This is a genomic window from Bradyrhizobium sp. URHD0069, assembly GCF_000701345.1.
Lineage (GTDB): Bacteria > Pseudomonadota > Alphaproteobacteria > Rhizobiales > Xanthobacteraceae > Bradyrhizobium.
The window spans coordinates 1-99,345 of sequence record NZ_JNIJ01000025.1 but is presented as its reverse complement, the minus strand read 5'-3'; the positions used below and the strand labels follow the sequence as shown (position 1 = coordinate 99,345).

Sequence of the window (99,345 nt, the reverse complement as noted above, 5' to 3'; positions counted from 1 at the left end):
CGCGATCGACCGCAACGAGCAGCGCATGCTGAGCCATCGAGAGATTTCCTCTCGTTCAGAAAGGCCGAGCGCCTGTTTGGCACGGTGCCGATCCGGAGGACGTATGCCACCGGTTGGCGAGATCACAGAGAAGACCGACGAGGACTCCCGGTCAAATCGGCGTCCGATCGAACTCATCGGCTCGCCGGCCTGCCAGCGATCCCAGATCTCAGACCGCTGAGCGGTCGAGTAATAAATGCGACGTCGCTGTTTCATGCCCACACTCCATCTTTGCTAAAAGATTAGAGTGTTGCGCTGACCAATTGAGCCCGCCACCCAATGCAGACGTTGGGCTGCAGCGCGAAATTCAGCATGATCTGATGAAGCTGCTGAACTGGAAATTCTGTACCGATTGCCACGGCGTCGCGTGCTTATGGCGCCGATGATCCGTCAACGTGAAGCCGACGCCGAGCAGAGCGGTGATGCTGTCAGCGGTGTGACGTGTCACGGGCAAGCCGCTGCATTTCTCCGGACCATCGATTGCGAATGTGCCGATGATGACATGGCCGCCAATTTTTACGGCTCGTCGGACGCACGCGACATAGGCCGCTTGTTCTTCCGGCGCGTTGAGAAAATGGAACGCTGCACGGTCGTGCCAGATGTCATAATTCCGCGTTGGCTGCCACGTCGTCACATCGGCGACGATCCAATCCACGCCGTCGCCAGCGGCACCGAGCCGTGCACGCGACGCCGCGAGCGCCGCGTCGGACAGATCAAGGACGGTCAGATCTGCATATCCGGCGGTCAGCAACGCATCGACCAGCCGAGCCGCCCCACCGCCGATGTCAACAATTGGTGAGGTAGGCTCTGCATCGGCCAATGCGATCAATTCGAGCGAAGGCGACGGGCTCTCCTGGAACCAGCTTACCTCGCGTTCGCCCTTGCTCTCGTATACATTCTGCCAATGGGCCGCCCGGCCTGAAATCGTCATGAAGCCTGATCCCTTCCATGCTGATCCCGCCGATACTCGACCACAAGCGTTACTCTACCCCTTCAGTGTTCTCGCCCTCGGCGCTCCTGCGTGAAGCGCGGCGACAGCGCGGCCTGCCACAGCAGGATGTCCCGGAGGTCTGCATCCTAGACCCGGACGGCGATCTCGTCAGGCAGCTTCGTGAGCGCGGCCTCGGCCGACGTTTCGAGCCTTGGGCCTGCTACCACACGGAACTGGACACATTCGCGCTCGCCGGGCGCGACGTGGGCATCGTCGGCCGGGTCGTCGGGGCATCGTTTGCCGTCTTGGTTGCTGAAGAGCTGTTTGCCTCCGGTTGCAAGCTCCTCATAAGCCTTACCTCGGCAGGCCAGATCAAGCCCGCAGGACCGACCCCTTACTTTGTTGTGATCGACCGGGCATTGCGAGACGAAGGAACGAGCTACCATTACGCCGCCCCGACCCGATATGCGGATGCCGACCCGATGCTTGTCCAACGCGCCGCTTCGGCCTTGGCGGAGGGGCCACGCTCCATTGTGGGTGCGAGCTGGACGACCGATGCACCGTTTCGCGAAACCGAAGATGCCATCGCGGCCGCGCGCGCGGAGGACACCTTCTGCTTCGAGATGGAGGCATCCGCCCTCTACACTTTCGGCAAAATAGCCGGCGTACCAATCCTGTGTCTTGCGCACGTGACGAACACTATGGGACTGGGCGGAGACGATTTTGAGAAGGGAGAAGCTGACGGCACAACGGATGCGCTCGCCGTCCTCGAAAGGGTGACCGTCGGGCTAGGCCGATGACGTCCCTCCTATGCAGCTTGTTCCGCTTTTGGCAGATTTTGTTGCAAAAGTCTTTTTGCACCACCGATCAAAAATTTTCCGGGCTATAGGCGCGGCGATCGAATATTAATGTGGGGGACTACTGCATCCTGCGACGAACTCACAGGCGACTTCGGCGGCACGTTTGAGGCTACATCGATCGGCGATCGCAGCTTGTTTTGCCTTTTCGCGGAAAATTAGTCGCTCGGCATTTTGGTACTTTTGCAACAAAATCGGCACCTTAGAGACATGCCGACCCTTCTGATTAACGTCGGCTATCGGGAGAAAAGCAGAAGCAACGCAGGCATCGCCGAACCGTCGCTTTTGACCCTGAGCAGAAGTCGGTTGTCAACCATTACCGAAGACATCGATCACTCATCTTGGGCATACTGGGACGCTTCGACATCGCTAGGCTTCCACTTTGTCGCCTCTCGTCGTGACGTCACCTCGCACGATCAAGTTGCCTTACATGGCATCTAATTAGCCTGCAGCCCCGGATCATCGCTCTCATAGCTTTCAGGAGCAACCCCGCCAGCCACGATGCGTAGCACCTAGGGCGGATTAGCGTCTGCGCAATCCGCCGCTAAAGACGCCGAATTGGCGGGTTACGCCCTCGGCTGTATCCGCCCTACGCGCTGTGGTTCGCCGCGATGGTATCCGTATTTGTTTAAGCCCCGATGTCCTAAGTTGATCTTGGGGCTTCGGCTGAATCCGCCCTACGGCCCGACGGGACATCCACGAGACTTTATCATTCCGCTGCGTCCTTCAGTGATTCTTTTTTGGTGGTGCGGTCGCCTCGCTTGCCGGTCGTCGTCCAGAACGAAAGCGCGTTCGAAAACCGGTCGAGATAAAGATACACCACCGGCGTCGTAAACAATGTCAGCGCCTGGCTGACGAAGAGACCGCCGACCATGGCGTAGCCGAGCGGCTGGCGGATCTCCGATCCGGTGCCGGTGCCCAGCATCAGCGGTACGCCGCCGAGCAAAGCCGCCATGGTGGTCATCATGATCGGACGAAAGCGCAACAGCGCCGCTTTCCGGATCGACTCTTTCGGCGAGAGATGCTCGTCGCGCTCGGCGGCGAGCGCGAAATCGACCATCATGATGCCGTTCTTCTTCACGATGCCGATCAAGAGAATGATGCCGATCAGGCCGATCAGGCTGAAATCGAAGCCAAACGCCATCAGGATCGCAAGCGCGCCAACACCGGCCGAAGGCAAGGTGGAGAGAATGGTGAGCGGGTGGATATAGCTTTCATAGAGCACGCCCAGGATCAGATAGACCACGACCAGCGCCGCGAGGATCAGCAGCGGCACGCTGCTGAGCGACTGCTCGAACGCCTGCGCGGTACCCTGAAAGCTCGAGCTCAGCGTCGCAGGCGCGCGCATATCGGCCTCCGCGCGCTGGATGGCATCGGTCGCCTGGCCGAGCGCCACGCCTTCGGCGAGGTTGAAGCTGATCGTGATCGCCGGAAACTGGCCTTGATGAGCAATCGCCAGCGGGCGCACCGGCACGTTCGTCCATTTGCAGAACACCGACAGCGGGACCTGCTCCCCCGTCGTTGGGGACCTGATATAGATCTTGTCCAGCGTGTCGAGCCGGCCCTGCTGCTCGGGCAGGATCTCCAGGATCACGTGATAGCTGTTGACCTGGGTAAAATACTGCGTGACCTGGCGCTGGCCGAACGCATCGTACAGCGTATCGTCGATCAATTGCGGCTGGATGCCGTAGCGCGAGGCGGTCTCGCGATCGATCGTGAGCTGAAGCGTCGTGCCTTCCGTCTGCTGGTCGGTGGCGACGTCGCGCAACTGCGGCAGCTCCCGCATTCTCGCCAGGATCTTCGGCGCCCATTCATTGAGCTCGGCGAGATTGGCGTCCTGCAGCGTGTATTCAAATTGCGTGCGCGTGGCGCGGCCGCCCATCCGCAGGTCCTGCGACGCCTGCATATAGAGGCGGGCGCCCTCGACCATCTCGAGCTTCGGCCGCAGCCGGGCGATGATCGCTTGCGCATCCACGTCGCGTTCTTCGCGCGGCTTCAAGCTGATGTACATGCGCCCGGAGTTGAGCGCGGTGCCGCCGCCGCCGATGAACATGGCGATGGAATCAACGGCGGGATCGGCCTGCACGATATGGCTGAGTTCCTCCTGGCGGCGCTTCATCTCGGCAAAGGAGATGTCCTGCGCCATCTCCGAAACCGCGGTGATCATCCCGTTGTCCTGCTGCGGGAAAAAGCCCTTCGGAATAATCACGAACAAATACACCGACAGCGCCACCGTCGCAAAGAAGACACAGAGCGTGGTCAGGCCGAAGCGGAGCGCGAGATCGAGCCCGCGCTCATAGGCACGGAGGAGGCGCTCGAACATTCGCTCGCTCCACTGGTAAAAGCGGCCGTGCTTCACCTCGCTGTGGGCGCGCATGAAACGCGACGCCATCATCGGCGTGAGCGTCAGCGACACCGCCATTGAGACGAAGATCGCCATCGCCAGCGTCACCGCAAATTCGCGGAACAGGCGGCCGATGATGCCGCCCATCAAGAGCAGCGGGATCAACACCGCTACCAGCGAAACGCTGATCGAGATGATGGTGAAGCCGATTTCGCTGGCGCCCCTGAACGCCGCCGCCAGCGGCCTCTCCCCCTGCTCGACATAGCGGGTGATGTTTTCGAGCATCACGATGGCGTCGTCGACCACGAAGCCTACGGCAATCGTCAGCGCCATCAGCGACAGATTGTCGAGCGTGTAGCCGAAGGCCCACATCAGCGAGCAGGCCCCGAGCAAGGACAGTGGCACCGTCACGCTCGGTATGAAAGTTGCCCAAAAGCTGCGCAGGAAGACAAAGATCACTATGACCACCAGCGCGATGGTGATCAGAAGCGTGATCTGCACCTCCTCGATCGCCGCCCGAATGGTGACGGTGCGGTCGCTCATGATCTTGATCTTGATCGCGGGCGGAATGGCGGCAATCAGCCGCGGAAGCTGCGCCTTGATCCGGTCGACGGTCTTGATGACGTTGGCGCCGGGCTGTTTGAAGATGACGAGAAACACGCCGCGCTTGCCGTCAGCCCAGGCGGCCGTCTTCATGTCCTCTGGCCCAGCGACGGCCTTACCGATGTCGCCGATCCGCAAAGGAGCGCCGTTGCGATAGGCGATGATCACGTCGTTCCAGTCCTTGGCATCCGTCAGCTGATCGTTGGCATAGATTGTGTAAGCCCGCTTTGCGCCGTCGATATTGCCCTTTGGACTGTCGACGGTCGCAATTGCGATCTGGCCGCGGACGTCTTCCAGCGCGAGCCCCTTGGCCACCAGCTTCGAGGGATTGACCTGGATGCGGATCGCCGGCTTCTGCTGGCCGCCGATGAATACCTGCGCAACGCCCGAGATCTGGCTGATCTGCTGCGCAAGCTGCGCATCGGTGCGGTCGCTTACGGTGATCAGCGGCAGGGTATCCGAAGTCGCCGACAATATGAGGATCGGCGAGTCGGCCGGGTTGACCTTGCGATAGATCGGCGGCGACGGCAGGTTCTTGGGCAGTTGTCCGCTCGCGGCGTTGATCGCCCCCTGGACGTCATTTGCCGCACCATCAATGCTCCGGTTCAGCTCGAACTGCAGGGTGATCGCGGTCGAGCCGAACGAACTCGTCGAGGTCATTTGCGCGACGCCGGGAATTTGCGCGAGCTGGCGCTCCAGCGGCTGCGCCACCGAGGACGCCATGGTCTCGGGGCTGCCCCCCGGCAGGCTGGCGGAGACCTGGATGGTCGGGAAGTCAACCTGCGGCAGCGGCGCGACCGGCAGCAGCGGATAGGCGACGAGCCCGACGAACAGGACGCCGGCCATCAGGAGCGACGTTCCGATCGGGTAGCGGATAAAAGGCGATGATATGCTCTCGTACATGCCTGAACCCATCGAAAGGTCAGCGCATCTTTTCCCGAAGATCGGGAATCGTCCTCAGAGCTCGAGCACGAATGTGCGTTTCCTCGTCACCGTCAGAAGGTTCGCGGATTCGCAAGGCGATCCATGGCCTCCCGTTGGGCGGGAGCATAATAGCACCCGAAAATCATAGCATGAACGGAAACGGCGGCAGATTAATTCGACCTTCGTCGAGGCCGGGCGGCGGCACTGCGGTGCACATAACCTGCTAATGCTTCCTACGCTGCGCGGTTGCAGGACCGGTAATTGCTGCGATGCATGAGTCTCTTCGTGGCACAAATGCGAAGTGCCGACTGCATCGAGCAATGTCCGAGTTCGAGGGCGAAGCTGAAAACATATGCTCGTACTGAGTTCTTCTCAGATTGAACCGGAGCAGAAGTACGTCGCCCTGCCAATGGGGCTAGGCTGAAACTCGCTGAGTTTCCCTCTGCTGACAACACACAGCATGCTTTTAATGCTATGGTTCTGACATCGCTAATTGATCGACGACCCTTCAACGCATCTCGGACTCGGTGCTTTAGGAAGGTAGCCAGGCAGCAGCGCAAGGCCCTTTGTCGGATCGACCTGCTAGTCAGTCAGATGTCCGTGTCGACTACTGGCTCTTGGCGGCACACGAAGTATTCGCTGGTCAATGAGCAGCTCGAAATGCAGTCCTGTCGTATCGCTGGGAGGAAAGCATGGAGACGATGCTGATTCCGCGCCGTTTTCGTGGTCCGCCAAACTCGGGCAATGGCGGCTATGTCTGTGGGATGCTGGCGCGCCACATTGCTGGTGCCGCGGAAGTAACACTGCGCGCCCCGCCGCCCCTGGAGACGGAGTTAAGTGTTGTCGAGGTCGGAGCAGGTCTGTGGGAGCTGCGCCAGGGCACGGCGACAATAGCAACCGGGCGGGCCATCACGCTCGACATGAGCAGGCTGGAAAGGGCGACCTACGCCGAGGCCGTGGCGGCGGAGAAGCGTACGCCGATCAAGCCGCAAGAGCACCTGTTGCCGATGTGTTTTGTATGCGGGCCCGACCGCGCACCGGGCGACGGACTGCGGCTTTTCGCCGGGCCGCTTATCCGACAGGACGGCAGCGGAGCCTTCGCTGTACCCTGGACGCCTGACCCCTCTCTCGCCGAAGCAGATGGCTTGGTTGCTCCGGAGTTCGTGTGGTCCGCGCTCGATTGTCCGACCGGATACGTCTGGCTGTACGACCGGGAGACCGGCGGCTTCAACGGCTTGCCGATCCTGCTCGGGCGCCTCGCCGTTCGCATCGACGGGCGACCGCGTCCAGGCGAGCGATGCGTGGTGACGTCCGGGCAAAACGGCGGCGAAGGACGACGTTTCATCGCCGACGCGGCGCTCTTTGGTGAAAAAGAGAACCTGCTTGCGGTCGGCCGTGCCGTCTGGATTGTCGTCGATCGGCACGTTCAGCTTGGAAAGAGATAGGAGCTATAGCCATCGGGACTGCATGGATCATGGAGGACGGCTCCTAGCGATGTCGCCCTCAATCGCCGGGTGGTGATGTGTGGAATGACTGCTCCTGGCACTTTTCAGACCTAGGGCGAGGTCTGACTTGAGTCCGTAAGGTGCTCCAAACCGGACATTGACTATTCCGCGCCGAATAATCTCATTTATGAGGTTGGACCTTTACTAGAACGAGACGACTTTCGAGGTTGCGGCTGCGCAATCAACTCACAAGGATTGACGCGCAAAGCCTTTGCAAGTTGCCCTAGGACTGTGACGCTTGCTGAAACAGCACCTCGTTCAATTGAACCAAGATAACGTGAACTCAGTCCCGCCCGATCGGCCAATTCCTCTTGCGTCATTTCTCTGGCATGGCGTTCTCGACGCAGATTTGTCGCCATGGCCTCTTTCAGGTCCATGACGGAAGGGCACAACGATAGGAACGATCTTTCTAGGAACGATCGTTCCTATTCGTCTTCACTAGTTGGAATCTGTCTGTTATCTTTCCCCAATGGGGCCAAAACTGATTTTCATTACCTGCACTGCCGTTTGTGGCATCGTCTATTACGCTTACTCGGAAAAGCAGAAATCGCTTGCGGAGCAGGCGAAGCTGAATTTCGATACGGCGGTGAGTGTGTTACCGCCGGGCACCCAAGAGGCTTGGATCGCTTACGTAGAGCGAAGGGTTGCTGCTGCTATTCAGTCCAAAGCCGGTGCAATATCGGTGACCAGCTTGCTTGACGAGACTACATTCGTTTCGCGAAACACCCCGTTCAAAGTGAGTTGCAGCCCTGGCACGGGTGGTTTGGTAGAGTTTGGCTACGGAGAAAACTCCGTTACTGTGCCCATTTACGGATTGCTCGTCGACCGGGAAGCTGAACGCGCTCCACCTCTTGGGGTTATCCAAAGGAGCGTAGCTGCGGCAGAGCTGTCACGAACGCTATGCGAGCGCATTTCTGCGGCACTTAGCAGAATCGTACAGCCGTAACCCTACGACCATTGGGTGCTGTTTTTGTGCATCAGCAGGATGGGTAATTGCAGATGATCGATCCCTCAGAGGTCAATCCAGACCTGCTCCCAGAATACTACGTTTTGCTTTGCGCTCGCCGTTATGCAGCGACGGCTAAGAAGCTTGCGCTGGCCGCTTCAGATGACGAAAAACAGCACTACCGTAAAAGACTAAGATATTTGCTGGAATCCGGATTGATAGAAGCCAAATGCGAGCGTGACAGGAGGCTGCGTCGATGCCCCAATGACCTTCACAACGCTCTTGTAGAAAAAGACGGTGCAAAGATTACGCGGGCGATCAGCTTGGAAGAGGCTGAAATTCTGCAATACGCATCTTCCATACCTCCTATAGCTTCCCTCGATGATCTTTCGGCAAGGGACATGTATGGCTTAGCTGATATGTTTGAAGGTTGGGCGCAAAGCGACCTGATGGACAGTGTCAATGTGGCCAGACTATTGGGGTGGGCTGATGGTCTTCGCAGTTTAGCCGAGACCGTGGGGGCGGATTATACTCCGCCTGAGACGTTCCGGGGCGCACCAGTGTCACTTTTGAAATTTATGGCCGAGAGAATGCGGCGTTCGCGATAGGGGCATTGTTCGGTATTAGAAAAGATCACCACCGACGGGTGCGGAATCGCCTACGATAAGCCAGATCCTGACCTCAAATCCAAGTCACATGCAGTGCCGGGCAAAACGCCCCGAAAGACGGCCCCTTTGAAGACCGGTGAGAGGATTCGCAGCTCACGGCCGCCAGGCGGCGCCCAGGAAGCCGCCCATAAGGCGGGCGCTGCGGCCTGTGTCTGTCTGGTTCGGACCGAATTCAAAGGCGACCGAGGCACGAAGTCAAAACCGATCCCCGGTCCCCACAATGTCTACGGCTTCCTGACCACGGCGCCGAACGCGATCATCGAACCGATACACCCAAGGCCATGCCGGTGATCCTCATTACGCCAGAGGAATGCGACGCCTGGCTGCGCGCGCCAACCGAAGATGAAATTGCGGCTATGGAAAAGCGATGCAAATCTCATGTTGATCATTTGGGCAAGGACATTCGAAACGACTTTGGTTGGGCGTCCGAGGTCATCGGAAAGAAGTCCCCGAGCTTGCTCGACCTTGAGGAGGCGGTTGGACTTGATCACTGGAGGCCACGGTTCAAATGGGCTTCCCAACACACCCATGGCGGTCACCGCCCGTTTGGCAGCATGCTAGCCACGACCGAGGCACCTTCGCCTGTGTTCGCGATCGGGCAGAGCAATTCCGGTATGGTGGACCCGCTGCATATGACGGCCATCAGTTTGACCCATGTCACTTGCTCTCTGCTGATATCCCGACCAGGCATCGACAGTGCGGTTCACTCCAAGGTGCTTATCGGACTTTCTGATGATCTCGGAAAGGCTGCAATGAAGGTTGAGCACTTCAAGGCTCGGTAAGTATGCTCTGGGAAATTGACGGCAGGTTCCGCCGGTCTAGCACCACGGCCGCCGTTGCGGGCAGCTTGTCGCACCACAGACGTAAGGGTGAGCCAAGCCTTCACCGATCAAGATGCTCCCGACGTCCCGGCCGCCGATCGACAACGATCCACACAGGCGACCGTAATTGCAATTCCGCGTGCCCTCCTCTCCGGGCCGACAGGCGCACACCACGCGAACTAGCCGGGCGTCACCCTTGTTAACGAGGGTGCGCAAACGCGCTGTAGCCGCTTCGGCTCGGCGCCGTTCGTCATCGCAGCGCGCCTTGTCGCCTCGCTCCGGCGTATCGAAGCCTACCAGGCGATAGGCCGTGCCGTTCATGCGCACCGTGTCGCCGTCGATCACTTCGATCGGGTCGGACTGTCTAGGGGTGGGGCCCAAGACCTGGACCTTGGTTTGTCGAACTTCGGGCCTGCTCTGCCAATCCAGGAAGATCATAGTCGCCGCAAAGCCGATTACGGCGACCGCGATAGCCCCGAGGATGATTGGTAAATTCGACCGGCGGCGAATCTGAGTGAAGCGGGCCATAGCATTGCTGTTATAGCGCAAAGGTTCCTCACCCTCATCCGCTTTTGATTGCGAAACCGAAGGACCGAACAAGGCCCCCATCACTTTGAATCAATGTCGTGCAGAGTTGGTTGTGGTTCAAAGTTTTATATGAGACGGTGAGACAGGTGAGACAGCTTTTCCGCTTCCGGTGACGAAAACAGCCATTCTCACTAAATTCTACGGGTCAACCAGCCTCAAGTTCAGTTCTTCGATGGCCTTATGCCACCTCCGATCGTGAGACGATTGGCGTGAGACGTGAGACAAATCTGAGACAACCCGAACCAGGTCTGTTCCGTTTCGCTCGACGGTACTGAGGCCGTTGCGATACGGCTGGTTGCAGGTCAAATGCCGTCGCTGCGCGACCTTACGCCAGCATTCCGCTTGAGCACACCCGTAGGCCTGGGACACGCCGATATGGAACTAGAGGCCGCGCTCAAATGTCGTTCATGCCACGCGCCGCGGTACTCTCCCCCCGCCGGTTCACATGATTGGGCGGACAACCGCGAGATCGCTCCCTACCTGGGGCACCATCCTGACGACGAACGATGAAGCGATTACATGAGACGGGTGAGACGAGACATGAGACATGAGACGGGTCTCTCGTCGGCGATGGCCAAAAACCATTTTTCGTAGGGTTTTGGACCGGTTTCTTGCATATGCGCTCCGAATTGCCCGCTTCGAACGTCGGAAACATGAGGCGGTCTCGAATAGTGCGACGAGACGGGATGATGAGACAAGAGTAGATTTGAGCGTCTCTCGTCCGCCAGCTGAGGCGGCCTTAACCAAATCAAGTCCTTTCGCGGCGGCGCGATGTCATGTTGCCCAACCGGTAGACGACTGGCGCCCACAGCAGGACGGCCTGCCCGGCCGGCCCGAAGCCATCCGCCGGCTTGTAGAGCTGGGCTGAAGGAGAAGAAATGACGTTCTGCCACTTCGATGAGTTTGAAGATGCAGTGCTGTCTGTTGAGTTGGCGGCTGAGAAATTTTCCGACGTTCAGAATAGTCCCACATTGTGGAAATGGGTGATAATCGCGATGCAAAACGCGGTGCAGAGCGCGATGGTGCTCGCTCTTGCCGGGACGGATGGTTGCGGGGCGCTTTATCCCAAATCACAAAAGCAGAACCGTGAGTGGTTGCAAAATCCGACGCCGAACCGGCCGCGAAGGCAAATGGCCGACTATGATACGTTACTGGCTTGGATCCAGAGAGCCGAATTGCTGGAAGGTCCTGTCCCGCCACTCTCCGAAGGAGACTGTCAAAACCTCAAACGGCTTAATCAGCTGCGGCGACAATTTGCGCATTACAGTCCGACAGGCTGGGGAATCGAGCTGCAGTACATGCTAAACATCATGCCAGTGGCTACTGACGTCTTCGAGCATTTGACGACAACGCAGGGACGTCCAAACATTCACTTTACTACGGCTCAAAAGCGACGAATGCGTAGGTCACTAGCTGGATTGCGGGGCAGTTAGCGGTCCGGGTGATCAAACCCAGTGAGCAGCCTCAACTGATTTGCAACGATTGCCAAGCCCTCACGGGCGGCTTTCGCCCAGAGCCGAAATTGCATCGAAACAAGCCGTCTACACCTTGGGACTTCTACACGCTGAGTTGGCGGGGAAGCTCCTGGCGAACAAGCGTGAGGCCATCCCGGCTACGCACAGCCATGATGCAGGTCGAGGCCGTGGTGAAGATGCTGTATCCTCACGCCATGACGACTCTTGCGCGTAGCGGAGCAGATACGCGCCAGCGACATGGTGGTGGATGCCGATTTCAGCGCGACGTAGGCGGCTGAAATATTCCTCAGCTTGGTTCGTGCAAGCGCCGTCGAAGCTATAGGCCTCTTGATGGTTGATACGCTTCATTTCGAAGCGGTCGTGCAAGTTATCCCATGCGCCGCTTTCGTCCGCGTGAACCGTGGTGCCCTTGGCAATGCGAGCGCGGATGTCCGCCTCGCTTCCTGCCCTGCATTCGTTTCCGACCCTTTCTCAAAACCTGCGCGTTTTAGTGCACGAGGACAGCACCGGTCCGCGTCCAGCGTGCGCTGAAGATTGCTCCTGCCCCCCGTCATGCTGCTGCCCTCGCAGTGAACTTGACGCGTTCAATGGTAACCTGCTGGGCCCGGCAACACGCCAGCACGTCGGCTCCGAACTTGTCTTCGACGTGCCTCGCCCTGAATTTGCTAGGCAGTTCCAGGGTAACGCTGTCCTCAGTGGATTCCGCGATTGTTGCTCCGCCAAACCACGCTTCGTACTTGTCGCGGCCGATCCTGTTGCGCAGGGGCGCGCCGAGGGCGCCGAGCCCGTCAGGGCTGCTCGGCGCTTTCGCGCGCGAAGGTTCATTGAATGGTTTAGTGGAAGGTTTAAGCCGCATGGTGCGGCTGGGCCGTACCGCACCTTGCGGCTTGGCCATACCGCGTGGTGCGGCTTGGTGTTCCGCAGCAACCATGCCGCATGGTGCGGTTTGATCTTCCCACAACATCGATAAGTTTATCTGGTAGTCCCAAGAGGCCCAGTGGCCCTTTTTCCGCACCTTGATGCCGGAAATAAACTTGCCCTCGATCAACGCCTTGATTTGGCGTTGGATGGTGTCGACTGAGAGTTCGGTGATTTGCTGAATGGTCTCTTGACCGGGGAAGCAGCTTTTGCCGTTCTCGTCGCAATGATTGGCTAGCGCCAACAGCACAGCCTTGCCGCTGGGGGATCCAACCTTGGTCTTCAGCACCCTTGCAACGATTGCCCAGCTCATCGCGGCACCACCGCGTCTTGGACGGTTCCGTGCTCCATCAGGGCCAAAATATCTTCGACCTTCCACGCAGTGATACGCGGGCCAAGTTTGACTGCTGCCGGATAACGGCCGGCCTTCACGCCCGCCCACCAGCTCGATTTGCTGATCGGCAATGGGCCGACTGGCGCAAGAATATCGGCGAGCCGCACATATCCTGTGCGTTGAGACCACGCGCTTGTTGGTCGAAATTGATTCTTACTAGACATCGCTGAACCTCCTTGATCTGAGGTTTAGCGAGTGGTCCATTTTCGCAGAAAACAGACCATGTGCGGTTGCAATGTGGACAAGTAAACTATTTCGCTTTCAAAACAGAGGTTTACAGCTTGGAAAAACATCGTGAAAAAAGACTTTTGCACTAAGTACGCGAGCCCCCACGTTTTCCCTTTGCTCGATTTCTAGGAACGACGCGGTAGGCTAGATCACCCGTTCTTCCAAATAGCCGCTGCACGGCGCGTCGAACGAGATAACGGTTGGGCGCCCCATTCGAATTTAGCAACCTCACGAGCCTCGCGATTCCGTCGCGCGCAGACCATTTTCCTTCGCCGGTAAGCGCCTCAATCGATCTTAACAGCTCGTCCGTCTGTTTAGACGGTCTGCCAATGCGCGGCTCGCCACTGCCGGCCTGAGAAAGCCACCGCCGTTTGCGCCTCTCCCTTTCATACCATGCGACATATTCGGCGCGTTTTAAGTGCAGTGCCGACGTCGAAAGCGCAGCAAACAGTTCGGAAGCGACGGCACTATCACGCAGAAGATTGAACGGAAGGCGGATCGGATGGTCTGGTAGCCCGCCCCGAACCTTGTGCAATCGCTTAAGAACATCGATCGGCACATGCAGCGGCCGACAGGCCCCGCCCGCGATGGGTTGAGTGAAGACATGGACGGCCAGATCCCCTGCCACAATCGCGCCCTGGATGGCTGCAGCAGCCTTCTCGGTGCGGTGGCCAAATCCTACCGAAAGCCGCGGCTGGTCCTTCTTAATCGCTTCGAGAAGTTTCGGTCGCTTTATGGCGCCACCGAACATCCCGGCCTCGAAACACGCCACTGCCTCCGAAATCAACAAGAACTCCGTTTCGACCGCACTCACTAACGTAACCGCCGGAACGGAATGACCTCTGCGCGGGTGGCGGCCACGAACGCCGCCCAGGTCGCCATCAGCTCTCCCCGCTTCTCGAACAGATCACCGCGATGATAGGCGGCCTCGGTCTTGTCCTTGACGATGTGGGCAAGTGCGGCCTCGCAGATCTCGCGCGTGAAGGTGGTGCGCTCCGATGCCCAGTCCCGGAAGGCCGACCGGAACCCGTGCACGGTGTAAGCCGATAGCCGGCGCATGGTCATCAGCAGCGCCATATTAGACATCGGCTTCTTGCCCGAGCGCCCGGAAAAGACGAACTCGCTGCCGGCCGCAAGCAGCTTCGCCTGATTGAGAAGCTCGACACAGCGCGGCGCAGCGAGACGCGGTGCTCCCTGCCCGCCTTCATCCGGCCGGCCGGAAACGTCCAGGCCGCTTGCTCCAGGTCGATTTCGCTCCATTTGGTCTCCAAGACCTCGCAGGTGCGGGCCGCCGTCAGGATCAGGAATTCGAAGGCCAGATCCGGGATGGCGTCGCCATCGCTGCCGCGGAGCCGCCGCACGAAGGCCGGCACCTCGACGTACCGTATGGCGGCGTGGTGTCCCTTGCGCTCGGATTGCCGGGGCAGCGCCTTGCTTATTTCCTCGACCGGATTGCTCCCGGCGCGAAAGCCGGCGGCCTTGGCCCAGTCCAGGACGGTGCCGATGCGCTGCCGGACCCGGCGCGCCAGGATCAACGCGGTCATGCGTTGCTCCGCATCGGTACTACTTTCGAGCTGGTGACGGGGACAGACGCACAATACTGCGCCCAATCCGCCATCAGCCGACGGCGCTTCTCGAACAAGTCCGTTCGGCGGTACGCATTCTCAACTTTGTCGCCGACTGTGTGAGCGAGCGCCATTTCGGAGACCTCATTGGCGTAGGCCGTTTGCTCCGATGCCCAATCCTTGAAAGTTGATCGGAACCCGTGAACGGTCAGCCCAGGACGAAGAGCCTTCAGCAGCTTCAGCATTTTCTCGTGAGGCAGCTTCTTCTTTGGGTTCTGACCCGCGAACACAAATGTCGTGCCGCGGTCCAGCTTCTCGAGAATTTCGATCATCCGATCGGTGAGTGGGACGCGGTGATCTGAATCGGCCTTCATGCGCTCCGCAGGAATGGCCCAGACCTTCTTCTCGATATCAATCTCGGGCCATGTGGCGGCAAAGGTGTTGTCTGACCTAACAGCGGTCAGGATAGTCCATTCCAGCGCGGCCGCCGGCGTACCTGTCTCGGCGCGCAACTTACCCATGAAGCCCGGGAGCTCGTCATAGGGCATGGCGGAAAGGTGTTTGACCTTCGCGACCTTGGACGGGTCCGGAAGTGCATTCTTGATGTGCCCTTTCCAGCGGGCGGGGTTATCGCCGTCTCGATACCCGTGGGTCTTTGCCCAATTCAGGATCAACTCGATCCGGAGGCGGACGTCTACCGCGGTCTTGGTCTTCGTCTCCCAAATCGGTTTGAGTACCTTCAGCACCAGCGCCGTGTCGATAGCGGCGACGGGCAGGGTCCCAATAACGGGTTCGGCGTACCTCCCAAGCGAGCCCTTCCAGAGTTTGACGTGCTTGTCGCCTTTCCAACCGGCCTTGTGGCTCTCGATGTACTCGGCAGCGCATTGTGAAAACGTTACGGAACGGGCCTCATCGAGCTTCCTAGCGGTCCTCAGAGCCTGCCTAGACTCAATGGGGTCAATTCCCGCCTTCAGATCCTCTCGCGCCCTGTAGGCCCGATCTCTGGCCTCCTTGGTGGTGATGAAACCGTCCCGCTTGTTGGTGCTGAGCGGACCTAAGCCCATCTCCCGCGATGTCGGATTGCCGGTCCGGCTGAGATGTCCGCGCATATACCGGAATAGCCAGCTCTTGGTCACGCCGCCATTCCTGCTCGCGGCGACCTGCAAATACAGCCCGCCGCCGTCGGCGTACCTGCCCGGCTTCTCAATCGTTTCGACGAACTTTGGACTGAGTAAATTGAGTCGCCGCGCCATTTGAGCCCACAGCAGTACCCACAAATCAATGCTGGATTGTGCTGGAAGCCGTCGGACGTGTCCAGACATTCCTTTCAAGAAACACCTGTAAAACAAGGCTTATCTTGAACGTCGCTGGATGTCTCTGGACACTGTATCAGCGGCGGCTGCAGCCGCGCCTTCAATTCGACGAAGCTGCCGACCGCGGGCGCGGTGCCCTTGCGCACCGACAGCCGAACGCGCTCCAACTTGATCTGGCCGCGCGGGCTTTCCATCAGCGTAACGCGCAATACGAAGCGGTCGGTGCGCTCGCGAATGTCGCGGGTTTCGACAAAGCCCGACAGCGACACCGAATACATCGGCTTTGCCAGCACCCCATGCGCGACCCGCGCGGTTTTCCAGCTCGCGGCCGCAAAACCAGCCGCCATCGCCGCGATCATCACGGCGATGGGGAATAGCTTCTGCCGCCGCAGCAGGAACGCCGCCAGGCAAAGCCCGAACGCCAGGGCAACGGTAACGGCAGCGACCGGCTCACGCTCCGCGGTGAAATAGAGAGCGATGCCGGAGCCGAATGCGACGGGCACCCAGGGCAGCAATCGCCCGGCACCCGCCTCGGCGCGAAGCCACGCCCGGAGCTGCTCGACGAGAGACGGCCATGCACTGAACCCGGATGGCGCGAAGCCAGCCGCCCGCGCCGCATCCCGCGGCGGCCAGGTGCCGGCGTAGCCTTGCGTCCGGCTGGGAAACCTGCCCGGCTCTGCCATCCCCTACACCCTGCGATTCCTAAGGGGTCGTCAGGCTACCGGAAGCTGTAAGGCCGGGGATAGCGGAACGGATGCAGAATATTTGGGGAAAGTCGCCTCAGCCCTTGCCGCCGACTTCCTTTGCAAAGGTATCGCGCAGGCCGATAGTTCGGTTGAACACCGGATGGTCCGGCGTTGAATCCTTGTCGCGCACGAAATAGCCCTGCCGCTCGAACTGAACGGGCTCCGGCGAATTGCTCCCGGCCGTCGCCGGCTCGATCCGCGCATCCCTGAGAATCTCCAGCGACTGCGGATTGAGATCGGCGGCGAAATTGGCGGCATCCGGCGTCGGCTTTGTGAACAGCTGGTTGTAGATGCGAATTTCCGCAGGGATAGACTGCGCCGCCGGCAGCCAGTGCATGGTCGCTTTGACCTTGCGCCCGTCGGGCGCGTTGCCGCCGCGTGTGGCGGGATCGTAGGTGCAGCGCAGCTCGATGATCTCGCCGGCGGCATTCTTCACCGCTTCCCGGCACTTGATGAAATAGGCGTAGCGCAGCCGAACCTCGGTGCCCGGCGAGAGGCGGAAAAACTTCTTCGGCGGATTTTCCATGAAGTCGTCGCGTTCGATGTAAAGCTCGCGGCCGAACGCGATGCGGCGCGTGCCCGCCGCCGGATCGTCCGGATGGTTGACGGCTTCGATCTCTTCGCTCTCACCTTCCGGGTAATTCTCGATCACGACCTTGAGCGGCCGCAGCACCGCCATCCGCCGCAACGCGGTCTTGTTGAGGCATTCGCGGATCGAAAATTCCAGCATGTTGACGTCGACAACGCTGTTGGCTTTGGCCACCCCAATCCGCTTGACGAATTCGCGGATCGCCGCCGGCGGCACGCCGCGCCGCTTCAGGCCGGCGATGGTCGGCATGCGCGGATCATCCCAGCCCGCAACATGACCACCACGCACGAGTTCGGTCAAAACCCGTTTCGACAACAGCGTATAGGTCAGATTGAGCCGCGCGAATTCGTACTGCCGCGGTTTCGAGGGCACCGGCAATTTGTCGAGCAGCCATTCGTACAGCGGCCGGTGGTCCTCGAATTCCAGCGTGCAGATCGAATGGGTAATTCCCTCGATCGCATCGGACTGGCCGTGGGCGTAGTCGTAGCTCGGATAGATCGACCATTTGTCGCCGGTGCGCGGATGCGTGGCATGCAGGATGCGATAAAGCACGGGGTCGCGCAGATTGATGTTGCCGGACGACATATCGATCTTGGCGCGCAACACCCGCGCGCCGTTCGGAAACTCGCCCGCTCTCATGCGGCGAAACAGATCGAGGTTCTCATCCACCGGGCGTTCGCGAAACGGGCTGTTCTTGCCCGGCTCGGTCAGCGTGCCGCGCGCGAGGCGGATTTCCTCCTGCGACTGGTCGTCGACATAGGCATGACCGTTGCGGATTAGGACCTCCGCCCATTCGTAAAGCCGCTCGAAATAATCCGACGCGTAAAATAAATGGCGTCCCCAGTCGTATCCGAGCCAGCGCACGTCGGCCTGAATCGAATCGATGTATTCCTGCTCTTCCTTGGTCGGATTGGTATCGTCAAACCGCAGGTGGCAGCGCCCGGCAAATTCCTGCGCGATGCCGAAGTTAAGCGCGATCGACTTGGCATGCCCGATATGCAGGTAGCCATTCGGCTCCGGCGGGAACCGCGTCACGATTTCTTTGTATTTCCTGGCGTCAAGATCGGCCTGGACGATGTCACGAATGAAATCGCGCCCGACCTCTGCCACCACCGGTTCTGCTGTCATGTTATTTCCAAGTTCGGGAATTGGCGGACTTTCTGCCAAATCCGCCTGCCCCAAGGAAGGCTTTAGTTATGCACGGTTCCTGCTATACACCACCGCGCCCGGTGTGGCGGTTCAGAAGTTCTCTTCCCTTTCGCTGCAAATCCGTCAAGAGAACCTCTGAACTGAAACCACACCAGAAATAACGGTATTAGTGTCCTTTCAAATCCGAAGTTCGCTCAAGAATGCGCCGCGAGGTATGGCGAACTTCGGATTTGGGACGCTAGTGCATGCCCTCTTTGTCCATATCCCGTTCCTGCAATGACCGATACCGTCGTCACACGCTTTGCCCCCTCCCCCACAGGCTTTCTCCACATCGGAGGAGCCCGCACGGCGCTGTTCAACTGGCTCTACGCACGCAAGCGCGGCGGCCAGATGCTGTTGCGTATCGAGGACACCGATCGGGAGCGATCGACCAGGGAAGCCATCGATGCCATCCTGGATGGGCTGAAATGGCTCGGGCTCGATTGGGACGGCGAGGTCATTTATCAGTTCAGCCGGGCCGCGCGCCACCGTGAAGTCGCGGAAAAATTGCTCGCCAGCGGCAAAGCCTATCGCTGCTACGCCACGCAGGAAGAACTCACGGCGATGCGGGAAAAGGCCCGTGCCGAAGGCCGTACCCGCCTCTACGATGGCATGTGGCGCGACCGCGATGCTTCGGACCCCCCGGCCGGCATGAAGCCGACAATCAGGCTCCGGGCGCCGCAGACCGGCGAAACCGTGATTGAGGATCAGGTCCAGGGCCGCGTGGTCTGGCAGAACGAGAACCTCGATGACCTCGTCCTGTTACGCGGCGACGGCAATCCGACTTACATGCTCGCCGTCGTGGTCGACGATCACGACATGGGCGTCACGCACATCATTCGCGGCGACGACCACCTGATCAACGCCGCGCGCCAGAAGCAGATCTATGACGCGCTCGGGTGGGACATTCCGAGCATGTCGCACATTCCGCTGATCCATGGGCCCGACGGCTCAAAACTCTCAAAGCGCCATGGGGCGCTCGGCGTGGATGCCTACCGCGCGATGGGATATTTGCCGGCGGCGCTGCGCAACTACCTGGTCAGGCTCGGATGGAGCCACGGCGATCAGGAGATATTCTCAACAGAGGAAATGATCAAAGCCTTCGACCTGCCGGCGATCGGCCGCTCGGCCGCGCGGTTTGACTTTGCCAAGCTGGAAAGCCTCAACGGTCACTACATCCGCCACTCCGACGATCAATCCCTCGTGACTGAGTTCGAAAGCGTGCTTGACTATGTACCCGTAGGTACCGAGCTCAAGGCCAAGCTCAACGACACCGCGCGCGCGCAATTGTTGCGGGCAATGCCGAGCCTCAAAGAGCGCGCCAAAACGCTGATCGAGCTGATCGACAATTCGTACTTTCTTTTTGCCGACAGGCCGCTCGCGATCGAGCCAAAAGCGGCGGCGTTGCTGACGCCGGAAAACCGCGAGCTGATCGGCCGGCTTCGTCAGGCGCTTGTGGGTGTGACGCCATGGACCTCGGAAACCACCGAAGCGGCGATGCGCGCCTTCGCCGACGCGAACAACCTCAAGCTCGGCGCGGTGGCCCAGCCACTGCGCGTGGCGCTGACCGGCCGTACTACCTCGCCGGGAATCTTCGACGTCCTGACGGTGCTGGGGCGGGAGGAATGCCTGGCCCGACTTGGCGATCAGGCCTCCTCATAGCGCGGTATCGCAGTCCGGGTGCGGCCGTCTTGCAGTGCAAACAGCAATAAGCTAACCCATTTAAGAGGTGCTTTCAGAACGCCCGGTTTCCCACGCCACCTGCCTCGCTATGGCGCGCCCGGCCGCCGGGTTTCACAACGATCTCATCGGGGATTACACGATGGACGCAACATCCAACACCAAAACCGCAACGCTGACGGTCGGCAACAAGACCTACGATTTCCCGATTTTGAGCGGCACCGTCGGGCCCGACGTGATCGACATCGGCAAGCTTTACGCCCAGGCCGGAATGTTTACCTATGACCCGGGCTTTACCTCCACCGGCAGCTGCCAGTCCAGGATCACCTACATCGATGGCGATGCCGGCATTCTGGAATACCGCGGCTATCCGATCGAACAATTGGCGGAAAAGGGCGACTTTCTCGAAACCTGTTATCTCCTGCTCTTCGGCGAGCTGCCGACGAAGGCACAGAAAGCCGATTTCGACAACCGCGTGATCCACCACACCATGGTTCACGAGCAGATGGCGCGGTTCTTCCAGGGCTTCCGCCGCGACGCCCATCCGATGGCGATCATGGTTGCCGCGGTCGGCGCGCTGGCGGCGTTCTATCACGACTCCACCGACATCAACGATCCGCGGCAGCGCATGATCGCGTCGATGCGCATGATCGCGAAGATTCCGACTTTGGCGGCGATGGCGTTCAAATACACCATAGGTCAGCCCTTCATATATCCGAAGAACTCGCTGAACTTCGCCGAGAATTTCCTGCATATGTGCTTCGCGGTGCCCTGCGAGGAATACAAGATCAATCCGGTTCTGGCGGACGCGCTGGACAAGATCTTCATTCTGCACGCCGACCACGAGCAAAACGCCTCGACATCGACGGTGCGGATCGCAGGCTCCTCCGGCGCCAATCCGTTCGCCTGCATCGCCGCCGGCATCGCTTGCCTTTGGGGTCCCGCCCACGGCGGCGCCAACGAAGCGGCGCTGGCGATGCTGGCCGATATCGGCACGGTCGATAAAATTCCTGAATTCATCAAAAAAGTGAAAGACAAAAACAGCGAAGTCCGCCTGATGGGTTTTGGACATCGCGTGTACAAGAACTACGACCCGCGCGCCAAGATCATGCAGAAGATGTGCCACGCGGTGCTGGCGGAGACCGGCCACGGCGACGATCCGATGCTGAAAGTCGCCATGGAACTGGAAAAGATCGCGCTGCACGATCAGTATTTCATCGATCGCAAGCTCTATCCGAACGTGGACTTCTATTCGGGCATCACGCTAAAGGCGATGGGCTTCCCCACTTCGATGTTCACCGTGCTGTTTGCGGTCGCTCGCACTGTCGGCTGGATCAGCCAGTGGAGCGAAATGATCGAGGATCCCCAGCAGAAGATCGGCCGTCCGCGGCAGCTCTTTACTGGCGCGACCCGCCGCGATTACGTCGATATCGGAAAGCGGAAGTAAGCGCGCAACCGTTTCGACAAGTAGAAAGCCGGATGCGGTCGCAGCGTCCGGCTTTCTGATTCCAAAGCCAGACTTTCGCGGGAGGCACCATGCTCACAGGAAGCTGCATGTGCGGAAGCGTCGCTTACGAAGTGGACGCCGAACCCGGCCGCATCGTCCACTGCCACTGCGCCACATGCCGCAAGGCGCAAGGCTCTGCCTTCTCTACGGTGACCAACGTGCCCCACGACCGTTTTCGCTGGGCCAAGGGAGAGAACCTGATCAGGGGTTTTGAGTCCTCGCCCGGCAAGAAGCGATACTTCTGCACGCAATGCGGGTCGCATATCGTCGCTGAAAGAGCGGGCACCGGCACCATCCTGCTGCGGATGGGGTGTCTGGACACGCCGATCACCCAGCGGCCCAAGGTGCATATCTGGCGATCGGATTGCGCGTCTTGGTTCGATCCAAAAGACCAGTTGCCGGAGTGGCAGGAAGGTACGGCGCCAAAGACCTGATCAGGGATCATGACGGGGAGTTTGGCGAACGACCGCAGGACGTGAAGTAAGGTGATGGGTTTCGCAAGTGCTCAACCCATCCTACGGGCTACGGGTTTGATCTAAGCCACCCGCGAGAACAGAGCCCCGGGCTCGAGGCGCCCTTGCTTCTCCATGTCGTCGAGCCACTCCTGCTGCGTCTGCACGGTGTCGGCGAGCAGGCTTTCGAGGATCGGCTTCTTGGCGAGAGTGGCGGCGAGCAGATCCGAGGGACTGAGTTCGTCCTTCGTCACCGCGCCGTAGCGCTCCAGTACGGCGTTGATGCGCGCGGCTCGGTTCGCCGCGAGATCTGGACCGATCATGCCGTCTGCGCCGAAATCGAGCTCTTCGCCGAGAAAGCCGTATTCGCTCGCGATTTCGACCGCTCCACTGTTATAGGTGCGCGCGATCACCTTGCCGTTGATCTTGATCTCGGTGTGGATTTTCGAAGCGTGATTATCGGCGCGCGGGTCGTCGGTCGGCGGCCCGAGTTCCGCACCTGATGTAAGAGCCTGCTGCGGCGTGAGAAGCGGATGCTCCGCGCGATATGCGGCCTTCATCTCCTCCGCCGTCATCTTTTCGAGCGGAGGCCGCGGCTCGATCGCCAGAGTCCGTGGCTGCGCCAGGAAGGAAGAAAGACCGTCAATGCTCATACGACCACTCCACGCGAAAAATCTACGCAGTGAATGATACGGAAAAGTTAAGAATTACGGTGACGGCAGGCGCAAATTCGCTGCCCCAGACACAATCCAATTGCCTGGTACTCCACGCCGGCGCTAACCCGCTCCCCGCGCCTTCCGCATGGCCGCCAGAACGATATCGGCCGCGCGCGTGCTCGGGGTCTGGTTGCCGGTCGACATGATCGCGTCGATTTTTGCGAAGGCGTCGACCTGTCGCCGCCGCGACGGAGAATCGCCAAGCACCTCGCGCAGCGCCTGCGACAGTTTCTCCGGCGTACAATTCTCCTGCAGGAATTCCGGAACGACGTTCTCGCCAGCCACAAGATTGGCCAGGATGACCGACTTCACGTTGATCGCGCGCCGCAAGATCCACGCCTCGATAGCACCGGTCCTGTAGGCCGTGACCATCGGCACGCCGGCAAGTGCAAGCTCCAGCGTCACGGTGCCGGACTTGGCGAGCGCGGCGCGCCCAATCCGAAACGCCGCCCGCTTCTCCTGCTCGCCGATTGCGATCCGCGGCTGCACCGGCCAGTTCTTCACGCCCTCCCGAACCGCATCCTGCAAATGCGGCATCGTGGGAAGGATCAGTTCGAACAGTGCGCCTTCGGCCCGCAACCGGCCGAGCGTCTCGCCGAAGACCGTCATATGATGCCTGATCTCGCTGCCGCGGCTTCCCGGCAGAACCAGCAGGACCGGCGGTTGTTCGTCCCGGCGCTTTTGCTCGTCGACGCCGGGCCGGAGCACGCTGATCTGCTCGGTCAGGGGATGACCGACATAGCTGCACGGCGGCCCCCGCAGCCGGCGATACTCCTCCGGTTCGAAGGGGAGCAGGGCAAGCACATGATCGACATAGGTGCGCATCGCACGTGCCCGGCCGGGCCGCCACGCCCAGACCGAGGGGGAGACGTAATCGATAATCGGGATCGAGGGATCGCGAGAGCGAACGCGCCTTGCCACCCGATGGGTGAAATCGGGGCTGTCGATGATCACGAGGATATCGGGTGAGGCTTCCGTGACGGCAGCGGCGGTTTCCCGGATCAGCCGCAAGATCTTCGGGAGTTGTTTCACAACCGCCGCCAGTCCGATGATCGACAGCTGTTCGATCGGAAACAGCGACGCCAGCCCTTCGCGCGCCATCGACCGTCCGCCGACGCCTTCGAACCGCACGGCGCCGCCGAGGCGCTGGCGCAATACCTTCATCAGGCTGGCGCCAAGCCGATCGCCGGATTCCTCTGTCGCGATAAGGAATATCTTTCGCGCGACGTTGGTCGTTGCTCGCGCCTGCATCACGCGGGCAAACCGGTCACGAAAAGGCCCGCGGCATCCGCCGCCTCGATCACGGACTGCGGGTCGACCACGATCGTGTTGCCGGCAACGATCGCAATCCCTGCAAGCCCGGCCACCGCCGCGCCCTCGACGGTTTGCGGTCCCATGGTCGGGAGATCGAAGCGCAGATCCTGTCCGCTCTTGGGCGCCTTCACCAACACCCCGCGGGCAGCCCTGGCTCGGATTCGGCCTTCCGCGCGCAGCCGCGCGACACGCGCCAGCAGCCCGTCGGTGCCTTCGATGTCCTCGACCCCGACGACGTGACCGTCGATCACGACGGCGGCCTGACCGATGTCGAAGGGACTGAGCGCGCGCAGCACCTCCCTGCCTCTGGCGATATCGGCAGCGGCACTTTCGTCGGGCGACTTGTCGGTGAGACATCCCTCGGGCATCAGGAGATCCGGGGCGACGTCCTTGATGCCCACCATCCGAAAGCCGTCCTGTTCGAGGATGCGGCCGATTCCAGACAGCAGATGATCATCTCCGCCCCGGAAAGCAGCCCACACCCGGCCGATGACGCGAAGCGTGCCCCAATCCAGGCGGATCTCGGATAGCGCCGGCCGCACCAGCGTGCCGATGAAAACCAGATCGCGGCAATCTTCGGCGCGAAACAGTTTTACGGCCCTGCCGAGTTGACCGACGGAAATCCAGTGATGACGAAAACGCTCCACGGCCACGGGATCGCAGGCGCCTTTCAGCGCGAAAAGGACGGGATTGATGCCGCGCGCGGTCAGGGAATCGGCAACCGCGAACGGCATCACGCCGCCTGCCGCGATCAGGCCGACAGGGGATGAAATCTCCAAAGCCTTGTTGGTCATGGGCTCCGGCAATCCCCTCATCAATGTCTGTCGTCGCCGTCAGCCGGAAGGCACAGCGCCCGATGCTGGCCGTCGCCGATGAAGGCCAGAATTTCCGCAATCGCCGGATCCTGGGCCGCTAACGGCTGCACTTCGTTCAGCCTGTCGGCAAAGATACCCGGTCCATGAAACAGCTTTTGATAAAACGAGCGAACCGTAGCAAGCCGCTCGCGCGTGAACTTGCGGCGCTTCATGCCGATGATGTTGAGCCCCTCGAGGCTGGCATACTGGCCGTTGACGAGGCCAAACGGAATAACATCGTTGCGCACGCCGCAGACGCCGCCGACCATCACCTGCGGCCCGATCCGAGTAAACTGATGCACCGCGGACAGCCCGCCGATGAAAACAAAATCGCCAATTTCGCAGTGACCGCCCAGCGTCGCCGAGGTTGCGAAGATCACGTCGTTTCCGACCTGGCAGTCGTGACCGACGTGGCTGCAGTTCATGAAATATCCGCGATCGCCGACGCGGGTGATGCCGCCGCCGGCCACCGTGCCGGCGTTCATGGTCACCTGCTCCCGGATGGTGCAGCTCTGGCCGATCTGAAGCTTCGTGAGTTCGCCGCGATAGCTCAGGGATTGCGGCGGGGTGCCCAATGAGACGAATGGATAGATCGTGCAGCCGTCGCCGATAGTGGTCTGCGCCGTGATGTGCACATGGGCGATCAGCCTGCAGTTCGCGCCGATCACGACGTGCGGGCCGATGATACAGTAGGGACCGATCGAGGTGCCCTCGCCGATCACAGCGCCGTCTTCAATCCGCGCGGTGGGATCGATTGTGCTCATGGTCCGGTATTCGCCAATATCGCCGTTGATGTGCTTGAGTTTTTGGTGGTTACCGCGACATCCCCGGACTGTCTAGTGACGTATGGTTACCTGTGTTTCGCAGTGTCCGGCGCCAGGCGTACCAACGGTTGTGCGCATCAGTCGGTCAGCATCGCGCCGACGTCGGCTTCGGCGACGGTGGTGCCGTTGACTTTGGCGTCGCCGTGAAACCACCACATCGATTTACGGTGGCCGATGCTGCGCATGTGGTATTCGATGATATCGCCGGGCATCACCGGCTTGCGGAACTTGCACTTGTCGATGGTCAGAAAATAGACCGCGCGCGGCTTCTCGGTGCCTTCGACCGACAGGATGCCGATCACCCCCGCCGTCTGCGCCATCGCTTCGATCATCATCACGCCGGGATAAACAGGGCGCTCCGGAAAGTGCCCTGTGAACGCCGGCTCGTTAAAGGTGACATTCTTGATGCCGATGCCGCTGTAGTCGCTCCGGATGTTGATCACCCGATCGATCAGCAGCATCGGATAGCGATGTGGAAGTGTTTTGAGGATGGTATTGATGTCCACGAGCTCAAATCTGACCGGTGCCTCCATCAGTCGCGCCTCTCGCCCTTCGGATCGGCCGTGCTATCGCGCACCAGACGCTCCAGCGCAACGATCTCCCGGAACCACTGTTTGGTCGGTTTTGCAAAGAAGCCGCCCCAGCGCCCGTTGGCTGGAATGTCATCCTTGACGGCGCTCATCGCCGTGACCTGGGCACCGTCTCCAATGCGAAGATGGTTGTTGATCCCCACCTTGGCGCCCAGTGCCACATTGTCGCCAATCGTCAGGCTGCCTGCGAGTCCTATCTGGGCCGCAAGCAGACAATGCCTGCCGATCGTCACATTGTGACCGATCTGGACCTGATTGTCGATTTTCGTGCCTTCGCCGATCACGGTGTCGCGAAGGCTGCCGCGATCGATGGTCGTTCCGGCGCCGATCTCGACGTCCTTCTGGATCAGGACCCGGCCGGTTTGCGGCACTTTCAGATGGCCATCCGGTCCAAAGAACACGAAGCCGTATCCATCCTGTCCGATGCTGCAGCCAGGATGGATCAGAACGTTGTCGCCGATCAGCGCGAACTGGATTGAGCAACGCGCGCCGACGTCGCAATCCCTGCCAATTCTTACATTGGCGCCGATGACAGCCCCCGCGCCGATGACGGTCCCGCTACCGATTTCAACGTTCGGACCGATCACCGCGAGTGGATCGACAATGACCCCATCCTCCAGATGCGCGGTCGAATCGATCACGGCCGAGGCTGCGATGCCGGCGTTGCCGAACCAGGATTGCGGGCGAAGCGCGCCGCTGTACAGCTCGCGCGCGATCTTGACGAATTCGCGGAACGGCTGGGCCGTGCGCAACACCGCAACATGCGCGGGGACACTGGCCTCGAAACGCTCGCTGACCAGACACGCCCCCGCCTTCGTCGAAGCAAGCTGGTCGGCGTATTTCAGGTTGTCGAAGAACGTCAGATGCATCGGGCCGGCTTCGTCGAGCGAAGCCAGCCCCCTGACCTGCTGGCCGCCCCGCGAGGCGTCGACCAAACGCGCCTTCGTCAACGCGGCTATATCAGCCAGCGTCGACGAAGGTGGTTGCTCGAAGAAAGTCGGCTGCGCCATTCCACCCGTCGCGGTCCGGCCGGTGATCGAACTCAGAACGATGTCCCGCCGCCGAACTTGAATTCCTGCACCCGGTCAAACTGACCCTTGCTAAGCGGGATTGCATAGTCGAAGCGGAGCGGACCGAACGGCGACGCCCAGATCAGACCGACACCGACGGAAGTGCGGACGACATTGCCGTTGTCAAACTGCAATCCCGTGCAAGTTCCGGAGGTCGCAACAGGCGTGACCGTTGAAGGAATACAGCCGGGCACATTGACTTCGTTCGTGAACGCCCACGACGTCGGTCCCTGGTAATCGAACAGGCCGCCCGCATCGGCATAGACAGCGCCCTTCAATCCAACTTCCCTCGGCAGGAACCAGAACGGCATCTGCAGTTCCGCCGACAGGCCCCAATATTTGGTACCGCCGAGCGCGTCCATCGTACCGAACGGATTGAGGTCGCGCGGACCGATGCCGTTCGGGGCAAAGCCGCGGACGAGGTTCGGGCCCATCTGGAAGTGGTCGAGCATCCGAATCTCGTTGTTGCCGATCTTGCTCAGGATGCCGCCCTGGGCGTGGATCAGCCCGACGATATCGGCCACCAGCGGCGTATAGTACTTCGCGTCCACCGCGGTTTTCAGGTACGTCACGTCGCCGCCGACGCCGGCGAAGTCCTGCTTGAAATCAATGAGCAGGCCGTCGGTCGGGTTCCTGTTGTTGTCCAGCGTGTTGTAATTCAGCGAATAGCCGACCGACGACGTCAGCGCCTTGCCGCTCTGCAGTTCCTTGCGGACCGGCAGCGATGCCTCGCCGTCGATGTAGCAGCCGAGACCGCTGGTCGAGACCAAAGAAATGCCATTGGCGTTAGCGAATGCCGGACTCGGGTTGAAATTCGGACTGTTCGGGTCGTTGTTACAATTCCGCAGGTTATCCGGCAGCGAGATTTCCTGCTGATAGATCGAATACCGGACCTGCAAGGCGAGATCTTCCCGGAGGCTGAAGCCGAGCCGCGGACTGAAACCGATTGTCTTGGTGCCGTACGAAATAAAGCTGTTTGCCAGCTGCTCGCGATAGAACGCGTCAAGGCCTAGCGCGACACGGTAGTCCAGCAGATAAGGCTCGACGAACGACAGCGAGAGACCGCGCGCGTACTGGCCATAGGTCACCGCCGCCTTCGCAAACAGCCCGCGTCCGAGGAAGTTACGCTCGGAAATACTGACCTCGCCGAGCGCGCCGTCGGTGGTCGAATAGCCGCCCGATACCGAGAAGTCGCCGGTGGATTTCTCTTGGATGTCGACGACGAGAACCACGCGATCGCTGGAGGAGCCGGGCTCGGTCAAGATTTTCACGGTCTTGAAGAAATCGAGGTTCTTCAGGCGGCGCTCGGCGCGATCGACCAGTGCGCGGTTGTACGCGTCGCCCTCGGAAATATCGAATTCGCGGCGGATCACGTAGTCCCGGGTACGGGTGTTGCCGCGCACGTTGATGCGCTCGATGTAGGTCCGCGGACCTTCGTCGATACCGAAGACGATCGAAACCGTATGCGCCTCGAAGTTGCGATCGCCGCGCGGACGCACGATGGCAAAGGCGTAGCCCCGCCGCGAGGCCTCGATCTGCATCTCCTCGACGGATTTCTCCAGTGCTTCGGCGTTGTAGAGCGACCCTACGTTGACGCGCGAGAAGCTGCGGAGCGCATTGGGGTCAAGGGTAGCAATGCTGGACTGAAACTCGACCGATGAAACCCGGTACTGCTGGCCCTCCTCGATCTTGAAGGTCACCAGGAAGCCCTTCTTCTCCGGATCGTATTCCGTGAGCGCGGCCACCACCTGCACGTCGGCAAAACCGTTTTTCAGGTAGAAGCGGCGAATCAGGTCGCGGTCGGCTTCGACCCGGTCCGGATCGTAGACGTCGCCACCGCCGAGAAAGCTCAGCAGGTTCGATTCGCGCGTCTTGATGATATCTCTAAGGCGATACGCCGAATAAGCGTTGTTGCCGATGAATTCGACCGACTTGATGCCGGTTTTCGCGCCCTCGGCGATGGTGAAGATCAGATCGACGCGGTTGTTCGGCTGTTCGATGATTTCAGGGGTGACGCGCACGTCATAGCGGCCGGAGCGGCGATAGATTTCGGCGATGCGCTGCGCATCGGACTGCACCATGGGGCGCGACAGCGTACCGCGCGGCTTGGATTGTATTTCCGCCGACAGCTGCTCGTCCTTGACCTTCTTGTTGCCCTCGAAGGCAATGCGGCCGATCACCGGGTTCTCGACCACCGTCACCACCAGCCGACCGCCCGCCTGGTTGATTCTCACGTCCTGGAACAGGCCGGTCTCGATCAAAGCCTTTAGGCCGTCATCGATTGAGCCCTGATCCAGGCGCCCGCCGGGGCCAGGCCTGAAATAGGAGCGGATGGTCTCGACCTCGACGCGCCGGTTGCCCTCGACCTGGATCGAAGACACGGTTTGGGCGGCGACAGGCGAGGACGCAAGCATGGCCGCCAGCGTGGCAGCGACCGGCGCGGCAAAGATAATCAGGGCGGCGGCCAATAGGCCTCCCCTGACTCGCATTCCAACATTCATGCGCCACGCGCCCTTGTCATTCCAGTGCCGGACCGTACCCTACGAACCGGCAGATTCCCACCAATTGCGCTGCTTGTAGACAATTTTACCGGGCTGGCAAACGGCCTATTGCAGTGCAATTTCAATTTCATTCCAATACGTTGCCTATCGGCCACGCCCCCACATCACGATGCGGCCAGATGGAGGATGTCGTTATAGGTGGCAAACACCATCAGCATGAGCACCAGGCCCAGCCCTATCCGGAACCCCATCTCCTGCGCCCGGTCCGACAGAGGACGCCCGCGGACGGCCTCGACCGCATAGAACAAAAGATGACCGCCATCGAGCAGGGGTACCGGAAACAGGTTCAATAACCCGATCGATATCGAGAGAACCGCCGCGAGATGCACCAGCGCGGCAACGCCGATGGTGGCGACCTGACCTGAAATCTGGGCGATTCGTATGGGGCCGCCGACCTGGTCGGCCGCTTCGCGCCCGGTAAAGACCCCGCCGATATAGGCCAGCGTACGGTCAACCACGAACCAGGTTTCCTTGACGCCAAGCAAGAGCGCGGTCGCGGGGTCCACACGCTCGGTCGTGACATCGCCGGCCGCGGTCTTGCGGGTAATGCCCAGCACGCCAAGCCGGTGCGCATTTCCGAACGGGTCTTTCACTTCCCGCAGTTCCGGCGTCGCGCGCAATTGCATCGCCGAGCCGTTGCGTTCGACAGTGAACACCAGTTCCTCGCCGGCCCGAGTGCCGACGATTCGCTGCATGTCGGAGAAACTGCCGATGCGTTTGCCGTCGATCGCGGTCACCACGTCGCCGGCCTGAAAACCGGCTCTCGCGGCGGCACTGCCCGCCTCTATCTGATCAACGCGCGCCGTCGTGCTCGGCTTGCCGAAGAAGGTGAACAGGCAGGTGAAGATCACGATCGCCAGAAGGAAATTGGCAATCGGGCCCGCGGCGACGATTGCCGCACGCGGTCCGACTTTCTTGTGGTGGAAACTGCCCGCGCGCTCTTCTTCGGTCATTCGGGAGAGCGTTTCGGACGACGGCGTAGAGGCTTCGCTTTCGTCGCCGAAGAACTTGACATAGCCGCCGAGCGGGATGGCTGAAATCTTCCAACGGGTGCCATGCCGGTCATTGAAACCGGCGAGTTCCGGACCAAAGCCGAGCGAGAAAGTTAACACCTTCACACCCGCCCAGCGGGCAACCAGGAAATGGCCAAGCTCGTGGAAGAAAACAACGATCGTAAGCACGAACAGGAAGGGAATGATGTAGCCGATCAGCCCATGGCCTAACGTATTGAAACTATGTAGAAAAAACTCGGGCATCCGATTTCCCTTAACCAGAGCCGGAGGCTCTGTCCTTAACCATCTAAGTTGCCTTTAAGGCAATTTGAGGCAAGAGGGTGGCAGCTTTATTTCGCGCGCTATGGTCAACGGCGATGGCATCGTCCGCGGACGTCAATGGCGCCAGATTGCCGGAACGTATCCAGTCATCCATCGTGGCTTCGACCAGCCGTGCGATCACGCCGAATTTGATCTTGCCGCCAATGAACGCCGCCACGGCCACCTCGTTGGCGGCGTTGTAAACCGTGGTCGCGCCGCGGCCGGTCCGCAGCGCATCGTAAGCCAGCCGAAGCGCCGGGAAACGATCGAAGGCCGGCGCCTCGAAGGTCAATTGTCCGATCTTGGCAAGATCGAGCTTCGCTGCCGGGCCGACAATGCGATCGGGCCAGCCGAGGCAATGCGCGATCGGCGTGCGCATGTCGGGCGCCCCCAACTGCGCGACGACCGAACGATCCGAAAATTCAACCATGCCGTGGATGATCGACTGCGGATGTACGAGCACGTCGATCTCGTCCGGCGTCAGCGCAAACAAATAGGAGGCCTCGATCACCTCGAGCCCCTTGTTCATCATCGACGCAGAATCGATGGTGATCTTCTGCCCCATGCTCCAGTTCGGATGTTTCAGGGCCTGCGCCAGCGTCGCCTGCTCGATGTCGGCGATGGCCCACGTCCGGAACGGTCCGCCGGATGCGGTGATGATAACCCGAACCAGTTCTTCCCGGTTGCCGGAACCCAGCGCCTGAAACAGCGCATTATGTTCGGAGTCGGCCGGCAGGATGCAGGCGCCGGCCTTCGCCGCACGCTGCATGAAGAAATCGCCGGCGCAGACAAGGCATTCCTTGTTCGCAAGCGCGACCGTTGCGCCGCGATCCACCGCCGCGAGCGCAGGCTTCAATCCGGCGGCGCCGCTGACCGCGGCCATGACCCAATCCGCCGGGCGTGCCGCAGCCTCGATGATCGCGCTTTCGCCTGCACCGCATTCGGTGCGGGTGCCGGCCAAGGCCTCTTTCAGTTCACCCAGACGAGCGGGATCGGCGACCGCCGCGAATCGCGCGCCGAATTCCTTTGCCAGCTTGGCGAGCCCCTGCACGTTGGTATGCGCGGTCAAAGCTTCGACCTGATAGCGATCGCGCGCCGCCCTCAGCAGGTCCATCGTGCTGTCGCCGATCGAGCCGGTGGCCCCGAGGACGGAGACGGTGCGCACGGCAGACGCCGCAGCCTTGTTATTACGCAACGGAACTGCGCTCATGAATTCACCAAACCATAAGACCGCGGCCGACGCCATCCACGCCGCCGCGCAAAAACCCGAAAATCGCCGCCAGGACCACCGCGGCGACATACCCGTCCAGGCGATCCAATAACCCGCCATGCCCGGGAATGATGTGGCTGGAGTCCTTGACGCCGAAACGCCGCTTCACCGCGGACTCGAAGAGGTCGCCGAGCTGGGAAGCAATCGAGAGAATACCGCCCAGCAGCAACAGCGACCCGGCCTTGCCGAGACCGAGCGCCGCAAATCCCCCGGCGATGACGAGGCTCGCGACGAACCCGCCGATCGCTCCGGCCCATGTCTTCTTGGGACTGACCCGCGGCCAGAGTTTTGGTCCGCCAATTCCGCGGCCTGCGAAATAGCCGCCGATGTCGGTCACCCACACCAGCAGCAGGATCAGGATCAGCGCAACAAATCCCCAGGCCTGGTCGAGCCGCACCAGCACCGAAGCGATCTGTGCCGCGCCGGCATAGCCAAATCCTGTCGCAGTCCATAGGCGCAACTGCGGCGAAAGCGATGCAACGGCGGCCAAGCCAAGAACCAATACAACGAGCGACGCATCGATCCGTCCGAGCGCGAGACACACGCCAGCGATTGCAAGCGCGGCAGTCCCCGACGCGACCACGCGCGTCTGGCGCGCCGAACCCACGATCGTCAGCCATTCGACGTAGAGGCCGATCGCCGCCAGCGTCACCAGAAAGGTCCACAACCATCCGCCGGCATAGGCGATCACAATGGCGAGCGGTGCAAGCACCGCCGCGGCGGTGACGCGCAGCAGGAGATTGCGCGAATCCTGCTCAGCAGGCGCCGCCGGCGCGGCCTCGTCCTCGGTCACGATGCGGTTTTCGCGGCCAGACCGCCGAAACGGCGCTCCCGTCTGGCATATTCGGCGATCGCGCTCTCGAGCGCGGCCTTGTCGAAATCAGGCCAGTGGATCGGCACGAATACCAGTTCGCTATAAGCCGCCTGCCACATCAGGAAATTCGACAGCCGCTGCTCACCGCTGGTGCGAATGATCAGATCCGGATCGGGAATATCCGGTGCGTCGAGGTATCGAGCGAGTTCGTCGGCGTCGATCGACGCGGGGTCACGCTTGCCATCTGCGACCTCGCGCGCCAGCCGCTGCGCCGCGCTGGCGATTTCCTGCCGCGATCCGTAGTTGAACGCCACTACGAGATTGAGCCGCCTGTTGTCCCGCGTGAGGTCTTCGGCCTCTTTCAAAAGCGCGCAGATGTCCGGCTCCAGTCCGTCGCGCTCGCCGATCACGCGCACGCGGACACCGTCGCGATGCAGGGTCGCAAGGTCGTTGCGGATGAAGCGCCGCAGCAGGCCGAACAGGTCACCGATTTCGGTCGCGGGACGCGACCAGTTTTCCGAGCTGAAGGAGAAAATCGTCAGGTAGAGAATGCCGAGTTCGTTTGCCGCGCGAACGACGCGACGCAACGCCTCAACGCCACGGCGATGGCCTTCAGCGCGCGGCAAACCGCGGGCCGCTGCCCAGCGCCCGTTCCCGTCCATGATGATCGCCACATGCAACGGACCGTCGGTTCGATCCGGTCCTTCAGTTGCGGGGGCGGCGGCGTTCGACATTAAAAGAATCCCTGGCACTAGACGGTAAGGATTTCCTTTTCCTTGGCCGCAAGCAACTGATCGATTTCTGAAATCATCGCGTCGGTCGCCTTCTGCACTTCATTGCCCAGACGTTCCTGATCGTCCTCGGAAATCTCGTGATTCTTTTCAAGCTTCTTGACCGTATCGAGGCCATCGCGGCGGACATGCCGGACCGCTACACGGGCCGCTTCGGCATATTTGTGCGCGACTTTAACGAGCTCCTTGCGGCGCTCTTCATTGAGTTCGGGAATTCTCAGGCGAAGCACCTGCCCTTCAGTAGCGGGACTTAGACCGAGATTGGAATCGACGATCGCCTTCTCCACTGCCTTGACCATCGACTTGTCCCATACCTGCACGGAAAGCAGCCGCGGCTCGGGCACGCTGATGGTCGCGAGCTGGTTCAGCGGCATGTGTGTACCGTAGGCATCGACCTGCACCGGCTCCAGCATCGAAGCAGCGGCGCGGCCGGTCCGCAAGCCGCCCAGTTCATGCTTGAGCGCCTGGGTGGCACCTTGCATGCGGCGCTTCAACTCGTTGATGTCGAAATTACCCGTGGGCATAACACTCTCCCCTCCTGAAAACGCTTCGTCGAGGCCGATCCCAATTGTGCGCGGTCCGATGCTTCACAAGCCCGTCAGCCGGCGACAATCGTACCGTGGCCTGTGCCGCGCAGGATTGCACTGATCGAACCCGGCTCGGCGATTGAGAACACGATGATAGGCAGCGACGTCTCCCGGGCAAGCGCGAATGCGGTCGCGTCCATGACCCTGTAGTCGCCCTGAATCGCCTGCGAATGCGTCAAACGGTCAAACCGCTTGGCGGACGGGTCCTTTTTGGGATCGGCGCTGTAGACGCCATCGACATTGGTGGCCTTCAGCACGGCCTGCGCGCCGATTTCGGCCGCCCGCAATACCGCTGTGGTGTCGGTCGTGAAGAACGGATTGCCGGTTCCACCACCGAGCAGCACGATCCGGCCTTCGGCCAGATATTTGTGCACGGAACCGCGGGTGAACAGCTCGCAGATCTGCGGCATCACGAACGCCGACAGCGCGCGTGCAGGCATTCCACGCCGCTCGATCGCCGCCTCGAGCGCGAGGCAGTTCATCACGGTGGCGAGCATGCCCATGGTGTCGCCGGTCGGCCGGGAAACGCCGCGCGACGATACTTCCACGCCACGAACGATGTTTCCGCCGCCGACCACAACTGCGACCTCGGCGCCCAGCTGGCGGGCTGCGATGAGATCGCCGGCGATCCGGTCGACCGTCGGCTGGTCGATGCCGAAGGACTGCGCGCCGGCGAGGTATTCGCCCGAGATCTTGATCACCACGCGACGATAGACCGGCTCAGCCATTGCGAATCGCTTTCCTTAGCCAGCGCGGGCCACTCCCGGCGCTGGCGCCGGAAGCACTCTTCGGACCGCTACTTCCTACCGCTCGCCGCCGCGACTTCGGCTGCGAAATCGGATTCCTGCTTTTCGATTCCCTCGCCCAGAGCATAGCGCACAAAGCCGGTAATCTTCACAGCCGCGCCGATCTTGCCCTCAGCTTCCTTCACCGCCTGGGCAACCGACTTGGCGTTGTCGTGGATGAAAGCCTGCTCCAGCAGGCAGACTTCCTTGTAATAGGTCTTCAGCCCGGACTCGACGATCTTTTCGATCACGTTCTCCGGCTTGCCCTGCTGGCGGTATTTGTCGGCCAGCACTTCCTTCTCGCGCTTCACGATCGTGGGATCGAGCCCGGCCGGGTCCAGCGCCTGCGGATTGGCCGCGGCGACGTGCATGGCGAGCTGGCGGCCAAGATGAGCGAGCTCATCGGCCTCTCCCGTGGATTCCAGCGCCACGATCACGCCCATCTTGCCGGCGCCTTCGATCACGGCGTTGTGCACGTAGCTCGACACGACGCCCTTGGTAACTTCTAGGGAAGCCGCGCGACGCAACGTCATGTTTTCGCCGATGGTCGCGATCGCATCCGCAATCGCGGTCTCGACCGTGACGCTGCCGACTTTGGCGGCCTTGATCTTCTCGATGTCGGCGCCGACTTTCAGCGCGACTTGCGCGACCATTTTGACCAGTCCCTGGAACTGCTCGTTGCGCGCGACGAAGTCCGTTTCGGAATTGACCTCGACCAAGACGCCCTTGAGGCCCGCCGTGTGCGCGCCGATCAGGCCCTCCGCGGCAACGCGGCCGGCTTTCTTCGCAGCCTTCGAGAGGCCCTTTTTGCGCAGCCAATCGATTGCCGCCTGCATGTCGCCTTGGTTTTCGGCGAGCGCCTGCTTGCAGTCCATCATGCCAACGCCGGTCGTTTCGCGCAGGTCCTTGACCATCGCCGCTGTGATTGTTGCCATCGTTGCGTATCCTTGCCTGTCAGGGCGGCCGCGACGAGGCCTAAAGCCCTCGCCGCCGTCCACCACCAGGATTTACGTAAATTGGAAGCTGATGGCCGGTGTTCCGGCCAACGATTCGCGTTATTCCGCTTCCGCGGTCATCGCCTTGGCCTGGGCGACCCAGCCATCGGCGCGGCTCGGAAGTCCGACCTCTTCGCCGATCTTGTGCGCGGTGTCGTGATCGAGTTCGGCAAGCTGCCAGTAATGGAAGATGCCGAGGTCGTTGAACTTCTTCTCGATCGCGCCGGACACGCCAGTGAGCTTCTTGAGATCGTCAGCCGCACCACGTGGTCCGGCCAGGCCCTGGAAGCCCGCGGGCTGCGGGGCGACCGGGATTTCCTCACGGATCGGTTGCGCGGAAGCGCCGATATCGATGCCCGAATCGCCCTGTGCGCGCGAAATGCCGTCGATGACGGCGCGTGCGATCAGGTCGCAATACAGCGTGATGGCGCGGCCGGCGTCATCATTGCCCGGCACCACATAGGTGATGCCCTTGGGGTCGGAATTGGTATCGACGATCGCGGCAACCGGAATATTCAGGCGCTGCGCTTCCTGGATCGCGATGTCTTCCTTGTTGGTGTCGATCACGAAGATGAGGTCGGGCAGACCGCCCATGTCCTTGATGCCGCCCAGCGAACGATCGAGCTTGTCGCGCTCGCGCTGCAGCGTCAGCCGCTCTTTCTTGGTGTAGGCGTTGGCGTCGCCGGAATTGAGCACTTCATCGAGGTGCCGCAGCCGCTTGATCGAGCCGGAAATCGTCTTCCAGTTGGTCAGCGTGCCGCCGAGCCAGCGCGAATTGACGAAGTACTGCGCCGAGCGCTTGGCAGCCTCGGCCACGCCGTCCTGCGCCTGTCGCTTGGTGCCGACGAAGAGGATACGGCCGCCCTTGGCGACGGTATCGCTGACCGCCTGTAGCGCGCGGTGAAGCAGCGGCACGGTCTGGGCGAGGTCGATGATGTGAATGTTGTTGCGGGCACCGAAAATGTAATCCGCCATTTTCGGATTCCAACGGTGCGATTGGTGGCCAAAGTGAACGCCAGCTTCAAGCAGCTGACGCATAGAAAATTCGGGAAGCGCCATAGTCAAGATTCTCCGGTTGGTTCCTCCGGAAACGTGTGAGCAAGCGAGCCTTCTCGGCCCGGCTGCCACCGGACGGCCTTTTGAGCCATGTTTCCGTGTGAGATGGCGCGGTATATAGCGGGATTTCGGCGAGAAGCAAGGAAATACGGGCGATTTTGGCGCGTAGCTCGCGAATACGCCGCCCTCGCCGGCCGGTGGCCTCGGGAGCCCAATATGCCCCGAAGCACCGAAATGCCCCTGTTTCAGGACGTAACCGCCGGCCTCCGTCCAAACGTCTTGTTACCGGCGGCCATCGTCCGCCCTCGCCTGGCTGCGGTCGCCGTCTATCCGCCGGGCGATCCGCCCTCATGATCGCGCCTGGCGCCTAAAGCGTCTGCACGTCCACCACGCCCGTCACAGCCTTGATCGCGCCCGCGATCTGCGGCGAGACCTTAAAACGGCCCGGCAGCTTCATCTCCACCTCGGTTTCGAGGTCGAGCATCATCACCAGCGACACGTCGCCGTCGGCTCCCGCAACCGGAACGGGCTTTGTCTGAGGACTTCGGGCCGGACTACCCTGCTGTGTCAACTCAGGCATCGATAGCCGCTTGGCGATGGACTCGAGCGGTTTGGTGTCGCGGACAAAGATCCGCAGGCCTTTTTGGGTTTTGGCGGCGGCGTCATCGAGCGGCTCGGCGTGCAGCACCCGCGCGCGGACGTCCTCGCCCTGCAGTTCGGCGCCGAGCTGCAGCAACACGGCAGCGCCGGGCTCCAGCACCTCGCGATATTGCGCGAGGCCTTCGGAGAACAGCACGGCCTCGAAATGGCCGGTCGGATCGGACAGGCCCATGATACCCATCTTGTTGCCGGTCTTGGTACGGCGTTCCATCCGCGACACGACGGTCGCAGCCACCTTGCCCGCGGTCGCACCGGTTTTAACGGCGCGGGAAAACTCCGCCCAGGTCTGCACCCGCAAGCGTTTCAGCACGGTGGCGTAGTCGTCGAGCGGATGACCGGACAGGAAAAATCCGATCGCGTCATATTCGCGCCGCAGCCGCTCGGCCGGCAGCCATGGCTCGACCTGCGGCAGCATGATGGTCGGCGCGTCGGCCGCGCCGCCGAACATGTCGTTCTGCCCCATGGTCGCGGCCTCGTGGCCGCGCTGGCATGCTGCGAGGACCGCCTCGGCGCCGGCGAACACCCGTGCGCGATTGGAATCGAGTGCGTCAAAGGCGCCGGCAGCCGCAAGGCTCTCGATCACGCGCTTGTTGATCGCGCGCGGACTAACCCGGGCTGCAAAATCGGCCAGCGAGGTGAATAACCCGTCGCGCCGCGTTTCCACAATCAGTTCGACCGCCTGCGATCCGACGCCCTTCAGCGCGGCAAGGGCGTAGTAGATGGTGCCGTCACTGACTTCGAAGGTGGCGGCGGAACGGTTGATCGAGGGGGCCTCGAGCTTGATCCCGAGCCGCTGCGCCTCGGCGCGAAATTCCGACAGCTTGTCGGTGTTGTTGAGGTCGAGCGTCATCGACGCCGCCAGGAATTCAACCGGATAATGCACCTTCATGTAGGCGGTTTGGTACGACAGCAGCGCGTAGGCCGCGGCATGGCTCTTGTTGAAGCCGTAGTCGGCGAACTTTGCCAGCAGCTCGAAAATCGTGTCCGCCTGCCCGCGCGCAATGCCGCGCTCGACCGCGCCGGAGACAAAGCGCTCGCGCTGTTGCTCCATCTCTTTGCGGATCTTCTTGCCCATCGCCCGGCGCAGCAGATCGGCTTCGCCGAGCGAATAGCCGGCCATCACCTGCGCGATCTGCATCACCTGTTCCTGATAGATGATGACGCCAAACGTTTCCTTCAGGATCGGCTCGAGCATGGGGTGCAGATATTCTGGCTCTTCGTCGCCATGCTTGCGAGCGCAATAGGTCGGAATGTTCGCCATCGGACCGGGACGATAGAGCGCCACCAGCGCGATAATATCCTCGAAACGGTCGGGCCGCATGTCGACCAGCGCCCGCCGCATGCCCTGACTTTCGACCTGGAACACGCCGACCACATCGCCCTTCGCCAGCATCGCGTAGCTTGGCGCATCATCGAGCGGAAGGCGCGCCAGGTTGAGATCGATGCCGCGCCGCTTCAATAGCTTCACCGCGAGATCGAGCACCGTGAGCGTCTTCAGGCCGAGGAAGTCGAATTTGACCAGGCCCGCAGGCTCGACCCATTTCATGTTGAACTGGGTCACCGGCATATCGGATTTCGGGTCACGATAAAGCGGCACCAGTTCGCTCAAGGGCCGGTCGCCGATCACGATGCCCGCGGCGTGGGTGGACGCGTGGCGGGTCAGGCCCTCAAGGCGTTGCGCAATATCGAAAGCGCGGGCCACCACCGGGTCTTCTTCGCGAAACGCCTGCAGCTTCGGCTCGCTCGCGATCGCGGCTGCCAGCGTCACCGGTGCCGCGGGATTTTGCGGCACCAGTTTGGTCAGCTTGTCGACCTGCCCATAGGGCATCTGCAGCACGCGCCCGACGTCGCGCAGCACGCCGCGCGCCTGCAGCGTACCGAAGGTGATGATCTGCGCGACCTGATCGCGGCCGTAGCGCTGCTGCACATAGCGGATCACCTGGTCGCGTCCGTCCTGGCAGAAATCGATGTCGAAGTCCGGCATCGACACGCGCTCCGGATTGAGAAAGCGCTCGAACAGCAGGCCGAACTGGATCGGATCGAGATCGGTGATGGTCAGCGCATAGGCCACCAGCGATCCCGCGCCGGAGCCGCGGCCCGGCCCGACCGGAATGCCTTCCGCCTTGGCCCATTTGATGAAATCCGCAACGATCAGGAAATAGCCCGCATAGTTCATGCGGGTGATGACATCGAGCTCGAAGGCAAGTCTTGCGCGATAGTCTTCCTCGGAGGTTCCTTGCGAAAGGCCGTGGACCTTGAGCCGGTTGCTCAGGCCCTCCTCCGCCTGACGGTGCAATTCCGCCGCCTCATCGCTTTGCGCATCCGCCGCGTTGGCGCCGGCGCCGACCGTGAACCGCGGCAGGATCGGCTTGCGCGTGGTCGGCCGGAACGAGCAGCGCTCGGCAATCTCGATGGTGGAGGCCAGCGCCTCCGGCACGTCGGCGAACAGCACCGCCATTTCCGCGCGGGTCTTGAAGCGGTGATCCGGGGTCAGTTGATCGCGGTCAGTCTCGGCGATCAGGCGTCCGCCGGCGATGCAGAGCAGCGCATCGTGGGCTTCGTAGTCGTCTGTAGCCGCGAAATAGGGCTCGTTGGTCGCGACCAGTGGAAACCCCTTCACATAGGCCAGATCAATCAGCGCGGCTTCGACGCGGCGCTCCTTCTCGATGCCGTGGCGCTGCAACTCGATATAGAGCCGGTCGCCGAACAGGCTCGCCAGCCGGTCGCAGCGCGTCGCCGCGAGACCGGCATGATCGGCATTGAGCGCAAGCGAGATCGGTCCGTCGGGACCGCCGGTTAGCACGATCAGGTCCTCGGCGTCGTCCTGCAGCCATTCGAACTTGACGTGGGGAGACTGATGCACCGGCGTCTCCAGAAACGCCCGCGAGTTCAGCCGCATCAGGCTGCGATAGCCGCGCTCGCGCGCCGCCAGCAGCACGATCCGCGACGGCCCCGCGGCCAGCGCATTGCGCGCGTTTGGATCCTGGTCGCCGAAATCGACCGCAAGCTCGCAGCCGATGATCGGCTGGATGCCGTAGCCGGCCATCTTGTCGGAAAATTCCAGCGCCCCGAACATGTTGTCGGTGTCGGTCAGCGCCAGCGCCGGCTGGCGGTCCGCCTTGGCGAGTTCGCCGAGCTTCTGGATCTTGATCGACCCCTTCAGCAGCGAATAGGCCGAATGGACGTGGAGATGGACAAATCCGGCATTGGACACGTTTGCCGACGGCTTTTGGGTCATGGACTTGAGCGATCGCTGGGCTTGAGGGAGGGAAAGCCGCCCTCAAGGGCCGACTCGCCCCCAATGTTGCTGCCTTGGATTTGGGGAGTCCATGCGGAACGCGCCATTGTCGCCCGCCATCCTGCTTTTCCCCAAGGCGGCTCACCAAGGCGGCTCACCAAGGCGGCGCTCCGTCCGCCCCACCGCCCCAAAACTGCGTCAGAGCTGCGGGATCAACTGCGCCCAGACTGCAATCATCCCGACGAACAGCGTGATCGACGCCAGCGCCGCCGCTTCTTCCACGAATATCTTCAACATGATCGTCTCCTCATGCTAGAACATAAGAAGAACATTGTTCCGCTTTTGTTCCTTGGAGTCAAGGCCGGGTTAGTGGGTCAGTTTGGCGAACGACCCACTAAAATACCCCTTGGTTAACCCGGGGGCGGGTCGGGCCAGCAAAGTCTAAGCCGGGACTTGGCGCGTCTAGACTCGCCGTTGGCAAGAATCGGCGGACAAACTTGCGGGCTGGATGGTGGTGCGTCTTTCTACAACCAGCGCCTGGCGCACCAACGGATATGATCATTGGCGCGGTGTTATTGCCTATCCCGTCATTTTCCTAGCGCCAGCCGCATCTGGCCCGCGTCCGTGAGCGCCGGCCTGCCCAAAACGTCCTGGATGTAGCCGAGTTCGAGCAGCCGATTGCGAATGTGGTTTGGCATGGTGCGCTTCTTACCGTCCCTGATTTCCTCAAGGGCGCGGAATTCGTCGGCGGTCAGATATTCGTCAAGGCGCGCCATTCATCAATTATGCGCCTAGAACCGCCCGTTTGCCACTATGGAACTCTTCTTTGACCGGTTCCCGCCGACACATTTACTCACGTAGATAGAGCTTCGGGATCCGCGCCCCTGAATGTGAGTTGACGAGCGTTTGCTGGTCCGGCTTGGGTAGCGCTCAAGGAATCGACGAAGGAACGGCCGCGGCCGAAGAGAGGTTTCATGCGCAACATAATACTGGCTTTGCTGGCCGCTGGCGGGCTCGCTGTCATTGGCGCCGCACCGGCCGAAGCCGTCGGCAGCCGCTATCCCTTCTGCATTCAGGGCAATGACCATCCAGGTCTCAGCAACTGCACCTTCATGAGCTATGAGCAGTGTCAGGCCAGCGCTTCGGGGCGGTTTCTCTACTGCATCGAGAATCCCTTTTACGATCCCGGCATTCCCGACCCGCGCGCCTATCGCGGCCGCAATCGCGTACGTTCGGTCTATCCCTCCTACTGAAATTTGGCGCGACGCCCCCATCGCAGAATAATGCCAGGCGACCGCCTCCGGGCGATTGACCTGTTGCGCCGCCAACCCCTATTTCAACGCCACGGCAGAGTTGCAGCCTGATCGCAGCCGCCAATTCAAACGGAGATTCTGATGCGTATTCTGGCTTTGGCGATTTTGGCAATCGGAACAGTTTCGGCAGCCGGGCCGGCGGCGGCCCAAACATACGCCCCGGGTTATCCGGTTTGCCTGCACGTGTACGGACCGGCCACCTATTACGACTGCCGCTATACATCGTTGCCTCAGTGCAACGCCTCGGCATCGGGCCGCTCGGCGCAATGCGTGGTCAATCCCTATGTCGCGAACGCGGAAGTGACGCCGGGGCGAGCCTACCGTCGGCATCGCCAAGTTTATTGAGCATCACTTCAAACCGAAACTGCTCTAATCCAATTCAACAACCTTGCCGTCGACCAGCGATACCCGACGATCCATCCGGCCCGCCAGCTCCATGTTGTGGGTTGCGATCAGCATCGCCACCCGGGTCGCCTTGACCAGCTGCATCAGCGCATGGAACACGTGATCGGCGGTGTTCGGATCGAGATTGCCGGTCGGCTCGTCCGCGAACAGGACGCGCGGTGCGTTGGCGACGGCGCGCGCGATTGCCACGCGTTGCTGCTCGCCGCCGGACAGTTCGGCCGGCCTATGCGTGATGCGATCGCCTAACCCCAGATAGGCCAGGATTTCAGAAGCGCGTTTGACGGTTTCCGCGCGCTTCAGGCCCCGGATCATCTGCGGCAGCATGACATTCTCGAGCGCGGAGAATTCCGGCAGCAGCCGGTGGGATTGATAGACGAAGCCGATATCGGTGCGCCGGATCTGGGTACGCGCGACGTCGGACAGTCCCGAAGTCGGCGCGCCGCCGACATAGACTTCGCCGCTATCGGGGCTTTCGAGCAGGCCCGCGATATGCAGCAGCGTCGATTTACCCGCGCCCGACGGCGCCACCAGCGCGACCGACTGTCCCGCCCACAGCGCGAGCTTGGCGCCATCAAGGATCGTCAGTGTCGCCGTTCCCTGAGTGTACTGGCGTTTTATCTCGTGGAGATAAACGACCGGTACATCTTCCGTCCCCTGCTCCATCTTCGTCCTCACTCGTACCGCAGCGCTTCGACAGGGTCGAGGCGGGCAGCACGCCAGGATGGATACAGCGTGGCGAGGAATGACAGCGTCAGCGCCATGATCACGACGGCCGTGGTCTCGCCGAAATCGACCTCGGCCGGCAACTTGGAAAGAAAGTAAAGCTCCGGCGGAAACAGTTCGGTGTTGGTGAGCCAGGACAGGAATTGCCGGATCGATTCGATGTTCATGCAGATCGTGAGACCGACGAAAACTCCGGTCAGCGTGCCGACCACCCCGATCGCGGCCCCCGTGATCAGGAATATCCGCATGATCGAGCCTTGCGAGGCGCCCATGGTGCGCAGGATCGCGATGTCGCTGCCCTTGTCCTTCACCAGCATGATCAGGCCCGAGACGATATTCAGCGCCGCAACGAGGACGATCATCGTCAGGATCAGGAACATCACGTTGCGCTCGACCTGAAGCGCGTTGAAGAAGGTCGAATTGCGTTGCCGCCAGTCCACCAGGAATACCGGCCGCCCGGCCGCTTCCGTCACGGTCTTGCGGAAGGCGTCGATCCTGTCGGGATTGACGGTAAACACCTCGATCGCGGTGACGTCATTGGAGCGATTGAAATAGGCCTGCGCTTCCGGAAGCGGCATGAACACGAAGCTCGCGTCATATTCCGACATGCCTATCTCGAATACCGCCGCGATCTTGTACGGCTTGATGCGCGGCGTCGTCCCCATCGGGGTCACCGCACCCTTTGGCGCCACCAGCGTGATGCTGTCGCCGGCGTGCAGCGACAGTTGATCGGCGAGCCGGCGGCCGATGGCGACGCCCTGCCCTTCATCGAACCCCTCGAGCGAGCCTTGTTTGATGTTCTTGGCGATCGAGGTCAGGTTATTGAGATCGTCAGCGCGAATGCCGCGCACGAACACACCCGATGCATTGAACGGCGAAGACGCCAGCGCCTGGCCGTCCACGACCGGCGCGGCCAGGCGTACGCCCGCGACCTGATTGATGCGTTCGGCAACATCCTTCCAGTCCGTCAGCGGCGATTCCAGCGGCTGCACCAAAAGATGTCCATTGAGGCCGAGAATCTTGTCCAGCAACTCTTTCCGAAAGCCGTTCATCACGGCCATCACGATGATCAGCGTGGCGACGCCGAGCATGATCCCCAAGAAGGAGAATCCAGCGATGACAGAGATAAAGCCTTCCTTGCGACGTGCCCGCAAATAACGCCCGGACAGCAGCCATTCGAAAGGCGCGAAAGCTGGGGTTCGAACTGGCTCGCTCATGTCTTCATCTATAGTTCGATTTTCACACGATTCGGGCTAATTGTAGCCGCAACGGCTGATATCCCGGCACAGCCGGTGGATAATTCATTACGAGGTCAGCCGCGCCGCGACATCTGCCGGACTTAGATTCTCCCGCGTCCCGTCGCTGCGCCGCTTGAGCTCGAGCTTGCCTTCGGCAAGGCCCTTCGGGCCCACCAGTATCTGCCAAGGGATGCCGATCAGGTCGGCGGCGGCGAACTTGGCGCCGGCGCGCTGGTCGGTGTCGTCGTACAGCACCTCGACGCCCTTTGCCGTCAGTTCACGATAAAGCCGTTCGCATGCAGCATCCGTGTCGTCGGCACCCTGCTTCAGATTAAGGATCGCTGCCTTGAACGGGGCGACGGCTTCCGGCCATTTGATGCCGGCATCATCATGGCAGGCCTCGATGATTGCGCCTACCAGACGCGACACGCCGACGCCGTAGGAGCCGCCGTGGATCGGTACCTCTGCGCCATCGGGGCCCGCGACCATGGCTTTCATCGACTCCGAATATTTCGTGCCGAAGTAAAAGATCTGGCCGACTTCGATGCCTCTCGTATGCACCTTCTTCTCAGCGGGCACCTCGCGATCAAAGCGCGCGGCGTCGTGGACGTCTTCGGTCGCGGCATAGACCGAGGTCCATTGCTTGATGATCGACGTGAGATCGGCATCGTAGTCAATCTCCTCGCCGGGCACCGGCAGATTGAGCACGTCGCGATCGCAATAAACAGCGGACTCGCCGGTCTCGGCGAGCACAATGAATTCATGGCTGAGATCGCCGCCGATCGGCCCGGTTTCGGCGCGCATCGGGATCGCTTGCAATCCCATCCGCGCGAAGGTCCGCAGGTACGCGACGAACATCTTGTTATAGGAGCGGCGCGCAGCCGCCTCGTCGGTGTCGAACGAATAGGCATCCTTCATCAGGAATTCGCGGCCGCGCATCACGCCGAAGCGCGGACGCTGCTCGTCGCGGAATTTCCATTGGATGTGGTAGAGATTGAGCGGCAGGCTCTTGTACGATTTGACGTAAGAGCGGAAAATCTCGGTGATCATTTCCTCATTGGTTGGCCCGTACAGCAATTCGCGCTTGTGCCGGTCGGTAATGCGCAGCATTTCCGGACCGTAGGCATCGTAGCGGCCGCTTTCGCGCCACAGTTCCGCAAGCTGCAACGTCGGCATCAGCAGTTCGAGCGCGCCGGCGCGGTTCTGCTCCTCGCGGACGATCTGCTCGATCTTTTTCAACACCCGCAGACCCAGCGGCAGCCAGGCATAGATGCCCGCCGCCTCCTGCCGGATCATGCCCGCGCGCAGCATCAGCCGATGCGATACGATCTCGGCCTCTTTCGGATTTTCCTTGAGGATGGGCAGAAAAAACCGCGACAATCGCATGGGTACACTCAAAGAATCGGTCGGACACGGGAAGCCAGCAGTGAAACCGGATTGGATGTGAAAATACAAGGGCGGGTTCAACAAAAGCCGCTAAAGCAGCGGATTTCCTGCCCTTTTTTCCCGTGATCTAGACCCGACGATTAAGGCCTGAATGGGTCGCAAGCCGCGGCTGATGAACGAACTCCAGTGGCTTGTTGGTGCGCCGGTACGTCGAATTCGTCTTCCACCGTGATTTTCTGGAAGTCGGTCACCAAGGCCTCCACGCGCATGTGCCCGCGGCCGGCGAACGGTATGGAGACGTCCCCCGACCTCTGGATATTATCGGCCTTACATCTTCTTCATGCCGGAGTGATCGTGACCGCCAGCGCTCGCCGGGGCTTGCGCGCCGACGCCCTGCACATCCAATGAGAGCTTCACCTTGCCGGCCTTTTCGAACTCCAGCGTCACCGGCACCTTGTCGCCCTGCTTCAGCGGGGTCTTGAGATCGAGCAGCATCAGATGATAGCCGCCCGGCGCAAGCTTTACGGTCTTGCCGGCTTCGATGGGAAGACCTTTATCGAGCTGACGCATCGTCATCACGCCATCGTTCATGGACATCTCATGCACCTCGACCTTGCCGGCGACATCGCCGGAGCCGCCGATCAGCCGGTCCGGCGCTGAGCCCTTGTTCTCGATGGTCAGATACCCGCCGGCGATTTTGGCGCCGCCCGGCGTGGCACGGCTCCAGGCTTGCGTGATCACTAGATTGCCGGCCTTGACCTCCTCGGCGCATGCCGGGGCGGTGAAAGTAACGACAAGAAGGGCGTAAGCGAAGAATCGCAGAATGGGTGTCATGTTCATGTCTTTCGAGTTGTGCCAGCATTGCATCCGTGAGGCAAACTATCCCGCGCCGTCGCCTCAATCGAAGATCGCAGCGTCACAACGATCTCGGCGCCGACAGGTGAACTGCTTCGTCTTCATCGCGTTGCGGCGGGCTGCTGATCAGACCACTTCTCCAGGTCGGTGATTTCGGCCGAACCCTCAATTGTCGTGATCGTTCCTTCTCGCGAGATCAACATCGTGCGCGGGATATCGCCTTGCCAACTTGGGTCGACTTCGAATCTTAACCGCTCGACAAAACCATCGCTGAAAATCCAGTTTTCGGCGGACGAGAGGCCGGATTTTTCAAGCATTGATTGGGTGGCAGCCGACAGGTTCGGAACGAGGTCTGCGCTGATCGTCACCACGTCGATCGAAGGATGATCTTTCATGAATTCCCCGAGCAGAGGTAGCTCGACCTTGCACGGACCGCAGGTCACTCCCCAAAAATGCACGATCGTGGGACGGCCGGCGTGCGCACGCAGGACGTCTTGCCAACTGCCACGCCCGAACGGTTTAAGCTGCGGCGGCGCTTCCGAAGCCGGCGCCGAAAGGAGAAACGCGACCAGGAATACTCCTGCAAGCAACTGGCGCTTCATGGCTCATCCTCAATCGGCTGAATGTGATACCCGTCAGCCTTGGTCATCCAGGAAAGAAAGACTCTTTGCCCGTCGCTGACAAGCAACGGGTGATCGGAGGTGTCTGCTGTCTTGGCAACGGCCTTTGCCTTCGACCATGTTACGCCGTCATCATGGGACGTCATCAGATTGACGGTCGTTTGCTCGCCGTCGAACTCCTTCCAGACGATCGCCGTACCATGTGGGCCCGCAAGGACGTATGGTCGCGACGGACTGCGGTCCGATTGGCCAATTGGAAGCGGATCGGAAAACGTCCTGCCCCCGTCTTGCGAGCGGGCATAAAACAGGCCCTTGCGAACCGTGCCGTTGGTGTACCACGTCACATGATAGGTTCCCGCGGTCGAGATCGACAGACTTGGCCCGTGGTGCGGACATGCGGCAATCTGCCAGTCATCCTGGCTGACACGGTGGACCTCGCCGGGCGTCGCCGGATTGGCAAACGTCACTATCGCGTGATCCCGAACACCACCTTCAAAAATGTTCCGGAATACAATGACCGGGCGGCCGGGCCCGGCAAATGCCAGCCCGAGTCGGCAGCATTCGCAGGTATTGTCCTGAGCCAACCGCGATTCAGAATAGGTCGCGCCGCCGTCGTTCGACGACGCAAAGAACAACCCGGCGCCTTCGTATTTCTGACCGCGCTGCTGCGCTGGAACACGGTTGCGCTTGTCGAGCCAAGCTGCAAACACCGAGCCATCGGCATCAAGGGCTAGCGCCTCAAAACGCTGGCTCTCGCTGCTCGGTGTGATCGGCCGCAACTCGGAAAAACTCTGTCCTCCGTCGGCCGATCGCGTGTAGAGCACCTGACCGTTAAACGCCTTGTCCCTGAAGATCGAGAAGGCCAAAGCGATGCCGCCGGTGCGGTCGACCACAATCTTGGGGCGCGCATCCGGTCCCCAATCCAGGTTGAGGCGCTCTTTGGTGACGAGAACCGGCGCTGAAAAGCTGTGGCCACGATCCTTCGAACTCGCGACGGAAATCTGCCCGCCTGCAATCCAGACTAACCAGAGCGTTCCGTCTGGGCCGAACGCAGGGGTGACCTTCGACGCGCAACGCAAGATCGGTTCGTCGCACGCTGCTTCCGAGGCGTGCTGATGATTCATTTGTCCGTATGCAGCGGTTTGCCAAAGGAAAAACGCTAACGTCGCGAGTAGCTTTCCTCGACGCCTCGCCTTGCGGCCTTTATCTGACAGTTCGATCATTTGAACGCCACTTTCATTCCAGCGACAAAAGCTCGGGGCGACCCGGCATAGATCGAACCGGTCGTGTTCGCCAGGATGCTCGCGGGATTTTGAACGCCGAGAGCGGTGACCGAATTCCCGATGTTGTTCGCGGAAGCAACATATGTCCGGTCGAACACGTTTCTCACCTCCAGATAAAGGCTCAATGACCTGAGGTAGTCCGACGCCAAATTGGTCTTGTAGTGCACATTGAGATTGACCAGTTCGTAGCCGGGCGCCTTCAGCAGATTGGCGTTGTCCATGTAGAACGAGTCCTTCCACTGGACCTCGACGAACGCACCGAGCCCTGCCAGCGGTCCCGAGAACTCGTCATAACCAAGCCGTGCCGTCAGTTCGTTCGGCGAGATACCGGGAATCTTGTTTCCTGCCCGGTTGAAGCTGAAGACCGCGCCGTTGGTGATGTTCTCCGTGTATTCGGTGTAAACCTCATCGAGATAGGTATAAGCCGCCAAGACCCGCCAACCGGGATGGAACTTCCAGTCCGCGGCAAGCTCCACCCCGCGATGCTCCGATCTCGGCGCATTGAACGTGAAGCTCGCATTCGGTGTGTTGGCCGGGGTTGCCTGAGTGACCAGTTCGTCTTTGAAGAATTCATAGAAGCCGGTCACACTCAGCTTGAGCGCGTTGTTCGGCGTCCAGTCGAAGCCGAGGTCATAACCGAGGTTCTTTTGCGTCTTTAGCTGCGTATTGTTGCCGTTCTGACCGTCGGAGAGAACAAAGAGGTTTCCGACCTGCGGCGTCCCATACCCGGTGGCGACGCGGCCGCGAAATTGCCACTCGTTGTTCAGTCTGTAGAGCAACGCCAGTTCGGGGGCGGTATTCTGAAATTGCCGGTCGGCGGTCGTTGGCGGACGGATCGTCGCCGTCGGAACATTAGGTGTGTTGTAATTGTAGACGGTATTGATCCCCTTTAGATGCGTCGTTTCCCATCCAATGCCTGCAACCGCCGTCAGGTTCGGATTCAGCTTCAGCTCTTGCCGCGCATGAACCCCATAGTTCGAAGTGTCACTGAATGTGTTGCTCTGAAGCAGGCCCAGTCTGGCATTGCCGCCCGGCATTACGTTACGCGTATCGCTCGATGCAACCAGCGTGTTGTAGAAGCCGCCGAAATACGTCGTCGACTCCATGCCAAGGATTTCGCCACGCCTGGTCACGTCGCTCATGTAATTGTAGGAAGGGAAATCGCCGATCGCGCTGGTCGTTCCGGTTGGCTGACTGATATTGCGATCATCGAAGACGAACTGGTTGCGCCAAGTCGTCTGATTGTCGAAATCGTGTTCCCAGCGGCCGCCGACGATAGTCCGGCGGTCATCCCGTCCAAGGCCGGCCTGCACCGCGGTGACGGAACTCCTCGCACCATTGAAGCCGTTGTTAAACAGGAGGACTGATCCGCACCCGGCAACCCCCGCAGCATCGCATCCCGCCTGGAAGGGATTTCGGTTGTACTGGTTGAGCGACAGCCGGATTGGCAGCCGCGCGCTCAGATCGTTGTTGATGAACTTGACCGTGAAGCGATCGTCGGGAGTTGCCTGCAGGGTCCCGAGAAAATTGACCGTCTGCGTGTTGAACCAGCTATTGTCGATGAAGCCATCGCCTCGCGCGTCGCTCGCAAACAGCGAGGCCTCGAAGTTGCCGACCTTCTTGCCGGCAGCCAGATAGTTGTTGAGATAGCCGAAACTCCCGCCATCGACCCCATATTCCACCCCGTCGATAGTGCCGCCCGGCCGTGTCCGGAAATTGAGCGCGCCGCCGGTCGCGTAGTTGCCATAGAGCGCCGACGACGGCCCCCTGATGACATCGATGGCGGCGTAGGCGCGTGGGTCGATAAGGTCGCTGCGCGAAAGGCCATCCGGCTGCGTGACCGGGAAGCCGTCGTCAAAGATCACGATATTCCGGATGCCAAAAGCGTTGCGGGCGTTGGAACCTCGGATAGAGATGCCAAGATCGCGTGGCCCGTTGCCCTGTTTCACAGAGACCCCGGGGCTATCGCGCAAGACGTCGCCGACTGAAAACGCGGGCCTGTACTCGAATTGGCTTCGATCGATGGTCGTCTCCGTCTGTCCCGTTGGTGTCTGATACAGTTTGGCAACCGCGGCGCTCGCCGTAAGGTTCGTGTTCGAAACCGATACCGGGGTCGGAGCGGTCGCAACCGGCCTCGTCTGCTGCCGGGCGGAGGAGGAACGAACTCTTGGCTTCTGCGCGGCGGGTCGGGCCCGAAGCTCAGGAGGCGCGTCAATGGTGACCGGCGGCAGCGACCGATCCGCCGTCTGGGCCTTTGTCATAGAAGGGATTGCGCAAAGCGCGCTGCAAAGCACGAGCGTGCTGGTGCTACTTAAAGCACGATAACGAAACACCTGAAAATCCTGACACTGGCGCTGTGGCCAGTCTGCTCAACGGCACTATCCGGCGCGGCAGTAACCGCACCGATCGCGAGGTTCTTCGGTCAGGAAATGGAGGGCGGCGCGCGGGCTTGGGCGTGAAAGCCGGTTCGGGATCCGAGCAGGCCCGGGGCGGGATCGAGCCAGACCACGCGCTCGGAGGCGCGATAAGGTGTCGTGACCGCGGCCTGAGGCGCGTCAATCGGCGCGCCGTTATGGGCGACGCTGCAGACCGAACAGCAGCCGTCATGGGCACGGGGCTGACCGGTCTGATCGGTCTGGCCGGAACTCGAAGCCCCGTTGTCGTGACAGATCGCAGCCGCATACAGGGGATCTGAGGCGGCGATGCCGGCCGCCCAGCATGCCGCGATCGGTGCGAAGATCTGCACCACCAGGGCAATCAGGACGATTGGAAGGAACTTCCGCAACCGCCGGCGCATCAACGAGTCCACCTGTTCCAATACCGATAACTAACCACGCAGGACGTCGCAAGTCGAGGTCGGTTCCCAACCTTTTGCGGCCGCGTCGCCGCGGAGCTCGAAAGCAAGATTCTTCTGGGGGGAATAACAATGAAATAACGGGAGGGCGCCGGTGTTGTTGTGCGACAGTCTTTCTCAAGTTCTTTTCGGCCCTGTTGCCTTATCCCGAGATATCCGCGCAGCCGAATACAACTTTGGGACGGCGAAATACCAATCATTTCGCAAATTGATCGAATTTTGAACAATCGTTGCCAAAAAAGGTGACAAGGCGAAAAAGATGGTCTACGGATAAAGGCTCAGGCGAGCCGCAAGGCGAAGTCTGGTGGTCCAAGTCTCGGGAGGAGCCCTGGCGCGCACAAGCGGCGTCGCCCCGTCAACCAAGATCAAATCCACATTTTCGGGGAAATAGGGTCGACACAATTTTGAGCAGGGCTTGCGCCCTGCTCTTTTTTCTTTGAAGCGGGGCTCGTTTCTTTGAAGCGGGGCTTGTTTCTTTGGAGCGGGGCGCGGGCCCTGCTCTCTTTTTTTAGCAGGCTTGCCCTCTGCCCTCCTTTTGCAAGATGCTGAAACGATGCGCGAAGCAATCCGATCCCGCACAGCTTTGAACTGGCCGCCGAGCGTTGTGAGGGCTTAACGCCGCTGGTCTATCGGTGGCTGTTTCGCGAACACCCTGAAACCGAAGCGATGTTCGGCGCGAGGCAAACGATCTCGTGAAGGGATCGAGCTGGCGCTGTTTCCCCAAGCCCCGCTAGATCGGTTCGCTCAGAGCGGTATCGACATCAGTTTCGACAGTCGCTCGATATTCAGGTAGCCCGCATTGTAGGCCACCATCGCAACGGCGAAAATGATCGCAGAGATCACCGTGGTCCAGATCAGCTTGCGGCCCATCCCGCTCGCGATCGGCGCGCCGGGATCGGTGCCAGGAATTATCTGACCCGCGCCTTCATCGTCTTCGTGCTGGCTGCGTATGCCGAACGGCAGCGTCAGAAACAGCACGATCCACCACAGCACGAAGTAGATCGCGAACGCCGTTGAGATTGAGTAGACCATCTGGCGTCAAGCCTGCTCGATTTCGACGAGCGCGCCGGAAAAATCCTTCGGATGCAGAAACAGCACCGGCTTGCCATGCGCGCCAATCTTCGGGATACCGTCGCCGAGCACGCGCGCACCCTCCTTGATCAGGGTGTCGCGCGCCGCAATGATGTCGGGCACGTCATAACAGACGTGGTGGATGCCGCCGTCGGCGTTGCGCTCCAGAAATTTGGCGATCGGCGAAGCTTCGCCGAGCGGCTGGATGAATTCGATCTTGGTGTTGGGCAGGGTCACGAACACGGTAATGACCCCGTGCTCCGGCAATGGCACCGCCGCCGAGATGTCGGCACCGAACGCCGCGCCATAGATCTTGGCGGCCTTCTCGGCGTCCCTCACCGCGATCGCTACATGATTGAGCCGGCCCAGCATGGTGCTCCCTCTGCCTTAAACCTAAACCGTCAGAACGTGTATCAGGCACAGCGGCTTCTTGCCCCACTGCTCGCTGATTGACGCCCGCACCGCCCGGCGCACCGATTCCGCCAGCGCGTCAGGGTCGCGCCGCCGAGGACGCGCCAGGCCTTCGATCGTAGATACCACCACGTCGAACACGATCTCGTCGATGGTCTCTCCGGCCGTATTCTTCTCGGGTATGCCGACCAGATCAACCTCGGGGTCGTCGGCCAGCTCGCCCGTTTCGGTCATGGCGATGGCTACGAAGGCGCAGCCGGCAAATCCCATTCGCCTTCGCTCGACTACCGCGCGTGACTTGGAATCCTCCAGAATCGAGCCATCCTTGTAGAGCCGTCCCGACGGCAGTTCCGCGATGATACCGGGATCGCCCGGTCCGAGCTTCACCAGATCGCCGTTGCGGCAGATCAGCACCTTGGGCACGCCGGCGGATCGCGCCAGCTTGGCGTGCTCGAACAGATGCAGCGCCTCGCCATGGACGGGGATCAGCAGCTGCGGGCGCACCCACGAAATCATGTCGCGCAGCTCGTCGCGGCGCGGGTGGCCGGACACATGCACGAGGTGGGTGCGGTCGGTAATGACCTCGACGCCCTGGGTGATGAGGCCATTGATGATGGCGCCGACCGCCTTCTCGTTGCCGGGAATCGTACGCGAGGAAAAAATCACGCAGTCGCCCTTGTTGAGCGTCACCTCCGGATGATCGTCATTGGCGATGCGCGCCAGCGCCGCGCGCGGCTCGCCCTGGCTTCCGGTGCACAGCGCCAGCACCTTGTCGGGCGGGAAATGGCCGTAGAGATCGGCGCCGCGGAACTTCTGCACGCCGTCGAGATAGCCGGTCTCGCGCGCCACCTGCACCACGCGCTCCATGGCGCGGCCGACCACCACGACCTCGCGTCCGGCGGCGCGTGCCGCATCCGCGACCGCGCGCAGCCGCGCGACGTTGGAAGCAAACGTAGTCACGGCGACACGACCTTTGGCCGCCTTCACCAGCTCGGTGATGGTCTTGGAAACCTCGGCTTCCGACGGCGAGCGCCCTTCCCGCACCGCATTGGTGGAATCGCCGACCAGCGCCAGCACGCCGGCATCGCCGAGCTCGCGCAATCGCCGCTCGTCGGTCGGCACGCCGATGATCGGCGTCGGATCGATCTTCCAGTCTCCGGTGTGCAGCACAGTGCCCACTTCCGTACGGATCGCCAGCGCATGCGATTCCGGAATCGAATGCGCCACCGGAATGAATTCGACGTTGAACGGCCCGAGATCGATGCGGCCGCCCGAGGGTACCACCGTGACCGGAATTTTCGGCGGATTGCGCTCGGAAGCGCATTTCGCTTCGAACAGGGCGGCGCTGAATTGCGTCGCGTAGATCGGGCATTTCAGCTTCGGCCACAGCTCGATGATGGCGCCGAAGTGATCTTCGTGGGCGTGCGTCAGCACGAGGCCAACGAGATTGTTGCGCTCTTTTTCAAGAAACTGGATATCGGGCATGATCAGGTCGATGCCCGGCAGGTGTTCCTCGTCACCAAAGGACACGCCGAGATCGATCGCGAGCCAGGAACGCTGATGGCGGTTGCCGAGGCCGTAAATCGACAGGTTCATGCCGATCTCGCCGACGCCGCCAAGGGGCGCGAAGGTCAGTTCGTCCGGTCGCGCCATCAGGCTGCTCCTGCCGATGCCGCCGAGCCGAAATGAACGTCACCCGCGGATATCGGGACCCGCTTGCCGTCGGCCGTCCGCACGATCAGACAGCCTGCCTCGTCGATGGTGTCGAATATGCCCTCCACGGCGGAGCCGTTGGTCAGGATCGCAACTTTCTCTCCGAGTCCGGCCGCGCGCTCCAACCATAGTCGCCGAATCTCGGTAAAGCCGCGGCCATCGTCCCAGATGCCGCGAAATTCCGCCCAGGCGTCCGACAGGCAAGCGAATAATTCCTCCGCGCCGATATGGACGCCGAGCGCCGCAAGCGAGGTCGCAGGCGTCGGGGTGCACTCGGGCGCAGCGATTACGTTGGTGCCGATGCCCACCACGACGGCGAGCTGATCGGCGGTCACGGCCTCGGCTTCCAGCAGGATGCCGGCGAGTTTTTGGCGCCCCGCCAGCACGTCGTTGGGCCATTTCAGCGAGAATTTCATATGGTCCGATCCCGCCGATCTCAACGACGCTTCGATGCTTACTTTTTGCAGCGCCGCCTCCAGCGCCAGTCCCGCCGCAAAGCCCAGTGTCGCCGCGACGGCCGGCGAGACCTCGATCACCTCCAGGATGCTGCTGGCGAGGTTACCGCGCGGCGCGATCCAGCGCCGATGGCGCCGTCCGCGCCCGGCTGTCTGCTCCGATGTCACAAACCACATCGGCCCGCGCTCGCCATCGCGCGCGCGCGACATGGCTTCCGCATTGGTTGAGCCGATGCTCTCGAAGGCAGCGAGCCGATAGCCCGCCGATACGGCTCGATGACCGAGCGAGAATATCATCTCAGGGGTGATCCGGCTTTGCCAAATCCGTCCGGGCGCGGATGTGCTGTTTGGGCATGATCTTCTCCGAAAGCCGGGGGTCCACTTTTCGGGATCATATCTAGAACAATGACCTCGCCGCCACCGTGGCCGCACTCACCAGCGGTCCCGGATAGACGAAGAAAAAGATGTTGAAGAGTCCCGCGACTGCCAGCACCGTGCGCAATTCCATGCGCATCGGATCCAGCGCGCCAACCGGCTCATCGAAATACATCACCTTGATGATGAGGAGATAGTAGTAAGCGCCGACCACGCTGGTGAGCACGCCGACCACCGACAATGTGAATAATCCGGCCTTGATCGCCGCAATGAACACGTAGAATTTCGCGAAAAAGCCCGCGAGCGGCGGAATGCCCGCCAGCGAAAACAGCAGCATGGCGAAGAAGAATGCCAGCAAGGGATTGGTGCGCGACAATCCGGCAAAGTCGCTGATGTTTTCGACATGCTGGCCGTTGCGCTTCATGGTCAGGATCACCGCGAAGCTGCCGAGCGTCATCGCCACATAGATCGCGATATAGACCAGCACGCCCTGGGCGCCCTCAGCGGTGCCGGCGGCCAACCCCACCAGAGCGAAGCCCATATGGCCGATCGACGAATAGGCCATCAGTCGCTTGATGTTCTTCTGCCCGATCGCGGCAAACGATCCCAGCGCCATCGAGGCGATCGCCACGAACACCACGATCTGCTGCCACTGCAAAAGAATGCCCGGAAATGCGGTGAGCGCCACGCGGGTGAACACCGCAAGGGCAGCGACCTTCGGCGCGGAAGCGAAGAACGCGGTGACCGGCGTGGGGGCGCCCTCATAGACGTCGGGCGTCCACATGTGGAACGGCACCGCCGATATCTTGAAGCAAAGCCCGGCGAGCAAGAACACCAGGCCGAACACGACGCCGATGCTGCCGGTCTTCACCGCCGCCGCGATGCCTGCGAAACTCACGGTGCCTGTGAAGCCGTAGACCAGGGAGGCGCCGTAGAGCAGCATGCCCGACGACAGCGCGCCCAGCACGAAATATTTCAAACCCGCTTCGGTCGATTTCGCGTTGTCGCGATTGCTCGCCGCCACCACGTAAAGCGCGAGAGACATCAGCTCGAGCCCGAGATAGAGCATGATCAGGTCGCCGGCCGAGATCAGCACCATCATGCCCAAGGTCGAGAGCAGCACCAGGATGGGGTATTCGAAAATCCGCCGCGACGGATCGGACAGAAATTCCGCCGAAAGAATGAGCGTCGCCACCGAGCCGATCAGGGCGAGGATTTTCAGAAACCGGGCAAAATCGTCGACGATGAAGCTGCCGTCGAAGGTCGTGAGTTTACCGGCCGGCAACGCCAACTCCAGCACGCCGGTCAATACCAGCAGACCAATCGCAAGGTTGGTGACGAGGCTGGTGGTCTGCTGGCCCCGATAGGCCCCCAACATCAGGAGCACCATGGCGCCCACGGCGAGCACAAGCTCCGGCAGCACCGGCAGCAACTGATAACCTGCACTCTCAAAGCTCATGGCGCGTTGTCCTGACTTCGATTCCGATTGAATCAGAACCGAGGCTCATCCTCTTTGTTTTTACGCGTTTTCTTCACGCGAAACGGTTCTCGCTTCGCCGAAAACGCTTCCAGATCATGATCCGATTAGATCGAATCGGATCATGATCTCATCTCTTGGTTCGAGCATGATCTTTCGAAAAACCGGTTGCCGCTTTTCCGGATCATGCTCTAGTGCCTTCACTGCGGCAGCGCGGCTGCCTTCACGGCAGTTACTGCGGCGTTGTAATTGTTGACGAGTTGCTGCACCGACGCCGCCGACATGTCGAGCACCGGCTTCGGGTAGAAGCCGAACAGGATGGTGAGAGCCACCAGCGGCATCAGCGTCAGGCTCTCGCGGAAGGTAAGATCCTTGATGCTCGCCAGCGACGGTCTGGTCAGAGCGCCGAACACGACTCTGCGATAAAGCCATAACGCATAGGCCGCTGACAGGATGACGCCCGTGGTGGCGAGAGTGGCGGTGGCGATCGAGACCTTGAAGGTGCCGATCAGCGTCATGAACTCACCGACGAAGCCGGAAGTGCCGGGCAAGCCGACATTGGCCATGGTGAACACCATGAACACCAGCGCATAGAGCGGCATGCGATTGACGAGGCCGCCATAGGCCGCGATCTCGCGGGTGTGCATGCGGTCGTAGACGACGCCGACGCAGAGGAAGAGCGCCCCCGACACGATGCCGTGCGACACCATCTGGAACACGCCGCCGGCGACGCCCTGGGTGGTGCCGGCGAAAATGCCCATGGTGACGAAGCCCATATGAGCCACCGAGGAATAGGCGATTAGCTTCTTGATATCCTCCTGCATCAGCGCCACCAGCGAGGTGTAGATGATGGCGATGACTGACAGCGAGAAGATCAGCGGCGCGAAATCATGCGACGCGATCGGGAACATCGGCAGCGAGAAACGCAGGAAGCCGTAGCCGCCCATCTTGAGGAGGATCGCGGCCAGGATTACCGAGCCTGCGGTAGGCGCCTCGACATGCGCGTCGGGCAGCCAGGTATGCACCGGCCACATCGGCATCTTCACTGCGAACGAAGCGAAGAACGCCAGCCATGCCCAGGTCTGCAGCGAGCGCGGCACGGTGGTCTGCATCAGGGTCGGAATATCGGTCGTGCCGGCATTCCAGTACAGCGCCATGATTGCCAGCAGCATCAGCACCGAACCGAGCAGCGTGTAGAGGAAGAACTTGAAGGAAGCATAGACCCGGCGCGGGCCGCCCCACACCCCGATGATCAGGAACATCGGGATCAGGCCGCCCTCGAAAAACAGGTAGAACAGCACGAGGTCGAGCGCGGAGAAGGTGCCGACCATCAGCGTTTCCAACAACAGGAACGCCATCATGTATTCGCGCACGCGCATCGTCACGGATTTCCAGCTCGCGATGATGCAGAGCGGCATCAATGCGGTGGTCAGGATCACGAACGGCAGCGAGATGCCGTCGACGCCCATGTGATAGGTGATGGTGTTGGCGAGCCACGGCGCCTTTTCGACGAACTGAAAATCCGGCTGCGCCGGGTCGAAGCGCCAGACCAGGATCAGCGACACCGCGAAGGTGATCAGCGTGGTCCACAGCGCAATCCAGCGCGCATTGCGCCGCGCGGCTTCATCGTCGCCCCGGCTGATATAGATGATCAACGCGCCGACCACCGGCAGGAAGGTGACGACGGAAAGAATCGGCCAGGTTGTCATCACTGGCCTCCCAGGCCGAACATGAACCAGGTGATCAATCCGGCAACCCCGATCAGCATCGCGAAGGCGTAGTGATAGAGATAGCCGGTCTGCAGCCGCACCACGTTGCGGGTTACGTCAAGTACCCGCGCCGACACGCCATCGGGCCCAAAACCGTCGATGATGTAGCCGTCGCCGACCTTCCAAAGGAAAAGTCCGATCCGCTTCGTTGGGCGCACGAAGATCAGATCGTAGAGCTCATCGAAATACCATTTGTTGAGCAGGAACTGGTAGAGCCCATGGTGCTGCTTGGCGAGTTCGACAGGCAAATAGGGCCGGCGGATATAGAATAGCCACGACACCAAAAAGCCCACCGCCATCATGACCGTCGGCAGGAACGCGATGGTCTGGGGGATGTGGTGCATTTCCTCGATGATGTGCGGGTTCATCTTCAGCGATTCGCGGAAGAATTCTTCCACCCCGTGGCCCGCGAACAGCTCTTTGAACGGGAAGCCCGCGAGGATCGATCCGGCTGCGAGAATGCCGATCGGAATGAGCATCCACAGCGGGCTCTCATGCGCGGCTTCGTAGTGCTCCTGATCATGCGGCTCGCCGTGGAAGGTCTTGAAGATCAGGCGCCAGGAATAGAACGAGGTCAGCCCCGCGGCGATCACTGTCAGCAGGAAGCCATAGAACGCCAACGGATTGTGGGAAACGAACGCGGATTCGATGATCGCGTCCTTTGAGAAATAGCCGGCGGTGAGCGGAAAGCCGGTCAGCGACAGCGTGCCGATCACCATCACGATGTAGGTGAATGGGATTTTGTCCTTTAAGCCCCCCATGTTGCGGATGTCCTGCTCGTGATGCATCGCATAGATCACCGAGCCTGAGCCCAAAAACAACAGCGCCTTGAAGAACGCGTGCGTGAACAGATGGAACATGCCGACGGAATAAGCCCCCGCCCCCATCGCCACGAACATGTAGCCGAGCTGCGAACAGGTCGAATAGGCGACGATGCGCTTGATGTCGTTCTGCACGAGGCCGATGGTCGCGGCGAAGAATGCGGTGGTCGCACCGAAGAACATCACCACCGCTTGTGCGTTCGGCGCCAGTTCGAACAGTGGCGACAGCCGTGCCACCATGAAGACGCCGGCGGTGACCATGGTCGCGGCGTGGATCAATGCCGAGACCGGCGTTGGGCCTTCCATGGCGTCCGGCAACCAGGTGTGCAGCAGGAACTGGGCCGATTTGCCCATCGCCCCCATGAACAATAGCACGCATGTCAATGTCAGCGCGTCGGCGTGCCAGCCGAAGAAGTCTATGGTCTTGCCGGTCAGGCCCGGCGCGCCGGCGAAGATCGTGTCGAAGTCGGTCGAGCCGATCAGCATGAAGATCGCGAAAATGCCGAGCGCAAAACCGAAATCGCCGACCCGGTTGACCACGAAGGCCTTGATCGCCGCCGCATTCGCCGACGGCTTCTGATACCAGAAGCCGATCAAGAGATAGCTCGCGAGCCCGACGCCTTCCCAGCCGAAGAACAGCTGCACCAGATTGTCCGCCGTCACCAACATCAGCATCGCGAAGGTGAACAGCGACAGATAGCTGAAGAACCGTGGCCGGTACGGGTCTTCATCCATGTAGCCGATCGAATAGAGATGCACGAGCGACGACACCGTATTGACCACCACCAGCATCACGGCGGTCAGCGTATCGACCCGCAGCGACCACGCGACCTGCAGATCGCCGGAATTGATCCATGGGAACAGCGCGATCCGGGCGTCATGATGCATGAAGCCGACATCGACCAGCGCGAACCAGGACAGCGCCGCCGAAACCAGCAACAATCCGGTCGTGATCAATTCGGCCGCGCGCGATCCCATCGCCGGCGGCTCGACCGCGTGGTGGTCGTCGTGACCGTGGTCGTCACGGGCGCCGGGCTCGTGGCTAGACGCATGGACAATGCCGGCATCCTCATTGGCCGGCACCGCGCCGTGGCCATGCGCGTCACCATGATGCTCGACCGTATCGCCGCTCGGATTGCGCGCATGCGCACCAAAGATAGCGATCAGGCCGGCGATAATCGCCCCGATCAGCGGCAGAAAAACGATTGCCTGGATCATTTGGCGCGTTAGCCCTTCATCAGATTGACGTCTTCAACCGCGATCGAACCGCGGTTGCGGAAATAGACCACCAGCACCGCAAGACCGATCGCGGCTTCCGCCGCCGCCACTGTCAGAACCAGCAGCGCGAACACTTGACCGACGATGTCGCCGAGGAAGGTCGAGAACGCCACCAGGTTGATATTGACCGCGAGCAGGATCAGTTCGATCGACATCAGGATGACGATGATGTTCTTGCGGTTGAGAAAGATGCCGAGGATTCCGAGCGTGAAAAGGATCGCGCCGACCGAGAGATAGTGTCCGAGGCCGATCGTCATTGCACCCACTCCGCCGCGTCGGCGTCCTGCAGTCCCTGCCCCGAGGCCACCTTGCGCACGCTCATGGCGAGTTCGGGCGTCCGCGCGTTCTGCACGTTGATGTCCTGGCGCTTCACACCGACCTTGTGGCGCAGCGTCAGCACGATGGCGCCGATCATCGCGACCAAGAGCACCATCCCGGCGATCTGGAAATAATGAATGTACTTCGTATAAAGCACCAGACCGAGCGCTTCGGTATTGCTGACGTTGGTCGGAATAGCCGCGGTGATCGACTTGGTGGCGGCGACATTGATGACCCAGCCGCCCCCGACCAGCAGCAATTCGGCGAGAAATATTGCGCCGATCACCAGACCGATCGGCAGGTATTCCAGAAAGCCCTCGCGCAGCTCGGTGAAATCGACATCCAGCATCATGATCACGAACAGGAACAGCACCGCGACCGCGCCGACATAGACCACGACCAGGATCATCGCCAGAAATTCGGCGCCCATCAGCACGAACAGGCCGGACGCGTTGACGAACGCCAGGATCAAAAACAGCACGGAGTGCACGGGATTGCGCGACACAATCACCATGACCGCGGAAGCCACGCAAACGCCGGCGAACAGATAGAAGAACAGCGCGGGAAGGATCATGCCCTCACCTCACCGGTACGGCGCGTCGAGTTCGATTGATTTCGCAATCTCGCGCTCCCAGCGGTCGCCGTTGGCGAGAAGTTTCGCCTTGTCATAGTAGAGTTCCTCGCGGGTCTCGGTGGCGAATTCGAAATTCGGTCCCTCGACGATGGCATCGACCGGACAGGCCTCCTGGCACAGCCCGCAATAGATGCATTTCACCATGTCGATGTCGTAGCGCACGGTACGGCGGGTGCCGTCGTTGCGGCGCGGGCCGGCCTCGATGGTGATCGCCTGCGCCGGACAGATCGCCTCGCACAGCTTGCAGGCGATGCAGCGCTCCTCGCCATTGGGATAACGGCGCAGCGCGTGCTCGCCGCGGAAGCGCGGCGAGATCGGCCCCTTCTCGAATGGATAATTCAGCGTCGGCTTCGGCTTGAAGAAATAGCGCATGGCGAGAAAGAACGCCGATACGAATTCGGACAGCAGAAGCGCGCGGGCTGTGGCGTTGACATTGACACTCATAGCGACCTCATTTCGGCGCGAGCCCCGCGAAATGCAGCACGCCGGCGACAACAACCACCATCGCCAGCGACAAGGGCAGGAACACCTTCCAGCCGAGCCGCATCAATTGGTCGTAGCGGTAGCGCGGCACGATCGCCTTCGCCATCGCAAACAGGAAGAACATGAACAGTAGCTTGAGGGTGAACCAGATCACCCCGGGAACCCAGGTGAACGGCGGCAGCGCGACCGGCGGCAGCCAGCCGCCCAGGAACAGGATGGTAGCCAGCGCGCACATCGTGGTAATCGCGACGTATTCGCCGAGCATGAACAACAAATACGGCGTCGAGCCGTATTCGACCATAAAGCCCGCGACCAGCTCGGATTCGGCTTCCACCAAGTCGAACGGCGGCCGGTTGGTTTCCGCCAGCGCCGAGACATAGAACACCACGAACATCGGAAACAGCGGCAGCACGTACCAGTTCAGGAATGTCAGCTTGGGCAAGCCGATCAGGCTAGCAAGCCCGCGCGTGTTCTGCGCTTCGACGACGGCCGACAGGTTCAGCGACCCCGCGCAAAGCAACACGGTGATGATGACGAAGCCGATCGAAACTTCGTAACTGACCATCTGCGCCGCCGAACGAAGCGCTGCGAGGAATGGATATTTCGAGTTCGACGACCAGCCGGCCATGATGATGCCGTAGATCGAAAGCGAGGAGATCGCGAAGATATAGAGCACGCCGACGTTGATGTCGGAGATCACCCAGCCGAGATCCATCGGGATCACCGCCCAGGCCGCCAGCGCCAGCACGCATGATACCAGGGGCGCCAGCAGGAATACGCCCTTGTTGGCACCGGAGGGAATGATCGGTTCCTTCAGCACGAACTTCAAAAGATCGGCAAAGGACTGGAACAGGCCCCAGGGGCCGACCACGTTGGGTCCCCGGCGAATCTGCACCGCCGCCCAGATCTTGCGGTCGGCGAGCAGGATGTAGGCAATCGCGATCAGGAGCACCACGAGCAGCAAGAGGCTCTGCGCGACCATGACGATCAGCGGCCAAAGAAAGCCCGTCCAGAATGCGCTTGTGAAAAATTCGGCCATCAGGTCACGCTCACTCCGCCGCCGTCAGCATTTGCCCGGCAGCCAGCCGCGAACATTCCGCCATTATCGCAGACGCCCGCGCGATCGGGTTGGTCAGGTAGAAATCCTCAACCGAAGACCGCAACGGGGTCTTCTCGACGCTGCCGCCTCTGCGGGCAAGCGTCTTGATGTCGGCCGCCTTGCCGGCTTCGATCTGGTCGATGCGCATCAGATGCGGCGTCGCCTTGAACAGCGCCTGCCGCAGCGCGCTGAGCGAATCGTAAGGCAGCTTTTTGCCCATAACCTCCGACAGCGCGCGGATGATCGCCCAGTCCTCACGCGCCTCCCCCGGGGGAAATGCCGCGCGATTCGCCATCTGTACCCGACCTTCTGTGTTGACGTAGATGCCGGATTTCTCCGTGTAGGCCGCACCGGGCAGGATCACGTCGGCACGGTGGGCGCCGCGCTCGCCATGGGTACCGATGTAAACCACAAATGTACCGTCCGGTACCTTGATCTCATCGGCGCCGAGCAAGAACAGCAGATCGAGGGTCCCGAACGTCGTCATCTGCGCTGTGCTCAGACCGCCCGCGGCTGCGGCAAAGCCGATGTCGAGCGCGCCGACGCGCGAGGCGCTATCGTGCAGGACAGAGAAGCCATTCCAGCCCTCTTTCACCACGCCGAGATCCAGCGCGAGCGTTGCCGCAAGCGCGAGAACCGCGGCGCCATCATGCCGGGCGGCCGCACCGGTTCCGACCAGCACGATCGGATGTTTGGCAGCCTTCAGCACGTCGGCGAAAAAATGCTTGCCGGCGGCGAGTTCCCTGAGTGAATCCGTGCCGGCGCCAAGATAGTCGTAACCGTAAGTGAGCTCGGCCTTGGCGCCGATGACGCCGATCTTGAGTTGACCGGTGCGCCAACGCTTGCGGATGCGCGCGTTGAGAACGGAGGCCTCCTTGCGCGGATTCGAACCGACAATCAGCAGTGCGTCAGCCTGCTCGATGCCGGCGATGGTCGGATTGAAGATATAGGAGGCGCGGCCGGCCGCCGGGTCGAAAGCGTCGCCGCCCTGGACCGCGAGATTGACCGAGCCGTACTTTGCCAGCAGATCCCTAAGCGCAAACATCTCCTCGACCGCAGCGAGATCGCCGGCAATAGCCCCGATCCGCCTGCCGTCGCTGAGCCTTGCCTTGGCTGCGATAGCGCTGAACGCTTCCGACCACGATGCGGCGCGCAGTTGGCCATTCTCCCTAATGTAGGGACGGTCGAGCCGCTGCGTGCGCAGGCCGTCGACGATGTGCCGGGTCTTGTCAGAAATCCACTCCTCGTTGACCGCCTCGTTGACGCGCGGCAGGATCCGCATCACCTCGCGGCCGCGGGTATCGACCCGGATAGCCGACCCAACGCCATCCATCACGTCGATCGACTGGGTCTTGCCGAGCTCCCACGGCCGCGCCGCGAACGCGTAAGGCTTTGAGGTCAGCGCGCCCACCGGGCAGATATCAACGAGGTTGCCCTGCAGTTCCGAAGTCAGTGCCGATTCGAGATAAGTGGTAATTTCCATGTCCTCGCCGCGGCCGGTCGCGCCGATCTCAGGCACGCCGCAGACTTCGGCGGCAAAGCGGACGCAGCGCGTGCACTGGATACAGCGGTTCATCGAGGTCTTGACCAGCGCGCCCAGATATTTGTCCTCGACCGCGCGCTTGTTTTCGGCGAAACGGCTGGTGTCGACGCCGTATCCCATCGCCTGATCCTGCAGGTCGCACTCGCCGCCCTGATCGCAGATCGGGCAATCCAGGGGATGGTTGATCAGCAGGAACTCCATCACGCCTTCGCGCGCCTTCTTCACCATCGGCGAGCGGGTGGAGATTTCCGGCGGCTCACCCTTGGGGCCGGGACGGCAATCGCGAACGCCCCAGGCGCAGCTCGCGACGGGCTTCGGGCCGCCCTTGATCTCGACCAGGCACATCCGGCAATTGCCGGCGATCGACAGCCGCTCGTGGTAGCAAAAGCGCGGAATTTCCGCGCCCGCGGCCTCGCACGCCTGCAACAGCGTGAATTCCGCGGGAACATCGATCTCTTTGCCATCGATGATGAGTTTGGTCATTGCCTCAAGTCTTTCCCAGCTTGCAATCCGGAGGTGTGACGCTGGCGGTCTTCATGGACGCCTTTACCCATTGCTGGGTATCAGTGCTGTAGGTCGCGAGATAAGCGGGCTCGGCCTTGTCCTTCTCGCACAAGAACGGCAGATGCGGCTTCAGATCGTAATCGCAGGAAGCCACCCATTCCCGCCGGTCGGCGAATGCGACGGTCGCCTCCTCGCAGGCATAGAGGAAATAGGAGACAAAGCTCTCGTATTGAACCTGCTCGTCGCGGCTGCTCTCCTTGATCTTGTCAAAGTCCGGCTGCGAGAATTTCGGGTTTCTGAACGCCAGGTCGGTGTACCCGAGAAACGCCTGCCGCGCGCTTGCCGCACGATTGTTCGAGCGGATTTCGTTGATCTGAAACAGGATCGCCGCGAAGCCGAGCAGCGCCACGGTGGCTTGCGCCATCTGCGCCAGCGTCCCGTATTTCTGCCACCAGAGAATACTCGGTTGCGACATCGATATCACTCCGCCGCGACCATGTGCGCGGGATCGAGAACGCCGACATCGTCAATATCCGCCTTGTGCGAATACTGTGCGATCCGCTGCTCGATCTCGTGACGGAAATGGGCGATCAGGCCCTGGATCGGCCACGCTGCGGCGTCACCGAGCGCGCAAATGGTATGGCCCTCGACCTGCTTGGTAACCTCCAGCAACATGTCGATCTCGCGCTTATGGGCGCGGCCCTCGGCCATCCGGGTCAACACCCGCCACATCCACCCGGTTCCCTCGCGGCACGGCGTGCATTGGCCGCAGCTCTCGTGCTTGTAGAAATAGGAGATCCGGGCGATCGCGCGGATCAGATCGGTCGATTTGTCCATCACGATCACGGCGGCGGTGCCGAGACCGGAGCGCAGTTTGCTTAGGCTGTCGAAATCCATCGGCGTATCGATGATCTGTTCGGCCGGCACCATGCGCACCGAGGAGCCGCCGGGGATCACCGCCTTGAGATTATCCCAGCCGCCGCGGATGCCGCCGCAGTGGCGTTCGATCAGCTCGCGGAACGGAATTCCCATCGCCTCTTCGACGTTGCAGGGGCGCTCGACATGACCGGAGATGCAGAACAGTTTGGTACCGACGTTGTTGGGCCGGCCGATGGCCGCGAACCACGCCGCGCTGCGCCGCAGGATATCCGGGGCGACCGCGATCGACTCGACATTGTTGACGGTGGTCGGGCAGCCATAAAGACCGACATTGGCCGGGAACGGCGGTTTTAACCGCGGCATGCCCTTCTTGCCTTCGAGGCTTTCCAGCAGCGCGGTCTCTTCGCCGCAGATATAGGCGCCCGCGCCATGCGTCACGTAAAGGTCGAACGGCCAGCCGTTGACATTGTCCTTGCCGATCAGCTTCGCCTCATAGGCCTGATCGACCGCGGCCTGCAGATGTTCGCGCTCCCTGATGAATTCGCCGCGCACATAGATGTAGCAGGCGTGCGCGCCCATCGCGAAGCTCGCGAGCAGGCAGCCCTCGACCAGAAGATGCGGGTCGTGCCGCATGATCTCGCGGTCCTTGCAAGTGCCGGGTTCGGACTCGTCGGCATTGACTACCAGATAGCTCGGCCGGCCGTCGGTCGATTCCTTCGGCATGAACGACCATTTCAACCCGGTCGGAAAACCGGCCCCGCCGCGCCCGCGCAGGCCGGAAGCCTTCATCTCGTTGATGATCCAGTCGCGGCCCTTGTCGATGATCGCCTTGGTGCCGTCCCAGGCGCCGCGGCGGCGCGCGGCTTCGAGGCGCCAGTCGTGGAGGCCGTAGAGATTGCGAAAGATGCGATCCTTGTCGTCGAGCATGACGTGCGGCTTCCTAAGGGGTCAGCGATTGGACTGCATGTAGGCGAGGCCTGCGGCGCATCCACCGAAGGTCAGCGCCCATAGCAGGCTTGATTCAAACGTTGCACTCAGCGCGTAACGCTGCAGCAGGAAAATGAATGCAGCGGCTGCTGTCGCATGCAGCGCGATATAGCGCCAACTTTTCATTGCTCCGATACTCCCCGGTCCGGCCACTTGCAATGTGCGGTCCCCTTCATGAGGTTTCCTTCAACGTGGTCGGCCCGCCTACCGGTGCTGAGAACTGACGATCGACCTGCGGCCCAGGCTTCGGAGGGTTGCCGGAGGCAAATCCGTCCAGCACCTTGCCAAAATTTTCCTTGGTCAGATCCTCGTAGGTATCCTTCCAGATCAGCACCATCGGCGCGTTCACGCAGGCGCCAAGGCATTCGACCTCCTCCCAGCTGAAATTTCCATCCTTGGACAGATGAAAGGGATCGTGGTGTATGCGGCTCTGGCAGACCTCGATAATATCGCCGGCGCCGCGCAGCCGGCAGGGCGTGGTGCCGCAGACCTGGACATGCGCCTTCTTGCCGACCGGCTGCAACTGGAACATCGTGTAGAAGGTCGCGATTTCCAGCGCGCGGATGTAGGGCATGTCGAGCAAATCTGCGACTGCGCGGATCGCGACTTCCGAAACCCACCCCTCGTGCTGCTCCTGGACCCGCCACAGGATCGGGATGACAGCGGACGCCTGCCGACCGGGCGGATATTTCGCGATCTCCGCTTTCGCCCAGGCGAGGTTTTCGTCCGTGAACGTGAAGTTCGCGGGCTGTAGTTCCTTCGGTGCGAGGCGGCGGACGGACATTGTCGTTCAGTCTCTCATTGCATGCGGCGCGCGGCATTGGCGTTGAGGGCGCTAATCCGGTCTTGCCAGAAGGCGCTTGCGGTGCCGAACACGTTATAGCCGACGTGGGTTGAAACCTTGATGCGGTCGAGGATCGAAAGCTCGGTCACGGTTTCCAGCCGGTTGCTGCGCGGATCGTAGACGATCAGCTTGAGCGGCGTCTGTTCGAGGATATACCGCGATACGGTATGCCCGGGATCGTTGCCGTGTTCCTCGCACAACAAGACGCTGTCGCTCCGCAACAGCCGGGTGCCGCTCTTGATGGCTTCAATCTCGACGCCTTCGACGTCGAGCTTGATCAGGTACTTTCCGCCAGCAGAAATCTTGCCGTCGTCCAGCAGGTCGTCGAGCGCAATGACCGGCACCTCCTCACCGCAGCCGCCGGGGCCGCCTGCAATGCTGAATGCCTCATGCTTGGTGCCGGACAGCCGCGCAGTGCCGCGCGCTGCCCCGATTGCGCATTTCATGACCTTAAAACGGTTACCGTTGATTTCGGCGTTGTTCTTGAGCTTGGCGAAATTCTGCGACGACGGCTCGATCGCGATCGCTTTGTGCGAACCGTAGGGCGCGCTCGAGATCAGCACCGACCAGTAGCCATAGTTGGCGCCGCAATCGAGCAGCGTATAATCGACGTCGGCGGAATCCTGAAACAGCAGTTCAAGCTCGTTTTCGTAGGAGAACGAACGGTTGAGCAGCTTGCTCCAGTAACCGTCGCCATAGGGAAAAGCGAAGGTCGCATCCGAATTGAGTTTGATCGCGATGTCGCGCGCGGGCAGCGTCTTGCGCAGGAGATTGGCGCAGCCGTTATAGCCGCGATGGGAAAAATTCGACGCCACCTTCGAGCCTGACGACAGCGCAAGCGCGGCAAGGCGCTCCCACGCATTGGCTCCCTCGAGAACGCCGGTGGCCCGATCAAACTGGATGGGCGGCACCGCCATCACCGATCGACCTCTCCGAACACGATGTCGAGCGAGCCCAGGATCGCGGAGACGTCGGCCAGCAGATGGTTCTTGCAGATGAAATCCATCGCCTGCAGATGCGCAAAGCCCGGCGCGCGGATCTTGCATTTGTAGGGCTTGTTGCTGCCGTCGGCGACCAGATAGACGCCGAACTCGCCTTTCGGCGCCTCGACCGCGGCGTAGACCTCGCCGGCCGGTACGTGGAATCCCTCGGTGTAGAGCTTGAAGTGATGGATCAGCGCTTCCATCGAGCGCTTCATCTCGCCCCGGCGCGGCGGGAAGATCTTGTTGTCCTCCACCGCGACAGGACCCTGGCCGTCGCGGGCGCGCAGCTTCTCGATGCACTGCTTCATGATTCGCACGGACTGGCGCATCTCTTCCATGCGGATGCAGTAGCGGTCGTAGCAATCGCCGTTCTTGCCGATCGGGATGTCGAAATCCATCTCGTCGTAGCATTCGTAAGGCTGCGCCTTGCGCAGATCCCACGCGGCGCCGGAGCCGCGCACCATCACGCCGGAAAAACCCCATTCCCAGGCCTGCTTGAGCGTGACGACGCCGATATCGACGTTGCGCTGCTTGAAGATGCGGTTACCGGTGAGCAGCTGCTCGAGATCGTCGACCACGCCCAGGAACGGATCGCACCAGGCATCGATGTCGTCGATCAGTTTTGGCGGCAGGTCCTGGTGCACGCCGCCGACCCGGAAATAGGCCGCATGCATCCGCGAGCCGGAGGCGCGCTCGTAAAACACCATCAGCTTTTCGCGCTCTTCAAAGCCCCATAGCGGCGGGGTCAGCGCGCCGACATCCATCGCCTGTGTCGTAACGTTGAGAAGATGCGACAGCAGGCGACCGATCTCGCAGTACAAAACCCGAATCAGCTGCGCGCGGCGCGGCACGGTGATGCCGAGCAGCTTTTCCGCAGCCAGACAAAACGCGTGCTCCTGATTCATCGGCGCGACGTAGTCGAGCCGGTCGAAATACGGGATCGCCTGCAAATAGGTCTTGTGCTCGATCAGCTTCTCGGTGCCGCGATGAAGCAGGCCGATATGCGGATCGACCCGCGCGACCACTTCGCCGTCGAGCTCCAGCACCAGACGCAACACGCCGTGCGCGGCCGGATGCTGCGGCCCGAAATTGATGGTGAAATTGCGGAGATTGTGCTCGGTCATTGACGTGCGCTCCGCGCCTTGGCGAGTAGCGAGTAGCGAGTAGCGAGTAGCGAATTGCAACTAGCGATGGGCATCATTTCGCTGCCTTGTCCTGCAGCGACCGTATCAAAGCGCGAAGCATTTTGCCCAAACTCTCGCACTGAACGAGAATCGGTTGCAAATCCAGCACCGGCAGGATGCCTACGCGCTCCGCCAAGAGCAGGTGCGTTTCCAGCTCTTTCAGAGATCCCTGCGAGATTCGCAGATGCTGGACGAAGTTGCCGGTGTTTTCCCGTCCGTGACCTTCTGCAATGTTGGCTGGCACCGATCCCCCCGCCCGCCGGATTTGCGACGTCAATCCGAACTGTTCGTCGCGAGGAAATTGGCGCGTCGATCGATAGCAGGACTCCGCCAAGGTCATGGCATCCTGCCATACCCTCAGGTCCCGGTATGAATTGATCGATTGGTCGGTCAACAGCCATTCCTATTCGCTACTCGCTATTCGCTGCTTTTCTTCTCATCGCCCGGCAGCGGATAGTCCGCCCCTTCCCATGGCGAGAGGAAATCGAAGTTGCGGAATTCCTGATTGAGACGGACGGGTTCGTAGAGCACCCTCTTCTCCTGATCGTCGTAGCGCACCTCGACGAAGCCGGTGAGTGGGAAATCCTTGCGCAGCGGGTGGCCCTCAAAGCCATAATCGGTCAACAACCGCCGCATGTCCGGATGACCGGTGAAGATCACGCCGTAGAGATCATAGGCTTCGCGCTCGAACCAGTCGGCACCCGGAAACACCTCGATGATCGACGGCACCTGGGTGGTCTCATCGGCTTCGGCGCGCAGACGGATGCGCTCGTTCAGTGTCGGCGACAGCAGGTGATAGACCACGTCGAAACGCTTTTCACGGCCCGGATAATCCACCGCCGTCACATCGATGAAGCTAACGAAGCGACAGCCCGGATCGTCTCGCAGGAAGCGCACGACATCGACGATCTTGTCCGCCTGCACCGTGACCGTGAGCTGGTTGAACGCGATCGAATGACCGGTCGCAGCGCCCGGAAGCGCACCAACAATCGTCTGCCCCAGGGCGTCGAGCCTGCCGTCGTCCATTGTTAAAACCTTAGCGTTCGATGGTTCCGATGCGCCGGATCTTTTTCTGCAGCAGCATCACGCCGTAAAGCAGCGCTTCCGCCGTGGGCGGGCAGCCGGGCACATAGATGTCGATGGGAACGATGCGGTCGCAGCCGCGCACCACCGAATAGGAATAATGATAGTAGCCGCCGCCATTGGCGCACGACCCCATCGAGATCACGTAGCGCGGCTCCGGCATCTGGTCGTAGACCTTGCGCAGCGCCGGCGCCATCTTGTTGGTCAGCGTGCCCGCAACGATCATGACGTCGGACTGACGCGGCGAAGCGCGCGGCGCGAAACCGAAGCGCTCGGCGTCATAGCGCGGCATCGACATCTGCATCATCTCGACCGCGCAACAGGCCAGACCGAAGGTCATCCACATCAGCGAACCCGTGCGCGCCCAGGTGATCAGGTCGTCGGTCGCGGCGACGAAAAAGCCCTTGTCGGACAGTTCGTGATTGACCTCGAGAAAGTAAGGGTCATTGGCGCCGACCGGCCTTCCGGTGGCGGGATCGAGAATGCCGGTTGCGGCCGGGGCAACGGCCGGTGCAAGTCCGAGCTTTGCGGCAGCGGGGCTCAGTCCCATTCGAGCGCGCCTTTCTTCCATTCGTAGGCAAAGCCGACGGTGAGGACCGCGAGGAAAACCACCATCGACCAGAAACCGGTGGCGCCAAGCTTCCCGAATGCCACCGCCCACGGGAACAGGAATGCCACCTCCAGATCGAAGATAATAAACAGGATGGCCACCAGGTAGAACCGGACGTCGAATTTCATCCGGGCGTCGTCAAAAGCGTTGAACCCGCATTCATACGCGGAAAGCTTTTCCGGATCGGGCTGCTGGAAGGCGACCAGGAAGGGAGCGATGAGCAGCGCCAAACCGATCAGGCTTGCGACTCCGACAAATACGACAAGTGGAAGGTAATCCTGCAGAATGCCGGTCATCGGCGGTGCCTTTTCCTGCGGTTCTGGCCCCCGCAGATTCGTTAAATTGGAATTATTCTGAGGCTTAGCGCAGCGCAACAAGGGGCGCAAGACAAGCCGTTCCCACGGGTTCCCCTACCCCGAGCGCAGCGGAAAATGCCGGAAGCCCCCGCTGGGTAGAGACATTCCCGCGGCAAAGACCCGGCCGCTTCACGCTCCCTGCTTCCTCCGGCATTCACGGCTGCCCCGACCTGAATTCTTCTCGCCCCGATCGCAAACAAGAATCGCCAACGCCGTGGATTAGAGGCGGCAATTAACGGTCCAGCGGGATCGCGAACTCGGCATCACAATGTGATGAAACCGTCCGCCTGTCCGACGAAACCATATTGAGGAACCCACGAAACCACCGTGAAACAAACCGCGGGTAAACCTTCTGCCAACTAGCGGCGCCAAAACGCCTGGAGGCTCAAATGAACCACTCAATTCACTCAGCGGACCGTTCTACGCACCTGAAAATCGTGGTTGTCGCGCTCGTGGCTGGGATTGCGGTGGCTGGTTTAGGTATCTTCGCCCGGACGAGTTCGGATTACACCCAGGCCGCTCACGTCGTTAAGGCGGGCAAGCCGATCGCGGTGACCAGCTCGAACACATCGGCAGTCCGCTAGGGCAAAATCGAAGGTTTTCAGGGTACGGCCGCCTCCGGGCGGCCTTTGCTTTTTGCAGGTGGTGCGGGACACGGTAAAGGCCCGACCCGAAACAGCCGCGAGTGGTTTGCGTGCCGCAGTTCTGACGATGACCCGGAAGCCCGCGACGCGCCGAACAAGATCCACTGAACAGCCAGGGCTTTGATAAGCAACAGAAGCGGAAGCGCAGCGACTGCGTACCGGCCCACATGCCATGGCGGGCCATCCGAAAATACCTCAGGGCCCGTTTTTCCCAGATTTGACGATCTCATTCGACCGCCCCGAAACGCGAGCCGAAGGAAGGAAAAGCGGCGTAGGCATTGATCTCAGGGGCGTCCGGAGACGGATCGGGATAGGATAAAGTGCCTTAAGTGCTTGAAACGGTGGCGCGAGAGACGGGACTCGAACCCGCGGCCTCCGCCGTGACAGGGCGGCGCTCTAACCAACTGAGCTACTCCCGCGGATGCCGTAGTCTAATCCGCACAGGAGTGAGGACTTAAAGGCCGGACCTATCCAAGTCAAGGTTGTCGCGAATCCTCCTGCCAGTTGGGCATTTTTGGGATAGCGATGCAAATAATAGGCTGTTTATAGGCAAAACAGCGTAGTCAGGCGCCCCCCGAATCGTTTAATGCCTGATATGTCTTAGGTTCCTAAGCTACCAACAAAGAGGAGGGCCAAATATGGCGAAGAAAGCAGCGACCCCGACCACTGTCACGCTCAAGCATCTGGCAGCGGCGATCGCCGACGATCAGGAGTTGTCCAAGAAGCAGGCCGAGTCGATCCTGAACGATTTGGTCAACCGCATCACCAAGCACCTGAAGAAGGGCGAGCGCATCCGCATCGTCGGTCTCGGCATCCTCCAGGTGCGCAAGCGCGCCGCCCGCATGGGCCGCAACCCCGCCACCGGCGAAGCGATCCACATCAAGGCCAGCAAGAAGGTTGCCTTCCGTGCGGCCAAGGAGCTCAAGGAAGCCGTCTGATAGGAGGCGCTTTCTTAGCTTTGACTTTGCGTCATTCCGGCACGGCGTAAGCGGCCCCGGAATGACGCTTCGACTGTCGTATAATGTTCGAGTGCTAGCGGGGTTCTGGCTGTGAGTTCACCCCTCAGGTTTACGCACACCGTGACCGAGCGCTTTCTGCGCTATGCGGTCATCGACACTCAGTCGGACCCCGCGTCGGCGACCAGCCCGTCTACCGAAAAGCAAAAAGACTTAGGCCGTCTGCTCGCGCGCGAGCTACAGGAGATCGGCATCCGCGACGCCCATTTGGACGAGTACGGCTACGTCTACGCGACCCTCCCGGCGAATACGCACAAAAAGGTCCCCGTGATCTGCTTCTGCTCGCACATGGATACCTCGCCGGACTGCACCGGAACGGACGTCAAGCCGCAGATCGTCAGGAATTATCGCGGCGGCGACATCGTGCTGCCGGGCGACCCCACACAGGTCATCCGTGTTGCGGAGCATCCGGCGCTTAACGAACAGATCGGCAACGACATCGTCACGACAGACGGCACCACGCTGTTAGGAGCCGACAACAAGGCCGGCCTCGCCGAAATCATGGATGCGGTCCACTTCCTGATCAATAATCCGCAGATCAAACACGGCGCCGTCAAGATCCTGTTCACGCCCGACGAAGAGATCGGCCGCGGCGTCGACAAGGCCGACCTGAAAAAGCTCGGGGCCGATTTTGCCTACACCATCGACGGCGAAACCGCGGGGAATCTTGAAGACGAGACCTTCTCGGCGGACGCCGCCACCATCACGATCGAAGGCGTCAGCACCCATCCCGGCTTTGCCAAAGGCAAAATGGAGCACGCGATCAAGATCGCCGCCGCCATCGTCGAACGCCTCCCCAAAAATACCTGCTCGCCGGAAACTACCGAAGGCAAGGAAGGCTTTTTGCATCCGATCGGCATCACAGGCGCGCTGGAAAAGGCCACGCTCAGTTTCATCGTGCGCGATTTCACCGATCAGGGACTGAGCGAGAAGGAAGCCCTGCTGGAAAGCATCGTCAAAGAGGTGATGAAGGGTTTTCCGCGATCAACCTACCGGTTGGAGATCAAGCAGCAATACCGCAACATGAAGCAGGTGATCGACCGTCATCCGGAAATTGTCGACAACGCGATGGAGGCGATCCGCCGCGCAGGACTCAAGCCGGTGAAGACCAGCGTCCGCGGCGGCACCGATGGCTCGCGGCTGTCGTTCATGGGGCTACCCTGCCCCAACATTTTCGCCGGCGAGCACGCTTTCCATTCGCGGCTGGAATGGGTCAGCGTGCAGGATATGGAAAAAGCCGTACAGACCATCGTCCATCTCGCGACAATCTGGGAAGAGCGGGCGTAAAGCGTTTCAAGCGACGTGGGTACCGGTTCGCGTACGCGTCACCGCAAGAAAATCTCTCGCGTCAGGCGCTTCATGAGGCCGGCGCCGTCACCATCCAGATTGATGCGGGAAGCGGCACCGCCTGTCCTCTGGCGAATGGTGTAAGCGCTTCCCGGATTGAGTTCCCAGCAGCGGCGCGCACCTCAGCCGGCTGCCCCTCAAGCGCGCGGGAGGCCGGGCCGATTTCGAGCCCGGTCTCGACCGCTGCATCGAGACCGCGCCCGATCGCGACGTCGAGCGAAAGATCGCACCGCTCCATTTTTACCCCGGAGAATCCGGCTTCGTTCAGTATCCGCTGCACGCGCTGTTCCGATGCAAATGAGAACGGCCCCGGATCTTCCGGTCCAGGCTGCGGCAGTTCCGGCACGTGCCTATAGACCGCCTGAAGCGCCGTCATCATCCACGGGTTATGGCGCGGCTCCCGCCAGCAAGCGAATGTGAGCCGGCCCGACGGGCGCAGCGCCCGGCGCATATTGGCAAAGGAAATCGCCGGCTCGGCGAAAAACATCACGCCGAACCGGGAGACCAGGAGATCGAAGCTCGCCGTGTCGAACGGATAGACGGTGGCATCGGCGAGTACGAAATCAACCGGAAGGCCCGCTGGGGCGAGTTGCCGCGCGCGGGCCAGCATCGGTACCGAAATGTCGATGCCGAAAACGTGCCCGGTCGGCCCGACTTTTTGCGCAAACGCAATGCTGGTGGCCCCGCAGCCGCACCCGACATCGACAATCCGCTCGCCGGCTTTAGGCTTGGCGCGATCGATCAAAATATCGGAGATCGGTGCAAGCAAGGTGTCCTGGGCCTGCTGGCGGTCGGTCCAGTGCTGGCCGCCTGGTCCGTTCCAGTACGCAATCTGGTCCGCATTTAGCTCGTGGCCTGGCGGTATATCCATCGCGCGCTAGTTTGCGGTGCCGCTTTTGGTGGACTTCACCGGAGCGGTCTTCGCGGTAGCCTTGGGCGCGCTGTTGCTGCGCACGTTGCCCCACGGGTCGGTAGCGGCCTGTTCAGGAATATTGCCGAGCGATCTCTTGTAGGCTTTTTCGGCTTCCCGTTCGGCCTGGATCTCCTGCGGTGTTTTTGTCTTGTCAGTTTCGCCGTATCTGGGGACCGCACTTTGCCCGTAAGCGGTTCCGGCCAGTAACGCGATTACCGCTGCAGCACAGAAAACTCTCATGGGTATACTCCCGGCGTTTTCTCGGTATATCACTATGGCAGAGAGACGTGAAGCGCGGGCCGACAGAGTTGGTTTAGAGCATTGGTGCCATAAGCAGTACAAGCTCAGCCTGGCGGCTGGTTTGGGTTTTTGCGAACACACTCTTTAGCTGGTTTCGACCGGTCTCCTTTGTGATTGCCAGTTTTTCACAGAGAACTTCCAGTGTGTCGCCGCTCACCAGACGAGACGCGAGCCGCGCTTCTGCCGGGGTCAGGCCAAATGCGCGCTTCAGTGCTGACTCGGGCGATCTTGGTCGTCCTTCCGTATCGACCAGAATTACGGCCGCCTGACATTCAGACAAGAAATTATCGCTCAATCGCGACAGCTTGACCGGATAGGCCAGTACCGGCCGCTTCTCTCTTCGCGGAAGGGCAACCGGCGGCATAAGTGATGCCCCGGATGGCATCCAAAGAAGCTGGCTAAGAGAGCGATCAAGATTGTCATTCGCCGCTCTATCAAAAACGGAAATGCGCCGTTGCTGGATCGAGATGTCTCCATCGAGCAGGCGATCGGCGGAAGGGTTTGTTCGAATGGCTTCCGCATTTCGGTTGAGAAGCACAACTGCCGTCCGGCTGATCTCGAAGGCTTCAAGAGCAGCGGAAGAGGCCGCAAATCCCAGTGATTGAGCAAAAACTGCCGTTGCCGAGAGCGTGCGAGATAGGCGAAGCAAAGTTTGCTTTTCGCCGGGCGAAAATGGCTGCTGATCTATCCCTCGTTGAATTGACAAGCACCAAATTTGATCGCCGCCGCCCATCGGAACTCCGGCGAACCAGCGCAAGCCTGCGGGCGCAAGGAAATCCTCGTAATATGGATGCCGCTTCATCTGGTCGGTTGTGATAAAATCCAGATCATCGACCACATTTCCTTGCAACGCCGCTTCGAGAGGGGTGTATCTTATGTCCCGCTTGTACCAGCCATCGCGAAAATAGGCTTCCGACGCTCGTGCAATGCTGTCGTTGGCCGGAACATTGGGGATTTGGTCTCCGCTGAGAGGGAGAAATACGGCGCCCTTACTTTGGGTCTGGTCCGAAATAAGTTGCAAAGCCTTCGGCCAGAGACTGGGGTCAACAGCCGCAGCCGCAAAAACTTCTTCGATGGCGTTGAGGTCCCACACCTGCATTAGGCATAACTTAGAACCGGTCCGGCAAAATCGCAAACTAATCCGGCTCGTCCCCTACTTCCCGTGAGAGAATACCTCAAGGTAGACCAGATTTCCGGGACTATCCCGGTAGATCTTGTGCCCACGACCCTCTGAAACCGTCGCCACAAGGCTCTTCAGATCGGATTCACTTCTGCAAACCGGGGTCCAATCCATCATACCTCCCATATAGCCCCGGCTGTAATTTTCGGGAGCATAATTTCCGATGAGAAGCCTACCCTGAGGCCGAAGCATTCGGATCAGCCGTTTCAGGACTGACGAGGCTGCGTTGGCCGAGAGATCATCGAAAAGCCCAGCCGAATAGATCAGATCGTATTTCGCGACCTCTCCTTCCCTAAACAGGTATGATATCCACCCATTGACGGGTCTGATGTTGAAGTCTGAGTATGAGTTTACAGCTTCTCGCAGAGAAGCCTCGTCTTGATCCAGCGCAACAATCCCAGCGTCGCGCTTGTCGGTCAGCTTTCTGACCAAGTCCAGTTCTCGGAGATGACCGTTCGCGACAGAAAGTATCTGCGCATGGCGTTTACTTCTGATCGTCTTTCCGATCTGGGCGCCCAAACGATCTCGCCGCCAAGCAATGCTTCGAGCAGTGCTTGTGCCAGTCGTCATGAAGTGAAATGCCTCCCCGATCGCAGTCAACGATAACCGCGCCGGACGATAAATGTAGTCCAGCATCACGGCATCGCCCGCATAACCCCGCGGTTTCGCGAACGCTCTTTCGGTGAAGGGGTCTTGTAGAACCAGCCTATGCAGCGGATGGCCCTGACATTCGGCTCGAAATTCGGGCAGGCTGCCTGATGCAGCCGCGATGTCATAAAAATGGGCGAGAGAACGGGTGAGTTCATCCACGATCGACACGCAAGACACCCTCTCGAGCCGATCAAGATAATGGTCTAGCGCAAGCGTAAGAGCGCTCGGATGGCCGAGTCGTGATTTCCGGCCCAGGCGTTCCATACCGTGCTCTCTCCATGGCCCATTTAAGGGAGAGCAGATCGGTCAAAAAAGCGCATGACCCATTCGGGCTATGGCGTGAGGATATCGCGACTTATGCGTGCCGTTCGAGCGCTAAGTCATTGATTCATTGGTAGGCGGTGACGGATTCGAACCGCCGACATCCTGCGTGTAAAGCAGGCGCTCTAACCAGCTGAGCTAACCGCCCTCGCCATCTGTTTAGCGCCGCAGTGCCGTCAGGCGCAAGCCGCGCAACGCCGCCCCATAAAAAAGCGGCGCCCCTCACGGGACGCCGCTCTTGTCATATTGTCAGGCTCAGTGCGCTGTCAGGCCGCCCGCGGCTTCGTCGCCGGCCTCCGGCTTGACCGGCACCTTGGTGTCCTCTTCCCAGACAATCGGCACCGGCGGGCGTACCAAGGCCTTGGAGATCACGTCGTCAAGGCGGGCGACTGGAATGATCTCCATGCCGCCCTTGATCGCATCGGAAATTTCCGTGAGATCCTTGGCGTTGTCCTCCGGGATCAGCACCGTCCTGATGCCGCCGCGTGCGGCCGCCAGCAGCTTCTCCTTCAAGCCGCCGATCGGCAGCACCCGCCCGCGCAACGTGATCTCGCCGGTCATGGCGACATCGTGCCGGATCGGGATGCCGGTCATGGTGGAAACGATCGCAGTGGCCATCGCCACACCGGCCGAAGGTCCATCCTTCGGGGTCGCCCCCTCCGGCACGTGGACGTGGATATCGCGCCTGTCGAACAACGGCGGCTCGATACCGAAGCCGACGGCACGCGAGCGGACATAGGATGCCGCCGCCGAAATCGACTCCTTCATCACATCGCGCAGATTGCCGGTGACCGTCATCTTGCCCTTGCCGGGCATCATGACGCCTTCGATGGTGAGCAGTTCGCCACCGACATCGGTCCACGCCAGGCCGGTGACAATGCCGACCTGATCGTCGGTCTCGATCTCGCCGTAGCGATACTTCGGCACCCCGAGAAATTCCTCGAGGGACTTCTCGGTGACCTTCACCGACTTCTTCTTGGAGATCATCAGCTCCTTCACCGCCTTGCGGGCGAGTGTCGAAAGCTCACGCTCAAGATTACGCACGCCCGCTTCGCGGGTGTACCGGCGGATCATCAACAGCAGCGCGTCGTCGTCGATCGACCATTCCTTCGAATCCAGGCCGTGCTTGGAGATCGCGGTCGGGATCAAATGCTTGCGCGCGATCTCGACCTTCTCGTTCTCGGTGTAGCCGGCGATCCGGATGATCTCCATGCGGTCCATCAGCGGCCCCGGAATATTCAGCGTATTCGCGGTGGTGATGAACATCACGTTGGAGAGATCGTAATCGACCTCGAGATAGTGGTCGTTGAAGGTCGAGTTCTGCTCGGGGTCGAGAACCTCGAGCAGCGCCGACGACGGATCGCCGCGGAAGTCGGCGCCCATCTTGTCGATTTCGTCCAACAGGAACAGCGGATTCGAGGTCTTCGCCTTCCGCATCGACTGGATGATCTTGCCGGGCATCGAGCCGATATAGGTGCGACGGTGACCGCGGATTTCGGCCTCGTCGCGCACGCCGCCGAGCGACACGCGCACGAACTCGCGTCCCGTCGCCTTCGCTATCGACTTGCCAAGCGAAGTCTTGCCGACGCCGGGAGGCCCGACCAGGCACAGAATCGGTCCGGTCAGCTTGTTGGCGCGCGACTGCACCGCCAGATACTCGACGATACGATCCTTGACCTTCTCAAGTCCGTAGTGATCGTTATCGAGGGTCGTCTGGGCTGCGACCAGATCCTTCTTGACCTTGGACTTCTTGTTCCACGGGATCGACAGCAGCCAGTCGAGGTAGTTGCGCACGACCGTTGCTTCCGCGGACATCGGCGACATCTGGCGCAGCTTCTTCAACTCGTGCTGTGCCTTCTCGCGTGCTTCCTTGGAGAGCTTGGTCTTGGCAATCTTCTCTTCCAGGTCGGCCAGCTCGTCACGACCTTCGTCGTCGCCGAGTTCCTTCTGGATCGCCTTCATCTGCTCGTTGAGATAATATTCGCGCTGGGTCTTCTCCATCTGGCGCTTGACGCGCGAGCGGATTCGCTTCTCGACCTGCAGCACCGAGATTTCGCTCTCCATCAGCCCGAGCACCTTCTCAAGGCGCGCGGTCACAGACAGCGTCTCCAGGATAGCCTGGCGATCGGCGATCTTGACGGCGAGATGCGAGGCAACGGTGTCGCCGAGCTTGGCGAAATCGGTGATCGCCTGAACCACGCCGACGACTTCGGCGGAGACCTTCTTGTTCAGCTTCACATAGCTCTCGAAGTCGGACACCACCGAGCGCGCCATGGCCTCCGCCTCGACGGAGGTGGCGTCGGTGTCGGCGAGCGTGATAGCGGTCGCTTCGTAATATTCTGTGCGGTCGGAATATTTCTGTACCCGCGCGCGCTCGAGCCCTTCCACCAGCACCTTCACGGTGCCGTCGGGCAATTTGAGCAGCTGCAACACGCTGGCTAGCGTGCCGGTTTCATAAATCGAATCCGGGGTCGGATCATCGTCCGACGCGTTCTTCTGCGTCGCAAGCATGATCAAGGCGTCATTCTTCATGACCTCTTCGAGCGCACGGATCGATTTTTCGCGGCCGACGAACAGCGGCACGATCATGTGCGGGAACACGACGATGTCGCGAAGCGGCAGCACCGGATAAGCGTGGCTTTCGCCGTGAACGATAGATGGCCGGATTTTTGGGGTGGTCATGGCCTATTCCTTTTGTCGTGCCCCCTTGCACGCAGTCCGCCAGTTTGCGCAACCGCCACAAGGTGCCGAGTATTCCGGGATCGTTTGACCGTCTGTTGGCCGACTTTCCGGATGGTTGGTGCGACGAATCCCAAGGGGTAATTCTCATCGCCGATAGCATAACGTGGCTATCGGCCATGGGGGTGTCAAGTCGGTGAAAAAAGCCCGCCAATTCGGGCCTAACGCTTGGGAATACTTACGCAAACACGACCACCGAATGGCTCGACAGCGTCCTTTTTACACACTCAATTCGCCGCGAGCCAAAACGCGATCAGGCGCTGGCGCTGCTTTCGATCGCGCGGTCGGAACGATCGGCGTAGATGTAGAGCGGCCGAGCGGTTCCCTCGACCACCTCGCGTGAGATCACGACCTCTTCGACGCCTTCCAGGCCCGGAAGATCGAACATGGTCTCGAGCAGGATACTTTCGAGAATGGAACGTAGGCCGCGCGCGCCGGTCTTGCGCTCTATCGCCTTGCGCGCAACCGCGCCGAGAGCTTCGTCGGCGAACGTCAGTTCGATGTTCTCCATCTCGAACAGCCGCTGGTATTGCTTGACCAGCGCGTTCTTCGGATCGGTCAGGATCTTCTTCAGCGAAGCCTCGTCGAGATCCTCCAGCGTGGCGACCACCGGCAGGCGGCCGACAAACTCCGGGATCAGACCGTATTTCAGCAAATCCTCAGGCTCGACATGACGGAAGATTTCGCCGGTCCGGCGATCCTCCGGCGCCAGCACCTGGGCCGCGAAACCGATCGAGGTCGAGCGTCCACGCGCGGAGATGATCTTCTCCAGCCCCGAGAACGCGCCACCGCAGATGAACAGAATGTTCGTGGTGTCGACCTGCAGGAACTCCTGCTGTGGATGCTTGCGGCCGCCCTGCGGAGGAACCGAGGCCACTGTGCCTTCCATGATCTTCAGAAGCGCCTGCTGCACGCCCTCGCCCGAGACGTCCCGGGTGATCGAGGGATTGTCGGATTTGCGGCTGATCTTGTCGATCTCGTCGATATAGACGATGCCGCGCTGCGCGCGCTCGACATTGTAGTCCGCCGACTGCAACAGCTTCAGGATGATGTTTTCGACGTCTTCGCCGACATAGCCGGCCTCCGTCAGCGTCGTCGCGTCCGCCATCGTGAACGGCACGTCGAGAATCCGCGCCAGCGTCTGCGCCAGCAACGTCTTGCCGGACCCGGTCGGGCCGATCAGCAGGATGTTCGACTTCGCCAGTTCGACATCGTTGTGCTTGGTCTGGTGATTGAGGCGCTTGTAGTGATTGTGGACGGCGACCGAGAGCACCTTCTTCGCATGGCTCTGGCCGATCACGTAATCGTCGAGAACCTTGCAGATTTCCTTCGGGGTCGGAATGCCATCGCGCGACTTCACCAGCGAGGATTTGTTCTCCTCGCGAATGATGTCCATGCAGAGTTCAACGCATTCGTCGCAGATGAATACGGTGGGGCCCGCGATCAATTTGCGGACTTCGTGCTGGCTCTTGCCGCAGAACGAGCAATATAGCGTGTTCTTGGAGTCGCTCGTGCCGACCTTACTCATTCTTCTCTCCGTCCGCCGTTCGATCCCGTCCGCTCGATCGCCCTATTCCGGTACGTACCGGAATTGTGTTGTAGATAGAGCAAAATCCGTACCAAAAAAGACCTTGCGCTCCACATCCGCACCGATCGTGCCTAACTCGAATCTTCCCCGCGATCATCACCTGTTCGCCCTAGCCAACCATGGTCGCACCCGACTATCAAGAATTCGCTAATCGGCAACCACCCGATAGCCGTGACAATACCGTGATTTGCAGCATTCGCATGAGGTTACCTTGCAAAAACCAGTTGAGCGTTGCGCGATTGCCACGCTGCCAGATGAGCACGAAAGCGGAACTTTCTGTCCAAGCGATGGCACAAAAAAGCCGCCGGAAGCCGGAATTGCCAGTGGCGATGGCCCGTTAACGTAGATGCAAGGCTTCCAATCCGTAAATTACAGGGCTTTCGTTAGTGTCGGGTCTTCGGTGCGTTTGTCGATCACTTTGTCGACAATACCAAAGTCGCGGGCCTGGTCGGCGGTAAGGAACTTGTCGCGTTCGAGCGCGTCCTCGATCGCCTTGAAGGTCTGCCCGGTGTGCTTCACGTAGATCTCGTTGAGCCGCTTCTTGAGGTTCAGGATTTCCTGGGCGTGGAGCATGATGTCGGTGGCCTGGCCTTGGAAGCCGCCGGAGGGCTGGTGCACCATGATGCGCGAGTTCGGCAGCGAGAAGCGCATGTCCTTGTGGCCGGCCGCGAGCAGCAGCGAGCCCATCGAGGCGGCCTGGCCGGTGCAAAGTGTCGACACCGGAGGACGGATGAACTGCATCGTGTCGTAGATCGCGAGGCCCGACGTCACCACCCCACCGGGCGAATTGATGTACATCGAGATTTCCTTCTTCGGATTCTCGGCTTCGAGAAACAGAAGCTGCGCGACCGTCAGCGTCGACATGCCATCCTCGACCGGGCCGGTCACGAAGATGATGCGCTCCTTCAACAGGCGCGAAAAAATGTCGTAGGCCCGTTCGCCGCGGTTGGTCTGCTCGACCACCATCGGCACGAGGTTCATGTAGGTTTCCACCGGATCGCGCATTTATCACCCAAGGGTTGGCGGAGGCGAACATCCACCGGCAAGGCGGAGCTGGTTCGAATTGCCGGCGCGGACGAACGTCCCGTGATGCAGGACTTATCAAAAAACAGGGTTCACAGATATGGGCCAATTGCCCGGTGACAAGACCGGAGCAGGATCGGGTTTAGCGGCCGCAGTTCAAGCTGATTCGCACCAGTCGGCATAGCGACGGATGCCGCCGCCATGCCTGTTTCGCTTCTCAACCTTAACGCCGGGCTGACAAGCTCAGGCGGCGCTCTTTTCCGCCTCGTCGTCCTTGTAGAGGTCTTCCCGCGTCACCTTCTTTTCGGTCACGTTGGCGAGTTCGAGGATGAAATCGACGACCTTGTCCTCATAGATCGGCGCGCGGAGCTGGGCCAGCGCATTGGCGTTGTTGCGATAGTAGTCCCAGACTTCTTTCTCGCGTCCCGGCATCTGGCGCGCGCGCTCGATCACCGCGCGGCTGACTTCGTCGTCCGTGACCGTGATCTTGTTCTTTTCGCCGATCTCGGACAGCACGAGGCCGAGCCGGACCCGGCGATCGGCGATCTTGCGGTATTCTTCCTTGGCGGCCTCTTCCGTCGTATCTTCGTCGGCAAAGGTCTTGCCGCTGGACTCCATCTCCGCCTTGATCGAGTTCCACATCAGATTGAACTCTTCGTCGACCAGGGACGGCGGCGCCTCGAACCGATGGCTCTCGTCGAGCCGGTCCAGCAGCATGCGCTTGACGCGCTGGCGCGTAGCGCCGGCGAATTCGGCTGCGAGCCGCTCGCGCGCGGCCTCCTTCAGCTTGTCGAGCGATTCCAGACCCAGCGTCTTGGCGAACTCGTCATCGATCTTGGCGTCCTGCGGTGCTTCGATCAAGGTTGCGGTGGTTTCGAACTCGGCCGGCTGGCCGGCCAGCTTCTCGCTCGCATAGTTCTTCGGGAACGACACTTTCAGGGTGCGGGTTTCGCCTGCGGCGATACCGAGCAGTTGCTCTTCGAACCCGGGAATGAAGGTGTTCGAGCCGATCGTAACCTGGATGTTTTCACCGGTGCCGCCCTCGAACGGCGTGCCGTTGATGCTGCCCTTAAAGGAAATCGTGACGCGATCCCCGGTTTCGGCCTTCGTGCCCTCCGCCTTCGCAGCAAATGTCCTGTTCTGGTCGGCGATGCGCTTGATGGCCTCGTCAACATCGGTATCGGTCACCTCGGCGACCGGCTTCTCGACCGTAAAGCTCTTGAAATCGGCGAGCTGGATCGCAGGCACGACCTCGATCGAAACGGTGTAGGTAAGATCGGATTTTCCGGTGAGGACGTCCTCGACGGCTTTTTGCTCCGTCGGCATGGTGATCTTGGGCTCGGTCGCCAGGCGGAAGCCGCGCTCCGTGAAGATCTGCGAGTTGGTATCGCGGATCGTCTGATCGATGGTTTCCGCCATCACCGAGCGGCCATACACCTTCTTGAGGTGGCTTACCGGCACCTTGCCGGGACGAAAGCCGTTGAGACGGACCTTGTCTTTGAGGTCAACAAGGCGCGCATCCGCCTTCGCATCGAGATCCGATGCCGGAACGCTGATCTGGAATTCGTGCTTCAATCCCTCAGCGAGGGTTTCTGTGACCTGCATGGCGTCAATCTACTTCCCGCTTGGTCGGGCTAAACGCCGCGACATTGTCAATCTGGTCGACGCGCGCCGTAACAGCCTGCGTCAGTGGTTCGGCGGACCCTATCCTTCAGGGGAGACATGCCCTTTTGGAAATAGGTCCTCCAATAATCTCGTGCAAACGCTGTCAGCGCTTGGTGCGGGCGGAGGGACTCGAACCCCCACAACTTTCGTCACTGGAACCTAAATCCAGCGCGTCTACCAGTTCCGCCACGCCCGCTGATAGCATCAAATCCGGCCGCGATGCCGCGGGCGGCGGGCTTATAACATGCGCACACCACTCCGCAGCAAAAAAATGGCCATCTCAAAGCCTCCCGGGAAGTACTCGCGCCGACTGGACATAACAACTGGAAAATGGTCCGCATCGATCATGGCCGATGGCATCTTTTTTCCCCTGGACCGACGCGAGCTTTTGGCCGGACTGGGCGCCGCCGCCCTCAGTCCGGCCATGCCTCGGATTGCTGCCGCTCAAGGACGCTTCTCCCTGAGGCTGCAGGCCAAAACTGGCGTCATCGGTCTGCGTCCCGGAGTAGCCAATACACCGATATGGTCGCTTCTCAGCTCAACGCCAGACCGTGATATCCGCCCAAAGCGCGGCGACGAGCTTGAAATCACGCTTCTGAATGAGCTGCCGGTGCCCACGGTGCTCAACTGGCACGGGATCGACGGCGCGCCGGCAGCCGAACCGCTGGCAGCGCGGAGACCCCTCTTACCCGGAGCGCGGGAAAGCTTCGTGATTCCCTTGCGTCATGCCGGCATCTTCACGTGCGACCACCGGCTCCTGGGCGACGGGCAGGCGCAGCCATCGCGGATGCTGCCATTGGTGGTCCGGGAGAGCGAGGCCGTCACTGTCGACCGCGACGAGGTATTTTTGATCGAAGACTGGCGGCTACGCCCCGACGGGACCGCGATCGCGCCCGGCACCGATCCCAAGGAGACAACGCCGCTCTACACGATCAATGGGCTGACCGCCCTGGATATCCCCACCCGCACCCACGAACGTCTAAGATTTCGTTTTATCAATGGCTGCCAACGCAATGTTATTGCTATTAAAATAGAACAACACGACGTTCGCGTCATGGCCCTGGACAGCCAGCCGGCGGAGCCATTCCTGGCGCGGGACGGCGCGCTCGTGCTGGCGCCGGGCACCCGGGTCGACGCCTTCATTGATGCGGCCGTGCCGCCCGGCTCGACGTCTTCGATCCTGCTGCATGATGGCAAGGAGGCCCGCCCGATAGCCCGGCTGGTCGCCTCGAAGGAGCCGCCGATCAGGGACGCAGCCCTGCCGGCCCCGCCCCCGCTGCCATCCAATGGCCTGCCAGCGCAGCTCGACCTCAAGAGCGCCTTGCGGATCGACCTGACGCTTGGCGGATCGCAGGCCGGCTGGGTGACGCCAGCGAACTTTGCAGGCTCCGCTGCGCCCGCGTTCCGCGCCAAGCCCGGCCGCATCGTGGTATTGGCCCTGACCAATCGCGGCGACAGGTCTGAGGTCTTCCACCTCCATGGACATCACTTTAGGCTGTTGGATCGGCTCGACGACGGCTGGAAGCCATTCTGGCTGGATACGCTGGCAATCGAACCCGGACAGACCCAGCGCATCGCCTTCGCCGCCGCACATGCCGGACGCTGGCTGATGGAGACGAGCGCGACCGCTTGGGCCGCGCCACGCCTGGTGCGCTGGTACAGCATCGAGTAAATCTGGCAGTGTCTCAGTAGTCGATGCCGAGTTCGTCGTAGAGGTGCCGGAACACGGCGGGGGTTACCTCCGGCAGGTCTTCCGCGATCAGGCCCGGACCTGCTTCGCGTGCCGCCTCCCCGTGCATCCAGACCCCGATGGACGCAGCCTCGAAGGCCGGAACGCCCTGTGCCAGCATACCCGCAATCATTCCCGACAGCACGTCGCCGGCGCCCGCGGTAGCCAGCCAGGGCGGCGCGTTGGCGGCGATGGTGGCGCGTCCGTCCGGTGACGCGACCACGGTGTCCGGTCCCTTGAGCAGGACGACGGCGCCCGAGCGTTCGGCGGCCGCCCGCACCCGTTCCAGTTTCGAGCGACCCGGATGCATATGGCTGATATCGCTGAACAGCCGCGGAAACTCTCCTTCATGCGGCGTGAGAACGACCTGCGGGTCGTGCGAAGCCTTGATCGCTTCGAACAGATGATCCGGCGCATCGGCAAAGCTTGTCAGGGCATCGGCATCCAGCACCAGATTTCGCTTCGCAGACAGCCCAGTGAGGACAAAATCACGAGTGCGCTCGCCAAGGCCTGCGCCCGGTCCGATCACGCAGGTGTCGAGGCGCTTGTCGGACAACAGTTCGGCAAACTCGACCACCGTATCGATGGCGCGAACCATCACGGCGGTCAGAGCGGAGGCGTTGACGGCGAGCGCATCGCGCGGGGAGGCCAGCGTCACGAGCCCGGCCCCAGCCCGCAGCGCGCCGCGCGCGGACATCCGCGCCGCGCCGGTCGCACAAAGGTCGCCGGAGACGACGACGGCGTGGCCGCGAGCGTATTTGTGGCCGTCGATCTTCGGCACCGGAAACGATCTGCGCCAGACTTGCGGAATGTTTTCGAAGGTCTGCGGCTGAATTTCCCCGAGCACATCGGCATCGATGCCGATATCGGCAAGGCGCACGCGACCGCAATGAATCCGGCCCGGCAACAGCAAATGCGCCGGCTTGCGCCGGAAGAACGTCACGGTCTCCGTGGCGCGGACCGCAACGCCCATGACGGCACCACTGGTGCCGTTGATGCCGCTCGGCAGGTCGACGGCAAGAACCGGCGCGCCGTTGGCGTTGACCGCCTCGATCATGTCGTGCGGCTCGCCCTTCACCGGCCGGTTGAGACCGGCGCCGAACAGCGCATCGATGATCAGCGCCGGCCGGCCGATCGCCTGAGGATTGAACGGCAACACCGGATACTTCCACCCCCGCGCCGCCGACGCCGCGTCGCCCTGCAAGCTATCCCGCTCGCACAGCAGGATGACCGAGACCTCGCGGCCTCGCGCTGCCAGTTCAGCCGCGGCCACGAAGCCATCGCCACCATTATTGCCGCGCCCGGCGATTACCAGGATCGGCCCCTCCTCCACGAGGTCCATGGCGGCTTCCGCAACAGCCTGGCCCGCGCTCAGCATCAGTCCGAAGCCGGGGGTACCGGCGGCAATGGTCAGCCGATCAGCACGCTCCATTTCAGCTGTGGTGAGAACTTCCATGCCAATTCCCTGGGACAGGCGCCTCATCCTAAGGCATTTCCCATGCCGCGCATTCCCGGCGCGTGCACATCGATTGAGCATTTGCCTATTTGTTAGGCGCAACTAACGGCGACCCACCCGATTTGACCCCCGCCGAATGCCCGTTAGAAGTCTGATAACGTTCCGAAATCAGGACCACGAACAAACTTGGCATAGACCCTGCTTTTGGGGAAGCCGGCTTTGCTCCGTCGTGCTTAATGGCCATGAATCCGCTTGCCCGAGCGCTCAGACATCGCGAGGGTCCGGGATAAAGGATCGGACAACAACCTGCGCACCACGCGCAACGTGAAAACTAACCTGCAGTCCAGTATGGAAGTGCCCAGGAGGCATTCAATGAAAAAAATAGAAGCCATCATCAAGCCATTCAAGCTCGACGAGGTCAAAGAAGCGCTTCAGGAAGTCGGACTGCAGGGTATCACCGTCACCGAAGCCAAGGGTTTCGGACGGCAGAAGGGTCACGCCGAACTCTATCGCGGTGCGGAGTACATCGTGGACTTTCTTCCCAAGGTCAAAATCGAGATCGTGATCTCGGATGAACTTGTCGAGAAAGCTATCGACGCCATCAGGCGCGCGGCCCAGACCGGGCGTATCGGCGACGGCAAGATCTTCGTGTCCAATATCGAGGAAGCCATTCGGATCAGGACCGGGGAATCCGGACTGGACGCCATCTGACCTGAACTTGCCGATACTCTGATATTGTATTGGGCATCCCCCAATTGTAGAGCAATTACCCGACGGTCGCTCCCCGCGGCCAGATCACGACGACCCGCAACCCAAAAGGGGTATTCATGAAGACCGCCAATGACGTCCTGAAATCGATCAAGGACAACGACGTGAAATACGTCGACCTGCGTTTCACCGATCCGCGCGGGAAGTGGCAGCATGTGACCTTCGACGTCGGCATGATCGACGAGGAAATATTTGCCGAGGGCACGATGTTCGACGGCTCGTCGATCGCCGGCTGGAAGGCGATCAACGAATCCGACATGTGCCTGATGCCCGATCCGGTCACCGCGACGATCGATCCGTTCTTCGCCGAAACCACCATGGTCATCACCTGCGACGTGCTGGAGCCGACCACCGGCGAGCCCTACAATCGCGACCCCCGCGGCATGGCCAAGAAGGCCGAAGCGATGGTGAAGTCGATGGGCATCGGCGACACCGTCTTTTTTGGACCCGAAGCCGAATTCTTCGTGTTCGACGACGTCCGCTACCAGACCACCCCCTACAACACCGGCTTCAAACTGGATTCGTCGGAACTGCCGATCAACTCGGACACCGAATATGAGGGCGGCAATCTCGGTCACCGCATCCGGACCAAGGCGGGCTACTTCCCCGTTCCGCCGCAGGATTCGGTGCAGGACATGCGCTCGGAAATGCTCGGCGCGATGGCCAAGATGGGCGTCAAGGTCGAGAAGCATCACCACGAAGTGGCGTCCGCCCAGCACGAACTCGGCATGAAGTTCGACACGATGACGCTGATGGCCGACCAGATGCAGATCTACAAATACTGCATCCACCAGGTCGCGCATATCTACGGCAAGACCGCCACCTTCATGCCGAAGCCGGTCTATGGCGACAACGGCTCGGGCATGCACTGCCACCAGTCGATCTGGAAGGGCGGCAAGCCGGTATTCGCCGGCAACAAATACGCCGACCTCTCGGAGACCTGCCTCTCCTACATCGCCGGCATCATCAAGCATGCCAAGGCGATCAACGCCTTCACCAACCCGTCCACCAACTCCTACAAGCGTCTGGTGCCGGGCTATGAGGCGCCGGTGTTGCTCGCCTACTCCGCGCGCAACCGCTCGGCCTCGTGCCGAATTCCCTACACCTCCAATCCGAAGGCCAAGCGGGTCGAGGTGCGCTTCCCGGATCCGATGGCCAATCCGTATCTCGGCTTCGCGGCAATGCTGATGGCCGGCCTCGACGGCATCAAGAACAAGCTCGATCCGGGTCCCGCAATGGACAAGGACCTCTACGATCTGCCGAAGGAAGAGCTCAAGTCGATCCCGACGGTGTGCGGTTCGCTCCGCGAGGCGCTGGAGAATCTCGACAAGGATCGCGCGTTCCTCAAGAACGGTGGCGTATTCGACGACGACTTCATCGACAGCTATATCGAGCTGAAGATGGCCGAGGTCGAGCGTTTCGAGATGACACCGCATCCGGTCGAATTCGAAATGTACTATTCGCTTTGATTTTTTCGCGGGTTCGCCCGCCGGCATCATTGCTCGAGAAATGCAAAAGGCGCTCCCGATGGGGCGCCTTTTGTTTTTTGCGGCCGCCATTTCCGCTGCGGGCCTGAACGGATTCCACTAAGAGCGCCGCCCTGAGGTTCAGACGATGTGCCAGCCGCACCTCGCTTTATCGACCAGGGTTTTGAGGGCAGGAAGGCTGGCTTATGATGCCGATTGGCGCTGCTCAGGCCACTGGGGCACCTCCTGCCCGGCCGTTGCCGATGAGGCAGCAGGGGCCGATTTCACCGATGCTTCTTCCTCCGCATCACTCGTTGTAATGGTGGCTACGACATCGGCGGCCATCGTTTCAAGCAATGCGACCTCATTTTCCTCCAGGATGCGGGGTTCGGAGTCGAGAACGCATAGCGCACCGATTATCAGACCATTGGCTGCGCGCAGCGGCGCGCCGGCGTAGAAGCGCACGTTCCATTGCTCGATCGTCTCGTTATCGGCAAAGCGCGGGTCGCGCTCGATATCCGAAACCACCAGCGTCTCGTCGTTGGCTACTACGTAGTTGCAGATCGCGTGTTCGCGGTCCATCGGCAGCAGCGTGCCTGTATCATCGGTGATGGCATCTGGCAATTTTCCACTTTGTCCGACGAAGTATTCGCGGTCCTTATCGATAGTGGTGATCACGGCAACGCTGGTGTTGAATACGTCGGCCGCACGTTTGGCGAGTGCATCCAGAGCTTCACGTTTGTCGCCCTGCAAGACCCCAGTCGCTTTCAGCGCGTCGACACGCTCTGTGTCGTTGTCAGGCACTGGGGCTTGTTGGGCTGCCTTTGCTTCTTCAGGATCGATGATGCGTTGAGTGCGACTAACCGCCTCACGAACCGAAGTCACGACAGCATCGGCTTTGAGCGTTTCAAGGGATTCGTCGGTCAACAGTTCCGGCGGCGCGTTCCATAGCGCCAGAACGATGCGCACATTCGGCCATCGTCTTCGCAGACGCCGGCAGGCGTGGCGAGCGGGGATCGCTGGATTCGGCGTAAAGTAACTGAGGCAGACAATGTCCGCGCCCTTCAGGTCGAGCTTGGCCAGATAGTTGGCATTGACGCTTGCAGCGGGTTGGGAAACTGCGGCGATCCCTTCGAAAGCGAGCGCATGGGCTAGCATCTCGCCGGCGAGGGCATCGATCTCCCATTTTCCTCCGATGCACAGGACCGTTGGCTTTGCTTCCGGACTCAGGGAGGCAGGGTATTGATCTTTCAGATCGTCGAGCAGTGTATCCATTCCGCTTGCCAGACGCAGACGGTGCTCGGCGCTTGCGTTTTGGAGATACTCCTCGCTTGCCAGACGAAGGACCTCAATGCCGATTGCATCGTAGAATGATACGACCGAAGACTTTTCGATCTCGGTGCTTGCGATCTCGACAGCTTCGTCGGCATCATTTGCAATCAGCCGCTGATAGATGCGGGCCGGAACATCCAGTGCAGGCGTCGAGCCGAGCATGGTGTCGAGGAAGCGCAGCTGCGGCAGATTGCGCCCGAGGACGAGTAGACAAACTGTGAGGGGGGTGGAGAGGATCAACCCCACGGGCCCCCAAAGCGCTGTCCACAGTATCGCCGCGGCGATCAGCGATATGGCCGACAGGCCGGTGCTGGAACCATAGAGGAGCGGCTCGACAATGTTGTTGCTTATCAACTCGAGGATGACAATCAGCGCAACGGTCCAGAGCAGCATGTTCCAGCCGCTGTCGACGGCAAAGGCGATCGCGATTGGAAAGATCGCAGCAATCAACGGGCCGACATAGGGCACGAAGCGCATGACCGCGCCCACGGCGCCCCACAGCAGGGCGCCTGGTACGCCGATGATCCAGAGGCCGGCCGCTAGCGGCACGCCGTAACCGACGTTTACGAGTACCTGCATCAGAAGATATCTGCTGATACGTGCACCAGCCTCCTGAATCGCATCGGTAGAACGATGGAAGTTCCCACCCAACAGGCGCAGAAACCGGTCGCGAAGATCGCCGATATCCAGCAGGGCCAGAAAGACGAAGATCAAGATGATGCCGGCGGTGGCCACAGGCTCCGCTGACCGCATAAGCCAAGCAAATGCCTGCTCGAACGGCGTTTGCGGTGTGGGGACGATTTCGACGCGCTGTGGGACGGGGCCGTCCGCGGGTTTATCGTCTTTTGACTCGACCTCCTTCTGTACGCGTTCGACCGCTTTCAGCACGCCGTCGAACAATCCCGGTGCTTTGAGATTCTGGCGCAGATCCGACAACTTCGTCAGTATCGTCGATTGATAGGCCGGCAATTCGATCGCGATCGAACGGACCTGGGCGCCGAGAATGACGCCTAGTCCCACGAGAGCGCACACGACGGTTACCATGACGAGGCTCGTCGCGAGCAGTCTGGGCAGGCCGAGTCGGACAAACCACGTAACCGGCGGGTTCAGCGCGAACGTGATCAGGAACGCGATCGCGAGCGGTATGAGTATATCGCGGCCGTAATACAGGCCGGCAAGGAGGCCAGCGGCCGACACCAGGGCGGCCGCAACTTTCACAATATCCAGTTCGCCAGACGTGACCGAATCCCCGCGGACTTGGCTTGGTAGAACCCTTGGGGCTGTGGGCAAATTGGGCATTTTGGTCCGCCTCACACGAAAACGCGAACGGACCCGGCAAGTTCCCCTTATGCCATTCGTCCCGCGAGTTGGGCACGCGCAACAAATCGTCGGCCTTACGGGCGACTGGGCCGGGCTCCTTGTGGGTATATCCGGCAAGGCACCCTCACTACGCTTGGACCGGAAATGAGGAGGGAATTCTCCAAGTTCAGTTCGTCGGGCCTGGGGCGTCGATTACGTCAATCCAGCAGACGATCCGCGCAAGAAGTAATCGCAGCCCGGATTCTGCATTGAAGAGCCCTCCCCAAAAAGGTGCTCTCCACTGCTGACGGAAAGATCGAATAAAGCGGCTGCTTGCTGCGGCGCATGAGTCCGGAGTTGGCGCTTTTAGGACATGCCGACGGACTGCGAGCATGTCTGTTCATCGGGGCAGAGTGGAAGTGAGCGCCGCACGGTCAAAACGGCGCTAATGACCCAAACCGGACTTGGTTCGCGATGGACGGTTCAAGCCGATCCGAAAATGAATTTTAAGCGCTTCAGTCTGAGTTTTTGCTGTATCCTATTGGGCCTTCGAGCTCCGCAACATTTGGGAGGAGGTTAGGATGAACAAGTCCTTTGTCGCCGCCACTTTGATCGCGTTGGCAAGTTCTGCGATGGCTCAAGATGCGATGAAGGTGGTCAAGCCCGATTGGCTGACGTGGATAGAGCATCCGGTCTTCAGGGGCGTGCAAACCGCCATCTTGATCGGTGACCCAACAAAGGCCGAGACGATCGTCCAGCGGGTGAAATTCCCGCCGAATTATAAAGTTCCGCCGCACACTCATCCCTATGCCGAGGTCGTCACCGTGATGAGTGGCAGCTTTGGGAACGCCATGGGGGAAAAGTTTGATCCCTCGAAAGGCGAGATATTGAAGCCGGGCTCCGTCTTCGCGCTGCCGGCGAAGCACCCCCATTATGTTTGGACGACAGACGAAGAAACGATGGTCCAAATTGTATTCACCGGGCCGGGGGGCATCGTGTTCATCGATCCAGCCGACGATCCGCGCAAGAAGTAAAAACGAAGCGCCGAAGCATAAAAAGAGGCCGCCTCAATCGGCGGCCTCTTTCGTCATTCCGGCACAGCCGCGATGTCGGCTGTTGGCACCTTTGAGACGTGCCGACTGTATCAAGCAATGTCCGCTTTCAAGGGTAACCCGGAAGACATTTGCTCACACTAAGTTCTTCTCAGTTTGACCCAACTCGGACATGGCGGCCTATCCCAATAGCAACCAACGTGCTTTGATGATCACTATAGAAGCGTCGCGACTTCTTATCTTGCCCACAAGGGGCAATCTATGTCCGACAATCCAACAGCTGAAAGCATGTCCGGGTCTCGTGCCCGGCGGCTTTGACGGGGGAGCGAGGTTGAAGCAGATCGGTCTTTTCGAAATGCGCCGATTGGAGACGTTGAGCAACACCATCTTCGGCGTTGCGATGACGTTGCTCGCCTACGATCTGCCGAAGGCCAGCAGGTTCGCGAACGCGCCGGCCTGGATGGAGCTTGTGGATGCCTACGCACAACCTGTCATCGCGCTGATGATCAGTTTTATCGTGGCCGGCGTGTTTTGGCTCAGCCATCATCGGCGACTCACTTTCGCGCCGGAAGGCAGCCGCGGCGAAGTCTTCCTCAATCTGATCTTCCTGCTGTCGATTGTCATGCTTCCGGTGACGAATGGACTTTACGGCGTGTATCGGCTCGATAGCGTCGTCGCAGTAAGCTACGGCCTCCATCTGACAGCCATTGCCGGCTTGAATGCGCTGCTATGGGTTCTGGCGCTGCGAGGTCGCCGCAATTCCGAGTTGCTGGCAATCGCGGTCTTTCCGGTCTTCGCATTGTTGTTCGGAATGGTGATGGCCGCCGTCGCTCCATTCGTTGCACAATTCATCTGGTGCCTGGCATTTGGCGCGCCTCTGGCGGGTTGGTTGGCGGCCCGGCGTTGGCCGCCGAGAACGAATTAGCCAGCTCGATCTCTGCCGAGGCGTCCTCGTATGCAATGGCTAACCGCCCTGCGATGGGTCTCGGAATAGCGCCGCAAAATCGTGTTGTGCGGGTCTGATAGCCTTTGCTCTGAGACTTGAACCATGAATCGCGACTTCCGATCCTGGCACAAATGCGAAGTGCCAACTCAAGGTCCGCTTTCAGGGGCAACCCGGAAGACATTTGCTCGCACTGAGTTTTTCTCAGTTTGACCTATCTCGGACTCTCGCGCCTGTCCAACAACCTGCACGAGGCGGGGTCAGACCACGGCGGGATCGGTTCGAGTGTGTCATTCTCCCTAGAGCCACGAGCGAGGTGCGCCTCGAAGGAGGAAAGATCGGCATTTCTGACGCAGAACCCGCCGCCACTAGTCTTTCAAAATGCCGAACACCTTTCCTACCTCAGTAGCGAGGCTACGCCGCCCGGACTGTCGCGAGAAAACTCTCGACCTCTTGCTTCAGACGCTCGGACTGTTTTGCGAGCTCGCCGGCCGAACCGAGAACCAGTTCGGCGGCAGTTCCCACCTGGCCCGATGCCTGCGTCACGCCCGCAATGTTTTTCATGACCTCATGCGTGCCCTTCGCGGCCTGCTGCACGCTGCGGGCAATTTCATTGGTCGATCCACCCTGCTCCTCCACCGCAGCGGCGATCGTTGTGGCGATCTCGTCGATCTGCCCGATGGTGGCGCCGATCTCGCGAATCGCCCCAGCCGTTTCCCCGGTAGCGTCGCGGATCGCCTGGATCTGATCGGCGATCTCCTCCGTCGCTTTCGCGGTCTGGGTCGACAGTGCCTTCACTTCGCTTGCCACCACGGCAAAGCCCTTGCCTGCCGCGCCGGCTCGCGCGGCTTCGATCGTCGCGTTCAAGGCCAAGAGGTTGGTCTGTGCGGCGATGTTTTGAATGAGCCCCATCACCTCGCCGATCTTCTGTGTCGCCTCCAGCAACCCTTCCACCATTGCATTGGTGCGGTCGGCCTGAGCAACGGCGCTTTGCGCTATCGATGCCGAGTGAACAATCTGACGGGAGATTTCCTGCCCCGATGTCGAAAGTTCCTCCGCCGCGGCAGCAACGGTCTGCACGTTTGCCGTGGTCTGTTGCGCGGCTGCGGCGACGGTGGTGCTCTGCCGCGTCGTCTCCTTCGCGATTGCGGACAGCGATTGCGCCGAGCGTTGCATTTCGGTGGCTGCTGAAGCGGCCCCGGCGACAATTCCGCCGACACTTTTCTCGAACTCGCGCGCGATCCGGTTCATGGCCGATTTCCGTTCCGCCACGGCGCGAGCCGTCGCCTCCTCCCGCTCTGCGCGGAGACGTTCGGCGTCAATCAACCGATCCTTGAAAACGGCCAGGCTGCGTGAGATACGGCCGATCTCGTTACGATGCTCAACGAACGGCACCTCAACGCTCAAGTCACCCTTCGCCAGACCGTCCATGACGCCGCATATCGCACCGAGCGGACGAACCAGGCCGCGACCGAGAGCGAATGCGGCCAATCCCGCGACCAGCAACCCCGCCAGACCGCCCGCGGCGATCCAGATGGCGCGGTCGAACACCACCGCGTCGATATCGTCGGTATAGACGCCGGCCTGGATTGCGAGCAGCTTGTCGCCCTCACCATACCCGCCGGCATAGGTGAGCTTCGGCAGCTCGGGACCACCCGCCGCTTTCGGCACCTGGTATTCGAGGTAACCGCCGCCGGTGCGGGCTTTGCCAACGATATTTTGAATCAGCAGCTGGCCCTGATTGTCTTTGTAATCCCAGCGATTGACATTGATGTATTTCGGGTTGGCGTGCACATAGGTAACGCCGGCATTGGTGCTGCCGGCGCCGTAGATTCCAAGATAGTCAGCGGATTTGCCCCAGCGCATTGCGCCGATCGCATCGAACGCAAGCTGCCGTGCTTGCTCCGCCGAGATCTTGCCGGCTTTGGCTTTTTCCTCGTAATTCGACAGGATCTTCTTCGCGGCCTCGACCAGATCGAACACCTTGGTCCGACGTTCCTCGATGACGGTATTGCGAAGGACCATCACTTGAGCGGCTAGCGCGGCGACGAAGACAACGGTCAAAACCGCGATGATCATTGCAAAACGATTGTAGACAGTAAGATGTCGCATAATGAGTGCCTTCATGACAAATGCATCGGCGACAGTATTTCTTTACCAGTTAAGCTTCTATTGAGAACGACGTACGATCATGCCGAGGAGAGCCCTGACGCTTACGATCAGGCTGCTCATGTTCCTCGACAAGCATTGACGCCATAAAGGCTTAAGCGGTTTTACGAACAGCCACTTCCGTTAGTGGCACCTTTGAGACGTGCCGACTGTATCAAGCAATGTCCGCTTCTCTAATCGGCCATTTGGGGTCAAGCGCTTTCAGACTATCCGCCACTGCAGTGTCGATGTCGCTCGCGGGCTCGTGCTTCTCTTCGGAATCGGCACCAGGCCCTTCCATCATGGGATTCGAAGACGAGGCGGAACAATCTTTTAGTCGGCCTTGCCGTCAGATAACGGCAGGTCCAAGCGGACATGCGAACTCACCTCATCCATCGTCCCGCGAGGGACATCCTTCCACTGCCCGGTGGATCTCGGGTGTCCTCCTATCGCACTGATCTTATGTGCCCCTCATGCTGCTGCGGTTTCCCT

The 99,345-nt window shown here is 60.8% G+C and carries 87 protein-coding genes, 3 tRNA genes and 4 pseudogenes; 19 read left to right on the top strand and 75 right to left on the bottom strand.

What is annotated here, in order from left to right:
* Positions 1-255 (bottom strand): annotated as a pseudogene (locus N554_RS41495) (IS30 family transposase); the annotation flags it as partial.
* Positions 256-346: 91 nt separating this feature from the next.
* The gene (locus tag N554_RS0116815) at positions 347-970 is read right to left on the bottom strand and encodes a class I SAM-dependent methyltransferase (RefSeq protein ID WP_029584530.1); all 624 of its coding nucleotides are present in this window, start codon (positions 968-970) and stop codon (positions 347-349) included.
* A 17-nt stretch (positions 971-987) separates the two neighbouring features.
* Between N554_RS0116815 and N554_RS0116810 the strand changes: the two genes are divergently transcribed.
* Positions 988-1,770 carry a nucleoside phosphorylase gene (locus N554_RS0116810; protein WP_029584529.1) on the top strand — a complete coding sequence of 261 codons (783 nt, stop codon included), beginning with the start codon at positions 988-990 and terminating at the stop codon, positions 1,768-1,770.
* 766 nt (positions 1,771-2,536) lie between these two features.
* On the opposite strand, the gene N554_RS0116800 is transcribed toward N554_RS0116810, so the two are convergent.
* Complete coding sequence (locus N554_RS0116800; RefSeq protein WP_029584528.1) at positions 2,537-5,677, bottom strand: multidrug efflux RND transporter permease subunit; 3,141 nt, start codon at positions 5,675-5,677, stop codon at positions 2,537-2,539.
* A 713-nt stretch (positions 5,678-6,390) separates the two neighbouring features.
* On the opposite strand from N554_RS0116800, the gene N554_RS0116795 reads away from it, so the two are divergent.
* Positions 6,391-7,143 (top strand): hypothetical protein, encoded by a 753-nt coding sequence (locus N554_RS0116795; protein ID WP_029584527.1) that lies wholly within the window; start codon positions 6,391-6,393, stop codon positions 7,141-7,143.
* Between the two features lie 185 nt (positions 7,144-7,328).
* Here the strand turns inward: N554_RS0116795 and N554_RS38405 are convergent, their stop codons facing one another.
* Positions 7,329-7,580 carry a helix-turn-helix domain-containing protein gene (locus tag N554_RS38405; RefSeq protein WP_029584526.1) on the bottom strand — a complete coding sequence of 84 codons (252 nt, stop codon included), beginning with the start codon at positions 7,578-7,580 and terminating at the stop codon, positions 7,329-7,331.
* A 616-nt stretch (positions 7,581-8,196) separates the two neighbouring features.
* Between N554_RS38405 and N554_RS0116780 the strand changes: the two genes are divergently transcribed.
* From N554_RS0116780 to N554_RS42075, 3 genes and pseudogenes are all read left to right on the top strand, one after another.
* Positions 8,197-8,757: a hypothetical protein gene (locus N554_RS0116780; RefSeq protein ID WP_156041959.1), complete on the top strand. Its 561-nt coding sequence runs from the start codon at positions 8,197-8,199 to the stop codon at positions 8,755-8,757.
* Between the two features lie 225 nt (positions 8,758-8,982).
* Positions 8,983-9,182, top strand: a pseudogene (locus tag N554_RS41015) (SOS response-associated peptidase); the annotation flags it as partial.
* Positions 9,174-9,599: a DUF5677 domain-containing protein gene (locus tag N554_RS42075; RefSeq protein WP_245283631.1), complete on the top strand. Its 426-nt coding sequence runs from the start codon at positions 9,174-9,176 to the stop codon at positions 9,597-9,599. The pseudogene N554_RS41015 and the gene N554_RS42075, both read left to right, overlap by 9 nt.
* A 36-nt stretch (positions 9,600-9,635) precedes the next feature.
* Here N554_RS42075 and N554_RS38395 read toward each other — a convergent pair whose 3' ends face one another.
* Positions 9,636-10,166, bottom strand: a complete 531-nt coding sequence (locus tag N554_RS38395) for a thermonuclease family protein (protein ID WP_156041957.1) — start codon at positions 10,164-10,166, stop codon at positions 9,636-9,638.
* Positions 10,167-11,104: 938 nt separating this feature from the next.
* On the opposite strand from N554_RS38395, the gene N554_RS0116760 reads away from it, so the two are divergent.
* Complete coding sequence (locus tag N554_RS0116760; protein WP_029584521.1) at positions 11,105-11,659, top strand: hypothetical protein; 555 nt, start codon at positions 11,105-11,107, stop codon at positions 11,657-11,659.
* A 225-nt stretch (positions 11,660-11,884) separates the two neighbouring features.
* On the opposite strand, the pseudogene N554_RS38390 reads toward N554_RS0116760, so the two are convergent.
* From N554_RS38390 to N554_RS0116725, 9 genes and pseudogenes are all read right to left on the bottom strand, one after another.
* Positions 11,885-12,154 (bottom strand): annotated as a pseudogene (locus N554_RS38390) (transposase); the annotation flags it as partial.
* A 97-nt stretch (positions 12,155-12,251) separates the two neighbouring features.
* A complete protein-coding gene (locus tag N554_RS0116755) occupies positions 12,252-12,908 on the bottom strand; it encodes a helix-turn-helix domain-containing protein (protein WP_197033601.1) in 657 nt (218 codons plus the stop codon).
* Positions 12,909-12,928: 20 nt separating this feature from the next.
* Entirely contained in the window at positions 12,929-13,177 is a 249-nt protein-coding gene (locus tag N554_RS35960; protein WP_051677527.1) for a helix-turn-helix transcriptional regulator, read from the bottom strand.
* Positions 13,178-13,326: 149 nt separating this feature from the next.
* Entirely contained in the window at positions 13,327-14,055 is a 729-nt protein-coding gene (locus N554_RS0116745) for a hypothetical protein (RefSeq protein WP_029584518.1), read from the bottom strand.
* Positions 14,055-14,327 carry a site-specific integrase gene (locus N554_RS37380; protein ID WP_156041956.1) on the bottom strand — a complete coding sequence of 91 codons (273 nt, stop codon included), beginning with the start codon at positions 14,325-14,327 and terminating at the stop codon, positions 14,055-14,057. Before N554_RS37380 ends, N554_RS0116745 begins: the two co-directional genes overlap by 1 nt.
* Entirely contained in the window at positions 14,306-14,785 is a 480-nt protein-coding gene (locus N554_RS37375; protein WP_051677525.1) for a tyrosine-type recombinase/integrase, read from the bottom strand. The genes N554_RS37380 and N554_RS37375 overlap by 22 nt, the downstream gene beginning before the upstream one ends.
* Complete coding sequence (locus N554_RS0116735) at positions 14,782-16,059, bottom strand: tyrosine-type recombinase/integrase (protein ID WP_029584517.1); 1,278 nt, start codon at positions 16,057-16,059, stop codon at positions 14,782-14,784. Before N554_RS0116735 ends, N554_RS37375 begins: the two co-directional genes overlap by 4 nt.
* An 80-nt stretch (positions 16,060-16,139) precedes the next feature.
* Positions 16,140-16,802, bottom strand: a pseudogene (locus N554_RS0116730) (DUF4131 domain-containing protein); the annotation flags it as partial.
* Positions 16,803-16,899: 97 nt separating this feature from the next.
* Entirely contained in the window at positions 16,900-18,582 is a 1,683-nt protein-coding gene (locus N554_RS0116725; RefSeq protein ID WP_029584515.1) for a glutamine--tRNA ligase/YqeY domain fusion protein, read from the bottom strand.
* Between the two features lie 297 nt (positions 18,583-18,879).
* Here N554_RS0116725 and gltX point away from each other — a divergent pair, with 297 nt between their 5' ends.
* The 3 genes from gltX to N554_RS0116710 all read left to right on the top strand — a co-directional run bounded on the left by gltX (position 18,880) and on the right by N554_RS0116710 (position 22,263).
* Positions 18,880-20,304 carry a glutamate--tRNA ligase gene (gltX, locus tag N554_RS0116720; RefSeq protein ID WP_029584514.1) on the top strand — a complete coding sequence of 475 codons (1,425 nt, stop codon included), beginning with the start codon at positions 18,880-18,882 and terminating at the stop codon, positions 20,302-20,304.
* A 160-nt stretch (positions 20,305-20,464) separates the two neighbouring features.
* Positions 20,465-21,769 (top strand): citrate synthase, encoded by a 1,305-nt coding sequence (gltA, locus tag N554_RS0116715; RefSeq protein ID WP_029584513.1) that lies wholly within the window; start codon positions 20,465-20,467, stop codon positions 21,767-21,769.
* A gap of 107 nt (positions 21,770-21,876) precedes the next feature.
* Positions 21,877-22,263 carry a GFA family protein gene (locus N554_RS0116710; protein WP_245283630.1) on the top strand — a complete coding sequence of 129 codons (387 nt, stop codon included), beginning with the start codon at positions 21,877-21,879 and terminating at the stop codon, positions 22,261-22,263.
* A gap of 101 nt (positions 22,264-22,364) precedes the next feature.
* Here N554_RS0116710 and N554_RS0116705 read toward each other — a convergent pair whose 3' ends face one another.
* The 17 genes from N554_RS0116705 to N554_RS0116620 all read right to left on the bottom strand — a co-directional run bounded on the left by N554_RS0116705 (position 22,365) and on the right by N554_RS0116620 (position 42,495).
* Complete coding sequence (locus N554_RS0116705) at positions 22,365-22,934, bottom strand: hypothetical protein (RefSeq protein ID WP_029584511.1); 570 nt, start codon at positions 22,932-22,934, stop codon at positions 22,365-22,367.
* Positions 22,935-23,057: 123 nt separating this feature from the next.
* Positions 23,058-24,248 carry a lipid-A-disaccharide synthase gene (gene lpxB / locus N554_RS0116700; protein WP_029584510.1) on the bottom strand — a complete coding sequence of 397 codons (1,191 nt, stop codon included), beginning with the start codon at positions 24,246-24,248 and terminating at the stop codon, positions 23,058-23,060.
* Entirely contained in the window at positions 24,248-25,105 is an 858-nt protein-coding gene (locus N554_RS0116695) for an LpxI family protein (RefSeq protein WP_029584509.1), read from the bottom strand. The genes lpxB and N554_RS0116695 overlap by 1 nt, the downstream gene beginning before the upstream one ends.
* Before the next feature lie 20 nt (positions 25,106-25,125).
* On the bottom strand, positions 25,126-25,929 hold the full coding sequence (gene lpxA, locus N554_RS0116690; protein ID WP_029584508.1) for an acyl-ACP--UDP-N-acetylglucosamine O-acyltransferase: 804 nt from the start codon (positions 25,927-25,929) through the stop codon (positions 25,126-25,128).
* Between the two features lie 137 nt (positions 25,930-26,066).
* Positions 26,067-26,522, bottom strand: coding sequence for a 3-hydroxyacyl-ACP dehydratase FabZ (fabZ, locus tag N554_RS0116685; protein ID WP_029584507.1), 456 nt, complete (start codon positions 26,520-26,522; stop codon positions 26,067-26,069).
* Positions 26,522-27,589 carry a UDP-3-O-(3-hydroxymyristoyl)glucosamine N-acyltransferase gene (lpxD, locus tag N554_RS0116680; RefSeq protein WP_029584506.1) on the bottom strand — a complete coding sequence of 356 codons (1,068 nt, stop codon included), beginning with the start codon at positions 27,587-27,589 and terminating at the stop codon, positions 26,522-26,524. Before lpxD ends, fabZ begins: the two co-directional genes overlap by 1 nt.
* Positions 27,590-27,621: 32 nt before the next feature.
* Positions 27,622-30,150, bottom strand: coding sequence for an outer membrane protein assembly factor BamA (gene bamA, locus N554_RS0116675; protein WP_029584505.1), 2,529 nt, complete (start codon positions 30,148-30,150; stop codon positions 27,622-27,624).
* Positions 30,151-30,314: 164 nt separating this feature from the next.
* Positions 30,315-31,466: an RIP metalloprotease RseP gene (gene rseP / locus N554_RS0116670; RefSeq protein WP_029584504.1), complete on the bottom strand. Its 1,152-nt coding sequence runs from the start codon at positions 31,464-31,466 to the stop codon at positions 30,315-30,317.
* 43 nt (positions 31,467-31,509) lie between these two features.
* The gene (gene dxr / locus N554_RS0116665) at positions 31,510-32,733 is read right to left on the bottom strand and encodes a 1-deoxy-D-xylulose-5-phosphate reductoisomerase (RefSeq protein ID WP_029584503.1); all 1,224 of its coding nucleotides are present in this window, start codon (positions 32,731-32,733) and stop codon (positions 31,510-31,512) included.
* A gap of 4 nt (positions 32,734-32,737) precedes the next feature.
* Positions 32,738-33,586 (bottom strand): phosphatidate cytidylyltransferase, encoded by an 849-nt coding sequence (locus N554_RS0116660; protein ID WP_029584502.1) that lies wholly within the window; start codon positions 33,584-33,586, stop codon positions 32,738-32,740.
* Positions 33,583-34,341 (bottom strand): isoprenyl transferase, encoded by a 759-nt coding sequence (locus N554_RS0116655; RefSeq protein WP_029584501.1) that lies wholly within the window; start codon positions 34,339-34,341, stop codon positions 33,583-33,585. The genes N554_RS0116660 and N554_RS0116655 overlap by 4 nt, the downstream gene beginning before the upstream one ends.
* A gap of 17 nt (positions 34,342-34,358) precedes the next feature.
* The gene (gene frr / locus N554_RS0116650; protein WP_029584500.1) at positions 34,359-34,922 is read right to left on the bottom strand and encodes a ribosome recycling factor; all 564 of its coding nucleotides are present in this window, start codon (positions 34,920-34,922) and stop codon (positions 34,359-34,361) included.
* A gap of 74 nt (positions 34,923-34,996) precedes the next feature.
* Positions 34,997-35,713, bottom strand: coding sequence for a UMP kinase (gene pyrH, locus N554_RS0116645; RefSeq protein WP_029584499.1), 717 nt, complete (start codon positions 35,711-35,713; stop codon positions 34,997-34,999).
* A 68-nt stretch (positions 35,714-35,781) separates the two neighbouring features.
* A complete protein-coding gene (gene tsf / locus N554_RS0116640) occupies positions 35,782-36,705 on the bottom strand; it encodes a translation elongation factor Ts (protein ID WP_029584498.1) in 924 nt (307 codons plus the stop codon).
* A gap of 120 nt (positions 36,706-36,825) precedes the next feature.
* Positions 36,826-37,824, bottom strand: coding sequence for a 30S ribosomal protein S2 (locus N554_RS0116635; RefSeq protein WP_029584497.1), 999 nt, complete (start codon positions 37,822-37,824; stop codon positions 36,826-36,828).
* A gap of 364 nt (positions 37,825-38,188) precedes the next feature.
* Entirely contained in the window at positions 38,189-41,695 is a 3,507-nt protein-coding gene (dnaE, locus tag N554_RS0116630) for a DNA polymerase III subunit alpha (protein ID WP_029584496.1), read from the bottom strand.
* 611 nt (positions 41,696-42,306) lie between these two features.
* A complete protein-coding gene (locus tag N554_RS0116620) occupies positions 42,307-42,495 on the bottom strand; it encodes a hypothetical protein (RefSeq protein WP_029584495.1) in 189 nt (62 codons plus the stop codon).
* Positions 42,496-42,693: 198 nt separating this feature from the next.
* Here N554_RS0116620 and N554_RS0116615 point away from each other — a divergent pair, with 198 nt between their 5' ends.
* Positions 42,694-42,972 (top strand): DUF3551 domain-containing protein, encoded by a 279-nt coding sequence (locus N554_RS0116615; protein ID WP_029584494.1) that lies wholly within the window; start codon positions 42,694-42,696, stop codon positions 42,970-42,972.
* A 141-nt stretch (positions 42,973-43,113) separates the two neighbouring features.
* Positions 43,114-43,377 carry a DUF3551 domain-containing protein gene (locus N554_RS0116610; RefSeq protein WP_029584493.1) on the top strand — a complete coding sequence of 88 codons (264 nt, stop codon included), beginning with the start codon at positions 43,114-43,116 and terminating at the stop codon, positions 43,375-43,377.
* A 24-nt stretch (positions 43,378-43,401) separates the two neighbouring features.
* On the opposite strand, the gene N554_RS0116605 is transcribed toward N554_RS0116610, so the two are convergent.
* From N554_RS0116605 to N554_RS0116460, 30 genes are all read right to left on the bottom strand, one after another.
* The gene (locus tag N554_RS0116605) at positions 43,402-44,100 is read right to left on the bottom strand and encodes an ABC transporter ATP-binding protein (protein ID WP_029584492.1); all 699 of its coding nucleotides are present in this window, start codon (positions 44,098-44,100) and stop codon (positions 43,402-43,404) included.
* Positions 44,101-44,108: 8 nt separating this feature from the next.
* Entirely contained in the window at positions 44,109-45,389 is a 1,281-nt protein-coding gene (locus tag N554_RS0116600; protein WP_029584491.1) for a lipoprotein-releasing ABC transporter permease subunit, read from the bottom strand.
* A 75-nt stretch (positions 45,390-45,464) separates the two neighbouring features.
* Positions 45,465-46,784, bottom strand: coding sequence for a proline--tRNA ligase (proS, locus tag N554_RS0116595; protein ID WP_029584490.1), 1,320 nt, complete (start codon positions 46,782-46,784; stop codon positions 45,465-45,467).
* A gap of 327 nt (positions 46,785-47,111) precedes the next feature.
* On the bottom strand, positions 47,112-47,618 hold the full coding sequence (locus N554_RS0116590) for a copper chaperone PCu(A)C (protein WP_029584489.1): 507 nt from the start codon (positions 47,616-47,618) through the stop codon (positions 47,112-47,114).
* Positions 47,619-47,740: 122 nt separating this feature from the next.
* Complete coding sequence (locus N554_RS0116585) at positions 47,741-48,241, bottom strand: TlpA family protein disulfide reductase (protein ID WP_029584488.1); 501 nt, start codon at positions 48,239-48,241, stop codon at positions 47,741-47,743.
* Positions 48,238-49,482: a sialidase family protein gene (locus N554_RS0116580; RefSeq protein WP_051677524.1), complete on the bottom strand. Its 1,245-nt coding sequence runs from the start codon at positions 49,480-49,482 to the stop codon at positions 48,238-48,240. Before N554_RS0116580 ends, N554_RS0116585 begins: the two co-directional genes overlap by 4 nt.
* A complete protein-coding gene (locus N554_RS0116575; protein ID WP_029584486.1) occupies positions 49,479-51,875 on the bottom strand; it encodes a TonB-dependent receptor family protein in 2,397 nt (798 codons plus the stop codon). The genes N554_RS0116580 and N554_RS0116575 overlap by 4 nt, the downstream gene beginning before the upstream one ends.
* Positions 51,876-51,964: 89 nt before the next feature.
* Positions 51,965-52,339, bottom strand: a complete 375-nt coding sequence (locus tag N554_RS0116570; RefSeq protein WP_029584485.1) for a DUF2946 domain-containing protein — start codon at positions 52,337-52,339, stop codon at positions 51,965-51,967.
* Positions 52,340-53,140: 801 nt separating this feature from the next.
* Positions 53,141-53,428: a DUF1467 family protein gene (locus tag N554_RS0116565; protein ID WP_029584484.1), complete on the bottom strand. Its 288-nt coding sequence runs from the start codon at positions 53,426-53,428 to the stop codon at positions 53,141-53,143.
* Between the two features lie 6 nt (positions 53,429-53,434).
* Positions 53,435-53,839 (bottom strand): methylmalonyl-CoA epimerase, encoded by a 405-nt coding sequence (gene mce, locus N554_RS0116560; RefSeq protein ID WP_029584483.1) that lies wholly within the window; start codon positions 53,837-53,839, stop codon positions 53,435-53,437.
* 21 nt (positions 53,840-53,860) lie between these two features.
* Complete coding sequence (locus N554_RS0116555; RefSeq protein WP_029584482.1) at positions 53,861-55,531, bottom strand: ribonuclease J; 1,671 nt, start codon at positions 55,529-55,531, stop codon at positions 53,861-53,863.
* A complete protein-coding gene (locus N554_RS0116550) occupies positions 55,531-56,343 on the bottom strand; it encodes a biotin--[acetyl-CoA-carboxylase] ligase (RefSeq protein ID WP_029584481.1) in 813 nt (270 codons plus the stop codon). The genes N554_RS0116555 and N554_RS0116550 overlap by 1 nt, the downstream gene beginning before the upstream one ends.
* A 100-nt stretch (positions 56,344-56,443) precedes the next feature.
* Entirely contained in the window at positions 56,444-57,880 is a 1,437-nt protein-coding gene (nuoN, locus tag N554_RS0116545; RefSeq protein WP_029584480.1) for an NADH-quinone oxidoreductase subunit NuoN, read from the bottom strand.
* Positions 57,881-58,098: 218 nt separating this feature from the next.
* Positions 58,099-59,607 carry an NADH-quinone oxidoreductase subunit M gene (locus tag N554_RS0116540; RefSeq protein WP_029584479.1) on the bottom strand — a complete coding sequence of 503 codons (1,509 nt, stop codon included), beginning with the start codon at positions 59,605-59,607 and terminating at the stop codon, positions 58,099-58,101.
* A complete protein-coding gene (gene nuoL / locus N554_RS0116535; RefSeq protein ID WP_029584478.1) occupies positions 59,607-61,706 on the bottom strand; it encodes an NADH-quinone oxidoreductase subunit L in 2,100 nt (699 codons plus the stop codon). The genes N554_RS0116540 and nuoL overlap by 1 nt, the downstream gene beginning before the upstream one ends.
* An 8-nt stretch (positions 61,707-61,714) precedes the next feature.
* Positions 61,715-62,023 (bottom strand): NADH-quinone oxidoreductase subunit NuoK, encoded by a 309-nt coding sequence (gene nuoK / locus N554_RS0116530; protein WP_029584477.1) that lies wholly within the window; start codon positions 62,021-62,023, stop codon positions 61,715-61,717.
* Positions 62,020-62,658, bottom strand: a complete 639-nt coding sequence (locus tag N554_RS0116525; RefSeq protein ID WP_029584476.1) for an NADH-quinone oxidoreductase subunit J — start codon at positions 62,656-62,658, stop codon at positions 62,020-62,022. Before N554_RS0116525 ends, nuoK begins: the two co-directional genes overlap by 4 nt.
* 9 nt (positions 62,659-62,667) lie before the next feature.
* On the bottom strand, positions 62,668-63,162 hold the full coding sequence (gene nuoI, locus N554_RS0116520; RefSeq protein WP_029584475.1) for an NADH-quinone oxidoreductase subunit NuoI: 495 nt from the start codon (positions 63,160-63,162) through the stop codon (positions 62,668-62,670).
* A 7-nt stretch (positions 63,163-63,169) separates the two neighbouring features.
* A complete protein-coding gene (gene nuoH / locus N554_RS0116515) occupies positions 63,170-64,240 on the bottom strand; it encodes an NADH-quinone oxidoreductase subunit NuoH (RefSeq protein ID WP_029584474.1) in 1,071 nt (356 codons plus the stop codon).
* Between the two features lie 10 nt (positions 64,241-64,250).
* Positions 64,251-66,326, bottom strand: a complete 2,076-nt coding sequence (gene nuoG, locus N554_RS0116510) for an NADH-quinone oxidoreductase subunit NuoG (protein ID WP_029584473.1) — start codon at positions 66,324-66,326, stop codon at positions 64,251-64,253.
* A gap of 4 nt (positions 66,327-66,330) precedes the next feature.
* Positions 66,331-66,822: a hypothetical protein gene (locus N554_RS0116505; RefSeq protein WP_029584472.1), complete on the bottom strand. Its 492-nt coding sequence runs from the start codon at positions 66,820-66,822 to the stop codon at positions 66,331-66,333.
* A gap of 5 nt (positions 66,823-66,827) precedes the next feature.
* Positions 66,828-68,153, bottom strand: coding sequence for an NADH-quinone oxidoreductase subunit NuoF (gene nuoF, locus N554_RS0116500; protein WP_029584471.1), 1,326 nt, complete (start codon positions 68,151-68,153; stop codon positions 66,828-66,830).
* 21 nt (positions 68,154-68,174) lie between these two features.
* Positions 68,175-68,339 (bottom strand): hypothetical protein, encoded by a 165-nt coding sequence (locus tag N554_RS41010; RefSeq protein ID WP_197033599.1) that lies wholly within the window; start codon positions 68,337-68,339, stop codon positions 68,175-68,177.
* A gap of 46 nt (positions 68,340-68,385) precedes the next feature.
* Positions 68,386-68,997 (bottom strand): NADH-quinone oxidoreductase subunit NuoE, encoded by a 612-nt coding sequence (gene nuoE / locus N554_RS0116490; protein ID WP_029584469.1) that lies wholly within the window; start codon positions 68,995-68,997, stop codon positions 68,386-68,388.
* Positions 68,998-69,011: 14 nt separating this feature from the next.
* Positions 69,012-69,974 (bottom strand): FkbM family methyltransferase, encoded by a 963-nt coding sequence (locus N554_RS0116485; protein ID WP_029584468.1) that lies wholly within the window; start codon positions 69,972-69,974, stop codon positions 69,012-69,014.
* Positions 69,974-71,164, bottom strand: a complete 1,191-nt coding sequence (locus tag N554_RS0116480; RefSeq protein WP_029584467.1) for an NADH-quinone oxidoreductase subunit D — start codon at positions 71,162-71,164, stop codon at positions 69,974-69,976. Before N554_RS0116480 ends, N554_RS0116485 begins: the two co-directional genes overlap by 1 nt.
* Positions 71,165-71,237: 73 nt before the next feature.
* Positions 71,238-71,618 (bottom strand): four helix bundle protein, encoded by a 381-nt coding sequence (locus N554_RS0116475; protein WP_029584466.1) that lies wholly within the window; start codon positions 71,616-71,618, stop codon positions 71,238-71,240.
* 23 nt (positions 71,619-71,641) lie between these two features.
* Positions 71,642-72,250 carry an NADH-quinone oxidoreductase subunit C gene (locus N554_RS0116470; protein WP_029584465.1) on the bottom strand — a complete coding sequence of 203 codons (609 nt, stop codon included), beginning with the start codon at positions 72,248-72,250 and terminating at the stop codon, positions 71,642-71,644.
* Between the two features lie 10 nt (positions 72,251-72,260).
* Entirely contained in the window at positions 72,261-72,857 is a 597-nt protein-coding gene (locus N554_RS0116465; RefSeq protein WP_029584464.1) for a NuoB/complex I 20 kDa subunit family protein, read from the bottom strand.
* Positions 72,848-73,213: an NADH-quinone oxidoreductase subunit A gene (locus N554_RS0116460; protein ID WP_029584463.1), complete on the bottom strand. Its 366-nt coding sequence runs from the start codon at positions 73,211-73,213 to the stop codon at positions 72,848-72,850. Before N554_RS0116460 ends, N554_RS0116465 begins: the two co-directional genes overlap by 10 nt.
* A 449-nt stretch (positions 73,214-73,662) precedes the next feature.
* On the opposite strand from N554_RS0116460, the gene N554_RS0116455 reads away from it, so the two are divergent.
* A complete protein-coding gene (locus tag N554_RS0116455) occupies positions 73,663-73,857 on the top strand; it encodes a hypothetical protein (RefSeq protein ID WP_029584462.1) in 195 nt (64 codons plus the stop codon).
* 402 nt (positions 73,858-74,259) lie between these two features.
* Here N554_RS0116455 and N554_RS0116450 read toward each other — a convergent pair.
* Positions 74,260-74,336 (bottom strand) — tRNA-Asp (locus N554_RS0116450).
* Positions 74,337-74,555: 219 nt separating this feature from the next.
* On the opposite strand from N554_RS0116450, the gene N554_RS0116445 reads away from it, so the two are divergent.
* Together N554_RS0116445 and pepT are read left to right on the top strand one after the other, a co-directional pair.
* Positions 74,556-74,855, top strand: coding sequence for an HU family DNA-binding protein (locus tag N554_RS0116445; RefSeq protein ID WP_029584461.1), 300 nt, complete (start codon positions 74,556-74,558; stop codon positions 74,853-74,855).
* A 111-nt stretch (positions 74,856-74,966) separates the two neighbouring features.
* Entirely contained in the window at positions 74,967-76,220 is a 1,254-nt protein-coding gene (gene pepT, locus N554_RS0116440) for a peptidase T (protein ID WP_029584460.1), read from the top strand.
* A gap of 70 nt (positions 76,221-76,290) precedes the next feature.
* Here the strand turns inward: pepT and N554_RS0116435 are convergent, their stop codons facing one another.
* From N554_RS0116435 to N554_RS0116390, 10 genes are all read right to left on the bottom strand, one after another.
* On the bottom strand, positions 76,291-77,151 hold the full coding sequence (locus tag N554_RS0116435; RefSeq protein ID WP_029584459.1) for a class I SAM-dependent methyltransferase: 861 nt from the start codon (positions 77,149-77,151) through the stop codon (positions 76,291-76,293).
* Between the two features lie 6 nt (positions 77,152-77,157).
* Complete coding sequence (locus tag N554_RS0116430) at positions 77,158-77,433, bottom strand: hypothetical protein (protein WP_029584458.1); 276 nt, start codon at positions 77,431-77,433, stop codon at positions 77,158-77,160.
* Positions 77,434-77,506: 73 nt separating this feature from the next.
* Complete coding sequence (locus N554_RS0116425) at positions 77,507-78,592, bottom strand: helix-turn-helix transcriptional regulator (protein ID WP_029584457.1); 1,086 nt, start codon at positions 78,590-78,592, stop codon at positions 77,507-77,509.
* A 54-nt stretch (positions 78,593-78,646) separates the two neighbouring features.
* Positions 78,647-79,492 (bottom strand): class I SAM-dependent methyltransferase, encoded by an 846-nt coding sequence (locus tag N554_RS0116420; protein WP_156041954.1) that lies wholly within the window; start codon positions 79,490-79,492, stop codon positions 78,647-78,649.
* Positions 79,493-79,716: 224 nt separating this feature from the next.
* A tRNA-Val gene (locus tag N554_RS0116415) sits at positions 79,717-79,793 on the bottom strand.
* Between the two features lie 107 nt (positions 79,794-79,900).
* Positions 79,901-82,327, bottom strand: coding sequence for an endopeptidase La (lon, locus tag N554_RS0116410; RefSeq protein WP_029584455.1), 2,427 nt, complete (start codon positions 82,325-82,327; stop codon positions 79,901-79,903).
* A gap of 310 nt (positions 82,328-82,637) precedes the next feature.
* A complete protein-coding gene (gene clpX / locus N554_RS0116405) occupies positions 82,638-83,912 on the bottom strand; it encodes an ATP-dependent Clp protease ATP-binding subunit ClpX (protein ID WP_029584454.1) in 1,275 nt (424 codons plus the stop codon).
* A 429-nt stretch (positions 83,913-84,341) separates the two neighbouring features.
* On the bottom strand, positions 84,342-84,977 hold the full coding sequence (locus N554_RS0116400; protein WP_029584453.1) for an ATP-dependent Clp protease proteolytic subunit: 636 nt from the start codon (positions 84,975-84,977) through the stop codon (positions 84,342-84,344).
* A gap of 261 nt (positions 84,978-85,238) precedes the next feature.
* Positions 85,239-86,600: a trigger factor gene (gene tig / locus N554_RS0116395; RefSeq protein ID WP_029584452.1), complete on the bottom strand. Its 1,362-nt coding sequence runs from the start codon at positions 86,598-86,600 to the stop codon at positions 85,239-85,241.
* A 171-nt stretch (positions 86,601-86,771) separates the two neighbouring features.
* Positions 86,772-86,856, bottom strand: a tRNA-Leu gene (locus N554_RS0116390).
* A gap of 150 nt (positions 86,857-87,006) precedes the next feature.
* Here N554_RS0116390 and N554_RS0116380 point away from each other — a divergent pair.
* Positions 87,007-88,332, top strand: a complete 1,326-nt coding sequence (locus tag N554_RS0116380) for a multicopper oxidase family protein (protein WP_029584451.1) — start codon at positions 87,007-87,009, stop codon at positions 88,330-88,332.
* A 13-nt stretch (positions 88,333-88,345) separates the two neighbouring features.
* Here N554_RS0116380 and N554_RS0116375 read toward each other — a convergent pair whose 3' ends face one another.
* Positions 88,346-89,845 carry a bifunctional ADP-dependent NAD(P)H-hydrate dehydratase/NAD(P)H-hydrate epimerase gene (locus tag N554_RS0116375; RefSeq protein WP_029584450.1) on the bottom strand — a complete coding sequence of 500 codons (1,500 nt, stop codon included), beginning with the start codon at positions 89,843-89,845 and terminating at the stop codon, positions 88,346-88,348.
* Positions 89,846-90,217: 372 nt separating this feature from the next.
* Here N554_RS0116375 and N554_RS0116370 point away from each other — a divergent pair, with 372 nt between their 5' ends.
* Both N554_RS0116370 and glnA read left to right on the top strand, forming a co-directional pair.
* On the top strand, positions 90,218-90,556 hold the full coding sequence (locus N554_RS0116370) for a P-II family nitrogen regulator (RefSeq protein ID WP_027537227.1): 339 nt from the start codon (positions 90,218-90,220) through the stop codon (positions 90,554-90,556).
* A 116-nt stretch (positions 90,557-90,672) separates the two neighbouring features.
* A complete protein-coding gene (gene glnA / locus N554_RS0116365; protein ID WP_029584449.1) occupies positions 90,673-92,082 on the top strand; it encodes a type I glutamate--ammonia ligase in 1,410 nt (469 codons plus the stop codon).
* Positions 92,083-92,283: 201 nt separating this feature from the next.
* Here the strand turns inward: glnA and N554_RS0116355 are convergent, their stop codons facing one another.
* Positions 92,284-94,710: an AI-2E family transporter gene (locus tag N554_RS0116355; protein ID WP_029584448.1), complete on the bottom strand. Its 2,427-nt coding sequence runs from the start codon at positions 94,708-94,710 to the stop codon at positions 92,284-92,286.
* A gap of 581 nt (positions 94,711-95,291) precedes the next feature.
* Here N554_RS0116355 and N554_RS0116350 point away from each other — a divergent pair.
* Positions 95,292-95,744, top strand: coding sequence for a cupin domain-containing protein (locus tag N554_RS0116350; RefSeq protein WP_029584447.1), 453 nt, complete (start codon positions 95,292-95,294; stop codon positions 95,742-95,744).
* Positions 95,745-96,117: 373 nt separating this feature from the next.
* Complete coding sequence (locus N554_RS0116345) at positions 96,118-96,687, top strand: TMEM175 family protein (protein ID WP_029584446.1); 570 nt, start codon at positions 96,118-96,120, stop codon at positions 96,685-96,687.
* Positions 96,688-97,119: 432 nt separating this feature from the next.
* Here N554_RS0116345 and N554_RS0116340 read toward each other — a convergent pair whose 3' ends face one another.
* On the bottom strand, positions 97,120-98,832 hold the full coding sequence (locus tag N554_RS0116340) for a methyl-accepting chemotaxis protein (RefSeq protein ID WP_245283629.1): 1,713 nt from the start codon (positions 98,830-98,832) through the stop codon (positions 97,120-97,122).
* Between the last annotated feature and the right edge of the window lie 513 nt (positions 98,833-99,345).

What these genes read in the sequence shown, in the direction of transcription:
- gltX (WP_029584514.1), top strand. Translation starts at nt 18,880, where the DNA reads ATGACCGATACCGTCGTCACACGCTTTGCCCCCTCCCCCACAGGCTTT.
- N554_RS0116485 (WP_029584468.1), bottom strand. Translation starts at nt 69,974, where the DNA reads ATGGCGGTGCCGCCCATCCAGTTTGATCGGGCCACCGGCGTTCTCGAG.
- nuoH (WP_029584474.1), bottom strand. Translation starts at nt 64,240, where the DNA reads ATGGCCGAATTTTTCACAAGCGCATTCTGGACGGGCTTTCTTTGGCCG.
- N554_RS0116760 (WP_029584521.1), top strand. Translation starts at nt 11,105, where the DNA reads ATGACGTTCTGCCACTTCGATGAGTTTGAAGATGCAGTGCTGTCTGTT.
- N554_RS0116800 (WP_029584528.1), bottom strand. Translation starts at nt 5,677, where the DNA reads ATGTACGAGAGCATATCATCGCCTTTTATCCGCTACCCGATCGGAACG.
- N554_RS0116350 (WP_029584447.1), top strand. Translation starts at nt 95,292, where the DNA reads ATGAACAAGTCCTTTGTCGCCGCCACTTTGATCGCGTTGGCAAGTTCT.
- N554_RS0116710 (WP_245283630.1), top strand. Translation starts at nt 21,877, where the DNA reads ATGTGCGGAAGCGTCGCTTACGAAGTGGACGCCGAACCCGGCCGCATC.
- rseP (WP_029584504.1), bottom strand. Translation starts at nt 31,466, where the DNA reads ATGCCCGAGTTTTTTCTACATAGTTTCAATACGTTAGGCCATGGGCTG.
- N554_RS0116345 (WP_029584446.1), top strand. Translation starts at nt 96,118, where the DNA reads ATGCGCCGATTGGAGACGTTGAGCAACACCATCTTCGGCGTTGCGATG.
- N554_RS37380 (WP_156041956.1), bottom strand. Translation starts at nt 14,327, where the DNA reads ATGTCTAATATGGCGCTGCTGATGACCATGCGCCGGCTATCGGCTTAC.
- lpxA (WP_029584508.1), bottom strand. Translation starts at nt 25,929, where the DNA reads ATGAGCACAATCGATCCCACCGCGCGGATTGAAGACGGCGCTGTGATC.
- N554_RS0116605 (WP_029584492.1), bottom strand. Translation starts at nt 44,100, where the DNA reads ATGGAGCAGGGGACGGAAGATGTACCGGTCGTTTATCTCCACGAGATA.
- N554_RS42075 (WP_245283631.1), top strand. Translation starts at nt 9,174, where the DNA reads ATGGAAAAGCGATGCAAATCTCATGTTGATCATTTGGGCAAGGACATT.
- nuoK (WP_029584477.1), bottom strand. Translation starts at nt 62,023, where the DNA reads ATGACGATCGGCCTCGGACACTATCTCTCGGTCGGCGCGATCCTTTTC.
- N554_RS0116460 (WP_029584463.1), bottom strand. Translation starts at nt 73,213, where the DNA reads ATGACCGGCATTCTGCAGGATTACCTTCCACTTGTCGTATTTGTCGGA.
- gltA (WP_029584513.1), top strand. Translation starts at nt 20,465, where the DNA reads ATGGACGCAACATCCAACACCAAAACCGCAACGCTGACGGTCGGCAAC.
- N554_RS0116400 (WP_029584453.1), bottom strand. Translation starts at nt 84,977, where the DNA reads ATGCGCGATCCGGTGGAAACCTACATGAACCTCGTGCCGATGGTGGTC.
- N554_RS0116725 (WP_029584515.1), bottom strand. Translation starts at nt 18,582, where the DNA reads ATGACAGCAGAACCGGTGGTGGCAGAGGTCGGGCGCGATTTCATTCGT.
- nuoI (WP_029584475.1), bottom strand. Translation starts at nt 63,162, where the DNA reads ATGAGTGTCAATGTCAACGCCACAGCCCGCGCGCTTCTGCTGTCCGAA.
- N554_RS0116635 (WP_029584497.1), bottom strand. Translation starts at nt 37,824, where the DNA reads ATGGCGCTTCCCGAATTTTCTATGCGTCAGCTGCTTGAAGCTGGCGTT.
- dxr (WP_029584503.1), bottom strand. Translation starts at nt 32,733, where the DNA reads ATGAGCGCAGTTCCGTTGCGTAATAACAAGGCTGCGGCGTCTGCCGTG.
- N554_RS0116355 (WP_029584448.1), bottom strand. Translation starts at nt 94,710, where the DNA reads ATGCCCAATTTGCCCACAGCCCCAAGGGTTCTACCAAGCCAAGTCCGC.
- clpX (WP_029584454.1), bottom strand. Translation starts at nt 83,912, where the DNA reads ATGAGTAAGGTCGGCACGAGCGACTCCAAGAACACGCTATATTGCTCG.
- N554_RS0116735 (WP_029584517.1), bottom strand. Translation starts at nt 16,059, where the DNA reads ATGGCGCGGCGACTCAATTTACTCAGTCCAAAGTTCGTCGAAACGATT.
- N554_RS0116435 (WP_029584459.1), bottom strand. Translation starts at nt 77,151, where the DNA reads ATGGATATACCGCCAGGCCACGAGCTAAATGCGGACCAGATTGCGTAC.
- lon (WP_029584455.1), bottom strand. Translation starts at nt 82,327, where the DNA reads ATGACCACCCCAAAAATCCGGCCATCTATCGTTCACGGCGAAAGCCAC.
- N554_RS0116555 (WP_029584482.1), bottom strand. Translation starts at nt 55,531, where the DNA reads ATGGCGCGACCGGACGAACTGACCTTCGCGCCCCTTGGCGGCGTCGGC.
- N554_RS38405 (WP_029584526.1), bottom strand. Translation starts at nt 7,580, where the DNA reads ATGGACCTGAAAGAGGCCATGGCGACAAATCTGCGTCGAGAACGCCAT.
- N554_RS35960 (WP_051677527.1), bottom strand. Translation starts at nt 13,177, where the DNA reads ATGTCTAGTAAGAATCAATTTCGACCAACAAGCGCGTGGTCTCAACGC.
- N554_RS0116815 (WP_029584530.1), bottom strand. Translation starts at nt 970, where the DNA reads ATGACGATTTCAGGCCGGGCGGCCCATTGGCAGAATGTATACGAGAGC.
- N554_RS0116370 (WP_027537227.1), top strand. Translation starts at nt 90,218, where the DNA reads ATGAAAAAAATAGAAGCCATCATCAAGCCATTCAAGCTCGACGAGGTC.
- N554_RS0116480 (WP_029584467.1), bottom strand. Translation starts at nt 71,164, where the DNA reads ATGACCGAGCACAATCTCCGCAATTTCACCATCAATTTCGGGCCGCAG.
- N554_RS0116540 (WP_029584479.1), bottom strand. Translation starts at nt 59,607, where the DNA reads ATGACAACCTGGCCGATTCTTTCCGTCGTCACCTTCCTGCCGGTGGTC.
- nuoF (WP_029584471.1), bottom strand. Translation starts at nt 68,153, where the DNA reads ATGCTCGACGACAAGGATCGCATCTTTCGCAATCTCTACGGCCTCCAC.
- N554_RS0116465 (WP_029584464.1), bottom strand. Translation starts at nt 72,857, where the DNA reads ATGGGACTGAGCCCCGCTGCCGCAAAGCTCGGACTTGCACCGGCCGTT.
- lpxD (WP_029584506.1), bottom strand. Translation starts at nt 27,589, where the DNA reads ATGGCGCAGCCGACTTTCTTCGAGCAACCACCTTCGTCGACGCTGGCT.
- N554_RS0116550 (WP_029584481.1), bottom strand. Translation starts at nt 56,343, where the DNA reads ATGATATTCTCGCTCGGTCATCGAGCCGTATCGGCGGGCTATCGGCTC.
- nuoG (WP_029584473.1), bottom strand. Translation starts at nt 66,326, where the DNA reads ATGACCAAACTCATCATCGATGGCAAAGAGATCGATGTTCCCGCGGAA.
- N554_RS38395 (WP_156041957.1), bottom strand. Translation starts at nt 10,166, where the DNA reads ATGGCCCGCTTCACTCAGATTCGCCGCCGGTCGAATTTACCAATCATC.
- tsf (WP_029584498.1), bottom strand. Translation starts at nt 36,705, where the DNA reads ATGGCAACAATCACAGCGGCGATGGTCAAGGACCTGCGCGAAACGACC.
- N554_RS0116340 (WP_245283629.1), bottom strand. Translation starts at nt 98,832, where the DNA reads ATGAAGGCACTCATTATGCGACATCTTACTGTCTACAATCGTTTTGCA.
- pyrH (WP_029584499.1), bottom strand. Translation starts at nt 35,713, where the DNA reads ATGGCTGAGCCGGTCTATCGTCGCGTGGTGATCAAGATCTCGGGCGAA.
- N554_RS0116580 (WP_051677524.1), bottom strand. Translation starts at nt 49,482, where the DNA reads ATGATCGAACTGTCAGATAAAGGCCGCAAGGCGAGGCGTCGAGGAAAG.
- N554_RS0116375 (WP_029584450.1), bottom strand. Translation starts at nt 89,845, where the DNA reads ATGGAAGTTCTCACCACAGCTGAAATGGAGCGTGCTGATCGGCTGACC.
- tig (WP_029584452.1), bottom strand. Translation starts at nt 86,600, where the DNA reads ATGCAGGTCACAGAAACCCTCGCTGAGGGATTGAAGCACGAATTCCAG.
- N554_RS0116570 (WP_029584485.1), bottom strand. Translation starts at nt 52,339, where the DNA reads ATGCGCCGGCGGTTGCGGAAGTTCCTTCCAATCGTCCTGATTGCCCTG.
- fabZ (WP_029584507.1), bottom strand. Translation starts at nt 26,522, where the DNA reads ATGGAGGCACCGGTCAGATTTGAGCTCGTGGACATCAATACCATCCTC.
- N554_RS0116795 (WP_029584527.1), top strand. Translation starts at nt 6,391, where the DNA reads ATGGAGACGATGCTGATTCCGCGCCGTTTTCGTGGTCCGCCAAACTCG.
- N554_RS0116425 (WP_029584457.1), bottom strand. Translation starts at nt 78,592, where the DNA reads ATGCAGGTGTGGGACCTCAACGCCATCGAAGAAGTTTTTGCGGCTGCG.
- N554_RS0116380 (WP_029584451.1), top strand. Translation starts at nt 87,007, where the DNA reads ATGGCCGATGGCATCTTTTTTCCCCTGGACCGACGCGAGCTTTTGGCC.
- N554_RS0116695 (WP_029584509.1), bottom strand. Translation starts at nt 25,105, where the DNA reads ATGACCAACAAGGCTTTGGAGATTTCATCCCCTGTCGGCCTGATCGCG.
- mce (WP_029584483.1), bottom strand. Translation starts at nt 53,839, where the DNA reads ATGCTGGGCCGGCTCAATCATGTAGCGATCGCGGTGAGGGACGCCGAG.
- proS (WP_029584490.1), bottom strand. Translation starts at nt 46,784, where the DNA reads ATGCGATTGTCGCGGTTTTTTCTGCCCATCCTCAAGGAAAATCCGAAA.
- N554_RS0116585 (WP_029584488.1), bottom strand. Translation starts at nt 48,241, where the DNA reads ATGAAGCGCCAGTTGCTTGCAGGAGTATTCCTGGTCGCGTTTCTCCTT.
- nuoE (WP_029584469.1), bottom strand. Translation starts at nt 68,997, where the DNA reads ATGTCCGTCCGCCGCCTCGCACCGAAGGAACTACAGCCCGCGAACTTC.
- nuoN (WP_029584480.1), bottom strand. Translation starts at nt 57,880, where the DNA reads ATGAGCTTTGAGAGTGCAGGTTATCAGTTGCTGCCGGTGCTGCCGGAG.
- N554_RS41010 (WP_197033599.1), bottom strand. Translation starts at nt 68,339, where the DNA reads ATGAAAAGTTGGCGCTATATCGCGCTGCATGCGACAGCAGCCGCTGCA.
- N554_RS0116505 (WP_029584472.1), bottom strand. Translation starts at nt 66,822, where the DNA reads ATGTCGCAACCGAGTATTCTCTGGTGGCAGAAATACGGGACGCTGGCG.
- N554_RS0116620 (WP_029584495.1), bottom strand. Translation starts at nt 42,495, where the DNA reads ATGGCGCGCCTTGACGAATATCTGACCGCCGACGAATTCCGCGCCCTT.
- N554_RS37375 (WP_051677525.1), bottom strand. Translation starts at nt 14,785, where the DNA reads ATGACCGCGTTGATCCTGGCGCGCCGGGTCCGGCAGCGCATCGGCACC.
- N554_RS0116705 (WP_029584511.1), bottom strand. Translation starts at nt 22,934, where the DNA reads ATGAGCATTGACGGTCTTTCTTCCTTCCTGGCGCAGCCACGGACTCTG.
- N554_RS0116810 (WP_029584529.1), top strand. Translation starts at nt 988, where the DNA reads ATGCTGATCCCGCCGATACTCGACCACAAGCGTTACTCTACCCCTTCA.
- lpxB (WP_029584510.1), bottom strand. Translation starts at nt 24,248, where the DNA reads ATGCAGGCGCGAGCAACGACCAACGTCGCGCGAAAGATATTCCTTATC.
- N554_RS0116565 (WP_029584484.1), bottom strand. Translation starts at nt 53,428, where the DNA reads ATGGTCTACTCAATCTCAACGGCGTTCGCGATCTACTTCGTGCTGTGG.
- N554_RS0116525 (WP_029584476.1), bottom strand. Translation starts at nt 62,658, where the DNA reads ATGATCCTTCCCGCGCTGTTCTTCTATCTGTTCGCCGGCGTTTGCGTG.
- glnA (WP_029584449.1), top strand. Translation starts at nt 90,673, where the DNA reads ATGAAGACCGCCAATGACGTCCTGAAATCGATCAAGGACAACGACGTG.
- frr (WP_029584500.1), bottom strand. Translation starts at nt 34,922, where the DNA reads ATGCCCACGGGTAATTTCGACATCAACGAGTTGAAGCGCCGCATGCAA.
- bamA (WP_029584505.1), bottom strand. Translation starts at nt 30,150, where the DNA reads ATGAATGTTGGAATGCGAGTCAGGGGAGGCCTATTGGCCGCCGCCCTG.
- N554_RS0116455 (WP_029584462.1), top strand. Translation starts at nt 73,663, where the DNA reads ATGAACCACTCAATTCACTCAGCGGACCGTTCTACGCACCTGAAAATC.
- nuoL (WP_029584478.1), bottom strand. Translation starts at nt 61,706, where the DNA reads ATGATCCAGGCAATCGTTTTTCTGCCGCTGATCGGGGCGATTATCGCC.
- N554_RS0116470 (WP_029584465.1), bottom strand. Translation starts at nt 72,250, where the DNA reads ATGGACGACGGCAGGCTCGACGCCCTGGGGCAGACGATTGTTGGTGCG.
- N554_RS0116610 (WP_029584493.1), top strand. Translation starts at nt 43,114, where the DNA reads ATGCGTATTCTGGCTTTGGCGATTTTGGCAATCGGAACAGTTTCGGCA.
- N554_RS0116430 (WP_029584458.1), bottom strand. Translation starts at nt 77,433, where the DNA reads ATGAGAGTTTTCTGTGCTGCAGCGGTAATCGCGTTACTGGCCGGAACC.
- N554_RS0116445 (WP_029584461.1), top strand. Translation starts at nt 74,556, where the DNA reads ATGGCGAAGAAAGCAGCGACCCCGACCACTGTCACGCTCAAGCATCTG.
- N554_RS0116615 (WP_029584494.1), top strand. Translation starts at nt 42,694, where the DNA reads ATGCGCAACATAATACTGGCTTTGCTGGCCGCTGGCGGGCTCGCTGTC.
- N554_RS0116590 (WP_029584489.1), bottom strand. Translation starts at nt 47,618, where the DNA reads ATGACACCCATTCTGCGATTCTTCGCTTACGCCCTTCTTGTCGTTACT.
- N554_RS0116655 (WP_029584501.1), bottom strand. Translation starts at nt 34,341, where the DNA reads ATGTCGAACGCCGCCGCCCCCGCAACTGAAGGACCGGATCGAACCGAC.